The organism is Giesbergeria giesbergeri, from assembly GCF_054779375.1.
In genome coordinates this window covers 56,626-150,713 of record NZ_BAAGYJ010000006.1, presented here as the reverse complement: position 1 = coordinate 150,713, position 94,088 = coordinate 56,626, and the positions used below count along the sequence as shown (strand labels likewise).

89 protein-coding genes and 1 pseudogene (1 of these 90 running past the window's edge) are annotated in these 94,088 nt (G+C 57.2%); 50 read left to right on the top strand and 40 right to left on the bottom strand.

What is annotated here, in order from left to right; translation table 11 throughout:
* The first annotated feature begins 376 nt into the window (after positions 1-376).
* Positions 377-2,269 carry an ATP-binding cassette domain-containing protein gene (locus ACYVB2_RS11555; RefSeq protein WP_382433081.1) on the top strand — a complete coding sequence of 631 codons (1,893 nt, stop codon included), beginning with the start codon at positions 377-379 and terminating at the stop codon, positions 2,267-2,269.
* A 49-nt stretch (positions 2,270-2,318) separates the two neighbouring features.
* On the opposite strand, the gene ACYVB2_RS11550 is transcribed toward ACYVB2_RS11555, so the two are convergent.
* From ACYVB2_RS11550 to ACYVB2_RS11520, 7 genes are all read right to left on the bottom strand, one after another.
* Positions 2,319-3,419: a protein-glutamate methylesterase/protein-glutamine glutaminase gene (locus ACYVB2_RS11550; RefSeq protein ID WP_382433071.1), complete on the bottom strand. Its 1,101-nt coding sequence runs from the start codon at positions 3,417-3,419 to the stop codon at positions 2,319-2,321.
* 18 nt (positions 3,420-3,437) lie between these two features.
* On the bottom strand, positions 3,438-4,175 hold the full coding sequence (cheD, locus tag ACYVB2_RS11545) for a chemoreceptor glutamine deamidase CheD (RefSeq protein WP_382433069.1): 738 nt from the start codon (positions 4,173-4,175) through the stop codon (positions 3,438-3,440).
* 39 nt (positions 4,176-4,214) lie between these two features.
* On the bottom strand, positions 4,215-5,108 hold the full coding sequence (locus ACYVB2_RS11540) for a CheR family methyltransferase (protein WP_382433067.1): 894 nt from the start codon (positions 5,106-5,108) through the stop codon (positions 4,215-4,217).
* A gap of 99 nt (positions 5,109-5,207) precedes the next feature.
* Positions 5,208-5,696: a chemotaxis protein CheW gene (locus ACYVB2_RS11535; protein ID WP_382433065.1), complete on the bottom strand. Its 489-nt coding sequence runs from the start codon at positions 5,694-5,696 to the stop codon at positions 5,208-5,210.
* A gap of 64 nt (positions 5,697-5,760) precedes the next feature.
* Positions 5,761-7,893, bottom strand: coding sequence for a chemotaxis protein CheW (locus tag ACYVB2_RS11530; protein WP_382433063.1), 2,133 nt, complete (start codon positions 7,891-7,893; stop codon positions 5,761-5,763).
* Positions 7,894-7,932: 39 nt separating this feature from the next.
* Positions 7,933-8,295 carry a response regulator gene (locus tag ACYVB2_RS11525; RefSeq protein WP_382433061.1) on the bottom strand — a complete coding sequence of 121 codons (363 nt, stop codon included), beginning with the start codon at positions 8,293-8,295 and terminating at the stop codon, positions 7,933-7,935.
* Positions 8,296-8,348: 53 nt separating this feature from the next.
* Complete coding sequence (locus ACYVB2_RS11520; RefSeq protein ID WP_382433059.1) at positions 8,349-8,795, bottom strand: hypothetical protein; 447 nt, start codon at positions 8,793-8,795, stop codon at positions 8,349-8,351.
* A 155-nt stretch (positions 8,796-8,950) separates the two neighbouring features.
* On the opposite strand from ACYVB2_RS11520, the gene ACYVB2_RS11515 reads away from it, so the two are divergent.
* The gene (locus ACYVB2_RS11515; RefSeq protein WP_382433057.1) at positions 8,951-10,075 is read left to right on the top strand and encodes a hybrid sensor histidine kinase/response regulator; all 1,125 of its coding nucleotides are present in this window, start codon (positions 8,951-8,953) and stop codon (positions 10,073-10,075) included.
* Positions 10,072-10,701, top strand: coding sequence for a response regulator (locus ACYVB2_RS11510; RefSeq protein WP_382433055.1), 630 nt, complete (start codon positions 10,072-10,074; stop codon positions 10,699-10,701). The genes ACYVB2_RS11515 and ACYVB2_RS11510 overlap by 4 nt, the downstream gene beginning before the upstream one ends.
* A 4-nt stretch (positions 10,702-10,705) precedes the next feature.
* Here ACYVB2_RS11510 and tnpA read toward each other — a convergent pair.
* Positions 10,706-11,123 (bottom strand): annotated as a pseudogene (gene tnpA, locus ACYVB2_RS11505) (IS200/IS605 family transposase).
* A 20-nt stretch (positions 11,124-11,143) separates the two neighbouring features.
* On the opposite strand from tnpA, the gene ACYVB2_RS11500 reads away from it, so the two are divergent.
* Positions 11,144-12,418, top strand: a complete 1,275-nt coding sequence (locus ACYVB2_RS11500) for an RNA-guided endonuclease InsQ/TnpB family protein (RefSeq protein ID WP_382433053.1) — start codon at positions 11,144-11,146, stop codon at positions 12,416-12,418.
* Positions 12,419-12,447: 29 nt separating this feature from the next.
* On the opposite strand, the gene fliR is transcribed toward ACYVB2_RS11500, so the two are convergent.
* From fliR to fliF, 13 genes are all read right to left on the bottom strand, one after another.
* Entirely contained in the window at positions 12,448-13,218 is a 771-nt protein-coding gene (gene fliR / locus ACYVB2_RS11495; RefSeq protein WP_382433079.1) for a flagellar biosynthetic protein FliR, read from the bottom strand.
* A gap of 15 nt (positions 13,219-13,233) precedes the next feature.
* Positions 13,234-13,503 carry a flagellar biosynthesis protein FliQ gene (fliQ, locus tag ACYVB2_RS11490; protein ID WP_382433051.1) on the bottom strand — a complete coding sequence of 90 codons (270 nt, stop codon included), beginning with the start codon at positions 13,501-13,503 and terminating at the stop codon, positions 13,234-13,236.
* A 12-nt stretch (positions 13,504-13,515) separates the two neighbouring features.
* Positions 13,516-14,280: a flagellar type III secretion system pore protein FliP gene (gene fliP, locus ACYVB2_RS11485; RefSeq protein ID WP_382433049.1), complete on the bottom strand. Its 765-nt coding sequence runs from the start codon at positions 14,278-14,280 to the stop codon at positions 13,516-13,518.
* Entirely contained in the window at positions 14,273-14,620 is a 348-nt protein-coding gene (locus ACYVB2_RS11480) for a FliO/MopB family protein (protein WP_382433047.1), read from the bottom strand. The genes fliP and ACYVB2_RS11480 overlap by 8 nt, the downstream gene beginning before the upstream one ends.
* A 7-nt stretch (positions 14,621-14,627) precedes the next feature.
* Positions 14,628-15,071: a flagellar motor switch protein FliN gene (gene fliN / locus ACYVB2_RS11475; protein ID WP_382433045.1), complete on the bottom strand. Its 444-nt coding sequence runs from the start codon at positions 15,069-15,071 to the stop codon at positions 14,628-14,630.
* Positions 15,061-16,065, bottom strand: a complete 1,005-nt coding sequence (fliM, locus tag ACYVB2_RS11470; RefSeq protein WP_382433043.1) for a flagellar motor switch protein FliM — start codon at positions 16,063-16,065, stop codon at positions 15,061-15,063. Before fliM ends, fliN begins: the two co-directional genes overlap by 11 nt.
* A 19-nt stretch (positions 16,066-16,084) precedes the next feature.
* Positions 16,085-16,636 (bottom strand): flagellar basal body-associated FliL family protein, encoded by a 552-nt coding sequence (locus ACYVB2_RS11465; protein ID WP_382433041.1) that lies wholly within the window; start codon positions 16,634-16,636, stop codon positions 16,085-16,087.
* A 176-nt stretch (positions 16,637-16,812) separates the two neighbouring features.
* Positions 16,813-18,183, bottom strand: a complete 1,371-nt coding sequence (locus ACYVB2_RS11460) for a flagellar hook-length control protein FliK (RefSeq protein WP_460536623.1) — start codon at positions 18,181-18,183, stop codon at positions 16,813-16,815.
* An 18-nt stretch (positions 18,184-18,201) separates the two neighbouring features.
* Positions 18,202-18,654 (bottom strand): flagellar export protein FliJ, encoded by a 453-nt coding sequence (fliJ, locus tag ACYVB2_RS11455; protein ID WP_382433037.1) that lies wholly within the window; start codon positions 18,652-18,654, stop codon positions 18,202-18,204.
* 16 nt (positions 18,655-18,670) lie between these two features.
* Positions 18,671-20,065, bottom strand: a complete 1,395-nt coding sequence (fliI, locus tag ACYVB2_RS11450; protein WP_382433035.1) for a flagellar protein export ATPase FliI — start codon at positions 20,063-20,065, stop codon at positions 18,671-18,673.
* The gene (locus ACYVB2_RS11445; protein WP_382433033.1) at positions 20,055-20,885 is read right to left on the bottom strand and encodes a FliH/SctL family protein; all 831 of its coding nucleotides are present in this window, start codon (positions 20,883-20,885) and stop codon (positions 20,055-20,057) included. The genes fliI and ACYVB2_RS11445 overlap by 11 nt, the downstream gene beginning before the upstream one ends.
* A complete protein-coding gene (fliG, locus tag ACYVB2_RS11440; RefSeq protein ID WP_460536618.1) occupies positions 20,869-21,864 on the bottom strand; it encodes a flagellar motor switch protein FliG in 996 nt (331 codons plus the stop codon). Before fliG ends, ACYVB2_RS11445 begins: the two co-directional genes overlap by 17 nt.
* A 35-nt stretch (positions 21,865-21,899) precedes the next feature.
* Positions 21,900-23,570 (bottom strand): flagellar basal-body MS-ring/collar protein FliF, encoded by a 1,671-nt coding sequence (gene fliF / locus ACYVB2_RS11435; RefSeq protein ID WP_382433029.1) that lies wholly within the window; start codon positions 23,568-23,570, stop codon positions 21,900-21,902.
* A gap of 178 nt (positions 23,571-23,748) precedes the next feature.
* On the opposite strand from fliF, the gene fliE reads away from it, so the two are divergent.
* Positions 23,749-24,066 (top strand): flagellar hook-basal body complex protein FliE, encoded by a 318-nt coding sequence (gene fliE, locus ACYVB2_RS11430; RefSeq protein ID WP_382433077.1) that lies wholly within the window; start codon positions 23,749-23,751, stop codon positions 24,064-24,066.
* Positions 24,067-24,328: 262 nt separating this feature from the next.
* On the opposite strand, the gene ACYVB2_RS11425 is transcribed toward fliE, so the two are convergent.
* From ACYVB2_RS11425 to ACYVB2_RS11405, 5 genes are all read right to left on the bottom strand, one after another.
* Positions 24,329-24,628 (bottom strand): flagellar protein FliT, encoded by a 300-nt coding sequence (locus ACYVB2_RS11425; RefSeq protein WP_382433027.1) that lies wholly within the window; start codon positions 24,626-24,628, stop codon positions 24,329-24,331.
* Positions 24,629-24,631: 3 nt separating this feature from the next.
* Complete coding sequence (gene fliS, locus ACYVB2_RS11420; protein WP_382433025.1) at positions 24,632-25,087, bottom strand: flagellar export chaperone FliS; 456 nt, start codon at positions 25,085-25,087, stop codon at positions 24,632-24,634.
* A gap of 69 nt (positions 25,088-25,156) precedes the next feature.
* On the bottom strand, positions 25,157-26,563 hold the full coding sequence (gene fliD / locus ACYVB2_RS11415; RefSeq protein WP_382433023.1) for a flagellar filament capping protein FliD: 1,407 nt from the start codon (positions 26,561-26,563) through the stop codon (positions 25,157-25,159).
* Positions 26,564-26,742: 179 nt separating this feature from the next.
* Positions 26,743-26,901, bottom strand: a complete 159-nt coding sequence (locus ACYVB2_RS11410) for a hypothetical protein (protein WP_382433021.1) — start codon at positions 26,899-26,901, stop codon at positions 26,743-26,745.
* A gap of 262 nt (positions 26,902-27,163) precedes the next feature.
* Entirely contained in the window at positions 27,164-28,669 is a 1,506-nt protein-coding gene (locus ACYVB2_RS11405) for a flagellin N-terminal helical domain-containing protein (protein ID WP_460536611.1), read from the bottom strand.
* Between the two features lie 344 nt (positions 28,670-29,013).
* On the opposite strand from ACYVB2_RS11405, the gene ACYVB2_RS11400 reads away from it, so the two are divergent.
* From ACYVB2_RS11400 to ACYVB2_RS11315, 18 genes are all read left to right on the top strand, one after another.
* Positions 29,014-30,567 (top strand): flagellin N-terminal helical domain-containing protein, encoded by a 1,554-nt coding sequence (locus ACYVB2_RS11400; RefSeq protein ID WP_460536608.1) that lies wholly within the window; start codon positions 29,014-29,016, stop codon positions 30,565-30,567.
* 263 nt (positions 30,568-30,830) lie between these two features.
* Positions 30,831-33,101: a tetratricopeptide repeat protein gene (locus ACYVB2_RS11395; RefSeq protein WP_382433015.1), complete on the top strand. Its 2,271-nt coding sequence runs from the start codon at positions 30,831-30,833 to the stop codon at positions 33,099-33,101.
* A 3-nt stretch (positions 33,102-33,104) separates the two neighbouring features.
* On the top strand, positions 33,105-33,665 hold the full coding sequence (locus ACYVB2_RS11390) for a dTDP-4-dehydrorhamnose 3,5-epimerase family protein (protein WP_382433013.1): 561 nt from the start codon (positions 33,105-33,107) through the stop codon (positions 33,663-33,665).
* Between the two features lie 14 nt (positions 33,666-33,679).
* Complete coding sequence (locus ACYVB2_RS11385) at positions 33,680-34,921, top strand: methyltransferase domain-containing protein (protein WP_382433011.1); 1,242 nt, start codon at positions 33,680-33,682, stop codon at positions 34,919-34,921.
* 5 nt (positions 34,922-34,926) lie between these two features.
* On the top strand, positions 34,927-35,811 hold the full coding sequence (locus tag ACYVB2_RS11380; protein ID WP_382433009.1) for an NAD-dependent epimerase/dehydratase family protein: 885 nt from the start codon (positions 34,927-34,929) through the stop codon (positions 35,809-35,811).
* Positions 35,811-36,995, top strand: coding sequence for a class I SAM-dependent methyltransferase (locus tag ACYVB2_RS11375; RefSeq protein WP_382433007.1), 1,185 nt, complete (start codon positions 35,811-35,813; stop codon positions 36,993-36,995). The genes ACYVB2_RS11380 and ACYVB2_RS11375 overlap by 1 nt, the downstream gene beginning before the upstream one ends.
* Positions 36,992-37,765: a cephalosporin hydroxylase family protein gene (locus tag ACYVB2_RS11370; RefSeq protein ID WP_382433005.1), complete on the top strand. Its 774-nt coding sequence runs from the start codon at positions 36,992-36,994 to the stop codon at positions 37,763-37,765. The genes ACYVB2_RS11375 and ACYVB2_RS11370 overlap by 4 nt, the downstream gene beginning before the upstream one ends.
* Before the next feature lie 25 nt (positions 37,766-37,790).
* Positions 37,791-38,609, top strand: a complete 819-nt coding sequence (locus ACYVB2_RS11365) for a hypothetical protein (RefSeq protein WP_382433003.1) — start codon at positions 37,791-37,793, stop codon at positions 38,607-38,609.
* An 18-nt stretch (positions 38,610-38,627) separates the two neighbouring features.
* Positions 38,628-41,366: a glycosyltransferase gene (locus ACYVB2_RS11360; RefSeq protein WP_382433001.1), complete on the top strand. Its 2,739-nt coding sequence runs from the start codon at positions 38,628-38,630 to the stop codon at positions 41,364-41,366.
* A gap of 150 nt (positions 41,367-41,516) precedes the next feature.
* Positions 41,517-42,374 carry a flagellar motor stator protein MotA gene (motA, locus tag ACYVB2_RS11355; RefSeq protein ID WP_382432999.1) on the top strand — a complete coding sequence of 286 codons (858 nt, stop codon included), beginning with the start codon at positions 41,517-41,519 and terminating at the stop codon, positions 42,372-42,374.
* An 8-nt stretch (positions 42,375-42,382) separates the two neighbouring features.
* The gene (motB, locus tag ACYVB2_RS11350; RefSeq protein ID WP_382432997.1) at positions 42,383-43,309 is read left to right on the top strand and encodes a flagellar motor protein MotB; all 927 of its coding nucleotides are present in this window, start codon (positions 42,383-42,385) and stop codon (positions 43,307-43,309) included.
* A 65-nt stretch (positions 43,310-43,374) separates the two neighbouring features.
* Positions 43,375-43,758 (top strand): chemotaxis response regulator CheY, encoded by a 384-nt coding sequence (gene cheY / locus ACYVB2_RS11345; protein WP_281242833.1) that lies wholly within the window; start codon positions 43,375-43,377, stop codon positions 43,756-43,758.
* A 9-nt stretch (positions 43,759-43,767) separates the two neighbouring features.
* Positions 43,768-44,403, top strand: a complete 636-nt coding sequence (locus tag ACYVB2_RS11340) for a protein phosphatase CheZ (protein WP_382432995.1) — start codon at positions 43,768-43,770, stop codon at positions 44,401-44,403.
* A gap of 108 nt (positions 44,404-44,511) precedes the next feature.
* Positions 44,512-45,663: an EscU/YscU/HrcU family type III secretion system export apparatus switch protein gene (locus ACYVB2_RS11335; RefSeq protein WP_382432993.1), complete on the top strand. Its 1,152-nt coding sequence runs from the start codon at positions 44,512-44,514 to the stop codon at positions 45,661-45,663.
* Positions 45,660-47,747, top strand: a complete 2,088-nt coding sequence (gene flhA, locus ACYVB2_RS11330; RefSeq protein WP_382432991.1) for a flagellar biosynthesis protein FlhA — start codon at positions 45,660-45,662, stop codon at positions 47,745-47,747. Before ACYVB2_RS11335 ends, flhA begins: the two co-directional genes overlap by 4 nt.
* Positions 47,744-49,333 carry a flagellar biosynthesis protein FlhF gene (gene flhF, locus ACYVB2_RS11325; RefSeq protein ID WP_382432989.1) on the top strand — a complete coding sequence of 530 codons (1,590 nt, stop codon included), beginning with the start codon at positions 47,744-47,746 and terminating at the stop codon, positions 49,331-49,333. Before flhA ends, flhF begins: the two co-directional genes overlap by 4 nt.
* Positions 49,326-50,141, top strand: coding sequence for a hypothetical protein (locus tag ACYVB2_RS11320; RefSeq protein WP_382432987.1), 816 nt, complete (start codon positions 49,326-49,328; stop codon positions 50,139-50,141). The genes flhF and ACYVB2_RS11320 overlap by 8 nt, the downstream gene beginning before the upstream one ends.
* Before the next feature lie 13 nt (positions 50,142-50,154).
* Positions 50,155-50,874, top strand: coding sequence for an RNA polymerase sigma factor FliA (locus tag ACYVB2_RS11315; protein ID WP_382432985.1), 720 nt, complete (start codon positions 50,155-50,157; stop codon positions 50,872-50,874).
* 70 nt (positions 50,875-50,944) lie between these two features.
* On the opposite strand, the gene ACYVB2_RS11310 is transcribed toward ACYVB2_RS11315, so the two are convergent.
* The 3 genes from ACYVB2_RS11310 to flgA all read right to left on the bottom strand — a co-directional run bounded on the left by ACYVB2_RS11310 (position 50,945) and on the right by flgA (position 52,577).
* Positions 50,945-51,337, bottom strand: a complete 393-nt coding sequence (locus ACYVB2_RS11310; RefSeq protein WP_382432983.1) for a hypothetical protein — start codon at positions 51,335-51,337, stop codon at positions 50,945-50,947.
* Positions 51,338-51,393: 56 nt separating this feature from the next.
* Positions 51,394-51,714 (bottom strand): flagellar biosynthesis anti-sigma factor FlgM, encoded by a 321-nt coding sequence (gene flgM / locus ACYVB2_RS11305; protein WP_382432981.1) that lies wholly within the window; start codon positions 51,712-51,714, stop codon positions 51,394-51,396.
* 95 nt (positions 51,715-51,809) lie between these two features.
* Positions 51,810-52,577 carry a flagellar basal body P-ring formation chaperone FlgA gene (flgA, locus tag ACYVB2_RS11300; RefSeq protein ID WP_382432979.1) on the bottom strand — a complete coding sequence of 256 codons (768 nt, stop codon included), beginning with the start codon at positions 52,575-52,577 and terminating at the stop codon, positions 51,810-51,812.
* Between the two features lie 259 nt (positions 52,578-52,836).
* Between flgA and flgB the strand changes: the two genes are divergently transcribed.
* The 9 genes from flgB to ruvA all read left to right on the top strand — a co-directional run bounded on the left by flgB (position 52,837) and on the right by ruvA (position 59,610).
* Positions 52,837-53,280, top strand: a complete 444-nt coding sequence (flgB, locus tag ACYVB2_RS11295; RefSeq protein ID WP_382432977.1) for a flagellar basal body rod protein FlgB — start codon at positions 52,837-52,839, stop codon at positions 53,278-53,280.
* Positions 53,281-53,308: 28 nt separating this feature from the next.
* Positions 53,309-53,713 (top strand): flagellar basal body rod protein FlgC, encoded by a 405-nt coding sequence (gene flgC / locus ACYVB2_RS11290; RefSeq protein ID WP_382432975.1) that lies wholly within the window; start codon positions 53,309-53,311, stop codon positions 53,711-53,713.
* 37 nt (positions 53,714-53,750) lie between these two features.
* Positions 53,751-54,416 carry a flagellar hook assembly protein FlgD gene (locus tag ACYVB2_RS11285; RefSeq protein ID WP_382432973.1) on the top strand — a complete coding sequence of 222 codons (666 nt, stop codon included), beginning with the start codon at positions 53,751-53,753 and terminating at the stop codon, positions 54,414-54,416.
* A gap of 37 nt (positions 54,417-54,453) precedes the next feature.
* Entirely contained in the window at positions 54,454-55,758 is a 1,305-nt protein-coding gene (gene flgE / locus ACYVB2_RS11280; protein ID WP_382432971.1) for a flagellar hook protein FlgE, read from the top strand.
* Between the two features lie 38 nt (positions 55,759-55,796).
* Positions 55,797-56,537 (top strand): flagellar basal body rod protein FlgF, encoded by a 741-nt coding sequence (locus tag ACYVB2_RS11275; RefSeq protein WP_382432969.1) that lies wholly within the window; start codon positions 55,797-55,799, stop codon positions 56,535-56,537.
* A gap of 12 nt (positions 56,538-56,549) precedes the next feature.
* On the top strand, positions 56,550-57,332 hold the full coding sequence (gene flgG / locus ACYVB2_RS11270; protein ID WP_382432967.1) for a flagellar basal-body rod protein FlgG: 783 nt from the start codon (positions 56,550-56,552) through the stop codon (positions 57,330-57,332).
* Positions 57,333-57,362: 30 nt separating this feature from the next.
* The gene (locus ACYVB2_RS11265) at positions 57,363-58,061 is read left to right on the top strand and encodes a flagellar basal body L-ring protein FlgH (RefSeq protein WP_382432965.1); all 699 of its coding nucleotides are present in this window, start codon (positions 57,363-57,365) and stop codon (positions 58,059-58,061) included.
* Positions 58,062-58,159: 98 nt separating this feature from the next.
* On the top strand, positions 58,160-58,813 hold the full coding sequence (locus tag ACYVB2_RS11260; RefSeq protein WP_382432963.1) for a hypothetical protein: 654 nt from the start codon (positions 58,160-58,162) through the stop codon (positions 58,811-58,813).
* Between the two features lie 224 nt (positions 58,814-59,037).
* Positions 59,038-59,610 (top strand): Holliday junction branch migration protein RuvA, encoded by a 573-nt coding sequence (gene ruvA / locus ACYVB2_RS11255; RefSeq protein WP_382432961.1) that lies wholly within the window; start codon positions 59,038-59,040, stop codon positions 59,608-59,610.
* Here the strand turns inward: ruvA and ACYVB2_RS11250 are convergent.
* On the bottom strand, positions 59,607-60,443 hold the full coding sequence (locus ACYVB2_RS11250) for an IclR family transcriptional regulator (protein WP_382432959.1): 837 nt from the start codon (positions 60,441-60,443) through the stop codon (positions 59,607-59,609). The two genes, ruvA and ACYVB2_RS11250, sit on opposite strands and share 4 nt — an antisense overlap.
* A 122-nt stretch (positions 60,444-60,565) precedes the next feature.
* Here ACYVB2_RS11250 and ACYVB2_RS11245 point away from each other — a divergent pair, with 122 nt between their 5' ends.
* From ACYVB2_RS11245 to ACYVB2_RS11230, 4 genes are all read left to right on the top strand, one after another.
* Entirely contained in the window at positions 60,566-61,522 is a 957-nt protein-coding gene (locus ACYVB2_RS11245; RefSeq protein WP_382432957.1) for an MBL fold metallo-hydrolase, read from the top strand.
* Positions 61,523-61,644: 122 nt separating this feature from the next.
* The gene (locus ACYVB2_RS11240; protein ID WP_382432955.1) at positions 61,645-63,297 is read left to right on the top strand and encodes an FAD-dependent oxidoreductase; all 1,653 of its coding nucleotides are present in this window, start codon (positions 61,645-61,647) and stop codon (positions 63,295-63,297) included.
* A gap of 16 nt (positions 63,298-63,313) precedes the next feature.
* A complete protein-coding gene (locus tag ACYVB2_RS11235) occupies positions 63,314-63,574 on the top strand; it encodes a DUF2783 domain-containing protein (RefSeq protein WP_382432953.1) in 261 nt (86 codons plus the stop codon).
* Positions 63,575-63,623: 49 nt separating this feature from the next.
* On the top strand, positions 63,624-64,589 hold the full coding sequence (locus tag ACYVB2_RS11230) for a Bug family tripartite tricarboxylate transporter substrate binding protein (RefSeq protein ID WP_382432951.1): 966 nt from the start codon (positions 63,624-63,626) through the stop codon (positions 64,587-64,589).
* Positions 64,590-64,597: 8 nt separating this feature from the next.
* On the opposite strand, the gene ACYVB2_RS11225 is transcribed toward ACYVB2_RS11230, so the two are convergent.
* Positions 64,598-66,070 carry a carbonic anhydrase family protein gene (locus tag ACYVB2_RS11225; protein WP_382432949.1) on the bottom strand — a complete coding sequence of 491 codons (1,473 nt, stop codon included), beginning with the start codon at positions 66,068-66,070 and terminating at the stop codon, positions 64,598-64,600.
* Between the two features lie 102 nt (positions 66,071-66,172).
* Between ACYVB2_RS11225 and ruvB the strand changes: the two genes are divergently transcribed.
* Genes ruvB through ACYVB2_RS11195 form a run of 6 tightly spaced genes read left to right on the top strand, consistent with a single transcriptional unit; the run spans position 66,173 to position 76,492 of the window.
* On the top strand, positions 66,173-67,228 hold the full coding sequence (gene ruvB / locus ACYVB2_RS11220) for a Holliday junction branch migration DNA helicase RuvB (RefSeq protein WP_382432947.1): 1,056 nt from the start codon (positions 66,173-66,175) through the stop codon (positions 67,226-67,228).
* Positions 67,225-68,523 (top strand): efflux RND transporter periplasmic adaptor subunit, encoded by a 1,299-nt coding sequence (locus ACYVB2_RS11215; RefSeq protein WP_382432945.1) that lies wholly within the window; start codon positions 67,225-67,227, stop codon positions 68,521-68,523. Before ruvB ends, ACYVB2_RS11215 begins: the two co-directional genes overlap by 4 nt.
* 11 nt (positions 68,524-68,534) lie before the next feature.
* Positions 68,535-69,755 (top strand): ABC transporter permease, encoded by a 1,221-nt coding sequence (locus ACYVB2_RS11210; RefSeq protein WP_382432944.1) that lies wholly within the window; start codon positions 68,535-68,537, stop codon positions 69,753-69,755.
* Entirely contained in the window at positions 69,752-70,495 is a 744-nt protein-coding gene (locus tag ACYVB2_RS11205; RefSeq protein ID WP_382432942.1) for an ABC transporter ATP-binding protein, read from the top strand. Before ACYVB2_RS11210 ends, ACYVB2_RS11205 begins: the two co-directional genes overlap by 4 nt.
* 38 nt (positions 70,496-70,533) lie before the next feature.
* Positions 70,534-71,682 carry a response regulator gene (locus ACYVB2_RS11200; RefSeq protein WP_382432940.1) on the top strand — a complete coding sequence of 383 codons (1,149 nt, stop codon included), beginning with the start codon at positions 70,534-70,536 and terminating at the stop codon, positions 71,680-71,682.
* A gap of 28 nt (positions 71,683-71,710) precedes the next feature.
* Positions 71,711-76,492 carry a PAS domain S-box protein gene (locus ACYVB2_RS11195; protein WP_382432938.1) on the top strand — a complete coding sequence of 1,594 codons (4,782 nt, stop codon included), beginning with the start codon at positions 71,711-71,713 and terminating at the stop codon, positions 76,490-76,492.
* Here ACYVB2_RS11195 and ACYVB2_RS11190 read toward each other — a convergent pair.
* The 5 genes from ACYVB2_RS11190 to ACYVB2_RS11170 are packed head-to-tail and all read right to left on the bottom strand — an operon-like array spanning position 76,489 to position 79,951.
* A complete protein-coding gene (locus ACYVB2_RS11190) occupies positions 76,489-77,130 on the bottom strand; it encodes a histidine phosphatase family protein (protein ID WP_382432936.1) in 642 nt (213 codons plus the stop codon). The genes ACYVB2_RS11195 and ACYVB2_RS11190 overlap by 4 nt on opposite strands.
* 5 nt (positions 77,131-77,135) lie before the next feature.
* Entirely contained in the window at positions 77,136-78,080 is a 945-nt protein-coding gene (gene ttcA, locus ACYVB2_RS11185; RefSeq protein ID WP_382432934.1) for a tRNA 2-thiocytidine(32) synthetase TtcA, read from the bottom strand.
* Positions 78,077-78,733 (bottom strand): lysozyme inhibitor LprI family protein, encoded by a 657-nt coding sequence (locus ACYVB2_RS11180; RefSeq protein ID WP_382432932.1) that lies wholly within the window; start codon positions 78,731-78,733, stop codon positions 78,077-78,079. Before ACYVB2_RS11180 ends, ttcA begins: the two co-directional genes overlap by 4 nt.
* 19 nt (positions 78,734-78,752) lie before the next feature.
* Positions 78,753-79,124 (bottom strand): dihydroneopterin aldolase, encoded by a 372-nt coding sequence (locus ACYVB2_RS11175; protein ID WP_382432930.1) that lies wholly within the window; start codon positions 79,122-79,124, stop codon positions 78,753-78,755.
* A 29-nt stretch (positions 79,125-79,153) separates the two neighbouring features.
* Entirely contained in the window at positions 79,154-79,951 is a 798-nt protein-coding gene (locus ACYVB2_RS11170; protein WP_382432928.1) for an SDR family oxidoreductase, read from the bottom strand.
* 9 nt (positions 79,952-79,960) lie between these two features.
* On the opposite strand from ACYVB2_RS11170, the gene ACYVB2_RS11165 reads away from it, so the two are divergent.
* The 3 genes from ACYVB2_RS11165 (at position 79,961) to trxC (ending at position 81,828) form a co-directional block, all read left to right on the top strand.
* Positions 79,961-81,097, top strand: coding sequence for a class I SAM-dependent methyltransferase (locus tag ACYVB2_RS11165; RefSeq protein ID WP_382432926.1), 1,137 nt, complete (start codon positions 79,961-79,963; stop codon positions 81,095-81,097).
* Positions 81,098-81,127: 30 nt separating this feature from the next.
* Positions 81,128-81,322 carry a DUF2905 domain-containing protein gene (locus ACYVB2_RS11160; RefSeq protein WP_382432924.1) on the top strand — a complete coding sequence of 65 codons (195 nt, stop codon included), beginning with the start codon at positions 81,128-81,130 and terminating at the stop codon, positions 81,320-81,322.
* Between the two features lie 68 nt (positions 81,323-81,390).
* Positions 81,391-81,828 carry a thioredoxin TrxC gene (trxC, locus tag ACYVB2_RS11155; protein ID WP_382432922.1) on the top strand — a complete coding sequence of 146 codons (438 nt, stop codon included), beginning with the start codon at positions 81,391-81,393 and terminating at the stop codon, positions 81,826-81,828.
* Positions 81,829-81,844: 16 nt separating this feature from the next.
* Here trxC and ACYVB2_RS11150 read toward each other — a convergent pair whose 3' ends face one another.
* Positions 81,845-83,101, bottom strand: coding sequence for a multifunctional CCA addition/repair protein (locus ACYVB2_RS11150; RefSeq protein ID WP_382432920.1), 1,257 nt, complete (start codon positions 83,099-83,101; stop codon positions 81,845-81,847).
* Entirely contained in the window at positions 83,098-83,670 is a 573-nt protein-coding gene (locus ACYVB2_RS11145; RefSeq protein WP_382432918.1) for a 5-formyltetrahydrofolate cyclo-ligase, read from the bottom strand. The genes ACYVB2_RS11150 and ACYVB2_RS11145 overlap by 4 nt, the downstream gene beginning before the upstream one ends.
* Before the next feature lie 14 nt (positions 83,671-83,684).
* Here ACYVB2_RS11145 and ACYVB2_RS11140 point away from each other — a divergent pair, with 14 nt between their 5' ends.
* Complete coding sequence (locus tag ACYVB2_RS11140; RefSeq protein ID WP_382432916.1) at positions 83,685-85,721, top strand: lytic transglycosylase domain-containing protein; 2,037 nt, start codon at positions 83,685-83,687, stop codon at positions 85,719-85,721.
* Positions 85,722-85,819: 98 nt separating this feature from the next.
* Here ACYVB2_RS11140 and ACYVB2_RS11135 read toward each other — a convergent pair whose 3' ends face one another.
* The gene (locus ACYVB2_RS11135; RefSeq protein WP_382432914.1) at positions 85,820-87,376 is read right to left on the bottom strand and encodes a diguanylate cyclase; all 1,557 of its coding nucleotides are present in this window, start codon (positions 87,374-87,376) and stop codon (positions 85,820-85,822) included.
* Between the two features lie 294 nt (positions 87,377-87,670).
* Here ACYVB2_RS11135 and ACYVB2_RS11130 point away from each other — a divergent pair, with 294 nt between their 5' ends.
* Positions 87,671-89,668 carry a methyl-accepting chemotaxis protein gene (locus tag ACYVB2_RS11130; RefSeq protein ID WP_382432912.1) on the top strand — a complete coding sequence of 666 codons (1,998 nt, stop codon included), beginning with the start codon at positions 87,671-87,673 and terminating at the stop codon, positions 89,666-89,668.
* Positions 89,669-89,676: 8 nt separating this feature from the next.
* Here the strand turns inward: ACYVB2_RS11130 and purT are convergent, their stop codons facing one another.
* A complete protein-coding gene (purT, locus tag ACYVB2_RS11125; RefSeq protein WP_382432910.1) occupies positions 89,677-90,879 on the bottom strand; it encodes a formate-dependent phosphoribosylglycinamide formyltransferase in 1,203 nt (400 codons plus the stop codon).
* Positions 90,880-91,117: 238 nt separating this feature from the next.
* On the opposite strand from purT, the gene ACYVB2_RS11120 reads away from it, so the two are divergent.
* The 3 genes from ACYVB2_RS11120 to ACYVB2_RS11110 all read left to right on the top strand — a co-directional run.
* Complete coding sequence (locus ACYVB2_RS11120; RefSeq protein ID WP_382432908.1) at positions 91,118-91,966, top strand: 3-hydroxybutyryl-CoA dehydrogenase; 849 nt, start codon at positions 91,118-91,120, stop codon at positions 91,964-91,966.
* Between the two features lie 115 nt (positions 91,967-92,081).
* The gene (locus ACYVB2_RS11115) at positions 92,082-93,113 is read left to right on the top strand and encodes a serine/threonine protein kinase (RefSeq protein WP_382432906.1); all 1,032 of its coding nucleotides are present in this window, start codon (positions 92,082-92,084) and stop codon (positions 93,111-93,113) included.
* Positions 93,114-93,238: 125 nt separating this feature from the next.
* Positions 93,239-94,088 carry the 5' portion of an ABC transporter substrate-binding protein gene (locus ACYVB2_RS11110; RefSeq protein WP_382432904.1) on the top strand. The gene runs 167 nt beyond the window's last position, so 850 of the gene's 1,017 nt are visible here — the first part of the coding sequence; it begins with the start codon at positions 93,239-93,241; its stop codon lies beyond the right edge, outside the window.

Below are 94,088 nucleotides of genomic sequence, written 5' to 3'. Positions count from 1 at the left end.
ATATCAGAAGTTTTTATCTCCTGTCAAAGCATGGGGTTTTTAATTCCCGCCACCTTGAAATCCTTGCCGCTTACTTAGCACGCTTGGTATCAAACATTGCTTAGTAGCGAAGCCTCGAATTCTACATCGAATTTAGCAGCAATGGCAAGAAAACTTGAGAAATCTTTGCGACTACTGCTTAAACCGTGGGGAGTTCAAGTTGTTGCTGATGGGTTGGTTGTGTGAACAACTGGTCCTTATCGGCAGCAAGGGGCGCATTGTAGCACCAAATTTTGGCACTATCAGGTCTGTGGAACCAGATTGATCGGTTTTTGTGATGATCGTCTGGAAAGGTGATCGTGATCGTACTGGCACGGCACTGATAATGGGCTACATCATGGCACTGATTACATTACTCAACGCGCAGCTGGCCTTCGGGCATGTGGCTCTACTGGATCACACCAACTTCTCGCTGGAGGCGGGGGAACGGGTCGGCCTGATTGGCCGCAACGGTGCTGGCAAGTCCTCGTTGCTCAAAATTTTGGGGGGCTTGGCACTCCCTGATGACGGCAACAAACATGTGCAGCAAGGAGTTCGAATTGCTTATGTGGCCCAAGAGCCTGTACTAGATGCAGACACATCCGTTTTTCAGGCAACGTCGGAAGGTTTGGCAGCAGTCATCGCTTTGCGTGAGCAGTACCTAGAAGGCAAAGAAGGTGTCGATCTGGATGCACTGCAAACACAGATTGAAGCTTTTGATGCTTGGAATTGGGAACAACGTGTAGAAGAGACACTGCAACGGTTGCATCTGGATCCGGCAGAGCGGGTTGGCAATCTTTCTGGTGGTACTAAAAAACGGGTTGCCTTGGCACAGGCGCTCGTAACACGCCCTGATGTACTGCTGCTGGATGAGCCCACCAACCACCTAGATTTGGACTCTATTGAATGGCTGGAGAGCTTGCTGCTGGACTTTCCGGGTAGCGTTGTCACGATCACCCATGACCGGAGCTTCTTGGACAATATCGCTACTCGCATTGTTGAATTAGATCGGGGAGCATTACGCTCTTACCCCGGCAATTTTGCCCAGTACCAACTGCAAAAGCAGGAACAATTGGCACAAGAGGAAACGATCTCGGCCAAGGCAGACAAGTTGCTAGCACAGGAGGAGATTTGGATACGCAAGGGCGTGGAGGCCCGGCGCACCCGTAGCCAGAGCCGTGTTGCCCGCCTAGAGGCTTTGCGTACCCGCCGGGCGGCACGCCGAGAAACCTTGGGTAGTGTGAAAATGGACCTAGCGTCTGGTACCCCCAGTGGCAAGATCGTGGCTGAACTGGACGATGTTTCTAAATCGTTTGGTGAAAAAATGGTTGTTCGCCATTTCAGCGGTACGATTTTGCGTGGTGACAAGGTCGGGCTGATTGGCCCCAATGGCGCCGGCAAGACAACCCTGCTCAAACTGATTCTGGGCGAGTTGGCCGCGGACAGCGGACGGATACGACAAGGTGCCAACCTACAAGTGGCGTATTTTGACCAGATGCGCCATAAGATTGATCTGGATGCAACACTGGAAGACTTCATCAGCCCTGGCAGTGAATGGATTGAGATTGGCACACAACGCAAACACGTCAAGAGCTATTTAGGAGACTTTCTCTTTTCGCCTGCCCGTGCCCACTCTCCAGTACGTTCGCTTTCTGGGGGGGAGCGCAACCGGTTGCTGCTGGCTCGGCTGTTTGCACGTCCAGCCAATGTGCTAGTGCTCGACGAGCCTACCAACGATTTGGACATCGAGACGCTCGATTTATTAGAGGATCTACTGCAAAGCTATGAAGGCACAGTGTTCCTAGTGAGCCATGACCGAACATTCTTGGACAATGTGGTGACCAGCACCATTGCTTTTGAGGGTGATGGTCTGTGGCGCGAGTACGAAGGTAGCGTAGAAGATTGGTTGATTCAGTCGCGCCGGAGCCGGGAAATCACTGCGACTACAGCCCCAAACAGTACTCCTGTACCGCCCGAGAAGGAACGGAACCAGCAGAAAGAACTTGCCGAAAATAAGCGTGAGCAACCTACCAAACGCAAATTGAGCTACAAAGATCAACGTGACCTAGAGCAATTGCCCGGACAAATCGAGGCTCTGGAAGCCGAACAAAAATCTATCCAAGCAGAGTTGGCGGATGGGGCTCTGTATAGCAAAGACCCGGCCCATGCGATGGCATTGCACACCCGTGAGAGTGAAATCGAAGAGGCACTGATGGCAGCTTTAGAACGCTGGACAGAACTCTCTGCCTGATCCGCAAAGCCAGCACAGTGAAGTGGTGGTACGGACAGCACCGACCACTTCAAATACGGTGATGTGCTTTGTCTGACGTGCCATGCAGACGTGTAATCAGTGCCGATGCGATCTGGTTTAATGGCAATACCTCATCGGCAGCGCCCCGGGCAATAGCTTCTCGAGGCATACCAAACACAATGCAACTGGCTTCGTCCTGAACATAGTTGTAGCTGCCTGCATCACGCATCTCACGCATTGCACTGGCCCCATCTGCCCCCATGCCTGTGAGCATGATGCCAAAAGCATTGCGCCCCACCACAGCAGCAGCCGACTTGAACAATACCTCCACAGAGGGTTTGTGGCGATTGACTGGGGGGCCATCATCCACCACAGCTACATAATTTGCACCACTGCGACTGATAGAGAACTGTTTACCACCCGGTGCAATGTAAGCATGCCCAGGCAGTATGCGCTCACCGTGCACGGCCTCTTTGACAGTGATTTGGCACAAGCCATTGAGACGTGCCGCAAAACTGGTGGTGAACCCTGGTGGCATGTGCTGAGTGATCACAATTGCAGGACAGTCCGCAGGCAATTGCACCAAGATTTCCTTGATGGCTTCTGTCCCGCCCGTAGAGGCACCGATAAATATCAACTTTTCGGTAGAAACACGCCCTAAAAGACTACTGGTAGGAGCAAAGGCTGCCGCTGTCGGCCCTTCTGTCTTGGCTGCCACTACTGGAGGACGCTGAATACGATGAACATGGGCCACTGCTGCTACCCGGATTTTTTCTACAATCTGACCTGCCAACTCTTGCAGCCCAGTGGCCAGCCCCACCCGTGGTTTGGCTACAAAGTCGACTGCGCCCAACTCAAGTGCCTTCAAAGTGACTTCTGCACCACGCTCTGTCAGGGTGGACACCATCACCACAGGCATGGGCCGCAAACGCATGAGGCGCCCCAGAAAATCAATCCCGTCCATACGAGGCATTTCGACATCCAATGTGATGACGTCTGGATTCATCTCGCGGATCATTTCTCGGGCGATCAAAGGATCATGGGCAGTACCGATGCACTCCATATCATGCTGGCGATTGATGATTTCTGCGAGCAAGCTGCGTACCAACGCTGAATCATCCACCACAATTACTCGGATTTTCCTGCTCATCGACCAGCCTTTTTCTCATTAAAACAAATCCACCGAACCACCTGCGGTAGTTTGTACTACCGCAGCGGCATTGCCACGCTTTTCCTGTGCAAGTACATCAGGATGTGCATGGGCAAGCCGCTTGACCATCGCCTTTCCTGTAGTGGGAAAGAATACTACCTTGCGCGGATAGATATCCATCACATCTTCAGAGACAATTGGTATTCTCTCTGTACGCAAATAATTGACAACAAACTGGGTGTTTCGCTCTCCGACATTCATGGTCGTGAAATTATGCATAACCTGGGCACCCCCAAAAATCTTGGCTTGCATAGTTTCACGTCGGGCGCCCATTTTCTGCATCTCGTTGATCAATAGCTCCATTGCATAAGAACCATAACGCCCTGAAACATCCAACGCATCGCCCTCTGGGAGCATGAAATGGTTCATTCCGCCCACCTGCATTCGGCTATCCCACAAACAAGCAGCAATACATGACCCTAAGACAGTCATGATAATTATTTTTTTGTCAGATACAAAATATTCGCCGGGGAGGACTTTAACTGCATTATGTTGAAAATGATGGTCAAAGAAAAAGAAGCTTGCTTGCCCTGGTCGCCGGGGTTGTGATTTTAATATCTCTAGCGAAACATCTTTAGATGCCTCGTTAGAACTGGACGGTGCTGTATTTTGTGCAGGGGCAGAAATGGAAGATCCATGCCCACTGGCCTTGAGAGGTATGGCAGGAGCAACCGATGCAGAACGAAAATTAAACATGAAGGCACCACCACTGAGCGAAAAGAGGGATGCTCAACATCAACGCCGCTCATACACCGTTTTACCTCGCAAGGTAAAAAGATCACGCGATTCACTAAAATTTTCTGCATGCCCCACAAACAACAGCCCTCCGGGCTTGAGTACCCGATGGATACGTTCAAGCACACTACGCTGTGTTTTAGCATCAAAATAAATCATCACGTTACGGCAAAAAACCGCATCGAACGGCTCACGAAACGGCCAATCATCTCGAATCAAATTGACAATCATGAACTCAATCAAGCTGCGCAGATCTGGTTTGACACGTAGTAAACCAATGTTAGATCCTTTACCACGCAGAAAGAACTTCTGCAACCGCTCTTGACTCAGCCCCTTCATGGCCTCCATTCTATAAACGCCCTGTGCTGCAGTAGCCAATACCCGTGAATCAATATCACTGGCAGTGAGCTTAAAGTGGGCATGTGCCCCCAACGCTTCCAAGGCTGTCATGACGATTGAATAGGGCTCCTCTCCTGTAGAAGCTGCATTGCACCAAACACGCCATGAATTTCCGGCGGGCTTGGAACGCAAATGCTCTGCCAATATTTCAAAGTGGTGTTGCTCACGAAAGAATGCCGTTAGATTGGTAGTGAGTGCATTGATAAATTCTTGCCACTCCAGCCCATCGTGTTTTTCTAACCAGTCAAGATACTCCCGAAAGCTGGTATGCCCAGTTTCACGTAGCCGCCGAGAGAGTCGGCTATACACCATCGCATGTTTACCGTCATGGAGGCTGATGCCTGCACGCTGATAAATGAGTGCTTGAACACGAGAAAAGTCGGCATCAGACCACGCAAACTCACGCCCTTGCTCTAAGGGGCCCGATGTATCTAACCCCGATGGAAAGGAAGTTTCTACAGACCGAGGAGGATTCGATAGTTTGGTGTGGCGCATAGGAGATGAGTTCTGCAAATTACTGTCTATTTATCGATAGCCACACCCTTTACGCCAGCAAATTAATTATTAACTTGCTGGCTGAAGATTGAATCTACATCAATCACCCATAGAAACCAAGCCCATATCTACACTGGACATCAGTTTTTCAATATCCAACAGAATCAGCATTCGATCTCCGACAGAGCCAAGGCCAAGGATACATCCATTATCAATGACACTATCAATATCTGGTGCAGCACGAATACTCTCTGGCGCCAATTCCATCACATCACTAACAGAATCGACTACGATACCAACCACCCGCTGACGCAGATTGAGAATAATGACAACCGTGAAACTATTGTATTCTACATGCGAGCAATTAAACTTGAGTCGCATATCTACGATCGGCACAATAGTGCCTCTCAAATTTACAACGCCTTTAATAAACTCTGGTGCGTTAGCAATACGTGTGGGAGCTTCATATCCACGTATTTCCTGAACCTTCAGAATATCAATACCATACTCTTCTTGATCAAGGCGAAATGTAAGATATTCCCGTGCTCCTGAAGATACATTGTCAGCCGTTTTTCCCACTACGCTCATGGTGAATTTCCTTTTATCACATGCCAAGCCTGCACATTGAATTTTCTATGTGCAGGCTTAACGATCAATAACGTGCCCGACGAACCAAGCCGCCAATATCCAAAATAAGCGCCACCTTACCATCACCCAAAATAGTGGCTCCGGAGACATTTGGCACCTTGCGATAGTTGCTTTCGAGATTTTTCACCACCACTTGGTGCTGCCCCAGCAACTCGTCTACCAACAGCGCCACGCGCGAGCCATCGGCCTCTACCACCACCATGATGGTGCTGGATTTTTCTTGATTGACCCGGGGCACTTGGAAAATGCGCTCCAAGGCAATGACAGGCATGTATTCGTCTCGAACCTTGACCAGCTGCGCGCCCTGCGCCACGGTGCTGACATCATCGGGATTGACCTGAAAGGATTCGACTACCGAGGACAAAGGCAGGATGTAGACCTCATCGCCAACACCCACAGACATGCCGTCCATGATGGCCAGCGTTAGCGGCAAACGCACCGCTACTTTCATGCCCTGGCCTTCGAAGGATTCGATCTCTACAGTGCCATTGAGGGCTGCGATATTACGTTTGACAACGTCCAACCCCACACCACGGCCCGAAATGTCAGTGATGACTTCTGCTGTGGAAAAGCCAGGAGCAAAGATGAGCATCCAAACTTCGGCATCTGGCATTTGATCAGAAACGTCCAGACCCCGCTCACGCGCCTTATTCAGGATCTTTTCCCGAGACAGTCCCTTGCCATCATCACGCACCTCAATGACGATAGAGCCACCTTGGTGCGATGCAGACAGGATGATGGTGCCATTTTCAGGCTTACCCTTGGCCAGGCGCTCGGCAGGCATTTCAATGCCATGATCACAGCTATTACGAACCAAGTGGGTGAGTGGGTCGGTGATTTTTTCTACCAACCCTTTGTCCAACTCGGTGGCCTCGCCGTGGGTGACAAAATCCACCTTTTTGCCCAACTTGTTCGCCAGATCACGCAACATGCGCGGGAAACGACTGAACACCACCGACATCGGGATCATGCGGATCGACATGACCGATTCTTGCAGGTCGCGGGTGTTGCGATCGAGATCGGCCAAACCAGCCAGCAGTTGCTGGTAGACGGCAGCATCCAGCCCACGACTGTTCTGGGCCAACATGGCTTGGGTAATGACCAACTCGCCCACCAAGTTGATCAATTGATCGACCTTGTTGACTGCCACCCGGATGGTGGTGGACTCCATCTGTGCTGCTTGGCTACTGATCTTGGGTGCGCCACTGCTGACCGGGGCTGGAGCAGCAGCAGGTGCCAATGCCGGGACAGGTGCTGGTGCTGGTGCTGGAGGCGCCACGGACTCAGATGGCGCCGCGGCCACATCACCAAACAAGCCGTAAGGATGCTCGGCCCCAGCCTGGGGAGCAGCAGCCACTGGTGGCTGGGCTACAGCGGCCAGATCCATAGACCGTATCTGCACTTGCTCCTTGGAGACGTGGAAAGCAAACAGATCCAGCAGGTCTTCATTGGTAGAGGATGTCTCGACGGCAAACAGTCGGGTACCAGCGTCTGCACAGGCAAGGTCACTGATGGTGCCCAAGCCGGGAATATCACGGAACAGCTCCTTGACCGCGTCCGCCTGCTCTACCAACGGCAAGGGGCCAATGCGAATTTCTAAGCGGCGCACACCAGGCGGCAACGGCTCCAAAACCACTGGCGCTGCGGCAACAGGTGCGGGGGCTGGTGCAGGAGGTGGTGGAGGCGGTGGCGCCTGCACTGGTGCAGGCACCACGCCAGAGACCAACTGGCGAATACGTGCCACCAAATCGGTAGTGGACAAGGCCTCCCCTTGTCCACCGGCTTGGTGACGGGCCAACAGACTGCGCGATGCGTCTGCGGACTCTAACAAGACATCGATCATCTCGGGGATGAGCTGCAACTCATGCCGACGCAAACGATCGAGGAGCGACTCCATTTGATGGGTTAACTCAGCCACATCAGCAAAGCCGAAGGTGGCAGCGCCTCCTTTGATGGAATGGGCACAACGGAAGATGCCATTGAGATCCTCATCGCTAACCGCCGCTACATCGAGCGCCAGCAGGATGCGTTCCATCTGATCGAGGTTCTCACCAGCCTCCTCGAAAAAGATCTGGTAGAACTGGGTAAGGTCAAAATCTGCCCCTGACCCTGTGCCTTCTTGATAGCTTTCACCCATGCGGGGCTCCTGTGTACGTGCGGTAGCTGTGCATCACAATTAACGAATGACTTTCCGGATCACTTCAATGAGCCGGTTGGGATCGAAGGGCTTGACCAGCCAACCCGTGGCTCCGGCACTGCGTCCTGCCTGCTTCATCTGGTCGCTCGATTCGGTGGTAAGAATCAGAATGGGGGTTGTCTTGAACTTGGGGTGCTCACGCAGCTTGCGTGTCAGCCCCAGACCATCAAGCCGGGGCATGTTCTGATCAGCCAAGACCAGCGCAATGTCTTGATCTTGCGCTTTTTCGTAGGCATCCTGACCGTCTACCGCCTCGACAACATGGTAGCCAGCCCCGGTCAGGGTGAAGGCCACCATTTTTCGCATGGATGGCGAGTCATCAACGGCAAGAATCGATTGCATGTAAGGCTCCAACAGAATTTGCAAGAATTTGTATATAACTCGGATTGTGCCGTTCAAAACAGCTCAATGGAGCCTGCATCCATCTCGCTTTGCGTGACAGGGTTGGGGCGTTCAGGCTCAATGCCCACAAACGAAGCGGCTTCTTCACCCTCATCATCTCCCATAGTTTCGGCGGCCAACCGGAATGCACAGGCTTGTAGCACCTTGGTGGTGTGCCCGATCAACTGAGATGCCATATCTTGGAACTGTAGCTCAGTCACCGCCCGGCGCAAGGCCGTACGAACACGGAGTACCTCTTCGGATTCACCCAATGCTGGATCATTGAGTGCATCATTGGCTTGACTGAAATTTTCTAGGAGCTTGTCTGCGGCATGACCCAAAAGCCCCTCCAACCGATGCAGATCGTGCATCACCACCATCAGGGAATCCTGTAAATCGGCAGCCACCATCACAGGCACCTGCACGCCAGGGACTCCAGTTTTTGTTAGGGTTGGTTGCATTGTTTCTCCAAGGCTGCGTCTCGTTTGCATAGCACACGTGCTGCACTATCCTATCGTGGTATCGCACTTGCACAGGCTCAGAGTATGTCTCCCCCACCCGTACTGCCTGTTTATCACCATTCCAGCACACTTTCAGCTGTTTGAACTTCTGTCCTATGATAGCGTCACCCATGGCTCGCCACGACCCAGAGCAGCGCCTTTCCATTTTGCATCTGGAAGACTCCTTGGCGGATCACCGTCTGACGGTCATGACCTTGCGCCGGGCACCACTGGTGTTTGACATCCATCATGCGGACTCTTTAGAGGCCTTTCAGACACTGATGGCCCATCATCCGATTGATGTGATCTTGGCCGACTACCAACTGCCTGGCTTTACTGCGATGGATGCTTGGCAATTGATTGTCCAAAATCCCAATCACCCACCTTTTATTTTGCTGTCTGGTGCCATTGGTGAGAAGGCTGCCGTAGATGCGATCCGCCTAGGTATTGCCGACTATGTGCTCAAAGATGATATGGCCCGGCTGCCCCATGTGATGCAACGCGCCTGCGAGGTACACGAATCCCGCCGCTTGCGCGAGCAAGCTGTGCAAGAGTTGGCCGCCTCCCAAAAGCGGTTGGCCGAATTGACCGAGCATTTGCAAAGCTCGATTGAGCAAGAACGGGCGGCCATTGCCCGAGAAATTCACGATGACATTGGCGGTGCGCTGACGGCGATTCGCTTTGATTTGGCCTGGATTGGACGCCACAGCACACAAGAAGGGGTGCGCGACCATGCCCAAGCAGCAACCAACATGCTGCAACATGCGATTGGGGCAAGCCAGCGCATTATGATGAATCTGCGCCCACCCATTCTGGACCAAGGTCTGGTGGCGGCAGTGCAGTGGTTGGCCGAAGATTTTGAACGTCGCACGAATGTGCCAGTCAAAATGGTAGCCAGCGCCCCCAGTATGCCACTGAGTGACGCCGTGCAACTGGTGGCCTACCGTACCGCTCAAGAGGCGCTGACCAATATCTCAAAATATGCCGCTCCCACACAGGTACGCATTGATCTGTCAGACTCTGAGGGCATGCTAACGCTGGAAGTTGCTGACAACGGCCAGGGGTTGGACATGCGTGCGCTCGAAAAACCCAAAGCCTTTGGCATCAAGGGATTGCAAGAGCGGGCCAGAATGGTAGATGGCTGGCTAGATATCAGCAGTCGACCAGGACAGGGTACCTCACTGATTCTTTCTGTGCCCCTGGTCTCTACACACCCCTTCACAGGAGACGAGCGAACATGATCCATGTGGTGCTTTGTGATGACCATGCCGTAGTGCGCCGTGGCATCCGTGATACCTTGGCTGAGGCTCCTGACATACAGATCACTGGCGAGGCTGGCAGCTATCCCGAACTGCGGGAGGTGCTGCGCAACGCTCTGTGCGATGTGCTGTTGTTGGATCTGAATATGCCGGGGCGCAGCGGTCTTGAGGTACTGAGCAGCCTGAAGGAAACAGATTCAGCTATCAAGGTGCTGGTGGTGTCAATGTATCCGGAAGACCAGTATGCTGTGCGTTGTCTACGGGCGGGCGCACAGGGGTATGCCAACAAGGCGGCTGATCCGATGGCCTTGATTGACGCTGTGCGCACCATTTTCCAAGGTCGCAAATACCTGACCCCCGAGGTAGCGCAAATGCTGGCGGAGAGCGTGTCCGAACGCACACCAGAGGCGCCGCACACGGCTTTATCGGAGCGCGAATTACAAACCCTATTGAAAATTGCCACAGGCAGGCGGCTGTCGGAAATTGCCGAAGAACTGACCTTGAGTCCGAAAACTGTCAGTGTCTATCGTTCACGGGTGCTGGAAAAACTGGGGCTGTCCAACAACGCCGAACTGACGGTGTATGCCATCCGCAACCAACTGGTTTGATCGCTCAATACGGCATTTGCTGTTGTTCCATATACTGACGAATCACCTCGATAGGTACTCCACCACAACTGCCCGCAAAGTACGGTGGCGACCATAGCGATCGGCCCCAGAGTTTTTGTCGAATGCTGGGGTAATTTTTTTTGCCGAATCATTCGGCTCGGTACGCCCTTGAGGCTGTTGACCAAGGCAGAGACCGAAACCTTGGGCGGATAGTTCACCAGTAAATGCACATGGTCATCTTCCCCATCGAACTCGACCAGTTCGGCTTCAAAATCGGTGCAGACCTTGGCCAAGATGGGGCGTAGATCGTTCAGAATTTGGTCATTGAATACGTCGCGTCGGTATTTTGTGACAAAAACCAAATGGACGTGCATGAGGAAAACACAATGTCTTCCGTGACGAATATCGTTGTTTTTTCTCATAGGCCAAGTAGCATTGGACGATGCAACGTCTGCAAGCCTTTCAATTTGAATTGCGGCCCAATGGTCAGCAAAAGCGTGAAATGCACCGTTTTGCGGGGGCTTGCCGCTTCGTTTTCAACAAGGCGCTGGCGTTGCAAAAAGCCAATCATGAGGCTGGAGGCAAGTTCATCGGCTATGTGGCAATGGCCAAGCAGCTGACCGACTGGCGCAACGGGCCAGAGACGCCGTGGTTGAAAGAAGCCCCAGTGCATCCCTTGCAACATGCGCTCAAAGACTTAGACAGGGCTTATCAACACTTTTTTGCCCAACGTGCAGCTTTCCCGCAGTTCAAGAAAAAAAGCGGCAAACAGAGCTTTCGCTACCCCGATGCCAAGCAGTTCAAGCTCGATGAAGCCAATGGGCGCGTCTTTCTGCCCAAATTGGGCTGGATGCGCCTGCGCCTATCGCGCCCGCTGCTGGGCACACCCAAAAACGCTACCGTCAGCTACCGGGCGGGCAAATGGTATGTGTCGATTCAGACCGAGCGCAAAGTAGAAGCACTCATCCCACAAGCCACTAGCGCCATCGGCATCGACGTAGGCATTACCCGCTTTGCCACCTTCAGCGACGGCGATTTTTTAGCGCCGCTGAACAGTTTCAAGCACCACCAAATCCGGCTGGCCCGCTACCAGCGGCGCATGGCGCGCAAGGTGAAATTTAGCAGCAACTGGAACAAGGAAAAAGCCAAAGTCCAAAAAATTCACACGCGGATTGCAAACTGCCGCAAAGACTTCCTGCACAAAGCCACTACAGCGATCAGCCAAAACCACGCGCTCGTTTGTATCGAAGACTTGCAGGTGGGCAATATATCCAAGTCTGCACAAGGCAGCCGGGAGCAGCCGGGTAAAAATGTCAAGGCCAAGTCGGGCCTGAATTGCTCCAACCTTGATCAAGGTTGGAGCGAGTTTCGGCGACAACTGGAATATAAACTGCAATGGTCGGGCGGGATGCTGGTAGCGGTATTGCCGCAAAACACCAGCTGCACCTGTCCGGCTTGCGCTCATGTGTCCAAGGACAATCGGCGCACACAGGCGCAGTTTCTGTGTGTAGCCTGTGGCTACCAAAACCACGCGGATGTGGTGGGGGCCATGAATGTTTTAGAGCGTGGATTACGCTTGTTAGCCTGTGGAGAGGATGTCAGCCGCGCCAAAGTTGCAAGACCTAAGCGTGCAGCCTCAGTGAAGCAGGAACCCACCGAGGCGACCAGCACAAGCACTATGCTTGTGACTGGCGCGGTAGGAATCCCTTGCTTTTAGGCAGGGGAGGATGTCAACTGTACCCGTGCCTAATGCCGGGTGGCAAACAAGTCAATCGCCTGCTGTAGCAAGGTGAGGATGGGTTGCTCCAGCATGGGCAAGGTGGCCGTGATACCTAACAGCCCAACGGTCAGGGTGACAGGAAAACCCACCGCATAGATGTTCATTTGTGGCGCGACCCGTGAAATGATGCCCATCGTCAGGTTGACGAACAGCAGCAAAGCCATCAGTGGCAATGCAATCCACATCGCACTGGAGAACAATGAAGCCCCCAGTTCATGCAACTTCATCCGGCCCAAAGCCTGTAAAAAGTTTCCGTCGGTTGGGAAGTGGGTAAAACTCTCTACCACGGCCATGATCAACAACAAATGCCCGTTGATGACCACAAAAAGCAGCAGGGCCATCTGCCCAAAAAACCGCCCGACCGCACTAATCTGGGCATTGCTGGTGGGGTCAAAAAAGGAAGCAAAGTTCAGGCCCATCTGCAAGCCCACAATCTCACCGGCCAACTCCACCGAGGCAAAGACTAAGCGCACCGCAAACCCCAAGGCCAAGCCGACAGCCAATTGCTGCATGACAGCCCCCAGCGCAGCAGGGCCATTGAACATGACCAAAGGCTGATCTGCCAGCATGGGCTGTGCGCACACTGCAATAAAAAAAGCCAATCCTACCTTGGCCCGGGCAGGAATGGCACGGATAGAAAAAAGCGGTGCGGCTGTGAACAAAGCAAGCACCCGCAGAAAAGGCCAAAGGATAGGCGACAGCCACCCCACCAGCTGTGCCTCAGAAAAGGTGATCAGGCCCGACGCAGCCATCTAGCCCATGATTCCAGGAATAGACTCAATCGTGCGGCGGATATAGTCCACCAACGTACTGAGCATCCACGGCCCAGCAATAGAGAAAACAATCATGGCAGCCACCAGTTTGGGCACAAAGGCCAGTGTGGCTTCGTGGATTTGGGTGACGGCCTGAAAAATGCTCACCAGCAGGCCTACGGCCAACACCACACCCAACACGGGCATGGAAATCATCAGCAGCAGAGTGAGCGCCTCGCGCCCAATGGTGAGAACCATTTGCGGTGTCATGGATGTCTTTCGTCAGGTGACAAAGCTAGCGGCCAGTGAGCCTACCAGCAGGTTCCAACCATCGGCCAGCACAAACAGCATCAGCTTGAAAGGCAAGGCCACCAACACGGGTGACAACATCATCATCCCCAGCGACATCAAGATGCTAGAGACCACCATATCGATGACCAGAAACGGTATGAAGATCATGAACCCAATCTGGAAAGCCGACTTGAGCTCACTCGTCACAAAAGCGGGCACCAACACCCGCAAAGGTGCAGCCTCTGCCGTGGTGGCTGGGTCTAGTTTGGCCAGCTTAGCAAACAAGGAAAAGTCTGACTGGCGCGTCTGTTTGAGCATGAAAGTCCGCATGGGTGCCTCTGCCTTAGCCACGGCCTGCTCAAAGGTGATGGCATTGGTGGTGTAGGGCACATAGGCCTCCTTGTAGACCTTGTCCAAGGTGGGCCCCATGACAAAGAGTGTCAGGAACAACGATAAGCCAATGATGACTTGGTTGGGCGGTGCCGACTGGGTGCCCAACGCTTGGCGAATCAGAGACAACACAATGACGATCCGTGTGAACCCGGTCATCATCAGCAAGATGCTTGGCAAAAAAGACAACGCTGTAAAGAACAGCAATGTCTGGATGGGGACAGAAAAACTGGTGCCCGAACCCCCAGAACCTACCAAAATCGGCAGGCTACCTGCGGCCTGGGCCAGCACTGGACTGGGCAATGCCAGCGCCAACAGACCGACGGCGGCCACCCCCGCCATTGTCTTGCGCTCGCCCTCACGCATGGCCCACATCCTTGGGGCTGATGGCCTGGCTAGCCTGCGCCACTACTTGGGCAAACGGCACTGGCGCCGTTGGGGTGCAGACCGTGGTGGGCAATACATGCAAGCAACTGATTTGCTGTGCTGTCACACCCAACACCAATCGGGTTTTTTCATGGTCGGCGGCAATTTCTACCGTGACAACGCGCTGCTGTGGCCCCACCGCCACGACCGATAACACTTTGGCGGCCACACCGGCCTGGGTCTGTGCGGCTGCATGGCGTTGCTGCCAATAGCGCAACAACCAAGGCGCCATAGCCAAGGCACCTATAAAAAGTACCACGACCACCAAGGTCTGGGCCATGCTGCCACTATCCGCCACGGCTGACGCGGCGCAGCCGCTCCGAGGGGGTGACTACATCGGTCAGACGAATACCGAATTTGTCGTTCACCACCACCACTTCACCTTGTGCAATCAGGTAGCCATTCACGAGCACGTCCATCGGCTCACCTGCCAGTGCATCCAGCTCTACGACAGAGCCCTGAGCCAATTGCAGGATGTATTTGATAGGCACTTTGGTGCGTCCCAACTCGACCGATAACTGCACTGGAATGTCCAGCACCATGTTGATGTCGTTGATAGGAGGGGCTTCTGCGGCACCACCAAAGGCCCGCAATGACTCGCCCGCTAGCGGCCCACCCTGCTCAGCATCAATGCTGGTGTGGTCGTCCGCCTTTTTCTGCTCTTCCAGTGCTTCAGCCCAACCCGCAAAGGCGTCATCACCTGCGGGCTTGTTTCCGTCTTCATTTGCCATTCTTATCTCCCATCCAACTCAAGTCTGTGGTGCGCAGACATTCTTCGATGCGAATTGCGTATTTAGCGTTGTGTGTGCCATATTGACAATTGAACACCGGCACGCCCCCAATGGAGGCGCGAATGCGGGGTTCACGGTCGAGTTCAATGAAGTCACCCGGTTTCATGGCCAGCAGCTGCTCTACGGTGGCATCAGCCCGTGCCAACTCGGCCACCAGTGTCACTTCTGCCGACTGTATCTCACGCGTTAGCACCCGCACCCAGCGGCGATCTACCTCAATGGAGTCACCCTGTGTGGAGGAGTAGAGCACATCCCGGATAGGCTCCATCGTGGCATAGGGCATACAAATATGAATGGCCCCAGCCAGATCGCCAATTTCTAACTGAAATGCAGTGGAGACAACGATTTCGCTGGGGGTGGCGATGTTGGCAAACTGCGGCTGCATTTCAGAACGCTGGTACTCCAGCTCCAACGGATAAATACCGTGCCACGCCTTTTTGTACTCAGCACAAATCACATCCACCAAACGGTTGATGATGCGCTGCTCGGTGGGGGAAAAATCACGCCCTTCAATCCGAGTCTGGAATTTACCTACCCCCCCAAACAGGGTATCGATGATGCCAAACACCAAGGAGGGCTCGCAAACAATCAAGCCACTGCCACGCAAGGGTCGGATAGCAACGATATTGAAGTTGGTAGGCACCGCCAGTTCGCGCAAAAAGGCGCTGTAACGCTGCACCGCCACCGTGCCCACCGAAATTTCGGGGCTGCGGCGGATAAAGTTGAACAAGCCGATACGGAAATTACGGGCAAAACGCTCGTTGACAATTTCCATCGTCGGCATGCGCCCACGAACAATCCGCTCTTGGCTGGAGATGTCGTAGCGGCGAACCTCGCCATCTTCATGGACTTCTTCAGCATTTTTCTGGCTCTCGCCAGTCACGCCCTCTAGAAGGGCATCAACCTCTTCTTGGGATAAGAATGATTCGCTCATGGCAGCGCCCTCATCAGCGTCATTGAATGATAAAGCTGGAGAACAACACCCGACGCACCGGATTCTGGCGCCGGCGTGGGGCCGAATCTTCTTCTTCCTCGACCGCCCGCGCAGCAGGTGGCTTGAACCCCAAAGCCTTGCCCGCCTCGCGCTGAATGTCGGCGGCCAATTTTTCTTTACCTTCTAAGCGCAGCAAATCTTCTGCCGTGCGTTGCGACACCAGCATCAAGATGCTACTGCGCACGCTAGGCATGAGCTTTTTGAGCTGGTCGGCCATTTTTTCGTCACCCACCTCCAAGGTAATGCCCAACTGGACAAAACGCTCCCCCCCCGGGTCGGCCAAATTGACCACCATGTTTTCTAAGGGCAAGAAGGTTGGTACGGTAGCCTTGGATTCTGTATGGGCAGCTTCACCTTCCTCGCCACCGGCCTGGCGCTGGGACATGACCCAGAAGGCACCGCCTCCTGCGACAAGGAGCAGCACGAACACGACAGCGCCAATGATGAGCAATTTTTTCTTGCCCTTAGCAGGCGGGGTGGCAGACTCGTCAGCCGGGGTGTTAGATGACACGATGGAGTTTCCTTGCAACAAGCGGAAGATGCCCTACGCTCAGGACACGGGCATGCTCCGGGAGATGGGGTGCATTATGGGCACAGCGATTCTCCGATAATAGCCAGAATAAAACAGCAAACCCTTGGCATTCTCCAAGCATCTGGGGGCTAACGAGAGCTGTCACTGCTGGTGCATCAGACAAAAATATCGACGGCCTTGTCAGTGACCACGCCAGCATGGCGATTGCCTTCTGTGGCTACGCTGGCCTGCACTGTGGTTTGACGTGTCTCTGGGTTGGCTCCGTTGCGCTGCTCGCTATTCTGGTTGCCACTGCCTTGGGTGGCTGAATCGCCTACGGTCATGCCAGACAGTACCAGCCCTTGACCTTCCAATAGCTCACGCAGTTGCGCCACACTGGCATCGAGCAACGCCCGTGTCTCCCCCTGATCACTGCGGAACGAAACATGGGCTTCGTTACCACTGAGGGCCACCGTGACCTCCACCGGATGCCCCGCATGCTCAACCGTCAACTCGGCATTTTGGATGTTCTGATTGACCCAGTAAGAGACCTGTTCAGCCACTGCATCTTCCGCAGGCAAGGCAGCAGCCAAATCAAACACAGGGTTTTCACCCAACGTGGTGGGCTCAACCCCTGGCCCAGCCAATGCAGACAGACTGCCTGTACCGGGATTCTGAGCAAACGCGCTGCGCCCTTCCCCGCCACGCGCCGCACTTTGACCACTCTGTGCCAATACCCCCTCCAACGATGCACCGCTAGGGGCCACGGACACAGGCAGCCCGGCATCCCGAGACATTGTCTGGACGCTGGACATCCCCTCATGAAACTGGCGTTGCGTCTCGGTCAGTATGGCGGCCGTCTGCACCGATGCGGCAGCCACCGCGTTGGACATGGAACGATCTAACGGCTCTGAGCGCAGGTTACTGGCCGTACGGGCTGCCGATAGCTCGGAGGAGGAGGCTGTGCCGACCAAGCTCCGGCCTGCTATTTTCTTACCACCCCCTGTAGCCCCCCCAATACCTTGGGTGGCCTGAGATTCAACGGCGCCATCGAAAGCAGCTGTTTGCGCTACCAACCCCAACTCCCCCCCGCCACTGGCAAGGGTCATGCCACGAGAACCTGTTGCCAACATCTGGTCTGGGACTTGCAAAATACCAGTAGTGGCTGTTGACACCAACGCAGTACGCGATGCATCCACGCCCCCCACAGCAGTATGGGTATCGACCATACCAGCGTTGTTGGCCGATGGTGCCATAGGGGAACCATTGCTTCCAGCAAAGCCGGCCTGCAAGGCTAACAAGGACATGATGGCAGTGGACGGGCTGTCTGTAGCGGGCGTTGCTGTTACCAAAGAAAGATTGGAATCTGTGGTGGGCAGGAGGTCTGTGCCTGTTGCGCCACCTTGAAATGTGGTGTCGCCCAGCGCCGACAACAGCCCTAGAAAATCGCCTGCTGCGCCCGCCTGGCCTTGGGTATCGGCAGCACGGTTTTTGGCTGTGGCTGTTGGGGCCGCATGGCTGGCAGAAGATACGTGCATTTTTTCCATGGTCTAGGCTCCTAACCCTCAATGGGCCTTGCGTTGCTGGATGTACTGCAAGGCAGCACGTTCATCGGTTTGTTTCTGCTCGCGCCGGGCTTGGGCCTGCTCGATTTCTTGGCGGCGCTTGTCCGTCAGCTTTTGCAGACTGCTCAAACGCAGTTCGGCCTGTAACAACACTTGCTGGGCTTGGGCTACCCGGCGCTCATGGTCTTGCACCACAGTGGTTTGTAAACCGATGGCATGGCCGAGGCGATCCATGAACTGGTAATGGTGGTACATGACCTCAGGGGCCATGGAGACATTGGCCCGCATACCCCAACGACCTTCGGTTTCATTGGCGTAGGCTTGTAGCTGGTCCATCTGTCCTTGCGCGGCCATTTGGGCATTGCGGGCATTTTGCAGCAGCCGCCGGGCATCATCGCGCTGGCGGCCAGCGGCCTCTACCGCCACCATCAAACCCCGCAGTGCAGAAGACATGGCGTCCGCCCTCCGTTCACTTCAGGATGTGGGCCATCGCTGCACAACTGTCTTCGAGCGAAGACGCCTCGTGCATCCCTTGTTGCAGAAAGGCCACCATCACTGGATGACGCCGGATAGCATCGTCCAGCAGTGGATCGGAACCACTCATGTAAGCCCCCACCTGAATCAAATCACGGCTTTTTTGGTAACGCGAATAGGTTGCCCGAAACTTGCGGGCCAGCTCAAAGTGCTCACGACTGACCACATTGTTCATGACACGGGATGCCGATTGTTCAATATCAATGGCCGGAAAATGCCCCATCTCTGCCAATGAGCGCGACAAAACAAAGTGTCCATCCAAAATAGCACGGGCAGAATCGGCAATTGGGTCTTGCTGGTCATCCCCTTCAGAGAGCACGGTATAAAAAGCGGTGATAGAACCTACGCCATGCAAACCATTGCCACTGCGCTCGACCAAAGCAGGCAATTTAGCAAAGCACGATGGTGGATAACCTTTGGTGGCCGGTGGCTCGCCAATCGCTAGGGCAATTTCGCGCTGTGCCATGGCATAGCGGGTCAGTGAATCCATGAGCAGCAACACATGCTTGCCCTTGTCCCGAAAATGCTCGGCCACTGCGGTGGCATAAGCGGCCCCCTGCATACGCAAGAGGGGAGGTGCATCGGCAGGTGCTGCCACGACCACTGCGCGCCCCCGGTCTTGAGCGCCCAAGATGTCTTCAACAAACTCCTTGACTTCGCGGCCCCGCTCACCAATTAACCCCACCACGATCACATCCGCACGGGTATAGCGGGCCATCATGCCCAACAATACGCTCTTGCCCACGCCCGAGCCTGCAAACAGCCCCAACCGCTGACCACGGCCCACGGTGAGCAGGGCATTGATAGCCCGCACACCCGTATCGAGTGGCGTACGCACCGGATCGCGATCCATCGCATTGATCTGCTGCCGGTTCATGGGTTCTGCGCTCACATTTTGGAGTGGGCCACCATGATCCAACGGCAAGCCCTGAGAATCCACCACCCGGCCCAGCAGTCCATCACCCATTGGCAAACGCAACATGCCCACCGCACTGACGGGACGCACTTCTTCGCCCCAACGGGGAGTAGGCACATACGGGGGCGCTGGCACAACACTGGCACCACTGGACATGCCGTGGATGTCACCGGCTGGCATCAGAAAAGCACGCTCGCCCTCAAACCCAACCACCTCGGCCAATACCGGCTCTTTGCCAGGCATGTGCAAAAAACACTGCGACCCCACCGGCACACGGATTCCAGTGGCCTCTAGCACCAAACCCGTCAGGCGGGTCAAAGTGCCGCGCGTCTCTAACGTCACGCCACTGGAAACACGCGCCTTGGCTCCGTCCATGAACTGCGCCCAAGCAGCGGTGCGATTGTCAGTCGGCATGGCTGGCGCTCCCCCCTTGGGCCGCAACCTCTGGCTGCCAAGGCAAATCGAGCCCTAAAGGTGCAATGGCCCGTTGCCAACGCTTTTCCAAATGGCCGTCGATCACGGTGCCCGCCAACTCCACCATGCAGCCCCCAGGGGCCACTGTGGCATCGGCAACCCACTGCACAGCACCATCGGCAAATTCTGTACGCAACGCCTGCGCCACCACCGCATGGTCTTCGGGGTTGAGGCGCACTGTGGACGGACGACCATCCGTGACCAGCATATCCAAGGCTTCGCGCACCACCGGCTCCAGGGCTTTGGGGTTGATATGCAACTCTTGGCGCACCACTTGGCGGGCAATGTCACAAGCCAACTCCAGCACATGTTGACCCAAATACGCTTGCATGGCCTGGAGATCGGCCCCCAGCTCACGCACCACAGCATCAAGCCGGGCTGCAGCCTCTTTGGCCTGCCCTTGAACATAAGCGTCCATGCGCTGCTGCCATTCTTGGGTGGCCTCGGTACGTCCTTGCTGCTGGCCTTGCTCCAGCCCTTGGGCCAACCCCTGCTCCAAGCCCAAATCATAGGCATCTTGACGTGCCTGCTCCAACTGTTGCTGCTGCTCTTGCAAGATCTGCTGCTCACGCTCGCGTTCTTGCTGGCGCTGTACCTCTTCCTTGGCTTTTTGCTCTACCGCCGACTGTGCGGGGCCAAAGGTCAAGGCAGCAAAGCCACCCTGATCGACTGCAGAAAACTGCACCGGCACCACATGCGCCACTTCTTCACGAGGAATGAAGCGCGCATAGACGTTGCGTGGTTTAGACGAAGCTGTCATCAGCACCACCGCCAATCACAACCTGACCCTCATCGGCCAGACGGCGCACAATCTTGATGATTTCCTTTTGCTGCTCCTCCACCTCGGACAGACGCATAGGCCCACGGGCCTCCAAATCTTCCTTGAGGGCAGCTGAGGCGCGTTTGGACATATTGTTGAGAAACTTGTTCATCAACTCGCCAGAAGCGCCCTTCAAAGCCACAATCAAGGTCTCGGAAGCCACTTCGCGCAGCACCACCTGGATGGAGCGGTCGTCGAGTTTGACCATGTGCTCGAACACGAACATCTTGCCCATGATCTTCTGTGCCAGCTCTGGGTCGTGGCTGCCAATGGATTCGAGCACCGACGCTTCAATGTTAGAACCCAACAGGTTGATAATTTCTGCCGCTGTTTTAACACCACCGAGCGAGGTCTTACGAATTTTGTCGCCACCGGCCAGCACCTTGAACAACACCTCGTTCAAATCTTTGAGTGCTACTGGCTGGATACCTTCGAGGGTGGCCACACGCAGCATCACCTCGCTGCGCTGGCGGTCGGTAAATTGCTTGAGCACCGCCGCTGCCTGTTCGTAGTCCAGATGCACCAAAATGGCAGCAATGATCTGTGGGTGCTCGTTGCGCAACAGTTCGGCCACTGACAAGGGGTCCATCCACTTCAGGCTTTCAATGCCCGAGACGTCACCACCTTGCAAAATGCGATCAATCAGCAAAGATGCCTTGTCGTCGCCCAGCGCACGGCGCAACACCGAGCGCACATAGTCGCTGGTATCAGAGACCAGCAAACTCTGGGCCGCCGCCGCGTTGGTGAACTTCAGCACGACCTCATTGACCTTATCGTGTGAGACTGAACGCATACGTGCAATTGCCTCACCGAGCTTTTGCACTTCCTTGGGTGAGAAATGCTTGAATACCTCTGCCGCCTCTTCTTCGCCGAGAGACATCAGAAATACAGCGGCGTCATTAAGCCCTTGGTCATCCATGGTGCAAATCCATCCTTATTGAAGCGGGTCTGGCATCACTCGCCATTGACCCAGGCTTTCACAATGTTAGCAACAGCAATCGGATTCTGTCGGGCCAACGCACGGGCTTCTTCTAAACGCAACTGCTCAGGTGCGGGCTCACCCGGTTTGGGGGCAGCCAAGGCAGGGCGATCCAGCACGTCGGCCTCGAGCGCATCCAACTGCGCAGCCTCTGCAGGCGAGGGTGGTGCCAAAGCCTTGATGGCGGGACGCACCAAGCCCAACAAAACCAGACCGGCAAACAGGGCAATACCCACGGGCCACGCAAAACTGCGGGCCAATTCCAATGTTTCTGGCTGCTTCCACAGCGGAACGGCTTCGGTCTTGGTGGTGTCACCTTGGAAAGGCGTATTCATCAGGTTGACGGAATCGCCCCGTTCCGCATTGAAGCCAATAGACTCGCGCACCAAGGCGGTCATCTGGGCCAACTGTTCAGGTGTCATCCCCTTGGTGATGGGGTTGCCTTTTTCATCTACCGCATTGTGGTAGTTGACCACCACAGCGGCCGTCAGGCGTTTAACCTGACCACTGTTGCCACGGGTCACACGGATGGTTTTGTCGACTTCATAATTGGTGATCGACTCGCGCTTGCTGTTATTAATGGCTTTGGAAGCTCCCGCCGCCGTGGGTGCCGGATTGGGGCCATTGATGGGAGCCGCAGCAGGCTGGGGTGGCTGGGGCTGGTTGGTAGCCGAGCCAGGAATACCCGTGGGCGGTGCTGGATCGGCTTGGTTGGTGGTGCTCTCCAACACCTGCTGGCTGCGAATCGCACCGGCTTCGGTATTTTGGTTGGGGCGATGTTGCTCTGAAGTGGATTCGGTACGGCTGAAATCCACTTCTGCTGTCACTTGCGCCTTGATGTTGTTGCGCCCGACCACTGGTTCCAAAATATCCATGACACGCTTGGTATACATCTGCTCCAACTGCTGCACATACATCAGTTGTTGGGCATCAAAGCCTTTGTCATCGGCCCCATCTGGGGACTTAGACAACAACTTGCCCGTATCGTCCAGTACGCTCACAGCCGATGGTGCCAACTCTGGCACACTGGAAGCCACCAGGTGAACAATCCCTGCCAACTGCGCCTTGTCCAAAATACGGCCAGGGTACAAGCTCACCAGCACCGATGCTGAAGGCTTTTGCTGCTCGCGGAAAAAACCGTTTTGGTTGGGCAGCGCCAAATGCACACGCGCCGTTTGCACCGAAGAGAGTGCCTGGATAGAGCGCGTCAGCTCCCCTTCCAAGCCCCGCTGAAAATTCAAACGCTCTTGGAACTGTGTTGTGCCAAAACGATTGGACTCCGTCAGCTCAAAACCCGATACCGAGCCTTTGGGCAGCCCCTGCGAAGCCAGACGCAAACGAACATCGTGTACCCGATCGGTAGGCACCAGAATCGCGCCCCCGCCTTCCGTGTACTTATAAGGCACATTCATTTGCGACAACTGCGCCACGATAGCACCGCCGTCTTTGTCGCTCAGGTTGGAGAACAGCACTTTGTAGTCAGGCTGGCGATTGAGCAGCAGGGCCACCACCACCGCCGCCACCAGCAGGGCCACACCGGCCCCAAGACGCAATCGCTGCCCGCTATCGAGGGCAGACAGACGCTGCAGCCAGACGGGCCTGGCAGACGGATTGGCATTGGCAGGTAGTTCAGCAATGGCAGACATTTTTTTATTCCAGTAGAACAGCGCCCGGATACACGGACTTTGCGTGCATCCGATTATGGGAATTCATCCCCTGACCACTCGGCAGATAAGCCGCCCCTTTGGCACTCTATTCGCACCGATGGTTACAGGTCTTGCGCCTACGATTACTGCCATCGCCACCTTTCAGAGCAAGACCATCATGGACATCCGTACCGTCTCACCTTCCTCCCCCTCTTCCAGTGCTGGGCCGTTGCGCCGTGCCGCTGCGACGGCACAGCGGGATAACGTTGAGGACGAGGGGTTCTACACCGCCTTCAAAAATGCTTTGCAATCGGTCAGTTCCGCACAGAACCACTCGACCAACTTGCAACGCGAAGTGCAATTGGAAAACCCCAACGTGAGTCTAGAAGAGACCATGGTGGCAATGCAAAAAGCACAAATTGCATTCCAAGCCTCTCTGCACGTGCGCAACCGGATGGTGCAAGCCTATACCGACATCATGAACATGCAGGTGTGAGTGGTGTTGCGCTCCACCGGCCCACAGCATCTTCTGAGGAGGTGCTGTATCGATTGAATTGACACCACACAAAGTCCCACCCCGGTTTGCACCACAGCAAAAAGCCCGCTCTGACTTAACAGAGCGGGCTTTTTGCTGACCCATCGGCTGACAAATACACGTCAAGCCGTACCGTCAGGGATAAAGTATGCGATGCAGCAACCCACTGAACCACTGCCCTACACCTGCGACCAGCACACAGGCTGGCCGCAAGCAGCAAGACTCAATGGATCAGTTGAGGTTGCCCTTCAAACATGTGTTCAAACTGTGCCAACCAAGGCTCTGCCAGACAACGAATCTGTGCATCATTACGCAAAATGCGCTGCATGATGCGCACTTTTTCGCGCCGATGTTCTGGCAGTAATTCCATCTCGTTGGCTTTGGCGCGCAACTGCTCAATCAAAACGGCACAAGCCGTTTCATAACGCACAACGCCATCCCAGTCTTTGTGCTTGGCAGCTTCCAGCATCTTGACGCTGCTGGCCTCAATGGCCTTGTAGTAATCGATCAACATTTCTGGCATGGCTCAACCCTCTGTTGTCACAGCATGTCCTGCCTGGCTGCTGTCCGGCGCGGGGGTAGCCGCACCGGGGTTTTTCATTTCACTCCAGCCCTGGGCAATCGGCCCAATAATGCGAGCCACCTCTTCAAGGATGGCATCATCATTGTGCAAATTGGCCTGAACCAGGCGAGCTAAACAATAGTCGTACAAATCCCCCAGATTCTGGGCAATCTCACCACCGTTTTCACGGTCTAGAGCCGTGGCCAGCCCCTCTTCAATGATGCGAACCGCTTTGGCAATACTGTTGCACTTGAGTGCCACATCGTTGCGCGCCAAAGCACCCCGTGCTGCCGTTACGGCATCCAGTACGCCTTGGTACAGCAAATGAACCAGCTGGTGCTGATCCATCGTGTGCATACTGGTTTCTACATTGATGCGTTGGTAGGCAGAGGCGGCACGGTTGCGGTTGGGGCTAAACATGCTGTCAATCCTTACAGGAGAATAATGGGGAATATCGGCTATTCAGCCAAAAACTAAAACCGCAGCCTCCTAAGAAGAGTTCGCTTTGTTCCAAGTGGTGACTTGCTGGCTAACGTAAGAATTCAGGGCATTGAGCGTAGCCATCTTCGAGTCCAAGGCGCTGTAACGCGCATTGAGGCGAGTCTCTAAGGTGCTCGCCTTCTCTTTGACTTGGGTTTGGTCTGCGGTATTGCGTTTGAGCGACAGTTTCAGTGAGGCGTCTTTGGTTTTGAAAAAACCATCCGTACTTAGCATGTCTGTAGCCAAAGACTTGACGCTGGCAGCAAGCCCACTAGCGACCGCATCTGAGCCTCGGAACATTTTTTTCACTTCATCCACGTTTTCCAGAGCTTTGGACAACTTGGTTGAATTCACTTCTAGGTTGCCCCCACGAATCACGCCCACGCCAATATCGCTCAGGGTTTTGTAAACGTTAGAGCCTTTGGCGACCGACTGCATGGCCGCACGCAACGAGTTTTGCAAGCCCACTGCGGTGGAGTCGCCTTGGAACAAACCAGCCTGCTTGGTGCCCGCGTCGTACTTGGTGGCTTCTGACAGGTAAGAGTTGACGGCGTTGTAAGCCTCCACAAATGCTGTGATGTTGGCCTGCACCGCGCTGTTGTCTTTAGCCACACTGATCTGAATGGGCTTGCCCACATCCGTGACTTTTTCAGCCTTGAAGGTCACGCCAGCCACGGTATTGGCAAAAGTATTGCTGCTGGAAGTGACTGTGAGGCCATTGACTTTGGCCGTAGCATTAGAAGCCGTCTCTGATGCACCTAGGGTAGTGTCGATGGCCGTGGTCGCCAAGCGTTCCAAACCACTGACTGCCGAGGTGGTGAGGTTAAAACCAGCTTCTTCGCCAGTATTTTTGCCACGTAGCAGCAAACGTTGACCACTTGCATCTGTCAAGATAGTAGCCGTCACACCGGCATTGGCACCATTAATCTTGCTGGCGATGTCCGCCACAGTGTCGGTAGCCGAGACGGCAATATCTACTGAAGATGCCGGAGTTTTGGGTGTGAAAGTGCCCGTGCCTACGGTATCCCACTTTCCTAGCTCAATTTTTAAGGTACCTGTCCCCACAATGCCACTGATGGCATTGGAGGCAGTGGACTGGGCCTTGGCCAAACCAATCACATCTACATTGAAGGCAGTCGGCAAAGTTCCACCCACTGCGGTGGCGCTGACGTAGGTGCTATCTGATGAGCTGGTGGTGACACCATTCCAGCCCGTCACGCTGGTGAGCTTGCTGGCTGCATCCGACAGGGTAGACACCAGCGACTTCACTTCGCCAAACGCCGAAATCTTGGCATTGACCGTAGCAGCCTGAATCTCCAACTTTTGCAACGGCTTCTTTTCCAGTTCCACCAACTGTGAAACGATGGACTTGACGTCCAGTCCGCTGCCTACACCGATTGATGAAATGGATGCCATATCAAACTCCTGAAAATTTCAAGGGAAATTATGGCGCTGCGCCAGCGCCGTGAACCGTGGTAAACGTACGCCTAAACCCGCCAATTCGCAAGCTATTGACTCCGCTAGCGGCCCAAAGTGCCGTAAAAAAGCGGTGGCATCACGGCCACCGCTGAAAAACATGCTTGCAAAGGCATCGATCAATACAACAAAACCAATACTTGAGGAGACAGACGACGCCCTTGGGCTACCAAGGCCGCGCCAGAACCTCGCACCATTTGCGTGCGCGACAGCTGGGCTGTCTGCTGCACTTGGCTGGCGTCGATGGTGCCTGCCTCTGGAGGGGATTCCGATCCCAACGAAAAACCCGCAATATTGCGGGTTTTGGCGTGGGGAGAGAGGGCATCGGCAGGCTGGGGTGGCGCTTGTTGTTCCTTTGCCTTCTCGGAGCGGGTTTTTTCTTCCTCTGACTGCTTTTTTTCTTTGGCTTTTTTTTCCTCTTCGTCCTCTTCTTTTGTCTGCCGAGCCGCTGGTTGTAAAGCTTCTCGGTAGATATCAGAGGAGAAAGAAGAGGAGCCTAGATTGGCAGCAATCGAGAAAGCCCCCTCCAGCCCCTGCGGCTTATCGCAAAAGCGACAGCACGCCTTGCGGCAGCTGGTTGGCCTGGGCCACCATAGCGGTACCAGCTTGTTGCAAGATTTGAGCGCGCGACAGATTGGCTGTTTCTACCGCAAAGTCGGCATCCAAGATGCGCGATTGCGAAGCCGACATGTTTTCAGAGGCAGTGCTCAAGTTACCAATGGCTGTTTCGAAGCGCGATTGCACAGCACCCAGCTTGGCGCGTTCGCTGCTGATAAAGGCAATGGCCGAATCAACAGTCTTGAGTGCCTTGGTGGCACCGTCGAAGCTGGTGATGTCCAGGTCAGCCACGGTGTTCAGGGTAGAAGCACTGGTAGAGGCTTCGGCACCGGGGGTGGTAGTGCCATCGGTGTCCACCGAGCCGGTCAAGGCATCAACACCGCCCAGCACGCTAAAGCCCTTGCTAGAGTCCATGGTTACCACGCCACCAACACGGCCGCCGGTACCCGAAGTCAAGGCCACTGCTGCTTCAGCAGTACCGGTTTGATCGATCTTAGCCACCGACATGACACCTGTAGCATCAGCGGCCACAAAGTCCATACCAATATCGTTGCCCGAGGCGTTGGTCAGCTCAATCGCAGTGCCAGCCTTGTTGACTGCTGCAGTGACGCCAGTTTTAGAGGCCACATCGTTGATAGCTGTGACTGCTGCTGCCAAACCTTCAGCCGTGCCAATGTTATTGACATCAAAATTGACCGACACAGCAGTAGCGTTGTCCGACTGCAACTGCACGGTATAACTACCCGAGGTATCGAAACTGATTTCGGCCTTGGTCATGGCCGTGGCCGTCACACCGGTTTTATCGCTTTGGGCATTGACCAGGTTGGCTACGTCTTTAGCGGTAGCGTTGGCACCGATCACAATCTCGGCACTGCCAGCAGACGCATAAATTTCGCCGCTACCACCAGCGATGCCGTTGTCTGTCAAACCGGAACCGGCAGCGGTGGCGCCCAAGCCGCTGGCAACCATCTGGTTGTTACCGTAGCTGGCAGTACGCATATTAGAGGTACTGGCCGTGATGGTTTGGTTGGCATTGGCACCCACTTGGAACTGTTGCGAACCAAACGAACCATCCAGCAACTTCTTGCCGTTAAATTCGGTGGTTTGCGAGATGCGATCGAGCTCACCCACCAGTTGGTTCACTTCTTCTTGCAGGGCTTTGCGGTCGCTGGCACTGTTGCTGGCATTGGCCGATTGCACAGCCAACTCACGCACACGTTGCAAGATGTCGCCCGAAGACTTGAGCGCGCCTTCAGCGGTTTGCGCCATAGAGATGCCATCGCCCGCGTTGCGGATGGCTTGGTTGGTACCACGGATTTGGCTGCTGAAACGCTCGGAAATGGCCAAACCAGCGGCATCATCCTTGGCGCTGTTGATCCGCAGACCAGAAGACAAACGGCCAATGGCGGTATTCAGGGAGGACTGGCTGGCGCTCAGGTTGCGCTGCGCAGTCAGGGAAGCAACATTGGTATTGATGGTGGATGCCATGACAAAGCTCCTAAAAAAGAAACGACTCAAAGATGGCGTTGCCGCCAACAAGGAAACCACAGTATGCACCCGCTCGACCTGTGTTTCACCTGTTTTCCAAAGTGGCTGAAGGTGAACTCACGGGCTGCAGCCTAGCGCCACAGTGTCCTAGCAGACCTATTTTCGGGCAGTGCGCAGAAAACTTAAGGGCAAATTGTTGGATTGGCGGTTTTTTCTAGCGCTTATCAAGCGAACGCCTAACGCAGCGGTCTCCACAATCACTTCCATCGTTCCACCCAAGTCCGCCGGGCAGATTCCCTTGAACCGGCAGATGTATTTGTTTACACCTCTGTAGGAGTTATGCGATGGCATCCACTATCAACACCAACGTCGCTTCCCTGACCGCGCAGCGCAATCTGGGCACCAGCCAAGCGCCGCTGAACACGTCGATCAACCGGTTGTCGTCCGGCCTGCGGATCAACACTGCTAAAGACGATGCTGCTGGCTTAGCCATCTCCGAACGCTTCACCAGCCAAATCCGTGGCACCAACCAAGCTGCACGCAATGCCAACGATGGCATCTCTTTGGCCCAAGTGGCTGAAGGCGCACTCAAGGCCTCTGGCGATATTTTGCAACGGGTACGTGAACTGGCAGTGCAGTCGGCCAATGCCACCAACAGTGCCAGCGACCGCAAAGCCCTGCAACAAGAAGTGAGCCAGCTGGTAGCCGAGTTGGATCGCATCTCCCTGACGACCGAATTCAACGGCAAAAAGTTGCTCGATGGCACTTTTGGCACCGCCCAATTCCAAGTGGGTGCCAATGCCAACCAAACCATTGTGGCTAACACGGCCAATATGCGTGCAGCCACCTATGGCAACAACCAAAATGCAGCCACCAGTGGTTTCGGTACTCAGGCCCAAGCCCCAGCCGCACTGGCCGACCCCCAGCCTAACGGCATCGCCAACGGACAATTGGATCTGAGCGGTTCGCCCACCAGTGGCTCCATCACCATCACCACACCTGAAACTGCCGCCAGCATTGCCAACAAAGTGAATGGCATTTCAGACAAAACAGGCATCACGGCCACCGCCCGCACACAAGTGGCGCTGGTGTTTGGTGACCCCACAGGTGTCACACCACCCGCCAGCGGTTCGTTCTCGCTGACGCTGAAGTCCGACAATGCCCCCGACACGCTGACTATTGCCTTCAGCCTCGAAGCCAGCACGGGCTCCGACCGTTTGGCCCCTGCAGTGGCTGCTGTCAATGAACAAACTGCCAAGACGGGTATCACCGCCAGTCTTTCCTCCGATGGCAAACAACTGATTTTGACCAACGCGAGTGGCAACGATATTTCGGTGGGCAGCGTGACCGGCATTAACAATGCCGAAACGATTGATGTTTACAAACTGGCTGCCGATGGTCTAGCGTACACCACTGGTGGCGCCGCCACACTGCCGTTCAATGCAGCCAGCGGTACACAAATTGACAACACCGGCACTGGCCAAGTGGTCACTAGCAGCGGCTTTATTACACTAGACTCCAACCAGTCGTTCACCGTCATGGCAGACACGAGTGGTGCTCTGTCGGCTGGTGCCTCTGAACTGCAAAAAGTCTCCGATCTGGATGTCACTTCGTTTGAAAGCGCCACCAACGCGCTCAAAACCGTAGACTCGGCCTTGGCCTTTGTCAGCAGCGAACGCGCCAAGTTGGGGGCCATGCAAGCCCGCTTCGAAACCGCTATCAACAACTTGAACATCACGTCCGAAAATCTGTCGGCCTCGCGTTCGCGCATCATGGATGCTGACTTTGCGGTAGAAACGGCCAACCTGTCGCGGGTACAAATTCTGCAACAGGCCGGCACCGCGATGGTGGCCCAAGCCAACCAGATTCCACAGGGCGTGCTGTCGCTGCTCAAATAAAAACAAGCCTTTGTGCTTATGCCAGCCAGCCGCCCACCAGGTGTGCTGGCTTTTTTGTTGGGCCTCGAATTTATCAAGACAGCCAAACATCCAAGTCAGCGGCGCCTGTGTGTCACAGGTCATTAGCAGCCACTGGCCCAAATTCTGGAATAAACCCCATCGCTTGGCGTGCAGTGTGAAGCCTTATAGGCCGCTGTTTTCTTTTCTGTTGTGTGTTTCCTCTTATGCCATGTTCTTCTGATTTGACGACATCCCCCAAGGCCATGACAGTGCTGCTACAACGGACTATGGATTTGGCGCTGCACTGCCACCGTGCCCAAGAATGGGACCAGGCCACTCAGTTGTACGAAGCTGTACTACGCCTGGAACCACAACACCCTGATGCCAACCACAATTTAGGTGCTATTGCGGTAGAAAAAGGAGACTACCTTGGGGCGCTTGGTTTTTTTCAGGCAGCACTACAAGCCCAATCAGACAACACACAATACTGGTTTAGCTTAGTTGATGCATTAATTTTGGCTAAAGAGCATAGTTTAGCCAGCGACATCCTAGAAGATGCCCGCCGTGCTGGTATGGCCGGTGACATGGTCGGCCAACTGGTGCAACGTTTGGTGGCTGAAGAGGTTGATCTCCGGCCTTTAACAAGCCCCCGCCATTCAGAGCCACCAGCACCACTGCAAGCACAATTGGGCCTACTGTATGAGCAAAAAAAATTTACAGAGGTGTTGGCTTTGGGCGAAAAAATGGCCCAGCAGTTTCCGCACAGCAATAAGGCTTTGCGGGCATTGGTTGCAGCCAGAATACAATTAGGTCAATCCAAGGAAGTAGAACCCTATTTACAACAGATTCTACAAAATGAACCACAAGATACAGATGCCCTGAGCAACTATGCTTTGATACGAGGGCAGCGCGGTGAATTGGTACAAGCAGAAGTGCTTTTGCGCCAAGCACTGCATTGGGCACCGCAAGCCATCAATCTTTGGGTATATTTAGGCCAAATGTTGCGGCAACAAGGACGTTTAACTGCTGCCACACACGCTTACACTCAAGCCCTGAAAATAAACAAACATGATCCAAAATTGTTATTCAATTATGGATCGCTGTTGATCGACTTGAATCGATTAGCCGAGGCAGAAAAATACCTTCATGAACTAACCGTTCTACAGCCCAACAACCCAGAGGCACACAATGTTTTAGGTATTGTTTATCAGCAACAAGGCCGTATTGAATGTGCATTGACTGAGTTACGCAAGGCCATCGATTTAGCACCAAAAAACATAGATATTTTTGAGACCTACCTTTTCACTATTAACTGTGCTCCGCAATTAGAGGCTCAAGAACGTTTTTCTGCTTACAAAGAATTTAACCGTCGTTTTGCTGAGCCGTTGCACCAGTATTGGCAGCCACATATCAACCAGCGCAATAGCAATCGGCGCTTGCGTGTTGGCTATGTTGCTTCAAATTTTCGCAACCATTCAAGCCAATTTTTCTTAGAGCCTTTACTGGCCCATCACGATCCACAAAAAGTGGAATTGTTTGCCTATGCTGAATTTTATAAATTAACCGATGCAGTGACAGAAAAATATCGCCAACATTTTAGTGCATGGTGCGAAACCAAGCATCTTAGTGATGACGAATTGGTCGCCAGAATTCGTGCTGACAATATTGACATACTGGTTGACATTTGTGGCCACACCAAAGGCAATCGCCTTACTGTATTTGCACAAAAACCTGCCCCCGTTTCGTTGCATTGGCTTGATTCTGGATACACCACAGGCCTCACGGCAATTGATTATTATCTTACCGACACTGCAACAGTACCTGTTGGCTCTGAAAATTTATTTTCAGAAACTCCGTGGCGTTTACCACGCACAGGATTGGTATTTAGGCCATTGTCCAGCACTGGCAAAGTCAATACCTTACCTGCCTTGGAAAAAGGCTATATTACTTTTGGCACCTTAAGTCGCGCCATACGGCTAAATCAAGAATTAATTACCACTTGGGCAGAATTATTACAACGCATTCCAAATGCAAAATTAGTCATCAATAGCGGTAATTTTCGCGCCCCTGATGTGCGTCAATCTTGGTTAGAGCGATTTGAAAAACTGGGCATTTCTGCTGAACGTTTGGACATCGGATACCAAACCCCTGCTTGGAATGTATTGCGCCGCATAGACATTACTTTAGACTGCTTTCCACAAAACTCTGGCACGACATTGTTCGAGTCTTTATACATGGGGTTGCCCTTCATTACTTTATCGGGTACCCCCAGCATGGGTACATTGGGAGCATCGATTGTGACGGCCTTAGGAAGACCCGAGTGGATTGCCCATTCCAAAGAGGAGTACCTTGAGAAATTAGTGGCCCTGGCCAGCAACGTACCAGCTTTGGCCACACTGCGGGCAGGTCTGCGCCAAGAAATGCAGGCCAGTGCCTTGATGGACGAGGTGGGTTTTGCCCGTGACGTGGAGGCCGCCTACTTTGCAATGTTCCAACGCTGGGCGGATACCCATCCAGAAAATGCCGCAAACTAACCCATGAGCCGCTTTATGGTCACTACCACACCATTGCCCGGTGTGATGAAAATACAGCGCCAACCCTTGGCCGATGCACGCGGTGCACTGACACGCCTGTTTTGCTCCCACGATCTGGCGGCGGCAGGCTGGGATGGGCCTATTGCCCAAATCAACCACACCCACACGGTACACCGTGGCACAGTGCGCGGCCTGCACTACCAACGCCCACCGGCTGCCGAGGCCAAACTGGTCAGCTGTTTGCAGGGTGCGGTTTGGGATGTGGTGGTGGACTTGCGCGCAGGCTCCCCCACTTTCTTGCAGTGGTATGCCCAAGAGTTGTCGGCAGAAAACAATACCGCACTGCTGATTGCGCCCGGCTGTGCCCACGGATTTCAAACACTGGCAGACAACACCGAACTCTTGTACCTGCATTCAGCGCCTTACACTCCCGGTTGCGAAGGGGCTGTGCATGTGCGTGAGCCGCAGCTGGCGATTGCTTGGCCGCTACCGATAATCCATCTATCGGCCCGCGATGCAACCCATGCGCTGCTGCCCCCTGAGTTTCAGGGCATTGCTCTATAAGGTTATTCTTCCCTATGAAGTGCCGTCACTGTGCCGCCCCTGTCACTCTGCCCTTGATAGATTTGGGCACGGCGCCCCCTTCTAATGCGTATTTAGATGCGCTGGCCCTGCATGGGCCTGAGCGTTGGTATCCACTGCGGGTGCTAGTGTGCGAACAATGCTGGCTGGCCCAAACCGAAGACTTCGCCCAAGCCGAAGAGTTGTTTTCGGCCAACTACGCCTATTTCAGTTCTTACTCCAGCACTTGGTTGGCCCATGCCCAAGCCTATGTCGATACGATGGTGCGGCGTTGGGGTTTAGACCAGCAGAGCAAAGTCGTCGAAATTGCAGCCAACGATGGCTACTTGTTGCAATACGTGGCGCAATACGGCATTCCCTGCTTGGGAGTAGAACCCACCACCAGCACGGCCTCGGTTGCTCGCGCCAGAGGTATTCCCATCGTAGAAGAGTTCTTTGGCACGGCACTAGCGCAAAAACTGCTGGCCCAAGGCCACACCGCCGATCTGATGGTCGCCAACAATGTGCTGGCCCATGTGCCCGATATCAATGATTTTGTGACCGGTTTTGCTACCTTGCTCAAACCCAGCGGGGTGGCCAGTTTTGAGTTTCCGCACTTGCTTCAATTGGTGCAACAGTACCAATTTGACACCATCTACCACGAGCATTTTTCTTATCTGTCGCTCACATCAGTGCAGCGCGTTTTTGCGGCCAATGGCCTCACGGTATTTGACGTAGAAGAACTACCTACCCATGGCGGCAGCCTGCGGGTGTTGGCACAACGCACAGATGGCCCAGGGCATCCGATAGCCCCCACCGTGTCCGATTTGCTGGAACGTGAAACTGCTGTGGGTATGTCTAACGCCCTGTTTTACCAAGGCTTGCAAGCACAGGCGTTGCGTATCAAACGCGAACTCCTCACCTTTTTGCTTGAGGCACAAGCCCAAGGCCGTAAGGTAGTGGCCTATGGTGCAGCTGCCAAAGGCAATACGCTACTCAACTTTGCGGGGGTACGATCCGATTTACTGCCTTATGTGGTAGACCGTAACCCCGCCAAACAAGGGCAGTTTTTGCCCGACAGCCGTATTCCCATCGTGGATGAACAGCATCTATGCGCCGACCGCCCTGATGTGGTGTTGATTTTGCCTTGGAACTTGCAAACAGAAGTCAGGCAACAACTGGCCTATGTTCACGCATGGGGAGGGCAATTGGCTGTGGCTATACCACATTTCACCCTGTTACCACAGGATGAGGCCTGATCACTATGAAGGTGCTGTTAACAGGCAGCAGCGGATTTTTAGGGCGCTATGTGCTGCAACATCTGCACCAACAAGGTGTCGAAACTGTATTGCTGGGGCGTCAGCCCCCTAGTGGTATCCACACAAGCCATTGGATAGCGGTAGATTTGCTGGACAACCCAGATGTTGCGGCACTGGTACAGCAAGCACAAGCCACACACCTGCTGCATTTGGCGTGGTATGCCGAGCATGGTCAATATTGGAATTCTCTACTCAATCTGCGGTGGGTGGAGGCCACCACACGCCTGACAGAAGCCTTTTGCCAAGCCGGGGGCCAGCAGGTGGTAGTGGCTGGCACCTGTGCTGAATACGACTGGTCGCACGGCTACTGCCGTGAAGAAAGTACGCCCCTGCACCCGGCAACTCTGTATGGCATAGCCAAAGACGCAGCGCGGCGTTTGGTGATAGCGGTGTGTCAGCAATACCAAATACCCTGTGCTTGGGGGCGCATCTTTTTGCCTTTTGGCACGGGTGAATCGTCCCAGCGCCTGATCCCCTCGCTGCTGGCCGCTTTGCGCGGGCAACGTCCAAACTTTGGCATCTACACCAATGCCTATCGTGACTTTCTGCACGCCTCTGACGTGGCCGCTGGTTTAGTCACCCTGTTGCAAACGCGTGCTTCAGGGGCTTACAACGTCAGTTCGGGTCAACCGCTGCGCTTAGAGATGCTAGTGCGCCATTTGGCAGACATACTGCATGTGAACCCCGAGCCCTTGCTGGCACTCGGCCAGAATCGCCCCCACGACCCCCCTTTGCTAGTGGGAGAATCCCAGCGCCTGCAAGCCCTAGGTTGGTGTCCAGCACTCACCTTAGTGCAAGCTTTGCACCAAGTGACCCAAGAAACCAGCTGATGCCATCTCTCATCACCACCTGCCCTGTTTGTCAAACCAACGCGCTGCAAAGCTTCGTGCACCGTAGTGCTGTGCCGGTACACCAAAATTTGGTCATCGATAGCCTACAAGCGGCCCGATCAATCGCCCAAGGTGTGTTGGAATTGGCCGTTTGCACCCATTGCGGTTTTGTTTGTAATCGGGCTTTTGATCTCTCTCTGCTGGCTTACGGACAAAATTACGACAACACCCAAAGTTGCTCCCCTTACTTTGATGCCTATTTGGATGACTTGGTACGCCACTTGGTAGAAGAGCGTGGGCTGCGAAACTGCACCATTGTGGAAGTCGGTTGTGGCAAGGGGCAGTTTCTGCGCAAGTTGGTCAGCTACCCCGGCGCCAATAACCGGGGTTTTGGTTTTGACCCCAGTTATGTCGGGCCAGATGCTGAATTGGACGGGCGATTAACGTTTCGCCGCTGTTATTACGACGACACATGCACCGATGTGCGTGCAGATGCCGTGGTGTGCCGCCATGTGATTGAACATGTGCCCCAGCCGTTAGCCTTGTTGCACTCAGTACGGCAGGCGTTAACGCACACCCCACAGGCCAGAGTATTCTTTGAAACGCCCTGTGTCGAATGGATTTTGCGCCATCGGGTGGTTTGGGATTTTTTCTACGAACATTGCTCGCTGTTCAGTGCCTCATCGCTGCGTACCGCCTTTGAGCAGGCAGGCTTTGCAGTGCAACAGGTAGATCACCTCTTTAACGGTCAGTACCTGTGGTTAGAAGCCCAACCTACCGTCGGCCCCCTAAAGACCTCCCCCCACCCGCTCACCGATACCATTGCCTTGGCACTGGCCTACAGCAACGAGGAAGATAAACTGCGCCAACTCTGGCACGAGCGGCTACAGGCGCTGCGCCAACACGGCAAAATCGCCCTTTGGGGCGCGGGTGCGAAGGGGGCTACCCTCGCCAATTTGGTCGATCCAGAGGCTACGCTGATCGACTGCGTGGTTGACATTAACCCGCGCAAGCAAGGCCACTACCTTCCGGGCACCGGCCATCCGATTATTGCCCCCACTGATCTACCACAGCGGCAAATAAAGCAGGCCATTTTGATGAACCCCAATTACCGGCAAGAAAACCTGCAATTGCTGGCCCAAGCCCATATTCCACTGGAACTGATCGACTGGAGCGAATCTTGAAAATTATCCTAGATACCGAAGCACAAACCCTGACGGTCGAAGACGCAGACCAGCCACAGATTTTTCCCCTGTATTCCAAGGCTGCCTTTGAAGTGCTGTCTCGCCAATGGGTGCGGGTGGGTTGGAACCAAAAATACCAATACACTTTTAGTTGGATGGGCCGCCCTGTCATTCAGCTACCTGAAGACATGCTGCGGATGCAGGAGGCTATTTTCCGTATCCAACCCGACGTCATCATTGAAACGGGCGTGGCCCACGGCGGCTCACTGATTTTTTACTCGAGTCTGTGCAAAGCGATGGAGCGAGGGCGTGTGATTGGCATTGACATTGAAATCCGCCCACACAACCGACAAGCCATTGAGGCCCACCCCTTGAGCGACCGCATTACCTTGATCGAAGGCAGCTCTACCGCCCCTGACATCGTGGCGCAAGTAAAATCACAGGTGCAGCCCGACGAAAAGGTGCTGGTCATTTTAGACTCTAACCACAGTTATGCCCATGTGCTGGCTGAGTTACAAGCCTATGCCGATTTGGTGACGCCAGGCTCTTATATTGTGGCTACCGATGGCATCATGTTCGATTTGGCTGATGTTCCTCGTGGCACCCCTGATTGGGCCACAGACAACCCTACTTATGCCGCCCGCGACTTTGCCGCGCAGCATCCAGAGTTTCGTATCGAACAACCAGATTGGCCTTTTAACGAGAGTGAGCTGAACCAAAATATTACCCACTGGCCGGGTGCTTGGTTGCTGCGCTTACCACAACCCTGAAAATTGGCCCTGCGGATAGATTTTTATGCACTCCCTTTTTTGCATTACCCACCAACCCCAGATCACGATTGATCTGGACCCCAGTGCCACCATTGTGTGGCTAGGGGCCGCAGGGCAGGCTCCACAAATGGGGCATCAGGTGCTGGATGTACATCAAGCTTACCCTGACCTCATGGCTTGGCATCCATTTTTAACTGGTGCCGCAGGCACTTTTGCCATTAGGCGATTTTTGAATGCACAAGCCCAAGAATTTTCCGATTTTGATTTAATCACGTTAACACAGTACCGAAAATTTATCTCACGGCAGGCATTTGGACGCACCACCGATAGCTTTCCAACCATGCGTTTTATCAATCAATCAACGCAGGTTCCGAACTATGCTGCTTGGTTTACTGAGCCAGAACAATGTTTTTGTATTGCCAACCCACGCAACATTGGCAATACTTTTCAACAATATATTCACGTTCACCAAGCCCCAGATTTTTTGCGCTATTTAGCCATTGCCGTGGAGCATGGGGTTATCACCCCTGATGAATGTTTTCAGCTCATTAACCATCCCACCATCATTCCTGGTGGCATTGAAGTGGGCACATTGCCCATCAACATCTTTTTGGCGATTGCAGAGCAACTAGAAGTGGTGTGTTTACAGTTTCTGGAACACCACCGCCCGGTCAAACTGGATGCCTACCATCGGCGGGCACTGGCTTTCTGTAATGAGCGGCTGGGCAGCTACTTGCTGCAAAAGGTGTTGCTCGAAATTTTTGGGCCAACCATCCCATCCGAGGTCATCGGCTACATGCACACCGTAGACATTGGTGCTACCGAATACCGCGTCGGAACTTGAGAGGACCACTCATACGCTATGAACCATACTTCTGCCAGCGCCAGTGACAACCGCTCTAAGCTGTCCCAGATCACACAAAAACTCAAAGACCGTCTGGCCCCGGCTGTAGCCCAGGCACGGACTGACGAAAAACACCGTGCCTATGCCAGTTGGCTGGAAGACTTTCGCACCAGCGCAGCCCATTGCTTGCCAGTGCTGCCAGCGCAACGTTTGCACCTGCGGGTATTGCTGTGCTGCGCTGCATCCACCGAAGCGGCTTTGTTAGAGCGCACCCATGCCAGTTTGGCCGCCCAGACGCGCCCGGCAGATCAGGTAGACACTATCTGCAACCACCAAACGCCGCTGTGGCAACAAGTGCCAGAGCAGGGGTGGACACTGCTATTGCACGCTGGCGATACCCTGGAGCCACAAGCCCTTTTTATGCTTGAGCGCACCTTGGTAGACCAAGCCAGCGCCGATACCGTGCTGCTGTATTGCGACCACGATGAATGGGGGCCAGACGGCCAGCCAAAGCAACCACGCCTCAAACCCGCCTTGAATGTCGATTTGTTGCGTAGCCTGCCTTACATGGGCCGCGCCTTGGTGCTGAAAAATGCTTGGGGCCAAGCCCAACTGGGTGAGCAAGGTCTGCCCGATTTGGCCGACGCCTACCACTGCGCCCTGCAAGCCAGCGTGTTGCCCGGCAAGGCTGTGCTGCACCTGCCGCTGGTGCTGCTGCATTTATCCTCTACCGCAGACAGCTTGTTCACCACCCAATCGGAGATGTGGCAACGTCTGGCACAGGTGTTAGTGCAACATTTGCAGGTGCAAGCCCCAGCAGCCGAGGTGCTGGAAGGGCCGGGGCCGGGCACTTTCCATGTGTTGTACCCGTTAGAGCGCACCCCCTTGGTCAGCATCGTCATTCCGACCAAAGATTTGCTACCTTTTCTCAACCGCTGTATCGACTCTTTGCTGTCGCAAACCGACTACCCAGCTTTTGAGATTTTGCTGGTAGACAACGACAGCCAAACCCCCGAGGCACGAGAGTTTCTGGCGGGCCTGTCTGCTTTGGGCAGTGATCAAATTCGGGTGCTATCAGCACCAGGCCCGTTTAATCTGTCCAGATTGAACAATCTGGCGGTGGCCCAAGCGCGGGGCGAGTTCGTGCTGTTGCTCAACAACGACACCGCCGTGCTGCAAGCAGATTGGCTCAGCCAGATGGTACGCCACGGCTTGCGTGATGGCGTAGGCGTGGTGGGGGCGCGGCTGCTCTACCCCGACACCACCGTGCAACATGCAGGCATCATTATGGGTTTGGGTGGGCCCGCAGATCACCCGCTGCTGGGGTTAGATAACAGCGAGCCCGGCTATATGTTCCGGGCCCAAGTGGCACAAAATTTTTCTGCGGTGGCGAGTGCGTGTCTATTGGTGCGCAAGTCTGTCTATGAAGCCGTGGGCGGCATGGACGAAGCCACCTTTGGTGTGTCGTACAGCAGCATGGATTTTTGTTTGCGTGTTGGTCAAACGGGCCAGCGCATTGTCTGGACACCCTTGGCCACCTTGCTGCATGAGAGCGGTGCCAGCCAAAAAGCCCAATTGGAAACCATCAGCCCAGAACAAAAAACGCAACGGTTTCAGCGTGAACAAGCAGCCATGTACCAACGTTGGCCGCATATCATCGCCAACGACCCAGCCTACAACCCCAACCTATCGCTGATTGGTACAGGCTACGAGGTGGAATCAAACCGCCTGCTGCGTTTTGATCACTTTCCACAGCCGCTACAGCACAAGGTGGCAGCCTTTCATGCCGATGTACAGGGCTGCGGCCACTACCGCATCATCCAACCCATGCAGGCCATGCTGGATGCGGGGTTATGCCGTGGCGGTGTTTCGCCAGAAATTTTTAGTCCTAACCTGGCCTTGCGCAGCGGGGCCGATATTCTGGTGTTTCAGCGCCCCAACACCGAAATTATGCTGGCCCACCTCAAAGCCCTGACTGCTTTGAAGAATGTGCGCAAAATTTACGAGGTGGATGACCATCTGAGTAAAGTGCCCGTCAAAAGCGCCCACTACGACCTGATACCTCGGGATTTGCGCGGCAAGATGCTCAAGGCCATTGGCCTGTGCGACCGCTTGGTAGTCTCTACCGAAGCCTTGGCGCATGAGTTGGGGAGTTACAACGACGATGTGCGCGTGGTACCCAACCGCTTGGCCCCAGCCATGTGGGGTGCCACGCCCCCCCAACGCCCAGCACGCAGCCCAGGCCAAAAACCACGCATTGGCTGGGCAGGCGGCATCAGCCACCAAGGCGACTTGGAGATGGTGGCAGCCGTCATCAGAGACTTGGCCGATCAGGTAGATTGGGTCTTTATGGGCATGTGCCCCGACAACATCCGGCCTTACATCAAAGAATTTGTACCCGGAGTGCCCACACTCGAATATCCAGCCAAGCTCATGGCACTGACCCAAGATTGGGACTTGGCCATTGCCCCGGTAGAGAGCAATGCCTTCAACGAGTGCAAATCCAACCTGAAGCTGCTGGAATACGGCTGGTGTGGCGTCCCTGTAGTGTGCTCGGACGTAACACCTTACCATTGTGATTTAGCAGTCAGCCGGGTGAAAAACCGCTACAAAGACTGGCGTGATGCCATCTTGGAACGGGTGTCTGATTTGAGTGCCTGCCACCGTGATGGCCTGACACTACAGGCCCAAGTGGCACAGAATTGGAGGCTCACTGGTCAAAACCTACAAGACTGGTATCAGGCTTGGACAAGCTAATAGACCCCAGTTAGCCCTGCTTTTTGCCATAACTACAGGCATCACAACCAGAGCGCATCCGGTACATTAACATCCGTCAGCATCAGGCTCTGCATTGCAAGAGCTGCTGCTTGTTCTGATCGCCCCTGTCACAGCCACCTTTCATCCAGCATGCCCGTCATTATTGGTTACCTTGTCAGCCTGGTCTGCGTCTTCGGCGTGTTCATCTTGCACGGCGGCAATATTGGCGTAGTGCTCAAGGCCTTGCCCTTCGAAATGGCCACCATTGGTGGTGCAGCGTTAGGAGCCTTCGTCATCAACAACCAACCCAAGGTGCTCAAATCCACCATGAAAGGGCTGGCTGGTGTCTTCAAAGGATCTAAATACACCAAAGCACGCTACCTAGAGCTGATGGCTATGCTGTATGAGATTTTGCAAAAGGCGCGCAAAGAAGGCTTGATGGCCATTGAGGGCGATGTAGAAGCCCCCCACGAGTCTGAACTGTTCAAGAAATTTCCCAACGTGGGCTCCGATCACCATGTGGTTGAATTCACCACCGACTACCTGCGCATGATGGTCTCTGGCAACCTTAATGCCCACGAGATAGAAGCCCTGATGGACAACGAAATTGACACCCACCACCAAGAAGCCCATGCCCCTGTGGCGGCCATGGCCCGCTTGGCTGGCGGCCTGCCTGCCTTTGGTATTGTGGCTGCGGTGTTGGGGGTGGTGAATACCATGGGCTCGGTGGGTCAACCCCCGGCTGTGCTGGGTGGCATGGTAGGCTCGGCCTTGGTCGGTACCTTTCTCGGTATTTTGTTGGCCTACGCCTTTGTGGAGCCTTTGGGTGGTCTGATGGAGCAAAAAGCCGAAGACGCAGCCAAGGAATTGTTGTGCATCAAATGCACTTTGCTGGCCAGTATGCAAGGCTACAACCCAGCAACCGCTATCGAGTTTGGGCGCAAAGTGTTGTTCTCCACAGAACGCCCCACCTTCCTGGAATTGGAAGAATACGTGCGTAAGAAGTAAGCCACATCATGGCCACCGAAAAGAAACTTCAGCCCATCATCATCAAGCGCGTCAAGAAGGGCGGCCATGCTGCCCATGGCGGCGCGTGGAAGATTGCCTACGCCGACTTCATGACGGCCATGATGGCCTTCTTCTTGCTGATGTGGCTGTTGGGTTCCACAGCACAAGGCCAGTTGCAGGGTATTGCAGACTATTTCAACTCGCCACTGAAGGTGGCGCTCAGTGGTGGTGATGGTGCAGGCAACAGCACCACGGTGATGCCAGGGGGCGGCAACGACCTCACCAAAGTGCACGGCCAAGTCAAACGCTCGGACGCCCAAGACAAAACCGAACTGGCCAAAGCCCAACAGGCACAACAGGACGCACAGCGCATCAAGTCGTTGCGTGCCAAAATCGACGCCATCATCACGCAAAACGCTCGGTTGAATGAATACAAATCCCAAATCCGGATTGATGTCACGCCCGATGGCCTGCAAATTCAGATTGTGGATGACCAAAACCGGCCCATGTTCGACAGCGGCAGTGCGTTGGTCAAACCCTATATGCGCGATATTCTCCAGGCCATTGGCTCCTCCCTTTCGGATGTAGAAAGCCGCATCAGCTTGGCTGGTCATACCGATGCTGTACCCTATGGTTCTGGTCAACGGGGTTATAGCAACTGGGAACTCTCTGCTGACCGGGCCAACGCCTCTCGCCGAGAATTGGTAGCCTCAGGCATGCCTGACAACAAACTAGCCCGTGTGGTGGGCCTGGCCAGCAGTGATTTGCTGCAACCGAACGATCCGCGCGCACCAGCCAATCGGCGTATTACCATCACGGTCTTGACACGCGAAGCGGAGGAAAGATTGCTCAGTAAAAGTGCCCTGATTCTCCCCGCAGCACCATTGCCCAATGAAAAGCAGGAAAATCCCCCCGCTACTAGCTCCAAGCCATAGACTGGCGCTATCGATTATGCTTCCCATGACAACATATACTGCAATCCCGACCGAAAGGGTCTCACGTGTCTGACCTTCGCTTCCTGATCGTTGACGACTTCTCTACGATGCGCCGCATCGTCCGCAACCTGCTCAAGGAAAGTGGGTTCTCTGATGCCGATGAAGCCGAAGATGGCGTAGCGGCACTGCACAAGCTGCGTTCAAGCAAGTTTGACTTTGTCGTCACCGACATCAACATGCCCAACATGAACGGCTTTCAGCTGCTGGCAGAAGTCAAGGCTGATGAAAAACTCAAGCACCTGCCGGTGCTGATGGTCACGGCTGAAGCCCGCAAAGAAGACATTGTGGCGGCAGCTCAGGCTGGCGCGGCAGGCTACATCGTCAAGCCCTTTACCAAGGCCACGCTGGAAGAGAAGGTTAACCTGATCATCAAAAAGCAGGGGCTGTAAGCCATCGCCATGGACACCAGCCACACCCCTCCTGCGACCAGCACTCCGGTGAGTGATGTACACCAGCGGATTGGCGTTCTGACGCGTCAGTTACACGACTCGCTCAATGAGCTGGGCTATGCCAAAAAGCTACGCAGCAGCATGAGCGAATTGCCCGATGCCCAAAGCCGCCTGTCGTACATCGCTCGGCTGACGGGTGAGGCCGCAGAGAAAGTGCTGGGGCGCGTAGAGCAGGCCAAGGCACAAAATGATCTGTTGGCCGAAGAAACCCGGCGGGTCACAGCCTCGCTGGTGAAAGACCCAGTGGCTGCGGTGGCCAAGGGTGAAATCATGAATTTCCTCAACGACGTTGAGCAAATTGCCCGTACTTCGGACGAGCATTTGACCGAAATCATGATGGCACAGGACTTTCATGACCTCACCGGCCAAGTCATCGCCCGTGTGGTGTCTTTGGCCGCCACAATTGAGGAGCAACTGGTGCAATTGGTGCTGGACACAGCCCCTCCTGGGGTGGCACCACCGCCCATGCCCGTGGAGCCTGCCCATGAGCATTTGGCAGGGCCAGTGGTCGATCCAGAAAACACCCCTGATGTCGTCACCGATCAATCCGAGGTGGATGACCTGTTGGCCAGTCTGGGCTTCTAACCCACCACCACCTTCACAGCCCGAATAAGCGGTGCCAGTGGCCCGCTTATCGGGCTTTAGATTTTGTCGCTGCTCACGACAATGGCATGACCACCCCGTCATGCCATCATGGAATCGAGCCAAGACCGCACCCTTCCCGCGACCGAGCGCAAGCTCCAAAAGGCCCGCACCGACGGGCAGGCCGCGCGTTCGCGCGATTTGTCTCATCTGGCCATCTTGGGCATGGGCGCGGCCAGCATGATGGTGTTGGCCCCTCACCTGTTGGATCGCATCCAATTGGAGATGAGCCACCAATTGGTGTTTGATGCCGCTACGGTGCGCACCCCTGCCCACATGCTGGAGCGGTTGCAACAGATGATGACTGTCGGCCTGGTAGCCAGCGGTGTGTTTGCATTGCTCACCAGCGCCGCTGCCCTGCTCAGTGCCGTGGCCTCGGGTGGATGGGTCTGGAGCTTCAAGCCCATCACGCCTCAATTTAGCCGACTCAATCCGCTCTCTGGCATCGGCAATCTCTTTTCTAAGCAGCAAATGGCCAACGTGGCCAAGATGGTGCTCATGACCTGCATCCTGAGTTTTGTGGCCTGGAAATACATGGGCAACAGCATTGAGGAGATGGCTACTTTGATTTTGCAACCCTCGTCAGATTCGATTGGCTTTGTTGCCAATTGGCTGACGGGTGGCATGGCCATGCTGCTGCTGGTCGTTTTTCTGATGGCCTTGATTGACGTGCCGTTGCAAGCCTTCTTTTTCAAAGACCGGCTCAAGATGTCCCACGAGGAAGTCAAGCAAGAGCACAAAGAATCGGACGGAAATCCAGAAATCAAGGGCCGCCAGCGCCAGCGCCAACGCGAGATTGCCGATGGTGCCAGTGTGGGGGCTGTGCCCAAGGCCGATTTTGTGGTGATGAACCCCACCCACTATGCCGTGGCCTTGAAGTACGACAATACCATGACGGCGCCACAGGTCATTTCCAAAGGCACGGACCTGATCGCCATGACGATTCGCGATCTGGCGAAGTCACACAACATTCCGGTGTTGCAGTCGCCCATGCTGGCGCGCGCCTTGTATGCCCATGCGGAGTTGGATCAGCCCATTCCGCACACCCTCTACACCGCCGTAGCCCAAGTGCTGGCCTATGTGTATCGCCTCAAAGCCGCTTTGCGCGGTGAAGGGCCGATGCCCGATGCCCTGCCCGAAGTCAACGTACCCCCCGAACTTGATCCGCTGAATCGCCAAGCCCAGCAAGGAGCGACCCCATGAGCCTTTCTGTGAACTCTGCCCGCCAATGGGTAGGCAACAATGCCGCCGCTGCCCAAGGCCTATCGGCCCCGCTGCTGGTGGTGGCCATTCTGGCCCTGATGGTGCTGCCCATTCCAGCATGGATGCTGGACGTGTTTTTCACCATCAATATTGCTGTGGCATTGATGGTGATGATGGTGGCAGCCTACATGCTCAAGCCGCTGGACTTTGCGGCGTTTCCATCGGTGCTACTGCTGTCTACGCTGATGCGCCTGTCGCTGAACGTAGCCTCTACCCGTGTGGTACTGCTAGAAGGCCACACCGGCCCCGGTGCTGCGGGGGCAGTGATTGAGGCCTTTGGTCATTTTCTGATTGGCGGCAACTTTGCCGTGGGTCTGATTGTGTTCTCAATTCTGGTGGTGATCAACTTTATCGTGATTACCAAAGGTGCCGAACGCATCGCTGAGGTGTCGGCTCGGTTTACCCTGGATGCCATGCCCGGCAAGCAAATGGCCGTGGATGCTGACTTGAACGCCGGGCTGATAGACGAGAAGGAAGCCAAGCGCCGCCGGGCCGAAGTAGGGGAAGAAGCCAACTTCTTTGGTTCTATGGACGGTGCCTCCAAGTTTGTGCGTGGCGATGCCGTGGCCGGTATTCTGATTTTGCTGATCAACATCATTGGCGGCTTCACCATTGGTGTGTTGCAACATGGCCTGTCGGCCAGCAAAGCTGCGGACACTTATATTTTGATGGCAGTGGGTGATGCACTGGTGGCACAGATTCCAGGGCTGTTGATCTCGGTGGCGGCTGCGATGGTGATCTCCCGCGTGGGCAAAGACTCGGACATGGGCCAGCAGATCGTGCATCAGCTGTTCACCTCGCCACGCGTGCTGGGCATTACCGCTGGCATCCTGATTTTGTTGGGCGTGATTCCTGGCATGCCGCACATGGTGTTCTTGGGTGTGGGCTCGGTGCTGGGGTATGCCGCTTGGGTACTGATGCAGCGGGCCAAGGTGCCCCCACCATCGGAAGCCCCGGCTGCCGTAGCTACACCAGCAGAAACCGATGCTACTTGGGATGATCTGCAACCCGTAGACTTGCTGGGTCTGGAGTTGGGCTACCGTTTGATTGCGCTGGTAGACAAATCCCGCCAGGGCGACCTGCTCACCCGCATCAAGGGGGTACGGCGCAAGTTTGCCCAAGAAGTCGGCTTTCTGCCACCACCAGTGCATGTGCGCGACAACCTCGAACTCAAGCCCAGTGCCTACCGCCTGACCCTGCGTGGCGTGGTGGTGGGCGAGGGCGAAGCCTTCCCCGGCATGTATCTGGCCATCAATCCCGGCGGCATCACCACGCCACTGATCGGCACCCCAACCACCGACCCTGCCTTTGGTTTGCCCGCCCACTGGATCGACGATCAGCAAAAGGAAGCGGCGCAAATGGCAGGCTTTACCGTGGTTGATTCGGAAACTGTGATGGCGACACATTTGTCACACTTGATGCAAGTTCAAGCCGCCAAATTGCTCAGCCGCACAGAGACGCAGCAATTGGTGGAACATGTTGCCAAGCTGGCCCCCAAATTGATAGAAGAGGTGATCCCGAAAATGGTTTCGATCACAACGTTCCAGAAGGTGCTGCAATTGCTGCTCGAAGAGTCGGTGCATATCCGCGATATCCGCACCATCATTGAGACTCTGGCCGAACATGCAGGCGCCATCACCGATCCGCACGAGCTGGCACGCCGGGTGCGGGTTGCACTGTCGCCCGCCATCGTGCAGCAAATTTACGGCCCCACCCGTGAGCTGAGTGTGATTGCCATTGAGCCGGGGCTGGAGCGCCTGCTGGTGCAGGCTCTGGCCAATGCCAATGGCCCCTCGCTAGATCCCGGTGTAGCAGACATCCTGACGCAGCGCGCCGCCGAGATCGCGCTCAAGCAAGAAGAAATCGGGTTGCCCGCCTGCCTGCTGGTGCCCGACACCATCCGCAGCGCCATCTCCCGTCTGGTGCGGCGCGTGGCACCTCGCCTGCAAGTGCTGGCACACAGCGAAATTCCTGAAACCCACACCATCCGCATTGGGCCCATTCTCAAAGGAGCATCGGCATGAACATCAAACGCTTTTATGCAGCCACTGCACGCGAAGCACTGGCCAAGGCACGCATGACCTTTGGGGAGGGTACCGTCATTCTGTCTAACCGCACCACCCCAGAAGGCGTGGAAGTGGTTGCCACCGCAGAAGAGTCCCTGACTTCGCTAGAGCAAGCTGGAGAGCCAGCAGAGCCCACCAGGGCATCACCAGCTCCAAGCCTTAAACCTGTGGCCCCAGCCCGTGCTGCTGCCCCCCTGACAGAGCGCGAGCCTGTGGCGGAGCGCAACCCAGTGCATGAAGACACAGAGCAACTGGCGATGAGCACCCTGTCATTCCAAGACTATGTGCGCGAACGCATGTTGCGCCGCCGTCATGAGGCGTTGCAGGGGGATGACAGCAGTATCGAGAGCAGCCCCGCTCCTCACCAACCAGCCCCCGCCCGGCGCCCAGAGCCTGCCCGAACCGCCCCCGTGGCCCGCGAACGCACTGCGCCAGCGCCACAGGCAGCCACTCCTGGCCTGTACCCGCCCGGCTTTGACGTAGCGCCAGAGCACAGCCCCCCAGTGCGGGCCACAGCGCAACCCATCACAACCCGGCGTAGCACCGAACCCATGGTAGCCCCTACCAAGGCCGTAGCTCCAGCGCCTGTCCGGCAAGAGAGCGTGATGGAAGAGTTGCAATCGATGAAGGATTTGATCGAAGAACGATTCAACACGCTGTCTTGGCTAGGTCAGGCCAAGCAAAACCCGATCCAATCCAATCTGATGCTCAAACTGATTGGTGCAGGTTATTCGCCCACCTTGGCCCGTGCCGTGCTGGAGCGCCTGCCCGACAACTTCAACGCTGGCGATGCCGTGCGGTGGCTGATGGAAGTGCTGGAACGCAACCTCAAGACCGATGCAGACACCGAAAGCCTGCCACAAGAAGGTGGTATCTATGCTTTGGTTGGCACGACTGGCGTGGGCAAAACCACCACCAGCGCCAAACTGGCTGCCCAATGCGCACGCATGTATGGGGCCGCGAGCGTAGGTTTGATCACTCTAGACACCTATCGCATTGGTGCCCATGAGCAATTGCGCTCTTATGGCCGCATGCTGGGTGTGGTGGCCCATTTGGCCCACGACCAAGCGGCCCTGCAAGACCTGCTCGGACTGCTCAGTGGCAAAAAAATGGTGCTCATCGACACGACTGGTGTAGCTGCGCGCGACCCGCGCAAGCGTGACATGCTGGATGTGTTGGACTTGCCCGAAATCAAACGTCTACTGGTGGTCAATGCCAGTAGCCACGGCGACACTCTGGACGATGTATTTGCCTCGTTCAAGAGCCGGGGACCACAACAAGCGATCTTGTCCAAGGTGGATGAGGCCGTCAAACTGGGCCCACCGCTGGATGCGTTGATTCGTAACCGCATGGTGCTGCGTGGCGTGACCAATGGTCAACGGGTGCCCGAAGACTGGGAAACCGCCGATGCCAAAAAGCTGGTCAGCCTGTCGATGCGTTCTACCGCCCGCTCCGCCTTTGAACCCAAGGTGACGGATTTGAACTTCTTCTTTACCCGGCCCACCGCCTCTTTTGCCCAAGAAGGGATGGCTGGCCATGCTTGACACCCATTTCCACCAGGGCATGGGTCTGCAATGCCACCAGCCCCAAGATGAGCTGCGCCTGCTGGTGGTCACCAGCCAAGAAGACGGTGGCAAAACACTGTCTACCCTATGGCAGTTGTGCGGCCACTTACAACGCTTAGGCTACCCAGTGGTGGTGCTGGATGCCACCGCCGTGGAGACCGAGCGCGCCCCAGGCCTGCTACAGCTACTCACCCATGCCCCGTGGGCCGATGCCAGCACACATGGCGTGCATGCAGATGCGTCTGCCCTGGCCGTAGTGCCTGCAGCCCTGGGCATGCTGACGCTGGCCAACACCGCCCAGCGCAAAGGCCAAGCGGCACAAACACTGGAGCAGCTAGAGCCTATTTTCCGCCGCTATGCGGTGATGGTGCTCTATGCGCCCATCGAATTGTTGAGCACCCCTTTGTTGGCAGGCAGCAGCACCATGCCACTGTTGGTGACCAAGCCCGGCAAAAATGCTCTGATGGAGTGCTACCGCCAGATCAAGCACCTAACGCTGCATGCCAACCTGAACAGCATGGTGGCCTACGTCAGCCCCAGTGCCACCGGCAAAAAAGCAGAACAAGCCCGCAACAGCCTACAGGCACTGGAACGCTGTGTGGCCCACCACCTAGGCCAACGCCTGCACGGCACCCTTCTACCAGACAACAGCAACGCTGACTTGCAGCGTTTGGCATTGTTGCTGCTGGACAATGCCAGCGCCATTACCACGCCCAGCTCCATGGCTTGGCATGCTGGGCAATGGGCAGCCAGTTCAGCCGCATCACATCTTTTCCAGAGCCATTGACACTGCTCCAGTGATGTACACCGCCAAAGGCCAGCTTGACCGCGATGCCCTGATCCGCCAATACCTGCCGCTGGTGCGGCGCCTGGCCACACATATGCTGGCCAAGCTGCCTCCGAATGTGGAACTGGATGATTTGGTGCAGGTGGGGATGATCGGTTTGACCGAGGCGCTCTCGCGCTACGAAGCCAGCCAAGGCGTGCAGTTTGAAACTTTTGCCACCCAACGTATCCGGGGGGCTATGTTGGATGAACTGCGCAACGGTGACTGGATGTCGCGCAGTTCACGCAAAGGGCAAAAGGACATTGAACGAGCCATACAGCGGTTGGAACAGAGTCTGGGCCGTAGTCCGCTGGAATCAGAAATTGCGCAGGAGATGGGCATGGAACTGCAAGAATATCAACACCTACTGAGCAAAGTGCGCGGCACCCAATTGCTCTATCTAGAAGATTTGAGCCGTGGAGACGGCAACGGTGCCCATGATTTTCTGGATCGCCACCTCGCAGACAACCAAGCCGACCCGGCCAGTCTGTTGCGCAGCCAGCGCCTGCGGGATGCGCTGGTACAGGCCATCACCCAACTGCCCGAGCGCGAGCAGTATGTGATGAGCATGTACTACGAGCACGACATGAATCTGAAAGAAATTGCCGCCGTGCTGTGCGTGACTGAATCACGCGTGTGCCAATTGCACAGCCAAGCCATTGCACGCCTGCGTGCCAAAATGCGAGCACACTGAACAGCCGCCGCGCAAACGTGCGGCCTGCTGCCCTCTGGTATACGCCCGGTCTGACCGGGCGTTGTGCTTTTTAGCCAGCCGCACTGTAGATGCGTGCAGCACTTGCCGTGCTGGCCTGCACACCCAGCGCCACACCATAGGTGGGTGTGGGGTGAACAGGGGGTGGCAACAGCACAGCCGCCTGGCGCTCGGCCAGTGCGGCCAAACGGGCCAGACTGTCGCGCTGCACCGATAAGGTGCTGTGAATTTGCTGGATGCGCTGCTCTAACCCTTGGGTCACAGTGGCTACCTGCAAACCCTCTAGCGCAGCAATGAAGTCTACCGATACCTGGCGCATACGCTCACTGCATGTTTGCAAGGCCAGAGGATCGGCGGCCAGCAAGGCTGCCGACAATTCTTGCAATTGCAGCTCAACGGCGTGCAAGGCATGTTCGAGAAAGGCAGGAGAAGAAGGAGCAGTCATGGGAATGTGGACATCAAGGACGTGAAAAACAACACCAAACCAAAATGGCTTGGCACTCAGCCATCACGCGCTGGCACCAAGGCCAGCGACTCTTGGGCATCAGACAACAGCCGATCTGCAATGGCCCCAGCATTGATCTGGAACGTACCAGCGGCAATGGCCGCACGCACTGCCTTGACCCGTTCTGCATCAAAATCTGCGGCGGCATCCCCCGCAGACTCCAGTTCGCGGGCACCACGCGAGAAGCTGACCATGACCGGCACACCAGCAGCCCGCGCTGCTGCCGCACCTTTGGCAACCCCCTCGGCGCCCGGTGCTGCCGCCGACCGCGCCTGCGCCACGGCACTGGGCAACTCCGCTTGATGTCCTATCTTCATGTTTTTTCTCCACACCCCTGCCACTGCCGGGGCTTCAGTGCTGATGTTATCGGCGCCTGAACCGCAGACTTTAGCCACAAGGCGACAAGGCCACTTCAGAACTGGGTCTCAACCCAACCGTCTTCATTGACCACTCCCGTAATGATCTTGCCATTGGGCATACGCACCCGCACCGTATCACCAGCGCCTGCAGCCCCCATCGCCTGCCCACTACCGCTGATGGCAAAACCGCCCCCCTTGGAGAGCACGCGCACCTGTGCGCCAGCTTGAAACAGCCGTGGCGCCCGCAACATCGACTGGCGCAACGCCTGCCCCGCCGACAAAGACCGGGCCGCCACCTTGCCCACCCACTGAGCGGGATCTGCCACGACCATATCGACTTCGGCGGCCCAGTCCACTTCAGCCTGTGCTGCATCTGCCTGTGACAACACCGCTCCCAAAGCCACTGGCCCAGTCAACACCCAAGCGGGGCCGTGGGCTTTGATGGTAATGGGCAAAAATACATTCCAACGGCTAGGGCCAATGGCACAACGCAAGCCCAAACGGCTGCGCCCCCACAGGCGGGTGCCTGTGGGCAAATAGGGTTCAATGCGCTCGCACGGTGCCAAGCGCAGCCGGGGGTCTAAGGCGCCCACGACCACTTCCATACGCAATGGCACCGCCATCTGACTGGCGGCCTGGGTACTGTGCAGCATCTGCTCTACCCACTGGCGGGTGGTTTCTTCAATGCCGGGCTGCTGTGCCCATGACACGCCAGCACTGCACAACCATGCAAGCAGCCATGCCCACCTGCGCGCCACACCGACACAGGCAACACGCCAGCGGCACAACAACACCGGCACAGAAACAAGCGCAACGAGCATGAGACCTCTCTCCTGTGCTGACAAGCCGACGTCCCCATCCGCGCACCCGCGTGGATAGACAGACAAGACGGACAGACGGGCAGCGTAATAGCCCCAACTATCCCCTGTTTTTACCCCACCCAATGGCACAAACTGCACAGACAAACCAGCCTTCTTCGGTGCTTCATCCACAGGCAGCCTTTTCATAATTGCCGCACGCCCAAGCCTCTTTTTCCCCTGGCGGTGGCGCACCACGCAAACCACGGCAAAAGGCACCGCCATGATCAACAAGATGACCGAGCGACTGGACTTTCACGGCAACGCATTGCTGCTGCGGGCCGAGCGTCAGCGTGCCATCGCCAGCAATATTGCCAATGCCGACACGCCGGGCTACTTGGCCCGTGATTTTGACTTTGCCAGCGCATTGCAGGAATCCATGCGTAGCGGCCAAGTGCTAGGCCAGCAACAAGAGTTGCCCAAAGCACCTGTCGTACACCCCAGCCATATGGCATTGCCCACCGTGCAGGTAGGCCAAGCCCGCACTGGGGACAACCCAGCCGCCTTGGGCTACACCGTACAGACGCAGCCCAGTGTGGACAACAACAGTGTCGATCTGGATCGCGAACGGGCCAACTTTGTGGACAACTCCGTGCGCTATGAAGCCACGCTGCGCTTTATCAATGGCAGCGCCAAAACCATGCTCAGTGCTATTCAGGGCCAGTGAACCGGAATCGGATTAAAGGATACCTACCATGTCGATGTTCTCGATCTTCAGCGTTTCGGGCAGCGCCATCAGTGCCCAATCCCAGCGTCTCAATGTGGTGGCCAGCAACTTGGCCAACGTCGATGCGGTGGCTGGCCCCGATGGTCAGGCGTACAAAGCCCGTCAAGTGGTCTTCCAAACCGCCCCCATGGGTCCAGACAGCTCGGCAGGCGTACGCATCCAGGCCATCCAAGAAGACAACACCCCTGGCAAGCGCGTGCACGACCCCAATCACCCTTTGGCCGATGCCCAAGGCTATGTGAATCACTCCAACGTCAATGCAGTAGAGGAGATGGTCAACATGATCTCTGCCTCACGCTCCTACCAAAACAACGTCGAAGTCATGAACACGGCCAAGTCGCTGCTGCTCAAGACCCTGCAAATGGGCCAATAAAGCCCGGCCCCGCACCTCTTTCTGAAAGCGCATCGCCATGAGCACCACCATCAACTCGACCACGGCCAGCACGGCTGCCAGCGGCACCACCAGCACCAGCGGCATCAATGTCAACAGCGCAGACGCTCAGCAGGATCGTTTTCTCAAGCTGCTGGTGGCACAGATGAATAACCAAGATCCGATGAATCCGTTAGACAACGCGCAGATGACCTCACAAATCGCGCAGATCAATACGGTGACCGGCATTGAAAAACTCAACACCACTGTGCAAAGCTTGGCCAGCCAATTTGCTGCACAGCAACTGATGCAGGGCACCTCCATGGTGGGCCGACAAGTGCTGGTCGAAGGCAACCAACTGGCGGTGGACAGCGAATCCAAACAAGCTTACGGCGCGGTTGAACTGGCCAGCTCGGCCAGCAACGTCAAAGTGCAGGTGCTCGATGCCAACAACAAGGAAGTGGGCACAGTGGAGCTGGGCGCCCTGAAAGCTGGGCGCCACAACTTTGCTTGGGATGCCTCAGCTTACGAAGGCGAAGGCACCTTGCGCTTCAAGGTCGTGGCAACCAATGGCGAGACCGCTGTGGGCAGCACCGCACTGAATATCGACCAAGTCTCTGCGGTCAGCCTGAGCAATGGTGCATTGCAATTGGAGCTGGCCCGTGGCGGCAACACCACCCAGTCGGCCCTGAAGGCCGTTCTTTAATTTCATTGGTCTCATTACAGGCTAACAGGAGCACACCATGGGTTTTCAACAAGGTCTTTCGGGCCTGAACGCCGCCAGCCGCAATCTGGATGTCATCGGGCACAACATTGCCAATGCCAACACCACGGGCTTTAAAGGCTCACGCGCTGAATTTGCCGATTTGGTCGCCTCGTCCATGGGCGTAGCCAGCGGCCAGAACAACGGCATGGGCGTGGAAGTGGCTGCGGTATCGCAGCAATTTACCCAAGGCAACATCACTGCCACCGGCAACAGCATGGATTTGGCCATCAATGGCAATGGCTTTTTCAAGGTCAAACTGCCCAGCGGCCAAGATGCCTACACCCGTGCTGGTAATTTCCAGCTCGACAAGAACGGGGATGTACGCACCAATGGCGGAGCCCAAGTCATGGGCTTTGAGGTAGACCCGACCACCGGCATTGCCAGCACCACCACGGTGCCTTTGAGCTTTCCGTTGGGGGCACCGATTGCAGCCAAAGAAACTACCAGCATCACGGCAACGTTCAACCTTGATGCCCGAGCCAAGGATGCAGCAGGTATTGCTGCGCAGGTAGGCCCACCCGTTGTAGCTGCGGTGCCTGCCACGCCCCGTTCGACCTATGGCACTTCGGTGGACGTCTACGACAGCGAGGGCGTTGCCACGCCGGTACAACTGTATTTCATGAAGACCGCCAACGCCAACGAATGGGGGGTCTACACCACGTTGGATGAAACCGCACAGCCCACCGGCAGCCCGCCCTACACCATCACGTTCGATGACAACGGCAAAATCACCGGCCCAGCTGCAACGGCACCAGACACGGGCTTTGGGGTGCGCATGACCGACATCATGCCCACCAACAACGCCAACTTGACCGCAGCCATCAACAGCACCGGCACTCCGGCTGGCGTTTTTCTCGATCTCTCGGCGGTCTCCCAATTCGGCACAGCTTTTGCCGTCTCCGACCTCAAACAAGACGGCTACACCGCTGGCAACCTGACCAGCATCAACATCGGCAACGATGGCTCCATCATGGCCAGCTACTCCAACGGCGTGACCCGTGCTGAAGCCCAAGTGGCCCTGGCGAGCTTTCGCAACCCACAGGGGTTGACGCCCATTGGTGGCAATAACTGGGTAGAGACCGTTGACTCGGGTGCCTCCATGCTGGGTAAACCGGGCAGTGGCAGTTTTGGCACGCTGCGCTCGGGCGCGTTGGAAGACTCCAACGTTGACCTGACAGCCGAACTGGTGGGCATGATGACCGCCCAGCGCGCCTACCAAGCCAACGCCCAAACCATCAAGACGCAAGACCAGGTGTTGTCCACCATCGTCAATCTGCGTTAATTGCCTTAGCCCGCCCGCCCTGATTACTGAGAAACGCCATGGACCGCATCATCTACACCTCCATGACCGGCGCCAACGCTGCCGCCCACCGGCAGGCGGTGCTGTCGCACAACTTGGCCAACGTCTCTACCCAGGGCTTTCGGGCCGAGATGTCTACCTTCCGCTCTGTACCTATCCAAGGCAGTGGCTCCAGCACCCGTGTGTTTGCGCTGGAGGCAACCTCTGGTCACGTCGAGACCCCTGGGCCGGTGCAGCGCACAGGACGCAACCTGGATGCGATGGCAGTGGGCAACTCTTGGTTTGCCGTGCAGGGGCTCGATGGCACCGAAGCCTATACCCGCAATGGCAGCTTTGAAGTCACACCGGCGGGCCAACTCGTCACCAACACCGGACTGACCGTGCTGTCGGACGGTGGTGGTCCGATTGATGTGCCCCAAGGGGCAGAAGTATCGCTAGGTTCGGATGGCACCCTTACCGCCAAAACCGCAGGCCAGCCGCCTGCCACCATTGGTCGCCTGAAACTGGCTACGCCCACAGCCGAAGATCCATTCAAACGTGGCGATGATGGCCTGTTTCGCCCCGCCTCCGGCAACCCTCTGCCCAACGACGCCAACGCCCGCCTGCTGGCCGGTGCTACCGAAGGCTCCAACGTCAATGCAGTGGAAAGCATGGTGGGCTTGATTGCGGCCTCGCGCCAATTTGAACAACAGATGCGCCTGCTGCAAACCGCCGAAACCAACGACAAAACCGCCAGCCAGTTGCTGAGCATGAACGGTTAAAAGGAAAACGCCATGATCAACTCCCTGTGGATTGCCAAGACTGGCATGGAAGCCCAGCAGACCCAGCTGGATGTCATCTCGCACAACCTGGCCAACGTCTCGACCACCGGCTTCAAGCGCAACAATGCCGTCTTTGAAGATCTGATTTACCAGAACCTGCGCCAAGTAGGTGCCAACACCACCGAACAGAACCAACTGCCCACCGGCTTGCACTTGGGCTTGGGTGTGCGCACAGTGGCTACCAGCCGCAACTTTACCCAAGGCAGTTTGCAGCAATCCAACAACAGTCTGGATGTGGCTATCAACGGCAACGGTTTTTTTAGCGTGACCATGCCCGATGGCACGTTGGGCTACACCCGCGATGGCTCCTTTCAACTCGATGCCCAAGGTCGGTTGGTCACCTCTAGCGGCCTGCCAGTAGCCAACGGCATCACCATTCCGCCAGGCACCACCAGCATCAGCATTGATGCCACTGGTGCGGTGTCGGCACTGCTGCCGGGCAACCCACAACCGCAACCGATGGGCCAGTTGGCCATGTCTAGCTTCATCAATCCAGCCGGGCTCGAGCCTATGGGGCAAAACCTGTTTCGGGAATCGGCGGCCTCGGGCCAACCACAGGAAGGCACCCCCGGAACCAACGGTTTGGGCGTGGTGAAACAGGGCTATCTGGAAACCTCCAACGTGAACGTGGTGCAAGAGCTGGTGACCATGATTCAAACCCAACGGGCCTACGAAATGAATTCCAAGGCCATCTCCACCTCGGATCAGATGCTAGCCAAGCTGAACCAGCTTTGAGCACGCCCGCCATTTTCTGGAGATCGCACCATGTCTCGCTCCCCCACAGCTTTTCTGTTTTGCGCCAGCCCCGCGCTGGCGCTGTTACTCACTGGCTGTGCCAACCTCTCGCCGCCGCCACCCGTGGATGTGCTGCCCACGGCTGCACCGGCCATCAGCGCCCCCATCGTGCGCACCAGCGCCCCCATAACAGGCAGCCTGTTCCACAGTGCCAGTTACCGCCCCGCGTTTGAAGACCGCCGTGCCCGCATGGTGGGTGACACAGTGACCGTACAGATCACCGAAAACATCACCGCCAAGCAAACATCGTCTTCTACCGTCGATCGCGAGAGTGGCATCAGTGGTGGCATTACGGCCTTGCCCTTCATGAACAGCACTACGCTGACCAACAAGACCAAGATTGCTGCCGAATCCACCAACAATTTTTCAGGCAAAGGGGGCACCGAGAGTGCCAATACCTTTACGGGGTCCATCACTGCCAGCGTGATCGACGTCCTGCCCAATGGGCATCTGGTGATTGCGGGCGAGAAACAAATTGGCGTCAACCAAAATGTGGATGTGCTACGCTTCTCGGGTACGGTAGACCCACGCTCCTTGCAGCCTGGTAGCTTGGTGGCCTCCACCCAAGTGGCCAATGTGCGCATCGAGTCACGCGGCCGTGGTGCCCAAGCCGAAGTGCAGGCTATTGGTTGGCTGGGGCGGTTTTTTAACAGCATATCGCCGTTTTAATGCCGCATCCCACGGCCAAGGCCGTGGGCCACATCATCCGCTGACTCTTTCAAGGTACGGGGTTTTCTTCCCTCGTTTCTTTTTTAAGAGTGTTGACCATGCGTTCTTCAAAATTTTGGCTTGCTGCTGCGCTGGCTACAACGGCAGTATCCAGTGCGTATTCTCAAACGGCTGCAGAGTACACCAAATACTCCGTGGTGATTACCACCACAGTGCCTAAGGGCTCAGCGTCTGAAACCATCGCCAAGAGTAAAAAAACAGCGGTGCCCACCAACACCAAATATACGCCCTGTATTACGGGTGATGTGGGTCGGGATCAGCTGTCTTTTACCATCAAGTTTGATGCAGGCGATGCCGCTGAAAACCTCAGAAATTTTTATGTGGTTCTCAAATCACCCACCAACAAGCTGTACTCTCTATTGCGTGAAGTGCAAGGCGGCAGCTTGAGGGTGGTTTTTTCTGAGTCGTTGTTGGTTGGCAATACCTATACCGACCTCAGCGATAGCAGTGCCTACACCCACAGAGATAACAATCTTGGTGGCGCACAAACCGAAATACTGCTGGGTGGCAATATGCTGTTGGATGGCTTGGAACCCGGTTTGTGGTCTGTTACAGGTATTATTGCCAAAACCAACGCCGCTTTGCCCATCATGAAGCCCAGAAGCTGGGCCGCTTGGGATACGGCCTCTTTTGTGGTGGGCTCGCCTTGGCCCCTGGCTGGATATGCGTGCACAACGTATGCCATGGGTTAATGATGGCAATGTAGCCATCCAACAATAGCCCGTCATCACAACACGGGTTTATGTTGTCCGCCCTTTTTGATTTTCTTGGCACCGCACACCAAGCCACCAATGGTTAAGAATATCCGTGGGGCGGCGGTGGACGTCCACAGCACAGCACAGCACATGACCACCATGCCTGTTCCCCAAGCCCAACGCTATGATGCAGCCCCTGTCCTCTAGCACCACAACACCCCATGATTGGACGCCTCCAAGGCACCCTGGCCCAAAAAAACCCACCCCAGGTATTGATTGACTGCCACGGTGTGGGCTATGAGGTAGATGTGCCCATGAGCACCTTCTATCAACTGCCCCATTTGGGCGAAGCCGTCACCCTGCTCACCCATCTGGTGGTGCGCGAAGATGCGCAATTGCTCTATGGCTTTGCCACGGCAGCAGAGCGCGAGGCCTTTCGCCAACTCATCAAAGTCTCGGGTATTGGGCCACGTATGGCACTGGGTGTGTTGAGCGGCATGGGGGTGGCCGATTTGGCCCAAGCCATCACCTTGCAAGAAGGCGGACGGCTGGTCAAGGTGCCAGGCATTGGCAAAAAAACTGCCGAGCGCCTGCTGCTCGAACTCAAAGGCAAACTCGGAGCGGACATCGGCACACCGGCACAGGTCTCTAGCCCCGCACAGACGGATATTTTGCAGGCCTTGTTGGCACTGGGCTACAACGACAAAGACGCCGCAGCCGCCCTCAAAGCACTGCCCACCGATGTGGGTGTGAGCGAGGGCATCAAACTAGCCTTGCGTGCATTGGCACGCTAGCGTTGCACCGCCTCACCCACCAGTCCCGGCCCAGAAGCCCCCAAACGGCGCGAGAGCGACTGCGCCGTTTCACGCAACTGCTGTGCCGCCATGCCCTCCACCCCCACATCTAATGTGGCTACCGGGCCGATGGCCGTCAGGCACAACACCAGACGGCCAAAACCATCAAACACCGGGGCAGCCACAGCCCCAATGCCACGCACCAGCCCCTCGCGCACGGTACTGACCCCCTGCTGGCGAATGGCCCTCAACTCCTGCGCAAACAACGGGTCTTGCAGTGCCTGGGCATCTCCATCGTGTGCCAGCGCCTGCTCGACCTGGGCACGGGGCATAAACGCGGCAAATAACTTGCCATTGGCCGTGTAACGCACCGAGGCCGTGGTGCCGTGGCGCATGGTGACATGCACATCCGCCGGCCCCTGCTCCACTTGGATGATGGTCGGGCCGTGGTTGCCCCAAACAGAAATAGCCACCGTGGCCCCGACACGCAGCGCCAGCCCCGGCAACTCAGTAATCGCCATGCGCACCGGATCTTTCTGTTGCAGGCTGATCAACCCCAACTGCATGGCGAGTGAACCCAAACCGTAGTGCCCCGTGGCAGGGTCTTGCTCTACCAAGCCCAATTTGCCAAAGCTGACCAGATAGGGATGTGCCTTGGCCGCCGTCATGCCAGCCTCTCGCGCCAAGTCTTTGAGCGCCATCGGGCGCCCGGTATGCACCAGCGCCTTAAGCAACTGGCCGCCCACCTCCACACTCTGGATGCCCCGCGATGTACGCGGAGCCACTTCTTCGGGCATGGATTCTGAAAGGGAATGTTCACTGTGCATTGGCATAGCCTCAATTGTGTCTGGATTCGGAGGGTGCGGGTTTCTACCTAATGAAATGAATTCGACTAAAACAAATAATCAACTATCATTGTTCCATTCCATCAAATTCATTTGTTGATAACAAACCCATGAGCACCAAAACTTTTGCCTCTGCCGCTGATCTGGACATCAAGAAGGTGAGCTTCGACAAGCTTTCTGACCATGCCTATGCCTACACCGCCGAAGGCGACCCCAACACGGGCATCATCATTGGCGATGATGCCGTGATGGTGATTGACACCCAAGCTACGCCGGTGATGGCACAAGATGTGATCCGCCGCATTCGCGAAGTGACCGACAAGCCCATCAAATACGTCACCCTGAGCCACTACCATGCGGTGCGCGTGCTGGGTGCCAGCGCCTACCAGCCCGAACACATCATTGCCAGCCAAGACACCTACGACCTGATTGTGGAGCGCGGCGAGTTTGACAAGGCGAGCGAGATTGGCCGCTTTCCACGCCTGTTCCAAAACGTAGAAAGCGTACCGCCCGGCCTGACTTGGCCCACCATCACCTTCACGGGCAAGATGACGCTGTGGCTGGGTAAGCTGGAAGTGCAGATCTTGCAACTGGGCCGGGGCCACACCAAGGGCGACACCGTGGTGTGGCTGCCCCAAGAGAAAATCTTGTTCAGCGGCGATCTGGTCGAGTTTGATGCCACCCCCTACGCTGGCGATGCCTACTTTAAAGACTGGCCGCACACGCTCGATGCCATTGCCGCCCTGCAACCCGAAAAGCTGGTGCCAGGCCGTGGTGCTGCCCTGCAAACACCTGAGCAGGTGCAAGCCGGTTTGGCGGGCACCCGTGCCTTTATCAGCGACCTGTACGAAAGCGTGCAAGCCGGCGCTGCCGCAGGCCAAGACCTGCGCAAAGTGTACGAAGCCACCTTTGCCAAACTGCAACCCAAATACGGCCAGTGGGTGATCTTCAACCACTGCATGCCTTTTGACGTGACCCGTGCCTACGACGAGGCAACGCAATACCCCGACCCCCGCATCTGGACTGCCGAACGTGACGTGCAGATGTGGCAGTCGTTGGAGGGCTGACCTGACCCAGCCCACTCCCCTCCACGCTTACTGATTTTTATCTCCCCTCCCAACGGGCGCGCACGGGTTGCGCAGCCTGCTGGGCGGAGCTTTGCCCTCCCCTCCATGCCCACCAGCACACCATGACATCTGCCCACACCCCCTCTTACCCCTTCCACGGCACCGGTGCCGAGGTACAGGCCATCGAGTTTCCCTACACCCGCTCACCCGATCAGGATGCGGCCCAACCGGTGCAACACCCCATTGTGGTGATTGGTGCAGGGCCAGTGGGCCTGAGCATGGCAATTGACATGGCCCAACGCGGCCACCGCGTTGTGGTGCTGGACAACGACCACCGCCTGTCGATTGGCTCGCGGGCGCTGTGCTTTTCTAAGCGTGCGCTGGAGGTTTGGGATCGCCTAGGCGTAGGCCAACCAATGGTGGACAAAGGTGTGTCGTGGAACCTGGGCAAGGTGTTTTTCCATGACGATCTGGTGTACCAATTTGACATGTTGCCGGAAGAAGGCCACGAGCGCCCAGCCTTTATCAACTTGCAGCAGTACTACTGCGAAGGCTATTTGGTAGAACGCTGCCTGCAACTGCCGCAAATTGACATCCGCTGGGACAACAAAGTCACTGGCATTGCACCCCGCAATGACGGCGCGCTCTTGAGCATTGACACCCCCGATGGTGCCTACCAAATTGATGCCGACTGGGTGATTGCCTGCGATGGGGCACGCTCCACCATGCGTGGTTTGATGGGGCTCGAGAGCAAGGGCCGCATCTTTCAAGACCGCTTTTTGATTGCCGATGTGAAGATGAAGGCGGACTTTCCAGCCGAACGCTGGTTCTGGTTTGACCCGCCCTTTCACCCTGGCCAAAGCGTGCTGCTGCACATGCAGCCCGATGGCATGTGGCGCATTGACTTCCAATTGGGTTGGGATGCCAACCCCGAAGAAGAAAAGAAACCCGAGAACATCATCCCGCGCGTGCAAGCCTTGTTGGGCAAAGACACCGAATTCACGCTGGAATGGGCCAGCGTCTATACCTTTGCCTGTCTGCGCATGGACAGCTTTGTGCATGGCCGAGTGCTGTTTGCTGGCGACTGCGCCCACGGCGTCTCCCCCTTTGGTGCCCGAGGAGCCAACAGCGGCGTGCAAGATACGGACAACCTGTCTTGGAAGCTCGACTGGGTGCTCAAGGGGCGCGCTGGCGTAGAACTGCTGGCCACCTACGGCCCCGAGCGCGAATACGCTGCCGATGAGAACCTGCTCAACTCCACCCGTGCCACCGACTTCATCACGCCCAAGAGCGAGATCAGCCGCCTGTTCCGCGATGCCACGCTCGATTTGGCCCGCGACCATGCCTTTGCCCGGCGCATTGTCAACAGTGGGCGCTTGTCGGTGCCAGCCACACTGCACCACTCCAGCCTGAACACGCCAGACGTTGATACCTTTGCAGGCACGCAGGTGCCCGGTGCCGTGTTGTTGGACGCCCCCGTGCGCCGCAACGGCCAGCCCGGTTGGCTGCTGCGCCAGTTGGGTATGGATTTCACGCTGCTGGTGTTTGGCGAAGTGCCCGCTTGGGCACATGGTCTGCCCCATGTGCAGGCGTTGTCTATCGGACAAGACATTGAAGATGTGCAATGGTTGGCAGCCCAGCGTCTGGACGCCCGGCCAGGCACTGCCTACCTGATCCGCCCAGATCAACATGTCTGCGCCCGCTGGCGCAACCCCACCGAAGCCGCCGTGCGTGCCGCTCTGGCCACGGCCACCGCCACCCCTTTCCAGTCTTGAATTCGGAGTCGCCGCCATGCTCAATACCCAGCCCACCCTGTCGTCATACGATGACTTTTATGAAGCCCTGCTCACCGCCCACCAAGGCCTGACCACAGCGCAAAGCCATGCCATGAATGCACGACTGGTGCTGCTGCTGGCCAACCACATTGGCGACAACGCCGTGCTGGCCCAGGCGCTGCAACTGGCCCGCGGCCAAAGTGCATCCACCGAATCTGCCTCGATGGCCGGGCGTGCAGCCATCACCCCCGTGGCCCCCGTGCACACAGACGTCTGAAGCCCTGCCATACACTGATCCATACCTATTATTCGAGGAGACAAATTTCATGCAACGCAAACACTTCATCAGCTCTTTGCTCGGTCTGGCCCTCGCCGCAGGCACTTTCAGCGCCAGCGCCCAGCAAAAGCCGATTGAATGGGTGGTGGGCTATGCCGCTGGTGGCGGCTCGGACGTAGTAGCACGCACCATTGCCGAAGAAATGGGCAAGAGCATGGGCCGCAGCATCGTTGTGACCAACAAGCCCGGTGCTGGCACCAACATTGCCGCCGAGTACACCGCCCGCTCCAAAGATTACGGCAACACCCTGTTTACTGCCGACTTTGCCACCCTGGCGGCCAACCCTACGCTGTTTAGCAAGTTGGCTTACAACGCCGAAAAAGACTTCCAACCCGTGGGCCTGCTGGTGCGCTTTCCGCTGTTCTTGGTGGTATCCAACAACGTACCGGCCAACAACCTGAAAGAGTTCACCGCTTGGGCCAAGAGCCAGCCCGAAGGTGTGAACTGGGCCTCGGTGGGGCTGGGCAGCCCTCACCATCTGGTGGGAGAGTTGTTCCGCGAACAAAGCGGCCTCAAACTCACGCATGTGCCCTATAAAGGCGCAGCCCCAGCCATCCAAGACGTGATCGGCGGCCAGGTTTCGGCCATGTGGGTGGAAAGCTCCACCGCTTATCCCTTCCTTAATGGCAAGAAGGTGAAAGCGATTGGGGTAGCCAGCCCGCAGCGGGTGCCCACCATGCCTGATGTTCCTACCATCCACGAACAAGGAATCAAGGGTTTTGAAGGCTATGCCTGGCAAGGACTGGTAGTGCCCACAGGCACTTCTAAAGAGGCCACCGGCCAGTTCTCTCAGGCGCTGCAAAGCGCCTTGGGTTCGACTCCAGTCAAGGCCAAGCTGCAAGCTTTGGGCGTTGAACCCATGCCGGGCACAGCCGAGCACATGGCTACGTTTTCACGCAATGAACGCGAAAAATGGGGCAAGATCATTACCAAAGTGGGCGTGAAACTGGACTAAAGTGAGGATCACGGCCCGGCCAGCACTTGGCGCCCATACAGGGGCTGGGGTGGCCGAGCATGGGGCGGCAGCAGAGCAACCAGGCGCTGCCACTGCTCCGGTGCCACGCTGGCGGGGGTTTTGAGCACCAGTCGCAACACGCCCTCTGTGCAAGGGGGCGTGGTGAGAGAGCCGAGGTACTGGTAGTAATGCCGCTCGGCAGGCAACAGGTCATAAAGCTGCAAGTTGCCCGGAGATAACGGCACCCGCTCGCCCGCATGCAACGGCAAATGCCTCCACAACTGGGCCAGAAAGGGGTTGGGTGCCCCCAGCCGCAAAGGCACCGACACCACAGCCCACTGGCTGGTGGGCGCACGGTAGAGCAAGTCCACCGCCATCACCACATTCTCTACGGCGCCAATGCGCTCCTCTGCGGGGTAGTGCATCTGCACGCGTTGCAACTCCCACTCCATGCCACGCAACGTGAGCGTGCTCAAGCCTTGCACATTCAGCTCCAGAGAGCGGCCCGTATGCTCTAACACACCAGTAAACACTTGATTGCCCAGCGGCAAAGACGCCGTAGGCCCAGGCTTTTCTGGTGGCTTAGCCAACTCGATGGGCGATTGGCGCTGGCCGCTGGCACAGGTAGCAAACGATGGATGCAACTGCCCCCAAGCCTGCGGGCCTGTAGGCCCAGCGTAGCCCCAAGGCACCGCCGCCGCATCATCCCACACAGACAAGGGGGAAGGAGAGGGCACTAACACCTGTGCTGCAGCCAACTCGGCGGCACGGTCGGCAGCGTAGCGGCGGCTGGCACTGGCACTGGCACTGGCACTGGCACTGGCACTGGCACTGGCACTGGCACTGGCACTGGCACTGGCACTGGCACTGGCACTGGCACTGGCCTCGGCTGGTGCTGGTGCTGGTGCTGGTGCTGGTGCCTGTGGTGCCTGTGGTGCCACCACAACGGGCATGGGTGCTGGCGCAGGGGCTGCAACCGGCACCACAGGAGCCGCCGTGGGTGGCGTGGTAGATAACTCGATGGTGGGTGGCAAGGGAGTGACCGGTGCCGTGCCCTCTTCTGCCACTGGAGTAGCCGCTGTAGCGGCTGCTGTGGCGGCCAAGCCAGCCGCCGCGGCAGCCGTGGCTTTGTTGCGCCTGCGCGGGGCTGGGGCCGCAACCGGCTGGCCCAACTCCACCGCCAAGGTAGGAATGGTGTAGCGCGGTTCGTTTTTTCCCTTGCCCGAGCGCCCGGTACGCCGGGGCGACGCATGTTTTTGGTTGGTGCGCTCCAGCGCAGCATTGATGCGCTCAATCAACAAAGCACGCTCTTGAGGATTACTCAAGCGCAAGGGTGCTGGCGCTGCAGGCGCTCGGGCAGCAGGAGCCGATGCTGGCTCGGCCGCACCAACAGGGCTGCACAAAGCCACAACCACCAGCATTGCCAAAGCCGGGCAGGTGCAGCGCAAGGCAGGCAGACAGAAAGCAGGGGCGATTTTCATGGCAAGAAAGCGGAGGCGAGCAGGATCACACTTTAACTTGGCTCTGCCAAGTCGGGGGCAGGGAGGCTATAGTTTCGGCCTGCCTTGCCTGCCGGAACCACCGTGACCATCCACACCGACGATTTTGCCCCCGCACCGCCCAAACGCATGGTATCTGCCGCCCCGGTCTCGCCGCAGGAGGAAGCCCTTGAACGTGCGCTGCGCCCCAAAAAACTCCAAGAATACGTAGGCCAAGCCAAGGCGCGCGAACAACTGGAGATTTTTATTGGCGCCGCACGCAAGCGCCAAGAGGCACTAGACCATGTGCTGTTGTTTGGCCCCCCAGGTCTGGGCAAAACCACCCTCAGCCACATTATTGCGGCCGAGTTGGGGGTGAATTTGCGCCAGACCAGCGGCCCCGTACTAGAAAAGCCCAAAGATCTGGCGGCACTGCTGACCAATTTGGAAGCCAACGATGTGCTGTTTATTGACGAAATTCACCGCCTCTCGCCTGTGGTGGAAGAAATCCTCTACCCAGCACTGGAAGACTACCAAATCGACATCATGATTGGTGAGGGGCCAGCGGCCCGCTCCATCAAGCTGGACTTGCAACCCTTCACCTTGGTCGGAGCCACCACCAGGGCTGGCATGCTGACCAACCCACTGCGCGACCGCTTTGGCATCGTGGCCCGGCTAGAGTTTTACACCCCCGAAGAATTGGCACTGATTGTGACCCGCAGTGCGGGCCTGCTGGGCACCCCCATGGATGCTGCTGGTGGCTTTGAACTGGCCCGGCGCTCACGCGGCACACCACGCATTGCCAACCGCTTGCTGCGCCGTGTGCGAGACTATGCCGAGGTCAAAGGCGACGGACACATCACCCAAGAGATCGCCCAACGGGCGCTGGCCATGCTGGATGTAGATCCACAAGGCTTTGACGTGATGGATCGCAAGTTTCTGGAGGCCCTGATCCACCGTTTTGACGGTGGCCCCGTTGGGCTGGACAACATTGCTGCCAGCATTGGCGAGGAGTCGGGCACCATTGAAGACGTGATCGAGCCCTACCTCATCCAGCAAGGCTATGTGCAGCGCACGCCGCGTGGGCGCATAGCAACGTTGGCTGCCTACCGTCACTTGGGCGTAACGCCCCCACAGGGCAATAGCCCACCACAACCATGAAACGCCGCACCATCGCAGCCATTGCGGGCGCACTGGTGCTAGGCGCTGGACTGCTGGCGGCCCTGACCCTGCGAGCCCCCACCGTAGAGGCCGTGCAGGTACAAGCCATGCCACTGGTGCGCACCTTGCAGTTTTCGGCACGGGTGGCCACGTTGTCGCGGGTGGACATAGGCAGCACCATCACCGGGCGCGTACAACAAGTGCAGGTGCAAGAAGGCCAAACCGTGCGCCAAGGCGATGTGCTCATCCAACTAGAAAGCGATGAACTGCGCAGCGCACTGGCCCAAGCCGTGGCCGCCGAACGCCAAGCCCACGCCCGCTTGGCCGGGCTGCGCAGCACGGGCCGCAGCAGCACGCAAGCCACACTGGCCCAAACAGAGGCCACCTTGCATACCGCCCAAGCCACGCTGGCACGGGTGGAGCCGCTGGTGGCCCAAGGCTTCTACAGCACGGCACAGCTTGACGAGGCGCGCCGTGCTGTCGCAGTGGCCCAAGCCCAGCAAAGCAGCGCCCGCGCCCAACTACAAGCCAATGCCGAAGCAGGCAGCGACATTGTGCAAGCCCAAGCACAATGGGAGGCCGCCCGAGCCGCCACCGCCAGCGCACAGGCCCGGCTAGAACAAACCCAACTGCGGGCACCATTGGCTGCCCAAGTGCTTCAGCGCAGTGTAGAGCCAGGCCAGATCGTGCAAGCAGGCAAAGCCCTGCTGCGGCTCGCACTGGCTGGCCCCACCCAACTGGTGGCGCAAGTGGATGAGCGGTTTTTAGATCAGCTCCAGCCCGGCCAGCCCGCCACCGTGGTGGCGGATGCCTTTGCGGCACAGCCCTTTGCCGCACGGGTGCTGTCTATCGCCCCAGCAGTGGATGCCCAACGTGGTGCCATAGAAGTGAAACTGGCCTTGGAACAACAAGCCCCAGCCCACCTGCGTGAAGACATGACGCTCTCGGTCGAGGTAGAAACCGCCCGGCGTGAGCGTGCTTTGGTGCTGCCACTGTCGGCCTTGCAACCCGGTAGCACACCCACTGGCCCCGAAGCCACGGTGCTAGTGCAGCACCAAGGCCAAGCCCAAGCGCGCAAGCTGCGCCTAGGGCTACGCACGCTGGATGCAGTAGAAGTGCTGGACGGCTTGAGCAATGGCGACACCGTACTGCACAGCACCAAGATACAGGCAGGTGAGCGAGTGCAAGCCCGCCCCTTGGTTTGGAAGCCCGGCACAGCCCTCTCGGGCAGCCCGGCAGCGGGCAAAACTGGCGGCGAGGCAGGCTCTGCCATGACCAACGCTATGGGCCGCTAGGCTGCACCGTGATGTGGCTTGGCTTTGAACTGCGCGTAGCCCTGCGTTTTTTGCGCGAGGGCCGAATGCAAACCCTGCTCATCCTGGTGGGTGTGGCCGCTGGGGTGGCCGTGATCGCCTATATCTCAGCCCTCATCAATGGCCTGCAAAGCAACACCTTGGCCAAGACACTGGGAGCGCAAGCCCACATCAGTCTGCGCGCCCCCGACGATGTTGTCACACCAGCGGCCGCCCACCCCAAGGGCACCACCACTGTGAGCGATGTGCAGCCGCGCGCCCAACGTCTGCGCTCGGTGGCCAACTGGCAAGCACTGATGCCGCTGCTGGAACAATGGCCAGGCGTGGCCGGAGTCTCGCCCATGGTGTCTGGCTCTGGGCTGGCGCTGCGTGGCGAGGCGGTGCAATCGATTGCACTGATGGGCATAGAGCTGGAACGCTACGACCGCATGATCGGCCTGCGTGGCAAGGTGGTGAGTGGTACGGCACGGCTGGCACCGGGCGAAGCCATCATTGGCCGCGAACTGGCCCAAGACCTGGGCCTGCGCGTGGGCGACCGCCTGACCGTGCAAACCAGCAGCCTGAGCGAGGCCGTGCGTGTGACGGCATTGGTCGATTTGGGCGTCAAAGACCTGAACCGACGCACCGTGATCGTGCCACTGCGGGCCGCACAGAACCTATTGGCACTGCCCGGTGGTGCAACGGGCCTAGACCTGACGCTGCACGACGTTTGGGTGGCACAGGCTTTGACCGATACCCTGCGTCGCCAGTTTCCGTACAAGATTGAGAGCTGGCAAGAGAACAACGCCCAGCTGGTGTCGGCACTGAACGCACAATCCATCAGCACCCGCATCATCCGAGGGGTGGTGCTGGCCGTAGTGGTATTGGGCATTGCCAGCGTGCTGGTGGTGTCGGTGGTACAAAAAGGCCGAGAAATCGGCATTTTGCGGGCGATGGGCGCCACGCGTGGGCAAATTTTGCGGGTGTTTTTGCTGCAAGGTGCCGTGCTGGGCGCCATAGGGTCGGTGCTGGGGCTGGCTCTGGCCGTGGCACTGATTTGGGTATTTACCCATTTTGTGCGTGGCTCAGACGGCCTGCCACTGTTTATCATCAGCCTGCCGCCGCGCACGGGTTTGCAGGTGGCGCTGATTGCCACGGTCTGTGGCGTGCTGGCTGCCGTGGCCCCAGCGCGCCGGGCCGCTGCACTAGACCCGGCACAGGCCATTCGCCTATGAAGACGTCTTTGCCCATCCCCCCCTCACCCGCTGCAGCCCCCAGCCTGATCACACTGCAAGGGGTGACCAAGCAATACCACATCGGCCAACCCAGCGAAACCGAGGTTCTACACGGCCTGGACTTGCAAGTGCAGCGGGGTGAATTTATCGCTCTCATCGGCCCCTCTGGCTCGGGCAAAAGCACCTTGCTCAATATTTTGGGGCTGCTAGAGCCACTCACCCAAGGCAGCTACCAACTGGCTGGTGAGGCCGTGCAAGGGCTCAACGATGCCGAGCTGACGCTGCGCCGACGCCGCCTGCTAGGCTTTGTATTTCAGTTTCACCACCTGCTGCCTGCATTTTCGGCACTAGAAAACGTCACCCTACCGGCCTTGATGGCTGAAGGCCATGTCAGCGCCCGCGAGCAAGAGCGCGCCCGCAGCCTGCTGGCTGCCGTGGGCTTGGGTCAGGCGCTGCACAAGCGCCCCAATGAACTCTCAGGTGGTATGCAGCAGCGCGTGGCCATTGCCCGTGCCCTCATCATGGAGCCGCCACTGGTACTGGCCGACGAGCCCACTGGCAACCTCGACACCGCCTCCTCCAGTGAGGTGTTTGCGCTGCTGCGGCGCATCCATGCCGAGCGCGGCACCACCTTTATTGTGGTCACCCACGACCCCCGGCTCGCTGCGCGCTGCGACCGGCAGGTGGAGTTGGTGGATGGCCGCATTGCCCGTGATGGCAATCCCACACAGGATGCCTGAACGCACTACGATGCCCACGAGGCCTAGGAGAGCGCACCGTGACCGAAACTGCCCCCCGCACCAAAGCCACCATCCTTGTCGTCGATGACATGCCCGACAATCTGACCTTGATTGCCGGGTTGCTGCGCGGCTTGTACCGCGTGGTGGCAGCCAACAACGGCGAAAAAGCCATCGCCATTGCCCACAGTGAACACCCGCCCGATCTGATTCTGCTCGACATCATGATGCCCGGCTTGTCGGGCTACGAAGTTTGCCAACGGCTCAAGGCCGATGCCGCTACGCGCGACATTCCCATCATTTTTCTCACCGCCATGACTGGCACCCAAGACGAGACCAAGGGGTTGGAGATGGGGGCGGTGGACTTTATTACCAAACCTGTCAATCCACCCGTGGTGCTGGCCCGCGTGGCAACGCAATTGCAAGTCAAGGCGGCCGCCGACTTCTTGAAAGACCAAAACGCCTACCTAGAGGCCGAAGTCGAACGCAGGGGCCAAGCACTGGCGGCCATCCAAGACGTCACTATTTTGGCAATGGCCTCCCTGGCAGAAACCCGCGACAACGACACCGGCAACCACATTCGGCGCACCCAGCACTATGTGCGGCTGCTGGCACAGCACCTGCAAACGCACCCACGCTTTCGGGATTTCCTGAATGACGAGACCATCGACCTGCTGTTCAAATCGGCACCATTGCACGACATCGGCAAAGTGGGCATTCCCGACCGCATTTTGCTCAAGCCGGGTCGCTTCACACCAGAAGAGTTTGAGATCATGAAAACCCACTGCCAATTGGGACGCGATGCCATCCAGCACGCCGAAGACCAGTTGGGCATTCAGGTGGACTTTTTGCACTACGCCAAAGAAATTGCCTACAGCCACCAAGAAAAATGGGACGGCAGTGGCTATCCGCAAGGTCTGGCAGGCGACGCCATTCCTGTCTCAGCCCGCCTGATGGCCGTGGCCGATGTTTATGATGCGCTCATCAGCCGCCGGGTGTACAAAGAAGGCATGCCCCACGCCCAAGCCGTAGAAATTATCTGCCAAGGGCGCGGCAGCCACTTTGACCCCGATATGGTGGATGCCTTTGTGGCCCTCACCCACGAGTTTCAGGCCATTGCCCGGCGCTATGCCGACAGCGATGCCGATCTGGCGCGCAAGGCACAACGCCGCGCCCCTACCCCCACCTAGGGGGCCGACCCAGCGAAAGCACCATGCCATGCCCCCATTGCTGCGCTTCTTTGAACGCCAATCCCTGCGCACCAAACTAGCGACCGGATTTGCCGTATGGCTGGCCTTGCTGATGGTGCTCAATGCCTCCAGCATCCACACCCAGCAGCAATTGCAGGTGCAAATGCAGCAGAGTTACGAGACCGACCTGATAGGCTTGTCGCGCAGCAAAGAAATACAGGCCCAGTCTATTCTGCTCGGGCGTGTGGTGCGCCAAGCCCTGCTGGCAGGCAACGAGTTGCAGCGTGCCGACATGCTGCAACAGATCAGCCAAGTACGCACCAAGGTATGGCAAGAGCTTCATACCTTGCAGACATTGCCACTGCCCCCCCAGACACGGGCAGCCCTGCAACGCTTCCAGGCTGGATACGAGCAGTATCTGCGCCAGCTTGAAGCGCAGGTTCTCCCCCTGTTACAGCAAGGCAAGACTGAGCAGGCCATTGCCCAATTCAACTCCAGTGAGCTCCAACGCATTGGCGTGCAGGCCATCACCGCAGTCAATGAAGTAGCCAGCCAATTGGAAGAGCAAGCCCGCCAAACCATGCTGCAAGTGCAGGTGCGTGGCCGAGAGAGCCTCACCTGGAGCTACCTGCTGCTGGCACTGGGGGCGGTAGTGGGCAGTGTCTGGGGCTGGGTGATGGTGGTCTCTATTCGACGCCCGAGCGAACAGGTGCGCCAAGCCGTGGAACAGTTGGCCCAAGGCCAATTGCAACAACCCATACCGCACACCGGGTGGGACAACGAAGTGGGGGCCATGGCCCGCGCCGTGCAGGTATTGCAGCAAGGCGCGCAGCAGCGTGAAATCCAAAGTTGGGTCAAAACCCACCTGTCCAACTTAGCGCAAAACCTGCAAGCTGCGGCTGACCTGCAAACCTTGTCGCAGACCCTATTTCGTGAGCTGGCACCACTGGTGCAATTGGGTTACGGCGTTCTCTACCAGCACGAAGAAGACCTGCAACGGCTGCGCCTCTTGGGCTCCTATGCCCATCGTCAGTGCCCCCCTTTGCCCTCCTATTTAGCCTTGGGCCAAGGCCTGCTAGGCCAGTGCGCTATCGACCGCAACCCCATCGTGCTGCAACCCCCGCCTGGGCACTATGTGCATATCGGCTCGGCCCTGGGCGATGCCACGCCCTGTGCGGTGGCCATCCTACCGGTACTGCACAAACAACGCCTGTTGGGGGTGCTGGAGTTGGCACTGCTCGACCCCATCAGCGCCCAAGAACAAACCCTGCTCGATGACCTGATGCCACTGCTGGCTATGAACATCGAAATCCTAGAGCGCAGCCTCAGTACCAGCCAACTGCTCAACGAGACCCAGCGCCAAGCCCAAGCCCTGCAAGAGCAAGCCGTGACGTTGGAGGAGCAGGCCGTAGAACTCGAAGCCCAACAAAACAGCCTGCGCGACACAGAAGCCTGGTACCGCAGCATCATTGAATCAGCGCCAGATGGCATGCTGGTGGCCGACGACAACGACACCATCCTGCTCGCCAACCCACCGCTGGAAGCCATGTTTGGCTACGCTCCAGGCACGCTAGTTGGGCAGTCGATTGAACGGCTACTCCCCGTGGCCCTGCGCGACACCGCCGAAACCGACCACCCGCCCCCCTGCGACACACAGGGCAACAGCAGCCTGCAATGGAATGGTATGCGCCAAGATGGCCGCGTGTTTCCTGTAGAGGTTGGTTTGTCTACACTGCCCGCCGTGGGCGGACGCCGTGGCAGCCTGTGCATGGCCGTGCGCGACATCAGTGAACGCAAAGCCGCCGAAGACCGGCTGGCCGCACTGGAAGAACACAGCCGCCTGATTTTGGCCTCCGTCAACGACGGCATCGTAGGTTTAGACCTGCAAGGGCGGCTGACCTTCGCCAATGCGGCTACCACCACCATTTTGGGCTACACCGAAGCCCAATTGCTCGGCCAGCCCATACACCCGTTGCTGCACCACAGCCACGCCGATGGCAGTGCCTACCCCATTGACGAATGCCCCATGCGGCTTACCACCCAAGATGGACAAGCACGCAGCACCGACGATGAAGTGCTCTGGCACCAGAACGGCACACCCATTGCGGTGGAATACACCACCCAACCCACCTGGAAAAACGGAGAACTGGTTGGCACCGTGATGGTGTTTCGCGACATTACCGAACGCAAGAGGGCCGAACAGGCATTACTGGACGAGCGTGCCCGGCTGCAAAGCATCCTAGACCGCAGCCCGATTGGCATAGCCTTTAGCACCCAGGGGCGGTTTCGCTTCACCAACCCACAATTCACAGCCATGTTCGGCAGCCGGGTGGGCGATGCCGCCAAAGATATTTATGTGGATGTGCAAGACCGCGCCCGCATCAGTGATGCGCTACAACACGGTGAGGTGGTACATGGCCAAGAAATTCGCATGTATGACAAAGACCACCACGAGCGCAACATGCTCACCAGCTTTATGCCCATTGTCTACGACGGCGAGGAGGGCATTCTGGGCTGGCTGCTTGACATCACTGAACGCAAAATGGCCGAAACGGCTATTGTGCGGGCCAAAGAAATTGCCGAAGAGGCCACCCAAGCCAAGAGCGATTTTTTGGCCAACATGAGCCACGAAATCCGCACCCCCATGAATGCCATCATTGGCATGTCGCACCTGGCGCTGCAAACCGCACTCGACAAACAGCAGCGCAACTACATTGAGAAAGTGCACCGCGCTGGTGAAAGCCTGTTGGGCATCATCAACGACATTCTGGACTTCTCCAAGATCGAGGCGGGCAAGATGAGCATGGAAGTCATCGATTTTCGCCTCGAAGACGTGATGGACAACATGGCCCACCTGATCGGTATAAGAACCGAAGAGAAGGGGCTAGAGCTGCTGTTCAGCGCCGCGGACGATGTTCCTACTGCGCTGCGCGGTGATCCGCTGCGCTTGGGCCAAGTGCTGATCAATCTGGGCAACAATGCCGTCAAATTTACCCAAACGGGCGAGATCGTACTCGGCATCGAGAAACTGTCAGCCAACGCCGATGGCGTGGAGTTGCACTTCTGGATTCGAGACTCTGGCATTGGCATGACGCCCGAACAATGCGCCAAACTGTTCAAGCCTTTTACGCAAGCCGATGCCTCCACCACACGCCGTTACGGTGGCACCGGGCTGGGGCTGGCCATCTCGCGCACGCTGGTCGAAATGATGCAAGGCCGCATCTGGGTCGAGAGCGTATCCGGCCAAGGCTCCACTTTTCACTTTACCGCCCGTTTTGGCCTGCAAGCCGACCCCATGCCCCGGCGCATGTGCAGCGCCGAAGAGTTACACGGTGTGCGCCTGCTGGTCGTGGATGACAACGCCGTGGCGCGCGAGATTCTCTCTGCTATGGCGCGCAACTTTGGCATGGAAGCACACACCGCCTCCAGTGGCAGCGAAGCCCTGACCCAAGTGCAACAGGCCGATGCCCAAGCCCAACCCTACGATTTGGTGCTGATGGACTGGAAGATGCCCGCCCAAGACGGTGTGGAAACGGTGCTACAGATTGAACAAACCCCCTTACGACAGATGCCCACCATCATCATGGTGACGGCTTTTGGCCGCGAAGATGTTCTGAGTGCCGCACAAGCCCGTGGCGCACGGCTCAACACTGTGCTGACCAAGCCGGTCACTTCGTCATCGCTCCTCGAGGCCATTGGTCATGCCCTCAACCGCTGCAAAATGCCCGAAACCCGTGCTGCCGTGCGGGCCGACAACCAGCGTGATGCCATGACCCAACTGCAAGGTGCACGGGTACTGCTGGTAGAAGACAATGAAATGAACCAAGAACTGGCGCTGGAGCTGCTGCGCCATGCAGGCATGGAGGTCGTGCTGGCCAACCACGGCCAAGAGGCGCTCGACATCTTGGCCCACGACAGCCGCTTTGATGGCATCTTGATGGACTGCCAGATGCCCGTGATGGATGGTTACACCGCCACCCAAGAAATACGCAAAAACCCCGCATGGAATGCCATTCCCGTTTTAGCCATGACTGCCAATGCGATGGCTGGCGACCGCGAAAAGGTGCTGCAAGTCGGCATGAACGACCATATTGCCAAACCACTCAATGTGGGCGAGATGTTTGCCACCATTGCCAAGTGGGTGCATCCACAGCCGCCCGCTGGCACCACAGCGCCAGCCACTGCTCCCCAGCCCAATCCACTGCCAGCCCACCACAGCATGGCGCTACCCGCCTTGCCCCACATTGATGTGCAGGCCGGGCTGGCCACCACGATGGGCAACCAGACCCTATACACCCGGTTGCTGGGCAAGTTTCGTGACAGCCAAGGCGATTTTGCCAACCAGTTTGCCAGTGCGCGCCAGAGCTCCGACCCGGAGGCCGCTACCCGTGCCGCCCATACCCTCAAAGGCACCGCAGGCAATATTGGCGCCAAGGGCGTGCAAGCTGCCGCAGCCGCCCTAGAACAAGCCTGTCGCGAAGCAGCACCGGCTGCTCGCATCGACACGTTGCTCACTGCCGTGCTCGAGCAACTGACGCCCGTGCTGGCAGACTTGCAAACGCTGGCCCCCCCCACCACCGCCCCAACGCCCGTGTTGGCACACCACCTATCCCAGCTCACACCGGATCTGGAACGGTTGGTTCAGCTGCTGCAAGACAATGATGTGGATGCCGATGTGGTGCTCGAAGCTCTGCAACGCCAAGCCAGCGGTACCGCCTTGGCCCCCGTGCTGGACAAGGTTGCCCATGCGCTGGCCGCCTTTGACTTTGATGCCGCACTGGCAGTGCTACGGGCGGCCACCGCCCCTTAAACGGTGGACTCGTCGCGGGTGTTGTTGGCGTCCAGATGTTGGGTATCGGCCCAACCCACCAGCGTCAGTCCCTCAGGAGTCCAAAGCAGACGGTTGATAGCGGCATTGGTCAACATCCAAGTGCGTGGTGCTTGCAGGTCTTGGCCGGTGGCTAGACGATACAAAATGTCCATCACGCCACCGTGGGCCACCAATACCACCAGCCCGCCCAAGTGCTGCTGCGCCAAGCGGTTGGTGGTGGCTGCAATGCGTTCACGCAATTGCAGCAGGCTCTCGCCGCCATCGGCGGCAAAATGTGGGTCGCGTTGACGCCAGCGCCGAGCCTGCTCGGGGTGGCTGACCTCTACCTCGGCAAAGGTACGGCCCTCCATGTGACCGAAACAGCGTTCACGCAAACCCGGCTCGGGCGTCAACGGGGCGCCGGTCACATCGGCCAAGGCCTGTGCCGTGGCTTGGGCACGTTGCAAATCACTGGCATAAATGGCCGTGATGGGCTCGGCAGCCAGCGCGTGCGCTACCTGACGGGCCTGCCAATGGCCCACCTCATTGAGTGGGATATCCAAATGGCCCTGAATGCGCGAATCCACATTCCAAGCGGTTTCGCCGTGGCGAATGGCAATCAATCGGGTGGCTTGCATCGCACTTAACCTATCTGCACCACTTGCACCCCCGGCAAGTTGGAGGGTGCTGGGAATTCTTCGGTATCAAAGGCTTTGTCGCCGTTGTCATCGGCAATGCCTGTGGCTTGGGCGTTGGCAAAGTCAAACAGGCGGCCATCCAACAAATGGCTGGGCACCACGTTTTGCAAGGCGTTGAACATATTTTCGATGCGGCCCGGAAAGCGTTTATCCCAATCGCGCAGCATTTCACCCACCTGTTTGCGTTGCAGGTTTTCTTGGCTGCCACACAGGTTGCACGGAATAATCGGAAAATTGCGGTGCGCGGCCCAACGGCTGGTGTCTTTTTCTGCCACAAAAGCCAGCGGGCGAATCACCACATGCTTGCCATCGTCACTGACCAGCTTGGGCGGCATGGATTTGAGCTTGCCACCAAAAAACATATTGAGCAGCAGCGTTTGCAAAATATCATCACGGTGGTGGCCCAAGGCGATTTTGGTCGCCCCCAATTCATCGGCCACCCGGTACAAAATGCCCCGGCGCAGGCGACTGCACAGGCTGCAAGTGGTTTTGCCTTCAGGGATGATGCGTTTGACAATGCTGTAGGTGTCTTCGTTTTCAATATGAAAAGGCACCCCCGTGCTGCGCAAGTAGTCGGGCAGTACGTGCTCCGGAAAACCGGGCTGCTTTTGGTCAAGGTTGACAGCCACCAAGTCAAAATGGATGGGTGCCCGCGCCTTGAGCTTGAGCAGGATGTCGAGCAGCGTAAAACTGTCTTTGCCACCCGACATACACACCATGACCTTATCGCCTTCTTCGATCATGTTGTATTGCACGATGGCCTTGCCCGTTTCACGGCACAGGCGCTTTTCTAGCTTGTGCGTTTCGCGTTCAATTTTGTGCGCCTTATCTGCGCTGGGGGCCGTAGGCAGTTCGCCCGTCCAGTGGCCAGTTTCCAAAGAGTGGTTCATTTTTTCCGGTAATCCCCAATAAAGGTGACGTTCAATCCACCACAGCCTGATTCTTCCTGTACCACCAAGCCGGTAGCGGTCAGTGCGATGGTGGCGTTGCAGCCATCCAAGTCGAACAGGGCTTTGCCCGCTTTGATCTGCCCTACGCCTTCAATTTCACCCGTATGCACCTGCCCTTGGGCCGCGTTAGGCCCAAGCCAAACGGCATGGCCGGTGGCAAACACCTTGTTGCCATGCAACCCCATCAGCATGATCTCGGCCGAGTCGTTGTCGCGCACCCCGTTGATAAAGCGCACATAGCTGCCATGCCAGCGAGCCGCAGGGGTTGTGCTGCCCGCTACGGCATCGAGCATCTGAATACGGGTGTTCATAGCCTGCGTCAGGCAGGCAGCCGTTGTGCAGCGAGACACCTCGCCGTTTTTCAGCCAATCACGCTGCCACTGGCGGATGGTGGATTTAGCCCCTGAGCGCGCTAGTGCGTCTTTATAGGAGGCATCCAATTGCTCATCCAGCGCAGACAACTGAGGGTCGGCACAAATCATTCTTTCTTTGGCCGAACGGGCCAAAGCGCAATCAAAGCTGGCTGCTTGGGCCAGCCCACCCAGACAGAACAATGCAGTCCACAAGACCGTGGGGCGCAGATATTTTTTCATAAGGGGCGGTTGGGTTGGTTTACCACTGTCCAGTTTCCACGCGAATGGCAACCTCGCAGTCGTCAAAAATTTCGAGTTTGGCAATTTTGACGCGCACGCCCAACACACCGGGCAACAGCATCAGCCGGTGCGCCAGCTTGCCAATCAGGCTTTCGAGCAGGTTGACATGCTCGGCGGTACATTCGTCGATGATGATTTGGCGCACCTTGCGGTAGTCCAATACATGGGCAATGTCGTCGTCGCGCGGGCGCAGCGGTTGGGTGCCCAAATTGAGTTCAGCATCCACCTGAATGGGCTGGGGTGCGGTTTTTTCGTGGTCTAGGATGCCCAAATTGGCGTCAAAACGCAATCCGGTCAGGGTCAGAATATGGGTGCCTGCGGCGTTGTACATAGTAGAAGATCAAGGCGTGCGCCGCCGGGTTACATCAGCGAAAAATCGCGCTCAAATTTCATCAAATGCTGGCCGCCATCCACCAACAACGTGGTGCCAGTGATAGAGCGGTTCTCCAGCGCAAACTGCACCGTGGCCGCCACATCTTTGGGGGTAGACGAGCGCCCCAGCGGGCTCAAGCGGTGCAGTTGTTCAAACTTTTCTGCCGTCAAAAAGGGGCTGGTGAGGGTCAGGCCCGGTGCAACCCCCACCACGCGCAGGCGCGGTGCCAAGGCCAGCGCCAGCATGGTGTTGGCGGCCTCCAACGCCGCCTTGGACAGGGTGTAGCTCAAAAAATCTGGGTTTTGGTTCCAGAGTTTTTGGTCTAGCAAATTCACCACCACGCCCTGCACTGGCACCTCGCCCGCTGCGGCCCGTGCCTCCAAGTGCTGGTGTAGGGCTTGTGCCAACAGAATGGGGGCCGCCGTGTTGCTGCGCAGGTGCCGCTCCAACGCGGCAAAGCCGAAGTGGGCAGCATCATCGTGTTCAAACAACGAGGCACTGTTCACCACCGCATCCACGGTGCCAAAATGGGCAGCTACCTGCGGCAGCAGGCTGCGCACAGCGGCTTCGTTGTCAAAGTCGGCAGCAAAGCAGGCACTGGCCACGCCCAAGGCTTGGCAGGCTGCCACCGCATCGAGTGCCTCAGGGGCCGAGCTGCGGTAATGCACCGCCACCTGCCAACCTGCCGCAGCCAGCGCAAGGGCAATCTGGCGGCCCAAACGCCGGGCTGCGCCAGTGACCAGCACCGTGCGAGGTGGGGCGCAAGAGGGAGAAGAATCAAACATTCAGAGACAATGCAGACTGTGAGCACAGAACACCCAAGTTTAACGACCGCCCTGCACCAGCACATCGTGCAGGCCATTCAATCTGCTGGCGGCTGGATTGGCTTTGACCGCTTTATGGCGCTGGCGCTGTACACGCCCGGTCTGGGCTACTACGCCAACGACAGCACCAAGTTTGGCACGCTGCCGCAATCGGGCAGTGATTTTGTAACGGCCCCAGAGCTGTCACCGTTGTTTGGTCAAACGCTGGCCGTGCAGGTGGCCGAAGCGTTAGAGCACACCGGTACCCACGAGGTTTGGGAGTTTGGTGCAGGCTCTGGCGCGCTGGCACTGCAACTGCTCGACACTCTGGGCGATGCCGTGCATCGCTACACCATCGTCGATGTGTCAGGCAGCCTGCGCGCACGCCAGCAAACGCGGTTGGCAGCCCACCAAGATAAAGTCCGTTGGCTCGATACCCTGCCTGCACAATTGGAGGGCGTGATCGTGGGCAATGAGGTGTTGGACGCCATGCCCGTGCAATTGCTGGCCCGCCACGGCGGCGCACAAGATGGCGTGTGGCATGAGCGCGGCGTAGCACTGGACGAAAACGGCCGCTTTGTCTGGGCCGACCAGCCCACCACGCTGCGCCCGCCGGTAGAGATTGAAGGCCCGCACAACTATCTGACCGAAATCCATCCACAAGCCGAGGCTTTTATCCACACCTTGGGTGATCGCCTGACCCGTGGCGCGGCCTTCTTGATCGACTACGGCTTTGGCGAAAGCGAGTATTACCACCCACAGCGCCACATGGGCACGGTGATGTGTCACAGGGCGCACCAATCCGACGACAACCCACTGGCAGACGTGGGCCTCAAAGACATCACGGCCCATGTCAACTTTACGGCGATAGCGTTGTCGGCACAAGACCAGCCCTTGCCCGAAGGCATGGGCTGGAGCGTACTGGGCTACACCACACAAGCACATTTCCTGATCAACTGTGGCTTGGCGGCCCGGATCGACCAACAACCACTGGCCCAACGGGTACAGGCGGCCAAGCTGATCATGGAGCACGAAATGGGGGAACTGTTCAAAGTGCTGGCGCTGTGCAAAGGCCAACCTTGGGAGGCCATCGGTTTTGTCCGTGGCGACCGCACCCACCGGCTTTAAGCAAAGCCACGCCCCCATCCCTCACCTCCCATGATCCGCTGGCTGATCGTCCTTTTTCTGGCACTGGTGTTTATCAACGGACTGGCCCCTTGGTTACGCAAGCTGGGACTGGGGCGGCTGCCAGGCGATTTTTCCTTCCGACTGTTTGGCCGAGATTGGTTTATTCCGCTGGCCAGCACCGTATTGCTGAGTGTGCTGCTCAGTTTGGCAGTCAAATGGTGGTAACAACAACTTGAATTGGGCCCCTGGCGGCCCGATCTCAGAGCACATCTGTTCCTGTCCGAAAGCCTGCCATGACCCAAGCCCTGCATATTGTCTGCCCGCACTGCCACACCACCAACCGTGTACAGGCCGTGCATTTGGGCAGCGCCCCCGACTGTGGCAGCTGCCATCGGCCCTTGTTCATGGGAGAACCCTTGGCGCTCGATGCCCACAGCTTTGCCCGCCATGTGCAGCGCAGCCATCTTCCGGTGCTGGTGGACTTTTGGGCGCCTTGGTGTGGCCCCTGTCGCCAAATGGCCCCGGCCTTTGCCCAAGCCGCGCGGCAGCTAGAGCCGCAACTGCGCCTGGCCAAGCTCGACACCGAAGCACATCCTGAGGTGGCAGCGCCCTACCACATCCGCAGCATCCCCACGATGGTGCTGTTTTCAGGGGGGCAAGAGCTAGCGCGCATCTCTGGCGCCCTCAGTGCCCCAGACATCGTGCGCTGGGTGCAGTCGGTGCGGCCCTAAAGCGCAGGACACTGGTTCAATCGGAGGCAGCGCAAACCCGACCCAGCCACAAAGACACAGCCTGCACCCGTGCGGCATGAATGGCCTCGCCTACGGCCTTGCCCTGCTGGCCTCTGGCAGCAGCCAATGCCGCTACATCGGCCGTCACCACCGACAAAGCTGCCTGCAACACAGCATTCAGTCGTGCGCGTTGCGGATAGGCTGCCTCCTCAAAACCCAACCGCCCACGGGCATCACATTCGCAGGCTTGCAAAATCTCGTCGAGCCGGGCCGGTTTGCGGATGGCATCGCAGCGTTCTAACAAGCGCAGCAAGGCCGCGGCCCCCAAGTCGCCACTGCGGTGGATATTGCCATGCTCTCGCGCCACCACATCCGCCAGCTCTTTGCAGTCGGTAGGCACGCGCAGGCGCTCACACAGGCCTTTGAGCAACCGGGCGCTGCGCTGCTCGTGGCCAATATGGCGCGGCAACATATCGGCAGGGGTCGTGCCTTTGCCCAAATCGTGCGTCAGGCAGGCAAAGCGCACTGCAAGCGGCGCTTGCAACCGGGCTGCCATGTCCAGCACCATCATCAAGTGGATGCCCGTGTCCACCTCCGGGTGGTACTCGGCACGCTGTGGCACGCCCCAGAGGCGATCTACCTCGGGCAGCACCACACGCAAGGCACCACATTGGCGCAGCACCTCAAACATGCGCGAGGGCTGTGGCTCCATCAGCCCCCGGCTGATTTCTTGCCACACACGCTCGGCCACCAAGTGGTCGGCCTCACCATGCTCCACCATCGAGCGCATCAGCGCCAGTGTCTCTGGAGCCACCGTAAAGTCGGTAAACCGTGCTGCAAACCGCGCCACACGCAAAATGCGCACCGGATCGTCATGAAAGGCATCCGTTACATGGCGTAGCACCTTGTCGCGCACATCCTGCACGCCACCGTAGGGGTCGACCAAACTCTCGGGCGTGACCGGATCAGTCAGTGAGGCAATGGCATTGATGGTCAAGTCACGCCGCGACAAGTCCTCTTCCAGCGTCACGTCGGGCGATGTCTGCACCACAAACCCGCGGTAGCCGCGCCCACTCTTGCGCTCGGTGCGGGCCAAGGCATATTCTTCACGGGTATGCGGATGCAAGAACACCGGAAAATCCCGCCCCACCGCCAAAAAGCCTTGGGCTGCCATCTGCTCGGGTGTGGCCCCTACCACCACCCAATCGTGGTCGTTGACCGGACGGCCCAACAGACGGTCGCGCACGGCGCCACCCACCATATAAATCTTCATACCGGCCAAACAACACCGTTGTCATTGAGGATGGCGTCCAGTGGCTGATCGTGCGGCTCGGGCTCAAACTCGTCCAGATAGCCGTTGGTATAGCCCAGCCCCACCGTGGTGGGGCGCGGTTGCAAGGTCGCCAGCGTGCGGTCGTAAAAGCCACCGCCATAACCCAGGCGGTAGCCACCAGGCCCATAGCCCACACAGGGCACAAACAACAGTGTAGGCACGATCAACTCGGTATCTTTGGGCTTAGGAATGCCGTAAGCGTCCTCCTCCATAGGGCAGCCGGGATACCACACATGAAAGGTCAGTGTTTTGTGCTGCTTGTTGATCACTGGCAGGCCAATGCGGCGGCGCTGGGGCTGATCCAGCAGCTCACCATCTTCTTTCCAGCGGTGCAGCGCAGGCAAGGGATCAAACTCCCCCTTGATCGGCCAATAAGCGCCAATCACCGTATCGGGTCGGTTCAACAACCAAATACGCATGACTTGCTGGAGGTGGTCGGCTCGCTCCAGCCGGTGGGGCAAGTTCAGACGCTGTTCAATCAGAGCGCGGCGCAGGGCTGCTTTGTCCATCCGATAATTCCTCTATGCAATTGCCCAAGATTCTGACACCCTTCGCTGCCACCGCCCTGCTGGCGGCCTGTACCGCGCCTTTGGCGAGCACACCACAGCGTGTAGCCAGCGCAGTATCTACCAGCACCGAGGTGCAAGCCCCCTCCGGCGGCGACGATGTGCTGCGGGAGATGCAGCAGGCCTTTCGCAAGAATGACCGCAAAAAGCTCTCTCTGCTGCTGCCCGCTGCCCGTGGTCATATTCTGGAGCCTTGGGCCGCCTACTGGGAACTGCGTGCCCGCCTAGACGAAGCCAGTGCCGACGAGATTCAGGCGTTTTTCCAACGCTGGGCTGGCACTTACCAAGAAGACCGCCTGCGCAACGACTGGCTGCTGCTGTTGGGCCAGCGCCGCGACTGGGCACGCTTTAGCCAGCAACATGCCCAGTACCGCATGTCAGATGACCGCGAAGTACGCTGCTACGCGCTCACCATCGACCTGTTGCGCAACCACAAGCCCGCAACCGCCATTGCCGAAGAAGTGCGCCGCCACTGGCACAACGCCCGCGATGCCGACGATGGCTGCACCTACGCTGCCAGCGAACTGTTTGCTGCACGCCAACTGCCAGCCCTGGATGTATGGCGTGAGGCCCGCCTGAGCATGGAGGCCAACCGCCCCCGAGCTGTGCGCAATGCAGTCGCCATTGTTGCCCCCGAAGCGGTGGCCCAAATCAATGCACTGTATGACAAGCCCGCGGCCTTCCTGCACAGCCGCGCCACCGCCGCAGGCCGTCAGCGCCAAGAGCTGGTGGTGCTGGCCCTGATCCGGCTGGCCGCCAGCAACCTCGACAGCGCCGCCGAGCTGCTAGAAAACAAATGGGGCGTCCACCTGAGCGCCGAAGAGCGCCATTGGGTGTGGGGAGTGCTTGGCAAACAGGCGGCGCTGCGCCTGTCCCCTTTGGCGCAAGACTATTTTGGAAAGGCAGAGCGCGACTCGCACCTGAACGATGAATTACTGGCTTGGAAAGCCCGCACCGCCTTGCGCACCGGACAATGGAAAACTGTGCGCCAAGCCATTGACGCCATGAGTGACGAGGCCCGCCAAGACAGCACCTGGGTCTACTGGAAAGCCCGCGCCTTGTTGGCGGGCAAACCCTCAGAAACCGAGCGCAGCCAAGCGCGCAATCTGCTGGAGGGCATTGCCAGCCCGCGTGGTTTTTATGAGCAATTGGCAACCGAAGAGTTGGGCCGCAGCATCACCCTGCCCCCAGCCCCACCGCCACTCACGGCAGAAGAAAAGGCCACTGCCCGTGCCCACCCTGGGCTGCAACGGGCGCTGTATGCCATACAAATAGGCCTGCGCCCCGAAGGCACCCGCGAATGGAACTACAGCACCAACTTGCACACCCCCGGCGGCATGACAGACCGCGAGTTGCTGGCTGCTGCCGATCTGGCCTGCCAACGCCAAGTCTGGGACCGCTGCATTAACACCAGCGAACGCACCCGCAGCCTCATGGACTACACCCAGCGTTACCCCATGCCTTTTCAGAGCACGGTGGTAGCCCGCAGCCAAGGCATTGGCCTTGACCCCGCCTATGTGTATGGATTGATACGCCAAGAAAGCCGCTTCATCATGGATGCCCGCTCTGGCGTAGGAGCCTCGGGGCTGATGCAGGTCATGCCCGCCACCGCCCGCTGGACGGCCAAGAAAATTGGCTTGGAAGGCTTTACCCCCGAGCAGATCAACGACCGCGACACCAACATCACCATCGGCACCGCCTACCTCAAGCTGGCATTGGACGACTTTGCAGGCTCCATGCCCATGGCTGCTGCCGCTTACAACGCGGGGCCAGGCCGCCCACGCAACTGGCGCAACGGCCCAGTGCTGGATGCTGCCATTTGGGCCGAAAACGTGCCCTTTACCGAAACCCGTGACTATGTGAAAAAAGTGCTGGCCAACACCACCAACTACGCCGCCCTGCTCACAGGCCAACCACAATCGCTCAAAAGCCGCTTGGGCACCGTAGGGCCAAGAGACAGCGCGCAAGCCGTGCCCAACAAAGACCTGCCCTGAGCCGCCCTACGCCCCCACCGTACCAAGAGCTGCCGCGAAGATTCCGGTCATGAGCGGTTGACACCCGCCCTCGCAGTAGGCCAGGTTAGCCACTGCTCTCAACCCATCTGGCACTCTGGGGCCGTGCAAACACGGTTCTTGCCACTGCGCTTGGCTCTGTACAGCGCCTCATCGGCGCGTTTGAGCCAATCCTCTATGTTGTGCACCTCGGGCGTCAAGCATGCCACCCCGGCACTGGCACCCACACACACGGACGGCCCCCCATCGCCCAACCTGATAGGTTGCGACACCGCTGCAATCACCTGCTCTGCCGTAGCAACAGCCTCGGGGGCTGTGATACCGTGCCCCAGCACCAAGCAAAACTCATCCCCCCCAAGGCGGGCCGCCACATCGGCACGCTGATTCAGCCACTGCAATCGGGTGCCAATGGTGCGCAAGACCTCATCGCCCGCATCGTGCCCATAGTGGTCGTTGACCGGCTTGAAGCCATCCAAGTCCAGCATGACCAGCACACCGCTCTGGCCACCTTGGTCTCTGGCATTGATAGCCAACTCTAGCGCCACTTGCAGACTGGCCCGATTGGGCAAATCGGTCAGTGCATCACGAAAGGCCAGACGCTTCATGGTCTCTTCAGCCCGGCGGCGCAAGGTGATGTCCTCCACCGTCAATATCGCCATTACGGGTGTAACGCCCTCGTGCAGCACAATGGACAACTCGCAAATCATGGGCGTACCGTCATTTTTGCGCAGCACCACCTCGGTCTTGTTGATGAGCTTTTCTGCCGCACTGTGCATGCGGGCGATCAGGTCTGACCATGTGGCCGGATCAGCCCAGATAGGAGACTCACCAATGCGGTCATCTTTGCCGCCCAAGGGGCCAATGCGGCGCTCCCAAGCCTCATTGATACTCACAATGGTGCCGGTATCAATACGCACCACCGCTGCTGCTACCGGCAGCACCTTGAGCAAATCGAGCAAGCGCCGCTTCATTTGCTGCACAGCGGCCACCAGCGGCATATTGCCGTGGGCCAATACAGCCGATGGCGTGCCATCATCCATCAAATTGCCCTGCACCACCTGCTGGGCCAGCACAATCACATGCTGGGCCTCATAACCCTCGCGCCGCAACCAGACCGACAGGTAAACCATCATGGCAATAAAGGGCAAAAAATACGCCACATGCACGCCAAACAGCACCCAAAAGTTGTTCTGGTCAAACACATACACGGGCACACCCAAGGTTTGGGCATAGCCGAGCACCAAATGGTGTAGATAGATAAACACCGTGGCGGCCACAATACTGCGCCAATCGCGGTAGTAAAGCAAAACACCAATCAGGCCAAAGGCTGCAAAATGCGCCTCAATATCGCCCCCAGACTGGTGGATGATGAGGCCGGTATAAGCCATAAATGCACAGCCCATAAAAAGCCGCGTCACCAGTTGCCCCGGCCAAGCCTGTGCCAAGGCATAGGCCAACAGCATCGTAGGCAACCCAACCAGCCCGACCACCGCATAGGTTGCCCGCCACGGTGCCAGAGCGGTACACACCAACAGCAAGAACAAGTTCATCCACACCATGATGCGGTCGGCACGCACACGGTAGGGCCACAGCAGCCCATCGTAAGCTGCCTCCGCCTGTAATAAACGCAATATCACGGTGCAGCCTGGCAAATCCAACGGTTCAACACCTCATGTTGGGCGTAATAGCCCAACCAGAGCAAAGACCAGACGGCCCATAGCAGCACCCAAACCACCGGCCTGCGCAACCACCCAAACCGGGCAGGCACAGCGTCACTATGGCGCGAAACAAGCGTAGGAACCGTCACAGACATCACCACAGTATCCATCCATTTGACGGCATTGGTCACTCTGATTTTGATCAAGTTACAATTAGTCACGCGATGTACGAACTGGATGGCTCCTTGTCATCCTCTCTATGACAAAAAACCCATGACGCTTCTATCCAACAAATACCAATCCCTGGGTCTAGGCCAAAAACTGGCCGCTGCCAACTTCATTTTGGTATCCCTTGTATTGGCAGCATTGATTGGTTTGATTGGTTTTTTTGTTTCAAAAAACATTGAGCAGCGAGCCGAAGACGAACTGGCCCAGCATATTCACATGATGGTGAGCTTTTTGGAAGCCAGTGATACAGATCTGTACCGACGCGCAGAATTTTTAGCCCAAAGCTTTTCTCGTAATTTTTCTGGCAATTTTGAAATTTCTGCCGAGAAAATGCCCATCAAAGATCGGCAAGTTCCGGTGCTTGGGGTCAATGGCACCCCCATCAATCTTAATTATCAGGTAGTAGATCACTTCACACAAAGCACAGGGGCCATCGCCACGGTGTTTGTCAAAGACGGGCATGATTTTGTGCGCGTCACCACTTCCCTCAAAGATGACAAAGGCGAACGTGCTGTAGGCACCCTGCTCGACAAAGCCCATCCTGGCTACCCCAAAGTGCAAAGTGGCCAAGCTTACATGGGTATTGCCACCTTGTTTGGGCGGCGCTATATGACCCGCTACGACCCCATCAAAGATGCCCAAGGCAATGTGCTGGGTATTCTTTTTATTGGCTTGGATTTCTCAGAATTCTTTGCCAACATGAAAGAATCCATCAAGAAATTGAAGGTCGGCCAATCTGGTTACTATTACATCTTAGATTCTAAGCCTGGCAACAACATGGGCACACTGGTAGTGCATCCAGTGCTAGAAGGCAAAAACCTGCTAGACACCCAAGATGCAGATGGGCAGTTCTTTATTCGCGAAATGCTGGAGAAAAAGAACGGCACCCTGCATTACCGTTGGATGAACCAAGGCTCTGACGAAACCACCCCCAGAAAAAAACTGATTGCCTATGCCCACCACCCCAGCTGGGACTGGGTGATTGCTGCCAGCACCTATGTAGAAGAGTACACAGCGCAAGCACATCGACTGATTTTCTGGTTTGCCATGTTGGGACTGTTGGCAGTGGGTTTATTAGCAGCCGCCTGGTTTGTGTTTATCCGGCGCATGATTGTGCAACCCATCCAACAAGCCTGCACAGTAGCCGCCACCTTGGCCTCGGGCGATTTGTCCGGGCATCTGACAGAATCACGGCACGACGAAATCGGCGATTTGCTGCACGCCATGAACAGCATTGGCGAAGGCTTGACCCGTGTGGTCACCACAGTGCGCACCGGCTCCGAGAGCGTCGCTCTGGCCAGCGCCGAAATTGCGCAAGGCAACCAAAACTTAAGCCAACGCACAGCCAGCCAGGCCAGTGCCTTAGAGCAAACAGCCGCCTCTATGGAAGAGTTGGGCAGCACCGTCAAAACCAACGCCGATCATTCGGAAACAGCCAACCATCTGGCCCAAGATGCCAGCCAAGTGGTGATTGACAGTGGTCAAGTGGTGGAGCAGGTGGTACAAACCATGAAGGGCATTGAGGCCAGTAGCCACCGTATTGCAGAAATCATCACGGTGATTGATGGCATTGCCTTCCAAACCAATATCTTGGCCCTCAATGCAGCAGTAGAAGCTGCCCGCGCCGGAGAGCATGGCCGGGGCTTTGCCGTGGTAGCCAGTGAAGTGCGGGCATTGGCAGGCCGCTCGGCCCAAGCCGCCCAAGAAATCAAAGAGCTCATTAGCAACAGCGTGGAGCAAATCCAGCACGGGGGCGTACTGGTAGAAAAGGCAGGCCACAGCATGCAATCGGCGATTGCAGAGATTCAGAAGGTTGCCTCACTGATGCATGAGATCAGCAACGCCAGCCATGAACAAAGTGCAGGCGTGCAACAGGTGGGAGAAGCCATCGTTCACATGGACCAGACCACCCAACAAAATGCCGCACTGGTGGAAGAGATGGCCTCTGCCGCCAACAGCCTGCGCCAGCAAGCCGCAGATCTGGTCAGAACCGTGTCCGTCTTCAAGCTCGCCACGGCACATGCACACGCCGATGGCGCCTAACCACCCACTCAGACCCGGCGTGGACGCACCTTGCTGGCAGCCAACTTGGCATTTTGGCGAGCCACGTCTACATCAGTAGCACGGGCCAGCGCCACCCCCATGCGGCGCTTGGCAAAGCTCTCCGGCTTGCCAAACAGGCGCAAATCGGTATCTGGCACGCGCAATGCGTCGTCTACACCGTCAAACACCATGCCAGTGGCCTCCATGCCACCATAAATCACGGCGCTGGCACCGGGGTTGCGCAGGCTGGTATCTACCGGCAAACCCAAAATGGCACGGGCATGCAGTTCAAACTCACTCTGGTGCTGGGTACACAGGGTGACAAGGCCCGTGTCATGTGGACGGGGGCTGACCTCGCTAAACCACACTTGCTCCCCCTTCACAAACAACTCGACGCCAAACAGCCCTTGGCCGCCCAGGTTGTCGGTCACGGTCTTGGCAATATGGCGGGATTTTTCTAACGCCACCGGGTGCATGGGGTGGGGCTGCCAGCTTTCAACATAATCGCCGCCAACCTGCACATGGCCAATCGGATCACAAAAATGGGTGGCTACTTGGCCCTCAGCATCCAAGGCGCGCACTGTGAGCTGGGTGATTTCATAATCAAAATCAATAAAGCCCTCCACAATCACCCGTCCGTGGCTGACCCGGCCACCGGCCATCGCCACATCCCACGCCTTTTGCACATCTTGTGGGCCATCTATTTTGCTTTGGCCCTTGCCCGAGCTGCTCATGACCGGTTTAACGATACAGGGGTAGCCAATGCCGCCATCAATGGCGGCTTGCAACGCTTGCAAGGAATCGCAAAACCGATAGGGGCTGGTGGGCAGGCCCAGGGTTTCGGCTGCCAAGCGGCGAATGCCTTCACGATCCATCGTTAGGCGCGCAGCACGGGCGGTAGGAATCACACGCACCACACCGGCTGCCTCCAACTGCTCCAGCATCGGGGTGGCAATGGCCTCAATCTCAGGCACGACCCAGTGGGGCTTTTCGGCCTCGATCAAGGCTTGCAATTGTGCTGGGTCGCTCATGGCGATGGTGCGCGCATGGTGGGCAACCTGCTGACCAGGAGCATGGTCATAACGGTCTACGGCGATGGTTTCTACACCCAGGCGCTGCAAGGCAATCAGCACCTCCTTGCCCAACTCGCCCGAACCGAGCAGCATCACTTTGGTGGCATGGGGAGACAAGGGAGTGCCAAGGGTGGTCATGGAGTGCTTTCAAAAAAATACAGATCAAACCAGAAGAACAGGGCCAGCGGCCCACGCAACGCCAAACTGTAATCCAGACGGCACACACCAGCCCACCAGCAAAGACGGGCCGATATGCGCCTCCAAAATCGCGATGCTGTCAATGAACTTGGTTATGCTGTGTCACTGCGCATCGTGGGGCTACTCCCACGGGCAGCTTTTGTGTGGCCTTTGTTCTACTTTAAAGAGGATTTTGTATATGACCATCACCACTGTCGGCATCATCGGCGCCGGAACCATGGGCAACGGCATTGCGCAAGCCTGCGCAGTTGCGGGTATCAACGCCATCCTGGTAGACATCTCTGACGCCGCCGTACAAAAAGGGTTGGCCACTGTTGCAGGCAGCTTGGATCGCCTGGTCAAGAAAGAAAAGATCAGCGCCGCCGACAAAGATGCCATCTTGGCCCGCATCAAAACCAGTACCAGCTACGACGACCTGAAGGCCGCACAACTGGTGATTGAAGCCGCCACCGAAAACCACGACATCAAGGTGAAGATTCTCAAGCAGGTTGATGCGCTGGTCGATCCTGAAGTCATCATCGCTACCAACACCTCGTCTATCTCCATCACCGAGTTGGCCGCCACCACAGGCCGCCCCGACAAGTTTGTGGGCATGCACTTCTTCAACCCCGTGCCCATGATGGCGCTGGTAGAGGTGATTCGAGGTCTGCAAACCAGCGATGCAACCCACGATGCCGTGCAGGCACTGGCCAAGGCATTGGGCAAGACGCCCATCACCGTCAAGAACAACCCCGGCTTTGTGGTCAACCGGATTCTGGTGCCCATGATCAACGAAGCCTTCTTTGTGTTGGCCGAAGGCTTAGCCACCGCCGAAGACATCGATGCAGGCATGAAGCTGGGTTGCGGGCAGCCCATGGGCCCACTGGCGCTGGCCGATCTGATTGGTCTGGATGTCTGTCTGGCTATCATGGAAGTGTTCCTAGACGGCTTTGGCGACAGCAAATACCGTCCTGCCCCACTGCTCAAGGAAATGGTGGCCGCTGGCCGCTTGGGCCGCAAGACGGGCCAAGGCGTATACAAGTACTGAGCAACACCCCCACCAGCCAACAGGGCCATGCCCTGTTGGCGCCATCAAGCCGGCATGTACCACCACGGTATATTTCCGGCTTTTTTTATTGCCAAGGGCACGCGACAATGGCTGCATGAACGCCTCCACTGCCCCTAGGGCTGCACACCACCCTTTTTCTTCCCTCACGCCCGATGTGGTGCTGGATGCACTGGCTGGCGTTGGCCTGTATGGTGATGGGCGTTTGATGGCGTTGTCATCCTACGAAAACCGCGTCTACCAAGTAACGCTAGAGGACAGCAGCCGTGTGGTGGCTAAGTTCTATCGCCCCGAACGCTGGAGCCAGACACAAATTCTGGAAGAACACGCTTTTGCCGCCGAACTGCAAGAGGCCGAGGTGCCTGCCGTGGCTCCACTGGTGTTGCAAGGCCAGACATTGCACCAACATGGCGGGTTTGCCTTTTCGGTCAGTCCTTGGCGTGGTGGCCGCCAGCCTGAGCTGGACGATTGGGAAGTGCTGGAATGGCTGGGCCGCTTTCTGGCCCGCATCCACAACGTGGGGGCAGCCCAGCCTTTTGTCGCCCGCCCAGCACTCGATGCCACCAGCTTTGGCAGCGAGGCACGCGACTGGCTGCTGGCGCAAGCCATCATTCCACTGGACGTGCAATCTGCTTGGCGCGATGCTTGCGAACAAGCACTGGCCTTGATCGCTGCCACTGGTGGCCCCCACGGCGGCCTGCCCCATGCCACCGCCTTGCGCCTGCATGGCGACTGCCACCCCGGCAACATTCTCTGGACACCACTGGACGAATACGGGCGCGGTGGCCCACACTTTGTTGATCTGGACGATGCACGCATGGGGCCAGCCATTCAGGACTTGTGGATGCTGCTCTCGGGCGACCGGCGCCAGCGCACCGGGCAACTCAGTGCCTTGCTAGAGGGCTACGAACAACTGCGCCCATTTGATCGGCGCGAACTGGCCTTGATAGAGCCCCTGCGCACACTGCGCCTCATTCACTACAGCGCCTGGCTGGCCCGGCGTTGGCAAGACCCCATTTTTCCGATCAACTTCCCGTGGTTTGGCAGCAGCGACTATTGGCGCGGCCAAGTAGACATGTTGCACGAGCAAATCGAGGCCATGCAGGAAGAACCCCTATCGGCATATTAGTAAAAACCTATACGATTCCAGCTACTATTTGTTTCATCTTATCTTGATGCAAGCATTTGCAAGCTCTACGGGTTGTCCATTTTTAGAGTTTCAGAACAAAAACCGTTCTTCACTATGGGATCACCATGCACCATCGCCTCGATTGCCCGAGCAAACGCCAGTTATTGCAAACCGGCTGCGCATTGGCTGCCAGTGCTCTGGGTTGGGCAGGCAACGCCCTAGCGCAGGGCCACCACCGGATCATCCGTATTGGGGTTACACAAATCGTCTCCCATGCAGCACTGGATGCCGACCAAAAAGGCTTTGAGGCCGCACTGCTCAGTGCGGGCTTTAAAGAAGGGACCAACCTTCGCTATCTGCGCCACAATGCCCAAGGGAGTCTAGAACAAGCCCATGCCATTGCCCAAACCTTGGTGCGCGAGCAAGTCGACCTGATCCACAGCATTGCCACGCCCACCACACAGGCCGTAGTGCAGGCCACACGCAGCATTCCGATTATTTTTTCTTCCATTACCGACCCACTGGGTGCAGGCATCGTGCCCCAGCGCAGTGAGCGCGGCCAGACCACACAGACCAATGTGACCGGCGTCAGTGATTTATGGCCTGTGGTGTTGCAAATGGAGACCTACGCCAAGATGGCGCCGCAGGCCAAACAGTGGGGCACCATTTATAACCCCGCCGAAGTCAACTCCATCACCCATACCAAGGCCATGCGGGCAGCGGCGCAACAGCTAGGGCTGGAGCTGATCGAAGTACCCATCCGCCACAGCAACGAGGTCGGCCCAGCAGCCACTTCGTTGGTGGGCAAAGTGCAGGCTTTTACCATCACCTCCGACAACACCACCGTCGCCAATCTGGAAGCACTGGTGGCCGTGGCCAACCGACACCGAATACCCCTGTTTGCTGGCGATGTAGACAGCGTTGCGCGTGGTGCTGTGGCAGCCTACGGACTAGATTACTTTTTGGTGGGCTACG

Bases quoted from the DNA above. Each gene is read 5' to 3' on its own strand.
- ACYVB2_RS11555 (WP_382433081.1), top strand. From the start codon at position 377: ATGGCACTGATTACATTACTCAACGCGCAGCTGGCCTTCGGGCATGTG.
- ACYVB2_RS11550 (WP_382433071.1), bottom strand. From the start codon at position 3,419: ATGAGCAGGAAAATCCGAGTAATTGTGGTGGATGATTCAGCGTTGGTA.
- cheD (WP_382433069.1), bottom strand. From the start codon at position 4,175: ATGTTTAATTTTCGTTCTGCATCGGTTGCTCCTGCCATACCTCTCAAG.
- ACYVB2_RS11540 (WP_382433067.1), bottom strand. From the start codon at position 5,108: ATGCGCCACACCAAACTATCGAATCCTCCTCGGTCTGTAGAAACTTCC.
- ACYVB2_RS11535 (WP_382433065.1), bottom strand. From the start codon at position 5,696: ATGAGCGTAGTGGGAAAAACGGCTGACAATGTATCTTCAGGAGCACGG.
- ACYVB2_RS11530 (WP_382433063.1), bottom strand. From the start codon at position 7,893: ATGGGTGAAAGCTATCAAGAAGGCACAGGGTCAGGGGCAGATTTTGAC.
- ACYVB2_RS11525 (WP_382433061.1), bottom strand. From the start codon at position 8,295: ATGCAATCGATTCTTGCCGTTGATGACTCGCCATCCATGCGAAAAATG.
- ACYVB2_RS11520 (WP_382433059.1), bottom strand. From the start codon at position 8,795: ATGCAACCAACCCTAACAAAAACTGGAGTCCCTGGCGTGCAGGTGCCT.
- ACYVB2_RS11515 (WP_382433057.1), top strand. From the start codon at position 8,951: ATGATAGCGTCACCCATGGCTCGCCACGACCCAGAGCAGCGCCTTTCC.
- ACYVB2_RS11510 (WP_382433055.1), top strand. From the start codon at position 10,072: ATGATCCATGTGGTGCTTTGTGATGACCATGCCGTAGTGCGCCGTGGC.
- ACYVB2_RS11500 (WP_382433053.1), top strand. From the start codon at position 11,144: ATGCAACGTCTGCAAGCCTTTCAATTTGAATTGCGGCCCAATGGTCAG.
- fliQ (WP_382433051.1), bottom strand. From the start codon at position 13,503: ATGACACCGCAAATGGTTCTCACCATTGGGCGCGAGGCGCTCACTCTG.
- fliP (WP_382433049.1), bottom strand. From the start codon at position 14,280: ATGCGTGAGGGCGAGCGCAAGACAATGGCGGGGGTGGCCGCCGTCGGT.
- ACYVB2_RS11480 (WP_382433047.1), bottom strand. From the start codon at position 14,620: ATGGCCCAGACCTTGGTGGTCGTGGTACTTTTTATAGGTGCCTTGGCT.
- fliN (WP_382433045.1), bottom strand. From the start codon at position 15,071: ATGGCAAATGAAGACGGAAACAAGCCCGCAGGTGATGACGCCTTTGCG.
- fliM (WP_382433043.1), bottom strand. From the start codon at position 16,065: ATGAGCGAATCATTCTTATCCCAAGAAGAGGTTGATGCCCTTCTAGAG.
- ACYVB2_RS11460 (WP_460536623.1), bottom strand. From the start codon at position 18,183: ATGGAAAAAATGCACGTATCTTCTGCCAGCCATGCGGCCCCAACAGCC.
- fliJ (WP_382433037.1), bottom strand. From the start codon at position 18,654: ATGTCTTCTGCACTGCGGGGTTTGATGGTGGCGGTAGAGGCCGCTGGC.
- fliI (WP_382433035.1), bottom strand. From the start codon at position 20,065: ATGCCGACTGACAATCGCACCGCTGCTTGGGCGCAGTTCATGGACGGA.
- ACYVB2_RS11445 (WP_382433033.1), bottom strand. From the start codon at position 20,885: ATGACAGCTTCGTCTAAACCACGCAACGTCTATGCGCGCTTCATTCCT.
- fliG (WP_460536618.1), bottom strand. From the start codon at position 21,864: ATGGATGACCAAGGGCTTAATGACGCCGCTGTATTTCTGATGTCTCTC.
- fliF (WP_382433029.1), bottom strand. From the start codon at position 23,570: ATGTCTGCCATTGCTGAACTACCTGCCAATGCCAATCCGTCTGCCAGG.
- fliE (WP_382433077.1), top strand. From the start codon at position 23,749: ATGGACATCCGTACCGTCTCACCTTCCTCCCCCTCTTCCAGTGCTGGG.
- ACYVB2_RS11425 (WP_382433027.1), bottom strand. From the start codon at position 24,628: ATGCCAGAAATGTTGATCGATTACTACAAGGCCATTGAGGCCAGCAGC.
- fliS (WP_382433025.1), bottom strand. From the start codon at position 25,087: ATGTTTAGCCCCAACCGCAACCGTGCCGCCTCTGCCTACCAACGCATC.
- fliD (WP_382433023.1), bottom strand. From the start codon at position 26,563: ATGGCATCCATTTCATCAATCGGTGTAGGCAGCGGACTGGACGTCAAG.
- ACYVB2_RS11405 (WP_460536611.1), bottom strand. From the start codon at position 28,669: ATGGCATCCACCATCAATACCAATGTTGCTTCCCTGACTGCGCAGCGC.
- ACYVB2_RS11400 (WP_460536608.1), top strand. From the start codon at position 29,014: ATGGCATCCACTATCAACACCAACGTCGCTTCCCTGACCGCGCAGCGC.
- ACYVB2_RS11395 (WP_382433015.1), top strand. From the start codon at position 30,831: ATGACAGTGCTGCTACAACGGACTATGGATTTGGCGCTGCACTGCCAC.
- ACYVB2_RS11390 (WP_382433013.1), top strand. From the start codon at position 33,105: ATGAGCCGCTTTATGGTCACTACCACACCATTGCCCGGTGTGATGAAA.
- ACYVB2_RS11385 (WP_382433011.1), top strand. From the start codon at position 33,680: ATGAAGTGCCGTCACTGTGCCGCCCCTGTCACTCTGCCCTTGATAGAT.
- ACYVB2_RS11380 (WP_382433009.1), top strand. From the start codon at position 34,927: ATGAAGGTGCTGTTAACAGGCAGCAGCGGATTTTTAGGGCGCTATGTG.
- ACYVB2_RS11375 (WP_382433007.1), top strand. From the start codon at position 35,811: ATGCCATCTCTCATCACCACCTGCCCTGTTTGTCAAACCAACGCGCTG.
- ACYVB2_RS11365 (WP_382433003.1), top strand. From the start codon at position 37,791: ATGCACTCCCTTTTTTGCATTACCCACCAACCCCAGATCACGATTGAT.
- ACYVB2_RS11360 (WP_382433001.1), top strand. From the start codon at position 38,628: ATGAACCATACTTCTGCCAGCGCCAGTGACAACCGCTCTAAGCTGTCC.
- motA (WP_382432999.1), top strand. From the start codon at position 41,517: ATGCCCGTCATTATTGGTTACCTTGTCAGCCTGGTCTGCGTCTTCGGC.
- motB (WP_382432997.1), top strand. From the start codon at position 42,383: ATGGCCACCGAAAAGAAACTTCAGCCCATCATCATCAAGCGCGTCAAG.
- ACYVB2_RS11340 (WP_382432995.1), top strand. From the start codon at position 43,768: ATGGACACCAGCCACACCCCTCCTGCGACCAGCACTCCGGTGAGTGAT.
- ACYVB2_RS11335 (WP_382432993.1), top strand. From the start codon at position 44,512: ATGGAATCGAGCCAAGACCGCACCCTTCCCGCGACCGAGCGCAAGCTC.
- flhA (WP_382432991.1), top strand. From the start codon at position 45,660: ATGAGCCTTTCTGTGAACTCTGCCCGCCAATGGGTAGGCAACAATGCC.
- flhF (WP_382432989.1), top strand. From the start codon at position 47,744: ATGAACATCAAACGCTTTTATGCAGCCACTGCACGCGAAGCACTGGCC.
- ACYVB2_RS11320 (WP_382432987.1), top strand. From the start codon at position 49,326: ATGCTTGACACCCATTTCCACCAGGGCATGGGTCTGCAATGCCACCAG.
- ACYVB2_RS11315 (WP_382432985.1), top strand. From the start codon at position 50,155: ATGTACACCGCCAAAGGCCAGCTTGACCGCGATGCCCTGATCCGCCAA.
- ACYVB2_RS11310 (WP_382432983.1), bottom strand. From the start codon at position 51,337: ATGACTGCTCCTTCTTCTCCTGCCTTTCTCGAACATGCCTTGCACGCC.
- flgM (WP_382432981.1), bottom strand. From the start codon at position 51,714: ATGAAGATAGGACATCAAGCGGAGTTGCCCAGTGCCGTGGCGCAGGCG.
- flgA (WP_382432979.1), bottom strand. From the start codon at position 52,577: ATGCTCGTTGCGCTTGTTTCTGTGCCGGTGTTGTTGTGCCGCTGGCGT.
- flgB (WP_382432977.1), top strand. From the start codon at position 52,837: ATGATCAACAAGATGACCGAGCGACTGGACTTTCACGGCAACGCATTG.
- flgC (WP_382432975.1), top strand. From the start codon at position 53,309: ATGTCGATGTTCTCGATCTTCAGCGTTTCGGGCAGCGCCATCAGTGCC.
- ACYVB2_RS11285 (WP_382432973.1), top strand. From the start codon at position 53,751: ATGAGCACCACCATCAACTCGACCACGGCCAGCACGGCTGCCAGCGGC.
- flgE (WP_382432971.1), top strand. From the start codon at position 54,454: ATGGGTTTTCAACAAGGTCTTTCGGGCCTGAACGCCGCCAGCCGCAAT.
- ACYVB2_RS11275 (WP_382432969.1), top strand. From the start codon at position 55,797: ATGGACCGCATCATCTACACCTCCATGACCGGCGCCAACGCTGCCGCC.
- flgG (WP_382432967.1), top strand. From the start codon at position 56,550: ATGATCAACTCCCTGTGGATTGCCAAGACTGGCATGGAAGCCCAGCAG.
- ACYVB2_RS11265 (WP_382432965.1), top strand. From the start codon at position 57,363: ATGTCTCGCTCCCCCACAGCTTTTCTGTTTTGCGCCAGCCCCGCGCTG.
- ACYVB2_RS11260 (WP_382432963.1), top strand. From the start codon at position 58,160: ATGCGTTCTTCAAAATTTTGGCTTGCTGCTGCGCTGGCTACAACGGCA.
- ruvA (WP_382432961.1), top strand. From the start codon at position 59,038: ATGATTGGACGCCTCCAAGGCACCCTGGCCCAAAAAAACCCACCCCAG.
- ACYVB2_RS11250 (WP_382432959.1), bottom strand. From the start codon at position 60,443: ATGCCAATGCACAGTGAACATTCCCTTTCAGAATCCATGCCCGAAGAA.
- ACYVB2_RS11245 (WP_382432957.1), top strand. From the start codon at position 60,566: ATGAGCACCAAAACTTTTGCCTCTGCCGCTGATCTGGACATCAAGAAG.
- ACYVB2_RS11240 (WP_382432955.1), top strand. From the start codon at position 61,645: ATGACATCTGCCCACACCCCCTCTTACCCCTTCCACGGCACCGGTGCC.
- ACYVB2_RS11235 (WP_382432953.1), top strand. From the start codon at position 63,314: ATGCTCAATACCCAGCCCACCCTGTCGTCATACGATGACTTTTATGAA.
- ACYVB2_RS11230 (WP_382432951.1), top strand. From the start codon at position 63,624: ATGCAACGCAAACACTTCATCAGCTCTTTGCTCGGTCTGGCCCTCGCC.
- ACYVB2_RS11225 (WP_382432949.1), bottom strand. From the start codon at position 66,070: ATGAAAATCGCCCCTGCTTTCTGTCTGCCTGCCTTGCGCTGCACCTGC.
- ACYVB2_RS11215 (WP_382432945.1), top strand. From the start codon at position 67,225: ATGAAACGCCGCACCATCGCAGCCATTGCGGGCGCACTGGTGCTAGGC.
- ACYVB2_RS11210 (WP_382432944.1), top strand. From the start codon at position 68,535: ATGTGGCTTGGCTTTGAACTGCGCGTAGCCCTGCGTTTTTTGCGCGAG.
- ACYVB2_RS11205 (WP_382432942.1), top strand. From the start codon at position 69,752: ATGAAGACGTCTTTGCCCATCCCCCCCTCACCCGCTGCAGCCCCCAGC.
- ACYVB2_RS11195 (WP_382432938.1), top strand. From the start codon at position 71,711: ATGCCCCCATTGCTGCGCTTCTTTGAACGCCAATCCCTGCGCACCAAA.
- ACYVB2_RS11190 (WP_382432936.1), bottom strand. From the start codon at position 77,130: ATGCAAGCCACCCGATTGATTGCCATTCGCCACGGCGAAACCGCTTGG.
- ttcA (WP_382432934.1), bottom strand. From the start codon at position 78,080: ATGAACCACTCTTTGGAAACTGGCCACTGGACGGGCGAACTGCCTACG.
- ACYVB2_RS11180 (WP_382432932.1), bottom strand. From the start codon at position 78,733: ATGAAAAAATATCTGCGCCCCACGGTCTTGTGGACTGCATTGTTCTGT.
- ACYVB2_RS11175 (WP_382432930.1), bottom strand. From the start codon at position 79,124: ATGTACAACGCCGCAGGCACCCATATTCTGACCCTGACCGGATTGCGT.
- ACYVB2_RS11170 (WP_382432928.1), bottom strand. From the start codon at position 79,951: ATGTTTGATTCTTCTCCCTCTTGCGCCCCACCTCGCACGGTGCTGGTC.
- ACYVB2_RS11165 (WP_382432926.1), top strand. From the start codon at position 79,961: ATGCAGACTGTGAGCACAGAACACCCAAGTTTAACGACCGCCCTGCAC.
- ACYVB2_RS11160 (WP_382432924.1), top strand. From the start codon at position 81,128: ATGATCCGCTGGCTGATCGTCCTTTTTCTGGCACTGGTGTTTATCAAC.
- trxC (WP_382432922.1), top strand. From the start codon at position 81,391: ATGACCCAAGCCCTGCATATTGTCTGCCCGCACTGCCACACCACCAAC.
- ACYVB2_RS11150 (WP_382432920.1), bottom strand. From the start codon at position 83,101: ATGAAGATTTATATGGTGGGTGGCGCCGTGCGCGACCGTCTGTTGGGC.
- ACYVB2_RS11145 (WP_382432918.1), bottom strand. From the start codon at position 83,670: ATGGACAAAGCAGCCCTGCGCCGCGCTCTGATTGAACAGCGTCTGAAC.
- ACYVB2_RS11140 (WP_382432916.1), top strand. From the start codon at position 83,685: ATGCAATTGCCCAAGATTCTGACACCCTTCGCTGCCACCGCCCTGCTG.
- ACYVB2_RS11130 (WP_382432912.1), top strand. From the start codon at position 87,671: ATGACGCTTCTATCCAACAAATACCAATCCCTGGGTCTAGGCCAAAAA.
- purT (WP_382432910.1), bottom strand. From the start codon at position 90,879: ATGACCACCCTTGGCACTCCCTTGTCTCCCCATGCCACCAAAGTGATG.
- ACYVB2_RS11120 (WP_382432908.1), top strand. From the start codon at position 91,118: ATGACCATCACCACTGTCGGCATCATCGGCGCCGGAACCATGGGCAAC.
- ACYVB2_RS11115 (WP_382432906.1), top strand. From the start codon at position 92,082: ATGAACGCCTCCACTGCCCCTAGGGCTGCACACCACCCTTTTTCTTCC.